This window comes from Marivita sp. S2033 (assembly GCF_046592965.1).
GTDB lineage: Bacteria > Pseudomonadota > Alphaproteobacteria > Rhodobacterales > Rhodobacteraceae > Marivita.
In genome coordinates, this window is record NZ_JBISBV010000002.1 from 335,251 (window position 1) to 446,059 (window position 110,809).

Consider the following 110,809-nt stretch of genomic DNA (forward strand, 5'->3'; position numbering starts at 1 on the left):
GGCCGAGCGTGGTGTTGTCGATGGCATCAACATGGGCGTTGCCACCTATAGCTCGTGGAAGCTGTGGTCGGTCATGCCCTACATGGTTAACGCCAATCTGTTTTACGGCAATATCATCTACATGATGAACAAGGACAAGTTCGACAGCCTGACACCCGAGGAGCAGGCAGCGGTCACCGAGGCGGCCGCCGAAACCGAAGCATGGCTTCAGCCGCATTATGAGCAGTGGGTGGACGAACAGGTTGCAGCGGCTGTCGAAGAAGGCGGCACCGAAGTGACGCTCAGCCCGGAAAAGACCGCCGAATTGATCGGCAGCGTGTCCGAACAGTGGAAAACCGAGGTCGACAACGCCTGCGGTCCCGAACGGGCCGATGCCTTCCGTGCGCTGATGGCCGAACACGCCAATTGAGCGTCTGGGTGCCCGTCGTCAGTGGCGGGCATTCCACTTTCCTTCATCAAAAATCACGAGGTGCGTCATGACTGATGGACTGGATCGCCTGATCCATGTGGTCGAGCGGCTTGTTTTGTGGATGGCCGGTGCCGGAGCGATCATCGTGCTGATCCAGATGCTCTGGATCTCGTACGGGGTGTTTGTGCGCTACGCGCTGGGCGCGCCTGACCGCATGGTGACCGAAGCCACCGCGCTCTTGCTGTTTCCTGTCGCGTTTGCCGGGCTTGCCTATGCCATGCGCGAAGACGCCTATCCCAAGGTGTCGATGGCCACCGATCTTTTGTCGGCCGGTGCCCGCAAGGTCGTGGCGATCATCAACTACCTCCTGATGCTGGGCGTCGGTGGCTTCTTTTCCTACGCCGGTGTCAGCGCGACGATCCGGTCGTTCAACTCGGGTGCCGCCTCCGAGATCCTGCACTGGCCGCGCTATCTGTTCTGGGCGCCGGGTGCCTTGGCGCTTCTTCTCTTCACCTTTTACGCCTTCCTGCGGCTGATCAGATTGATCCGCACGCCAGCCGAATAAGGAGCCCTCTCATGGAATGGTACACTGTCGGGCTGGGATTGCTTGGCCTGCTGATGGTCTTTATCGTCATCGGCCTGCCGATCCCCTTTGCCCTCGCCGCTGCGTCGCTGCCCTTTTTGTGGAATATCCAGGGGTTCTCCACCTCGGTCGTGTCTTCGGAATTGAAACTCTGGGGGGTCTGGATCGACTACATCCTGCTTGCGGTGCCGCTCTTCGTCTTCTTGGGAGAGTTGATAGGCAAATCGCAAATCGGGCCGAACCTTTACCAGTTCCTGCACCAAGGCGTGCGCATTCGCGGCTCTGCGGCCTATGGCTCGATCGGGGCAAGCGCCGGGTTCGGCGCGGTGTGCGGTTCGTCCATGGTGGGCGCGCTGACCATCGGCGGCGTTGCATTGCCGGAAATGCTGCGCCTTGGCTATGGCAAGCGTCTGTCGAGCGGCGTTCTGGCCGCCGGTGGCACCCTCTCGGTGTTGATCCCGCCCAGCCTGATCCTGCTGTTTTACGGCATTGTCGCCGATCAGAGCATCGGAGACCTGTTCATCGCGGGTGTCATTCCCGGCATCATCCTGGTCTCGTGCTTTGTGCTGATCGTGCTGGTCTGGGGCATTCTCAAGCCCGAGGATATTCCGGGTCAGGAAGACGCGCAAAAGATGCCGATGCTGATGATCCTCAGCACGGTGGGGCCGGTTCTGTTGATCGGACTTGTCATCACGGTCGCCATCTATGCCGGTATCGCCACCCCGACCGAGGCCGCCGCCGTCGCCGCGCTGCTGACGGTCGTTCTGGCCTTCGGGGTTGGCGGGCTGACCTGGGACGGGTTTGTGGCGTCGATCTTTGCCACCATGCGCACGATGGGCTATCTGGGATTGCTGTTGTCGGCGGGCGTGTTGTTCGGCTTTGTGCTGACCTATTACCGCGTGCCGCAACAATTCACCGAACCGTTCCTGTCGTTCGATCTGTCGCCCTACACAGTGTTGCTGATCGTGCTGGTGTTCTATGTCATCCTCGGCATGTTCCTTGAGCCGGTGTCGATGACGTTCATCACGCTGCCGACGATCTATCCGCTGATGGATGCCGCCGGGTTCGATCTGATCTGGTTCGGGGTCGTCTACACCATCACGATGGAGATCGCGGTGCTGACACCGCCTGTCGGGCTGAACCTCTATGTCATACAGGCGATCAGTCGAGAACAGGTGACCATCGGCGATGTCATCATGGGCTGTCTGCCCTTCATCGGCGCGATGATCCTGCTGATCGCGATCCTGATCTTCGCTCCACAGACCGCTCTGTGGCTGCCCGAGCAGATGCGCTGATGTCCGCGCCCTTGCCCCATCTTCGCGCCGGGCGCGGCCCTGTGCTGGTGCTGGTTCACGGCTACCTTGGCGGAGCCGCGCAATGGGAGGCCGAGATCGCCCGGTTCAGCGCCACTCACGACGTCATCGCGCCGAACCTGCCCGGTTTCGGCGCGGCGGCAGACTTGCCCGGATGCGACCGGATCGAGGGATTTGCGCAGGCGGTCATCGAATTGTTGGACCAGCTTGGCATCGACAGGTTCATCCTGCTGGGCCATTCGATGGGCGGCATGATCGCGCAGGAGATCGCCGCGAACCACGCCGACAGGGTCGAGCGTCTGGTGCTTTACGGAACCGGCCCGCTTGGCGCGATGCCCGACCGGTTCGAGCCGCTCGACACATCGCGCGCGCGGTTGGTCGATGACGGGGTCGCGGCCACGGCAAGCCGGATCGGCGCGACGTGGTTCCTGAAAGGCGAGGACGCGGCGGGGTTCGCCGCGGTCCGCGACATCGGAGCGCAAGCCAGCGTGCAGGCGGCGCGTGCAGCGCTTGACGCGATGGCGCATTGGGACGGTCGCCCCGCGCTAGACCGGCTCACGATGCCGACGCTGGTTCTCTGGGGGGACAATGATCGCTCCTATCGCTGGCAGCAGGTGGAGTCCCTCTGGCGCAACCTGCCGCTTGGTCAACTGGCGGTGATCCCAGCCGCGGCCCACGCCGCACATCTTGAGAAACCGCGTCTGTTTCACGAGATGGTCGAGGGGTTTCTCGAAGACGCATGACACGCGCCTGTTGCGAGCGGTTTCACAACGGCCATGCGCCGGACCTAGCCGCTCGCATCGCGATATCCGCCAAGCACGGATGTCAGGTTCGCGCCAAGCGCGTCGCAGATATAGCCGCCCTCCTGAACAAACAGGCAGGGCAGGCCAAGCCCCGCGATCGCGGCCCCGATTCTTGCGAAACCCGGAGTGGTGATCGCCAGTCCCTTGAACGGGTCGTCGATGAACGCATCTAGCCCCAGCGCCACCACAACCACATCCGCGCCGAAGGCCTTGATCCGGTTCAGCGCAACGTGCAGCGTTTCGAGATAGTCGTCATCTGCGGTTCCGCGTTGCAGGGGAAGGTTGAGGTTGTAGCCCAGTCCGTCACCCGCGCCGCGCTCGTGGTGGTGGCCCCAGAAGAACGGATAGAACCCCGCCGGATCGGCATGTATCGAGACGGTGAGAATGTCGGCGCGATTATAGAAAATGCCTTGTGTTCCGTTGCCGTGATGTACGTCCACGTCAAGGATCGCGGCGCGCAACCCGTTGGCGCGCAGGCGTTCGGCGGCGATGGCAGAGTTGTTCAGAAAGCAAAACCCCCCCGCCAGATCGCCGAACGCATGATGGCCCGGCGGGCGCGACAGGACATAGGCCGAGCGTTCGCCCGCAAGGATCGCATCGGCTCCGGAGATGGCGCTTTGCGCGGACCAGTAGGCGGCCTCCCATGTGCCGCTGGCGATCGGGCAGGCGGTGTCGGCCTGATGGTACCCGGCCTGACCGACGGCGGATTTGGGATAGCTGTCGCTTCGGTTGGCGGGATGGATATTGGGGATCACCTCGTCGCCAGATCCTTCGATCTGCGTCCAACGGGCATGGATGGTTTGCAGAAACCGCAGGTATTCCGGCGAGTGGATCGCCGCAATCGGCCCAATTCCGGCGTCGATGGGCGCTTCGAAGTCGCAGCCGGCCTCGAGTGCGCCGGCGTGCAGACGGTCGATGCGCCCGGCCTGTTCCGGGTTTGGCCGGATCGCGCCGTTGGCCATGAAATGACGCGGCTGGTGGTTCCGCTGGCGGTTGTCGAAGAAGGCTTTCATGTCGTCTCTTTCAGGTTCCCGAGGGCCGGGCCGATCAGGACCATATTGGTTTCACGCGGCTGATGGGTAAAGCCCAGCCGGTCATAAACGACACGCGCTTCCGGGTTGTCGTCATAGACCGCGAGCTTGAGGAAACGATCTGCATTGCGCGCCGTGCCTTCACTCAGGGCGTTGGCGAGAAGCCTGCGCGCCAGCCCATGTCCGCGCGCCGTTTCGGCCACCCAAAGGTCGCTGACGTAAAGCCCCGCGCCGCCCCGCATCGTTGAGAACATAAGCGAAGCCAGCAGCGCGCCGACAGGTGTTTCACCGCGCATCGCCAATATGGCAAGGCAATGGGCGTTCGGAGCCCCAAGAGCCGCCGCGAGCGTCTGTTGATCGCTCCGGTACGCATCGCCCAGATGCCCGGCCAACGCGCGCAGCGCGCTGTCGAGATGCGGTATGTCGGCGCGGGTCACGAGCTTGATGGTTGTCTCATGCATGATCTCAATCCCTGTCCGACGTGTCGTGCGCGTCACCGGCGCTTGCACCCGTGCCACCGAAGCCCGCGTCGATGCAGCGGATCTTGGCGTTCGCCAGTGTCTTGCGCGATTTGGCTTGAGCTCTCTTCCAATCCGACGCGCTCATTCAACGCTCTGTTTGCCGTCGTTCAGAACGACCGGATCGCGGAACCCGTCTTCGAAGTAGAGGGCGGTCCGGTTCGCTCCGCCCAAGCGGCCCAGATCGTTCCGGTCACGCAGCAGCGATGCCGGGGTCGCGGTCGCGCGGGTGATCGCTTGGGTGAGGCTGTCTCCGACCTGTTGGGTCATGATACTCAGCGCGCGCGGCATCTCGAGATCGGCTCCCGCCAGGGTGCCGTCGGCCAGTGTCAGCTTGTGGTCGCGTCGAAACACCGTGCGTCCGTTGATGGTAAAGCTGTCGATATCGGAACCGGCGGTCGCCATTGCGTCGGTGACAAGAAACACCGTTTCGGAGTTCGGCTTGGCGGAAAGCGCCGTGCGCATGGCGGCGGGATGAACGTGGATCGCATCGGCGATCAGACCGGCGTGAATGTCGTCGCGTTGCAGCGTCGCGCCAACCAGCCCCGGTTCGCGATTGCCCAACTGGCTCATCGCGTTGAACAGATGGGTCACGCAGCGCGCGCCGGCATCGAAGGCGGCCATGCAAGTGTCGAAATCGGCGTCTGTATGGCCCAATGACACGATGATCCCGGCATCGGCCATTGCACGGATCTGGGCATTGGTGACATTCTCCGGCGCGACCGTGACCATGAGATTGGCAATGCGCTCTGCTGCGTTCAGCATCAGGGCAAGGTCATCGTCCTCCATCTGCCGGATCAACGCCGGATCATGCGCGCCCTTGCGCGCGATGGACAGGTGCGGCCCTTCGAGGTGCAGCCCGGCGATGCCGTCTATGCGCTGGGCAATAGCCTGTTCCACCGCGTCAATCGCAGCGCGGGTTTGTGCGGGCGTGTCGGTGATGAGCGTGGGCAGCAACGCTTGTGTGCCGGTGCTTGCGTGAGCGTGCGCAATGATGTCGAGGGCCTCAACCGATTGGTCGTCGTTGAACATGACCCCACCGCCGCCGTTAACTTGCAGATCGACAAAGCCCGGTGTGATGAGTCCGCCATTCAGGGTTTGCTGCGCACAATCGGCAGGCAGGCTGCCCTGATCCTGAATGTCGGTCGTGCCATCGCGAAACACGATAAGTGCCTTGCCATCGTGCAGGTCGGTTCCGTCGTGGATCTGTGCACCGACATAGGCATGGGCGATTTGGGTCATGAGAGGCGCTCCTTTGAGGGCAGGCGGCTAGGCAATACGCAATTCAGCGACAAAATTATAGGCGTCACCGCGATACACCGATTGGGTAAACTCGACGGCGCGGCCATCGGCAAGATAAGAGGTGCGCTCGATGCGAAGACCGGCCTTGCCGACATCCACCGCAAGCAGCGCGGCGTCTGCATTTTCGAGATTGATCGCCGAGATTTTTTGCAGCGCGCGCACGGGTCTGAGGCCGGACTGCTCCAAGACTTCGTAGAGCGATGTCTCCACCAGGAGCGGGTTCGGCAACATCTCGGTCGACAGGGCGGCGCGTTCGATGGCCATCGGTTTGTCGCCGGCGATCCTGAGCCGGGCAATCCGCGACACCGACGCGTCGGACGGCAATGCGAGTGCCATGAGTTCGTCCGGCGAGGGCATGAAGATGCCGCGCTCCAGCCAGACGCTTGAGGACACCATTCCGCGCCGCGCCATGTCTTCGGTGAACGAGGTCAGCCGCGACAGCGATTGTTCGATTTGCGGCGGCTCTGACGAGACAAACGATCCCGAGCCCTGCCGCTGCACGATGATGCCGTCTTCGGCCAGCGCCTGAATGGCCTTGCGGACGGTGACACGTGACAATTCGGTGATTGCGGCGATCTCGCGCTCCGGGGGAAGGGAGTTGCCTGCCTTGAACAGGCCCAGATCGACGCCTTCGCTCAGGCGTTGGCGCAGTTGAACATAGCGGGGGCCGCCATCGGGGCGCAGCCACGCGTCGGGGGCCAGAAACTCTGCAATCGTCATCTGCGCTGGCCTCTTTGGTTCGCGGCCCGGGATCTCGCCAGCGTAAACGCGCCGTCAAGCGCGCTGCCTTTCGAGGCGGTTTGCCCGCTCAAGTAATCGTCGGGCAGGAACGGCGCATAATGCGGGCCGACGCCTCCGGTCAGACACAGGCGGTCGCCCGGTCTGAAGCCGAGACGCGCAAGCCCCTGCTTGAGGTACTCGGCCCCTTTCAGCATCATCGACCGTGCGATACCGTCGCCCGCCTGCGCGGCGCGCACGATATCTGGCGCTAGTGCCGCGTAATCGCGCGGGCGCGCCGACATGCTGAAGGTCACGATGCTGTTGGGATCATTGTCGAACCTTTGCAGTAGTGCGCGCGTCAGACCGGTGTGATCGGCTAGCCCGTCATGGCACAGCAAGACCTGCTCCAGCGCCGCGCGCCCCAGCCACGCACCCGACGCCTGATCGGAAAGGTGAAAGCCCCAGCCGCCGACAGAGCTAAACGTCCCGCCCTTGTTCGCGGCGACGATGGTGCCGGTTCCGACCGATAACAGATACCCATCCTGCCCACCCAATGCGCCGACAACGGCGGTGGGCATGTCCTCGGTCACGACGATATTGTTGAACGGCAGGCCTGCGGCAATGCGGTTGCCGTCGCTGTCTGACATGATGCCGGCAAGGCCAAGGTGCACGACCGCGTCGCGCATGTCTTGCGCAGTGACATCGGCCCGTTTTGCGGCGTCGGTGATCGTGGACAGGATATTCTGGATCGCGAGATCGGGGTCGGAACTGGCGTTTGCGCGCCCCCCTTCGGCACGGGCCAGAACGCCTTGCGCAAAGGTGCCGATGGCCGCCCGACACCCGGTGCCGCCGCCATCCACGCCGATGATGTATGGGGGCGCTTCGTTTGACATGTAATACCTTTATAATACCTGTTATGAAAAAGAAAGGCTCGAGTTTAGGTCTTTGACGAGGCATTCCCGTTAAAATAAGGCGCTTGCGATATGGTCTAAAATTTTCTGGACAAAAGGTATTCGAAAGGTATTGATTTAGGAATGGAGAATCGAACGCTGCTGCCGACCACTGAACAACTGACGCACACGCAGGCTCTTGATGCACTGGACGCATCGGCAGCCGCGACGGCGCTCTTGCAGGGCCAACTGGCGGCGGTTGCGGCGGTCGCGGGTGCAACCGCCGGGATTGTCCGCGCAGCCGAGGCGATGGCTGCCGCGATCCGGGCCGGCGGGCGTCTGGTCTATGCGGCGGCGGGCAGTTCCGGCCTGATGGCGCTTGCCGATTCCAGCGAACTGGCCGGGACGTTCGGAATCCCGCCGGATGCGGTGCAGATCCACATGGCCGGGGGTGTTCCCGTGGACGGGCGGATGCCGGGCGATACAGAGGATGACGTTCAGGATGTTGACGCCATCGCGAAAGGCGTCACGCAACAGGACGTTGTGATCGTGCTCAGCGCCAGTGGGACAACGCCTTACGCGGTGGCGATTGCCGAGCGGTGCAAGGCGCAGGGTGCCACGCTTGTCGCAATGGCCAACAATGCCGGTTCGCGCCTTCTGGAACTCGCGGACATCGCGATTTGCATCGAGACGCCACCAGAGGTGATTGCGGGCTCCACCCGCATGGGTGCCGGCAGCGCGCAGAAAGTGGCGCTGAACATGATGTCGTCGCTGATGGGGGTCAAGCTTGGCCATGTCTATGGCGGCATGATGGTCAATGTGGTGGCCGATAATGCAAAGCTGGTGAACCGGTCGATCGGCATGGTGCGCCAGATTTCAGGCGTGCCCGAGGACACCGCGCGTGCGGCGCTCGAATTGACGGACGGGCGCACCAAGCTGGCAACGCTGGTGGCGGCAGGTTGTTCACTCGCGCAGGCGAAGGCGCTGCTTGCGCAGCACGACGGGCATCTTGGACCGTGCCTTGACACACTCAGATCACAGCAAAACGCGCGCAGCTGACGCGCGTTCAAACAGGGAGAAGACAATGACACCATCGAAACTGATTGGCGCTCTGCTTGCCACGACCGTCATCGCGGGGGCTGCGGCCGCCCAGGACGTGACCTTGACCATCGAGAGCTGGCGCAATGACGACCTCGCGATCTGGCAGGACAAGATCATTCCGGCGTTCGAGGCCGAACACCCGGATATCAAGCTGAATTTCACCCCGTCCGCGCCTGCGGAATACAACGCGGTTCTCAACTCCAAGCTGGACGCGGGATCGGCGGGCGACATCATCACCTGCCGTCCTTTCGATGCGTCGCTGGCGCTTTACGAGAACGGGCATCTTGCCGATCTGAGCGACATGGAGGGGATGTCGAATTTCTCGGACGTGGCTAAATCGGGCTGGAGCACGGATGACGGATCGGTGCAATTCTGTGTTCCGATGGCGTCGGTGATCCATGGCTTCATCTACAACAAGGAAGCGTTCGAGGAGGTGGGCGTGGAGGAGCCCAAGACCGTGGAGGAGTTCTTTGCGGTGCTGGAGGCGTTCAAGGAAGACGGCAGCTATATCCCGATGGCGATGGGTACCAACGACCAGTGGGAAGCCGCCACGATGGCCTACCAGAATATCGGTCCGAACTACTGGAAGGGCGAGGAGGGCCGTCAGGCGCTGATGTCGGGCGAGCAAAAACTGACCGACGAGCCGTGGGTTGCGCCCTATCGCCAGATGGCCAGATGGGCGCCGTATCTTGGCGACGGGTTCGAGGCGCAGACCTATCCTGACAGCCAGAACATCTTCACCCTGGGCCGCGCGGCAATCTATCCCGCCGGATCATGGGAGGTCTCGGGCTTCAACAACCTTGTTGATTTCGAGATGGGCGCGTTTTATCCGCCGGTCGAGAACGAGGGCGACACCTGCTATATCTCGGATCACACCGATATCGGCATCGGCATGAACAGCGCGACCGAACATCCCGAAGCGGCGAAGACCTTCCTCAACTGGGTCGGGTCGAGCGAATTCTCGACGATCTTTGCCAATGCGCTGCCGGGCTTCTTCCCGCTGTCCTCGGCCCCTGTCGAGGTCGAAGATCCGCTGGCGCAAGAGTTCATTTCCTGGCGGGACGAGTGCGAAAGCACGATCCGCTCGACCTATCAGGTGCTGTCACGCGGCACACCGAACCTTGAGAACGAGACATGGAACGCCTCCGTGGCCGTGATCAAGGGCGACGAGGCGCCCGAAGATGCAGGCAAGCGTCTGCAAGAGGGTCTGGCGAGCTGGTACGAGCCGCAACAGTAAACGGGTTGCATCATAGGTGCGTCGGGGATTGATCCCGGCGCGCCTGCCGCATTATCCACGCCCGAGGTCCAGCCCATGCCACAGCAGCAGACGAAACCGAAATTCAGATGGCATATCGTCGTGTTTCTAGCGCCTGCCGTGCTGGTCTATACGGCCGTGATGATCTATCCGCTGTTCAACACGCTGCGACTGTCGCTCTATACCGAAGTGGGGCAGGAGCGGGTGTTTGTCGGTCTGCAAAACTTCCGCACCCTGTTCGGGGACAGCGTCTGGTCGACGCAGTTCTGGAACGCTCTGGCCAACAATTTCTGGTTCTTCATCATCCACATGCTGGTGCAGAACCCGATCGGCGTCGCGCTGGCCGCGATCCTGAGCCATCCGCGACTGCGCTTTGCGAGTTTTTATCGCTCGGCGATCTTTATCCCGACCATCCTGTCCTTCGTGATCGTGGGTTTCGCCTGGAAGCTGATCCTGTCGCCGATCTGGGGTATTGCGCCCGGTATGCTGGATGCTGTTGGCCTTAAATCGCTGTACGCGCCTTGGCTGGGCAAAGAGGAATACGCACTGACCACGCTGTCGCTGGTGTCGGTCTGGCAGTTTGTCGGCATCCCGATGATGCTGATCTATGCTGCGCTCTTGTCGATCCCGGATGAAATCCTTGAGGCCGCCGAGGTTGAGGGCATCACCGGTTTTGCCGCGTTCTGGAAGATCAAGCTGCCGTTGATCCTTCCCTCCATTGGCATCATCTCGATCCTGACATTCGTGGCCAATTTCAACGCGTTCGATTTGATCTATGCCGCCCAGGGGGCGTTGGCCGGGCCGGATTTCTCGACCGACATTCTGGGCACGTTCATGTATCGCACGTTCTTTGGTTTCCAGTTGCAGCTCGGCGATCCGCACATGGGATCGGCGATTGCATCGGCGATGTTCGCGATCATCCTCGTGGGTGTGTGCATCTATCTGTTCGGCATCCAGTCGCGGATGCGCCGCTACCAGTTCTGAGGATCGCCATGAACACCGCCCGCCAAAGCCGTTTGAACCTGTTCGCCATGCATGGCGCGCTGATCCTTTACACGCTGATTGCGCTGTTTCCCGTGTTCGTGATCATCATCAACAGCTTCAAGACGCGCCGGGCGATCTTTCGCGAACCATTGTCCTTGCCCAACAGCGAGAGCTTTTCCTTGATCGGCTATGAGACTGTCATGAAACAGGGGGATTTTTTCCTCTATTTCCAGAATTCCATGATCGTCACCGTCGGCTCTCTGTTCCTGATCCTGCTGTTCGGTGCGATGGCGGCGTTTGCCCTGGCGGAATACCGGTTCAAGGGCAATCTGGTGATGGGGCTTTATCTCGCTCTGGGTATCATGATCCCGATCCGGGTCGGCACGGTCGCCATCCTCGAGATGATGGTGCAGACCGGGCTGGTCAACACGCTTTGGGCGCTGATCCTGGTCTATACCGCGCAAGGGCTGCCGCTGGCGGTGTTCATCCTGTCTGAATTCATGCGGCAGGTGAGCGACGATTTGAAAAACGCAGGCCGCATCGACGGGCTGTCGGAATACCGCATCTTCTTCCGGTTGGTGTTGCCTCTGGTGCGGCCGGCAATGGCGACGGTGGCGGTGTTCAACATGATCCCGATCTGGAACGATCTGTGGTTTCCGCTGATCCTTGCCCCGGCGGAAGAGGTGAAAACCCTGACGCTGGGAAGCCAGGTGTTCATCGGACAGTTCGTCACCGACTGGAACGCGGTGCTGTCGGCGCTGTCGCTGGCGATCCTGCCGGTGATGGCGCTTTACGTCGTCTTTTCGCGCCAGTTGATCCGGGGCATTACATCGGGAGCAGTGAAATGAAGGTTGTGGTTGCAGGTCTGGGCAATATGGGGCGCAGTCACGCGCTGGCCTATCACAAGCATCCCGAGGCCGAGATCATCGGGCTGGTCAACCGTTCGGAGGTGGATTTGCCCAAAGAGTTGCAGGGCTATCCCCGGTTTCAGACCTTCGAGGAAGGGCTGGCACTTGGTCCCGATCTGGTGTGCATCGCCACCTATTCCGACAGCCATGCGGACTATGCCATCGCCGCGATGGAGGCAGGGGCGGATGTGTTTATCGAAAAGCCGTTGGCCACCACGGTTGCCGATGCTGAACGCGTTGTCGACACGGCGCGGCGGTTGGGGCGCAAGCTGGTGGTTGGCTACATCCTGCGCCATCACCCAAGCTGGCAACGCCTGATCGCCGAGGCGCGCGAACTGGGCGGGCCATATGTGTTTCGCATGAACCTCAACCAGCAATCGACCGGCGCGGAATGGGAAACGCACAAGGCGCTGATGCAGACCACCAGTCCGATCGTGGATTGCGGTGTGCATTATGTCGATGTGATGTGCCAGATCACCGATGCGCGCCCGGTGCGCGTCAGCGGCATGGGATTGCGCCTGTCGGACGAGATCGCGCCGGACATGTATAATTACGGCCAGCTTCAGGTCTGGTTCGAGGACGGCTCCATCGGTTGGTACGAAGCCGGGTGGGGGCCGATGATTTCGGAGACCGCGTTTTTCGTCAAGGACGTGGTGTCGCCCAATGGCGCGGTGTCGATCACCGACGGCAACAAGGGCGCGTCGGCAGACGTGGACGGGCACACCAAGGTGGGCGGCTTGCTGGTGCATCGCAACGACGGCGACACGCTGATCGACCTGCCCGGAGAGCCGGGGCATCAAGAGCTTTGCGACGCCGAACAGGCCTTTATGATCAAGGCGGTACGAAACAACATTGATTTGGAGCGACATATGACCGACGCGGTGCAATCCCTTGCCATTTGTCTGGCGGCGGATGAAAGCATCCGCAGCGGCCGACCGGTCGAGTTGGGAGAGCGCGCATGACGGCACTGGTTCTGGACAATGTGTGCAAGTCCTTCGGCACCATCGAGGTTCTCAAAGACATCAGCCTCACGGTCGAGGAGGGCGAGTTCGTGGTGTTTGTCGGCCCGTCGGGCTGTGGCAAATCCACTTTGCTCAGGGTGATCGCGGGCCTTGAAGATGCGACCAGCGGCACGGTGGCCATCGGCGGTGAGGTCGTCAACTCCATGCCACCGGCCAAGCGTGGCATTGCGATGGTGTTCCAGTCCTACGCGCTTTATCCGCACCTTAATGTGCGCGATAACATGGCTTTGGGGCTGAAACAGGAAAAACAGCCGAAAGCGGAAATCGAACGCCGGATCGACAAGGCGGTGCGCATGCTCGACCTTGCGGCCTATGTCGATCGCCGCCCCTCTGATCTCTCGGGCGGTCAGCGCCAGCGCGTCGCCATCGGCCGCGCCATCGTGCGTGAACCCAAGCTGTTCCTGTTCGACGAACCCTTGTCGAACCTCGACGCCGCGCTGCGCATGAACACACGGATCGAGATTGCCGAACTGCACCGCACCCTCAGCGCGTCGATGATCTACGTGACCCACGACCAGACCGAAGCGATGACGCTGGCCGACAAGATCGTGGTTCTGCGCGATGGACGGGTCGAGCAGGTCGGCTCTCCGATGGAGCTTTACAACAATCCTGCCAATCAGTTTGTCGCGGGCTTTCTCGGCTCACCTGCAATGAATTTCCTGCGCAAGGCGCCGCTGTCGATCCCGCCGAATGGCGCTTTGGGCATCCGGCCCGAATATCTGCGCCCCGAGGCCGGTGGGCGGATCAAGGGCACGGTGACGCATGTTGAAAGGCTCGGTGGAGATACGAACCTCTTGGTGTCGACCGACGAAAAAGAGCCCCTGACCGTGCGGATTTTCGGTCAGGACGAGACGCGCGTCGGAGAGCGCATCGAGTTGGATTTCGACGACGCCAAGGCGTTTGCCTTTGACAGCGAGCGTCAACGCGTCGCTTTATGACTGCGCAACGGCGCGTCGGACAGGCTCACGTCGCCTCCAGAACCCGTTTGGCCGCGCGGAAACACTCAAGCGCCTGTGGCACGCCGCAGTAGATACCGATCACATGGATGATCGCGCGGATTTCGTCTTGTGTGACACCGTTGTTGAGCGCGCCCCGGCAATGCAGTTCCCATTCGGTCATCTTGCCCAAGGCCCCGATCATTGAGAGATTCATCATGGATCGGGTCTTGGCGTCGATCACGTCGTCTCCCCAGCCAAAGCCCCAGCACCACGCGGTCATGGCCTCCTGAAAGGGGCGGGTGAAGTCGTCGGCAGCAGCAAGGGTCTTGTCGACGTACTCGGCGCCCAGCGTCGCCTTGCGCTGCTCCAGACCTTTGAGAAACAGGTCTTCGTCAAAATTGCCCATGTGAGTTCCTTTCATGTGATGTGCCCGGCGTCGGGTCAGGCATGAGGACGATAGTTTCGCTACAATTTTAGATGGCAAGAGGTTGTTAAGAGATTGCGCCCAATATTCGCATGAATCGTGGATGGGTATGTCATGGATAACGTTTTTGCAGCATGGATGGATTTGATCGCCGCACTTGGCCTGATCGTGGCACTGGCGTTTGCCTATGCACGTCTTCGCCGCCTTTCGCGATTTCCCCGGATCGGGCAATTGGCGCTAGGTGCAAGTTTCGGGCTTGTGGCCGTTCTTGAAATGTATCATCCAATTCAACCGTTTGACGGCATGATCGTCGATCTGAGAAATGTGCCCGTTGCCCTCGCGGGCGCGTTTCTTGGCGCCCCGGCCGCCTGCGTGACATTGGCGATCGGGATCGCCGCGCGGGCCGGTATTGGCGGTGTCGGCATGTGGGCCGGGATGGCGGGCATGGCAATCGCGATGGCGGCGGGCCTGTGTTGGGCGCGCTGGTATCGCGATGTGGCGTTGCGCGGTATTGCGGCGTATCTGGTCTTGGCCGTGCTCATGTCGGCACATCTCGTGGCGGCATTCCTTCTCCCGGGAGAGCTTGCGCACTGGTTCTTCGCCAAGGCGGCGGTGCCAATCCTTGCAATCAACCTGCTCGTGGTTCCGCTGTTGGGCAGCATGCTGGACGCAGAACGGCGCAGCTATGACACGGAACAAGCCTTGCGCGCCTCGGTGTCGGTTGACCCGGATACCGGATTGATGCCGCTGCGCGCGCTGGAGCGGGAATGCAGCGTGCGCGCGACCGCATTGGCGGACGGCTCCTTTACACAGGCGCTGGTGATCGAGCTTCGCCAGAACAACTTGATTTCGGTCTGGAATACGCATCTGATGCAGAAACGTCTGGTGGCGGCAATGCGGCTGCGGCTCACCGCGATGCTACCTCACTGCGAACTTGCATGTCTTTATGGATTTTCGGCGCTCGTTCTGCCTCTGACGCATGACGAACTCCTGGATATTGATGCAACGAAAACAATTGTCAGACGATCGGCGACCGAAGACCCTTATGCACTGAGCGGGTCAGATGGCCATCGCATCTCTGTGGATATCCATCTTGTCGATCTTGCCACACGAGGCGACCTCTCGGACGCGCTGACGCGACTGCTGAACGCCACAGGTAAGTCTCGCAAGACACGGCACACGCGTCGTTTTGCAAAGTGGGTACGAAAAGAAAGCCAGGTTTCGAGTGTGGCGCAGGTGCCGGATCCGAAGGTTGCGAGCCTGTTCACCAAGGCAGATGTTCTCATGCAACAAAGATGGGGCAGCCCCGCAGGCTAGAACGACAAAGAGCGGTGCATGCGCAAAGGATTGAACCGAGCGCGCCTCGTCTGTCAGGGTTTGGCGCCTTGAAACAGTAGACGCACGCAGAATGCGCTCTCTGCCAGGATTGTCAGGGCATATGCCGGCGCGAAAAGACCAACAAACTCCGGCGCAAAAAACCGAAGGCCGCTGCCGATAAGATAAACCGCTCCGGCAATCGCAAGTGCGGCTCCAAAAATTCTCGCAAACAAACCTGATTGCCAGACAAGCACGCCCATCAGCAGGCTGTTTACGCCAAAGAATACGAGCCCGAGATCATAGCCTTGTCCATGCAGTTCAAGGAAAATCAAAGCAAGGGATGGCGAGTTTGCAATCTCGTCGGTGTTTGAGAGCAGCATCCATGCGATTTGCAAAGCCAGAAGATTGGACGCGATCAGAACCGCCTGAACCAATCGGAAGACCATCGCGCCAGCGTCGGCGAAACGGCGCGGAAGATGAGGTAGAGAAGAATAGCCAGGCCGACATCGCACAGCGCCATGACAAGGTCCGCTCCTATCGCAAGCCGAAACTGGCGTGGCGCGTTCAGGATGGCAGTTGCGGTGGCGCGCGCATTGTCAAGGTCGATCAGCGGGCCGCGCAGTCCAAGCTCGGCACCAAGCCCGGTGACGATGACCATGGCATAGAGCACTCCGGCAAGGCGCGACCAGCGCGCGACCTCTTGAGACGGAGCAAGTTTGGCCATATGGGCCTCCCTTTCTCAAATGCGATCCAGCCGAGCTGCACGAGACAATGGTGATGAGCCAGATGTCGTTTGTGGCCCCAAAAGTGCTGCGAGCGGTCCGCTCAAGAACCGTTCAAGGCGCTTTCAACCTTGGCGACCAATTCCGCCGTCTGGAACGGTTTCGCAAGCCGCCCGGCAATGGAAAGCCCGTCGGGTATTTGGACCGTGGATTCAGTGTAGCCGCTCAGGATGATAAACGGGACGCTGCGTTCGCTCAACCGCTTCGCAACCGGAACGCTGTTTGTCCCGTGACCGAGGTTATAGTCGAGCAAGGCAAGTTTCGGGGCGCTTTTTTCAATCTGGGCTATGGCCTCTTCGACCGTGCTGCACACCGCGATCTTGCCATGACCCGCTTCTTCAAGGGTCATTTCGATATCCATCGCAATGATGGCCTCGTCTTCCAGAATGAGAATGTCGCAATTAGTCATTTGATTCATCCAAACTGAAATCCACCTGAAAACATAGTCCGTCTTCATCATAGTCAATATTGATGTCACCAGACAGGTCGCTCTTGAGAACCCGCTCGAGAACAAGGCTGCCGAATCCGGTATGCTCCGGCGGCGTCTCGATCTTGGGCCCATTGTATTCCCGCCATACGATGCGAACCCGGTTTTCTCCGTCCAGCGCATCATGCGCGGTGCCAATCACGACATGGCCCTCGTCTACCGAGAGCGCTCCGTATTTGGCCGCATTGGTCATCAGCTCGTGGATGGCCATGCCAAGCGCCAGAGCCTGCTTTGCGCTGAGATTCAATTCCGGTCCGGTCTGCCGGACGCGCGCCTGTTCGGCGCGATGGTAAGGGGCGGCTTCGTTCTTGACGATCTCGGAGAACGTAGTGGTGGTCCAGTTCGAGTCAGTCAGCAAATCATGCGTTCTGGATATCGACCCAAGCCGATCTTCCAGCCGCGATTGATAGACCGCGGGATCATCGACGCCCTTCAACAACATTTTCGAAATCGAGCTGATGGTTGCCAGCGTGTTTTTCACCCGGTGCTGCAATTCGCCAAGCAGCAATTTCTGTTGGTCGTTCTGCGCCTGGATGCGCTGCACCATCTTCGCATGATCGGTTACTTCGCGCACGCAGGCACCTACCGCGAAAACCTCGTCATCCTGCCAGACCGGATAGAAATCTCCGATCCAGTACCGTTTCACACCAGGGGATGCAGGGGTCTCGCCTTCGATCTCGTACCCCAGCACCGGTTCGCCGGTTGCGAAAATCTGATGGTACACCTCTTCGGTCTTGTTTTCGATGTCCGGCAGCAATTCCTCAAAGGATTTCCCGATATGGTCGTCAATCGAGAACCCGTTGATCTCGGCCAGTTTTTCGTTGATCCTCAGCCAGCGCAAATCTTTGTCCATGAGCGACAGGCCGACAGGCGTGGTGTCATAGAGATTTTCGAGCTCGGCATATTGCCGGGCCATTTCCTTTTCGTTCTTCTGGAGCGTTTCCTCATAGGTCTTGCGCTGGGTGATGTCGACGAACGACAACACATAGCCATCCAGCCGGTTGTCGGTTGTCCGGTACGGCTTGATGCGCAACAGGAAGGTCTGGCCCGACGCTTTCACCCTTACTTCACGTTCGAACGATTGAAGCGTCTCGTCGACCTTGTGCGAGTCTTCTTCCAATTCAGGATAGTCGATCCGCGAGGACAGGTCGGAAATCGGCCGTCCGATGTCGCGGGGCCGTATGCCAAACAAGGTTGCCGTCGATGGTGTAAAGTTCCGGACACAGAATTCCCGGTCAAGAAACAGCACCGCCAGGTCAGTTGATTCAAAGAGGTTCTTCAGATCGGAATTGGCGCGGGTCAGAAGGCGGTTGTTCTCCTGAAGCTCGGCATTGACGGTTTCGAGCTCTTCGTTGATGGATTGCAGTTCTTCGCGCGACGTTTCCAGTTCTTCGTTCGAGGATTGCAATTCCTCGTTCATGCTCATCAATTCTTCGTTGGTGCTTTTCAGCTCCTGACCAGAGGTCTCGTATTCTTGCAAGGTTCTGGCAAGCTGTTTGCGCAGTTGGACGTTTTCGGTTTCCAGAATATCGCGATCCGCAGTCTCGCGCTCCTCGACGGCAGCACCGAGGCGGGTGGCGTCAACGGCGCGGGCTTCGGTGAGAACCAGAATGAAGTCCGAGCCGCTCGGGCCAACCTCGATGTCAAAGATGCGCGGCCGGGGTTCGCCGGCGACCACAACATTGTCGACCCGCTGCGCCTCGCCGGTTTTCTCGGCCTCGGAAAGTGCGGTACGCACCGGCAGACGCAACTCGGCCGTGAGATACGCATCCAACATCGTTGACGATGCGCCTTGCGACGGGCGCACGAAACCCGTCATCTTTTCCGAAAGGTAAAGAACCTCGCCAGAGCGTGACAACAGCGCAAACGGCGCGGCATAGCTGCGCAGGAAATCGCGCTGGACCGACGCTTCTCTGGTCATGTCGAGCGACACATCCGACGGAATTGCATCCACCTGCTTTTCGGGCGGCAAGGCGCGGGGACGGCGCGGCGTTTCGAGCAAGGCCGAATAGCTGGTGCGCGCCTCAACATTCTTGCGAAAGATCCGATGGGTCTTGTCGATCACATCAAACAACTGCTCTTCCCCCGAAAGCCCTTCGGAGGGGCCGAGGAAAAGATGGCCCTTACCACGCAAGGAGAAATGGAACCGAGGAATGACCTGCTTTTGCAGATTGGATGACAGGTAAATCAACAGGTTCCGGCAGGATATCAGGTCGAGCCGGGAAAATGGCGGGTCTTGCAACAGGTTGTGCGGCGCGAAAACGCACATTTCCCGAAGCTTTGGAATGGCGCGATATTGACCGTTTTCGAGCTGGAAAAATTTGTCCCGGCGCTCTTCGCTCAGTTTTTCCACGGCGCTTGCGGAATAAAGCCCGTACCGCGCAGCGACAAGCGATGGCGTATCGATGTCGGTGCCGAACACCTGAACCACACGTTGATCCTTGCGCGCGTCCATCTCCTCGATCATGAGCATGGCCAGCGAATAGGCTTCTTCCCCTGTAGAGCAGCCCGGCACCCAGATACGGATGGTTCCTTCGGTCGTGGACAGAAGGGAATCGACCACCAGTTCTCGCAACGCCTTGAAGGCGTCCGGATCTCGGAAGAATTGCGTGACGCCGATCAGGAACTCCTGCGCCAGGAGCTGTGCTTGCTTTTCGTCGTCAAGCGATTTCAGAAAAGTCTCTACATCGGTCAGCCGCAAGACGGTCATGCGCCGCTCGATCCGACGCACCAGCGTGCCGGGCTTGTAGTCGCTGAAGTCGTTTCCGGCAACGTCGGCAAGTCGCGACGCAAATCGCGGCAGGGCGGCTTCGATCTCTTTCTTCAGTGCGTCGGATTCGTCGCCCGCGGTAAGCTGCCAGCGATGCTGGATGATCTCGTCCAGACGCGCCGCAATCTCACCGACCGGCAGAATGAAATCGACCAGCCCGGTTGCAACGGCGCTGTCAGGCATACCGGGAAACCGTGCGCCCTTGCTTTCCTGTACCAAAGCGAAACCGCCAGCGGCCTTGACCTCTTTCAGACCGGCCGAGCCATCGCTGCCGGTGCCCGACAACACCACGCAATAGGCGTCGCGGCCACGCGCAGCGGCAAGCGACGTGAAAAAGGTGTCGATCGGGCGATGCTGCGCATCATGGGTGTCCCTGATCGTCAGCTTCAGATGCTCGTCTTCGATGCTGGCCACGTTCCCCGGCGGCACGACGTAGAAATGATTGGCTTCGATCCGGTCGCCGGCATTGATCTGCGCCACCGGAATGTCGGTTTGCGCCTGCAACAATTCGTGCAGGATCGACTTGTGATCGGGTGACAGATGTTGAACGATGACATAGGCCGCGCCAGTTAGGGGTGAGGTGCGGCTGATCAGGGTCTTGAGAGCCTCGAGCCCGCCTGCGGACGCGCCGATCCCGACGATCGGAATGACAGGTTTTCCGGTCATGGGCATCCTTCAGAAATGGCTTTGGATTCGGTCTAATACAGGCTTGATATATTCCAGATAAACACGAAAAATTCCAGCCTTTATACGGCTATTGTGCATAGGGAAGCTGGAGCCGTGGTCAGCGGCGGATTGCATGTCTTGTCAAACATCAGCGCCAAGACAAAAAATTGAAGCGGGACAGGGGCGCCAACGTCGTGTCTTTTTGCGACTGTGCATCTTCGGCCCGAGCAGATGTCTCGACGGCTTGGCCAGGCTTTCAAGGATATTGGTGGCGGTGCAGGGACTTGAACCCCGGACACGCGGATTATGATTCCGCTGCTCTAACCAACTGAGCTACACCGCCAGAACGACGTGGTGATTACGGGTGACGCCGCGCCTCGTCAAGTGGAAATCGGCCGAAAATCGCACCGATCCGGCACGGGCCGATGTGGAGCCAATCCGGCGCGACGTGTGCGCACTATTTTACGATATGTTCATCCTTCACGAACATGTTTGCCCAGGCACGGTCAATCAGGTCCGGGGTCATTTTGTAGGGCCACCCTTCGAAATCGCAAACTGCGATCATCTGGTCGATCAGGAAAATCGGCTGATAATTCGCATAGACGTTCTGGATCGTGGGGTACTTGGTCTTGAGCAGATGAATCAGCGCCTTTTCGCAAAGCTGCATCTTCTTCTTTTTCGCCACCATCGAGAAAATCTTGAGGAAATTCGCCTGATCCGGGCCATCGATCTTGATCTTGAAGAAGATACGCCGCAGGGCGGCGGTGTCGAAAATCTCGTTCGGGTGGAAGTTGGTGGAGAAGATCACCAACGTGTCGAACGGAACTTCGAATTTTTCACCCGATTGCAAAGACAGAATATCGCGCGCTTCTTCAAGCGGGACGATCCAGCGGTTGACCAGTTTCTGCGGGGGTTCGGCCTGACGGCCGAGGTCGTCAACGATAAAGATGCCGCCGGTGGATTTGAGCTGTAGCGGTGCCTGATAGGTGCGCGCCGTCGGGTTGTAGACCAGATCAAGCATGTCGAGCGACAGCTCACCGCCGGTGATCACGGTGGGGCGGTCACACAGCACATAGCGCGTGTCAAAGCGGTTGGTCAGACGCAGACCAGACGTGCTGGATGCGCCTTCGGCGGCGCTGTGCACGATCGGGTCATAGACCGTGATAACCTGTCCGGCGTACTCGATCGCGTGGGGCACATAAATCTTGTCGCCCATCGCATCGCGGATGCCGTTCGAGATCGAGGATTTACCGTTGCCCGGAGGGCCGTACATCAGGATCGAGCGCCCGGCGCCAACGGCGGGGCCAAGGTTGCTCAGCAAATTCTCGGGCAGCACCAGATGGCCCATCGCTTCGGTCAATTGGGTGCGCGAAATGTGGATATTGCGGATCGACTGCCGTTTTACCTGTTCGGAGTATACGCCCAACGGAACCGGCATCGGGCCGTAATATTCGGATTGCGCCAGCGCATCGAGCGCGCGTGCCTTGCCCGCATCGGTGAGCTGATAACCCATTTCCGAGCCGTTATTGGCGTTGAGCGTACCGGTCGCCTCCAGCAGCAACTGCCCACGCGCGTAATCAATGAGTTCTTGCGTGATCGGGACAGGCAAACAGATCGCGTGCGCGATGTCCATCGCGGTGGAGACGTTCTTGCGAAAGATCGTCTTGAGCATGATGTCGCGCAACATCACGGGTTGCAGTTGCATGTCGTCAATGCGCTTGGGCGGAGGAGGCGCCATGACGGCGGTGGGTTGCATGTTCATCTTGTGCCCCGGAACGGTTAAGCCAGATTGCGTTGGCCTGAATGTCGCAAGGCAATGTGGCAACACAAGGGCCGGGGCAGGACGGTTCTGGACAGATTACTTGCCGTACCAGACACCCAGAGCAAGGTAGAGGGCAAGCGTCCCTCCAAGCGCCAGCCCCATTGGAAACTTGGCATTTGTCCAGCTTTCCCAATGTGGTGCGATCTTTTTCAACATCGTGTGCTTGCCGATCCGATGGGCGACAAAGGCTGCCAGCATATTGGCCGCAAACAACGCCATGAGAAAGCGCACGTCACCGAGATGGATGAACGGCGCCGCGGCGGCGGCGAATTTTGCGTCACCCGCGCCCAACACGCCACCGGCGTTCAGGGCAATGCCGGCAACCAGCACGACGATCATATGCACATAGCGCCACGCGTAAACGTCCAGGGGCAGGGCGATCGCCCCGACCACGACGTAGACGGCGAACAACAGCAGGACCATCTGGTTCGGGATGCGCATGTCGCGCATATCCGAGAACGCCACATAGACGCAGATGGGCAGAGCAAACGGCAGAAAAAGCAGCGCCGAGAAGGCCGAGATATCCATCGGACCGCTCAGTTCACGACGTTGGATTCAAGCGCCTTGAGACTGCGGGCTGCGGTTTCGAAATGCTGCGGATGGGTGTCGATGGCTTCGCGCATAAGACCCTGACCCGTCACCACATCGCCGCGTTTGACCGCAGCAAGCCCCATGGAATGCAACAATTCGGCGCGCTCTTCCTGGGTCATCGGGATCACGGGCAGGACGTAATTGCCTTGCGCGCCGCGCGCGAGGACAAGGTTGTTCTTGGCGGTAAAGAGCGAGTCATCGTTCTGGATGGCCTGACCGAACAATCGCTCGGCACCGCTGTAATCGCCGCGGGTCAGTTTGGAGAACCCCCAGTTGTTCATCACGGATGCCGGCTTTGTCGTCAGCCCAACGGCGATTTCGTAAAAGCTGTCGGCTTTCTTCCACTCCTGATTGCCGTCGGCAATCATGGCCTCCAGCCGGTAGCGTTTGTAGGTCTCATGGGTCGGGGGAATGGCATCAAGCACGGTTTCGGCGCGCTTCCATTCATTGTTGCGGATCAGCGCATCGGCCATTTCGACCCGATCATCGTCGGTCGCCGCGTCGTCGGACACCACGCGCGCCCATGCCGCCACCCCTTCGGTGTAGCGCTTGGCGCGGACCAGCGACACTGCCAACCCGCGTTGCAGATCGAGCCGCTCTGGCGCGGCGGCGCTGGCGCGCTGGAAATAGGAGACGGCTTCGTTGGGGTCGGACACCGTCAGCATTACGTCGTTCAGCTTGGTGCCGTCGATCGCGTTGACGTCCTGAAACTGGCGATCTACCGCTTCGGTATCGATACCTCGCTCGCATCCGGCAAGGACGAATGCCCCTGTTACACACAGGGTCACGATAAAGGGATGGCGCATTTTTGCGTCCTTTTACTGCTCTGCCTCGTTACTGTGTCGGGCGGATTAAGAAATCACTGCTGCCGCGCCGCACAAGTTTGTATTCTTGTTCTGCTTCAGGATCATACTGCGAATTTTCCATTTTTGCGAGAGCCAAGCGAAGATTGTCGCGAATTGCATCACTTTCGCCATTGTCGAGCGCAAAGGCCCGCTGGAACACCTGTGCCGCCTCAGCGGTTTGGCCCCGTTCGATCAGGACGACGCCAAGATTGTTCCACGCTCCCGGGTTGTCCGGGTCTTCCTTGACCGCGCGCCGCAGCAGCGTTTCGGCCTGATTGAGCCGCCCAAGGGCAAGATTGACAGAGCCAAGCGAGGCGACAACTTCGGGTGTCAGCCCCTGATCGGCCGCCGCAAGGCGGAAGGCGCTCAGCGCGAGTTCATATTCGCCCGCGTTCATCAAGCGGTGGCCGACGGTCAACTGGTCTTCCATCGTGCCGCGCGGATCGACGCTGGGTGCAAAAACGGCCTCCTTGGACGCGGAAAAGCCGCCCGGTGAACAGGCGGCCAATCCAAGACTGAGGGCTGCGGCGGTGATGCCACCTGATCTCATACGTTCTAGGGCCCTGCCATTGATCCAAGTTGCTGGATGCCGACGACCGATGGACCCACAAGGATGATCAACAGCGGCGGCACCGTGAGCATCATTGTGGTCAAAGTCATTTTCGTTGGCAACTTGTTTGCCTTTTCTTCGGCCCGCATAACCCGTTTATCCCGCATTTCCGCAGCATAAACCCGCAACGCATCCGAAATCGGCGTACCAAAGCTCTGCGATTGATTGAGAACCGTGACGAAAGACATGACGTCCTGCACGCCGCAGCGTTCGCCCATGTCGTCAAGCACCATCGACTTGTCCTTGCCAGCTTTCATCTCGAAGCTCACAAGCTCGAATTCGTCCGCAAGGCTGGGGTATGAGGCCCGCAACTCGCCGGCAACCCTTACAATGGACTGGTCCATGGACTGTCCGGCCTCAACGCAGACCAGCATCATGTCAAGACTGTCGGGAAAGCCGCTTTCGATCTCTTCCTGTCTCTTTTGAACCCGCTTCGTGACCCAGTATTTCGGCGCCATATAACCTATGGCACCGGGGCCGAGGGTATAAAGGACCGTCTGTTGCGTCGTGGCTTGCGAGGAATCCATGATGAGCGTGAAATACGCGACGCCAAGGATGAGGCCGCCAATGCCAAGCGCAAACTGCGCAAAGTAGTAGTATTGCACCGCGTCCTTGCCGCGATAGCCGGCCTGAAGCAGCTTCATCCGGATGGCTGAGAGCTCTTTTTCGTCCTGCGGTTCAAGGAAATGCGCGTATTTGTTGAGCTTCTCGTTCTTGCGATGGTCGCGCAGAACGGCGCGGGTCTCCGCGTCGATCTTCTTGCGGCCGGCCGTGGAATCAAGCCTGTCCATCGGGTTGGGCTTGGATGCGAAAAATATCGGGATCGCGAGCAGCAAGAGGAGCACCCCAAGCCCGGCGATAGCGATCATCGGGCCTGCCGGTCCGAACATATCGACGATCATTGCATTCAATGCTTGCATGTCAGTGCCTCAGACTTTGATGTTCACAAGGACGCGCATGACGAGCAGGTTGGCGACCAGAAAGATGCCCACCAGAAAACACGCGGGAATGAACCAGGGATGGTCGAGAACTTCGTCATAGTAATGCGGATCGGTCACCTGGATGACGATCAGCGCGCCGACGGGAAAGCCTGACAGAAACTTGCCCGACCATTGCGCCTCCGCCGTGATCGCCTTGACCCGGCGGAACAGCCGGAAGCGGGCGCGGATGACCTTGGCCAGACCGTCGAGGATTTCGGCGAGGTTACCGCCTGATTGCTGCTGGATCGCCACGGCGACCGCTAAAAAGCGCAAATCCTGCATGTCGAGACGTTCGGCCATCGCCTTCAACGCCTCGCCGATGTCACGACCATAGCTGGATTCATCCGCGATGATGCCGAACTCGGTTGCCAGCGGATCCTTGATTTCCTTGGAGACGATCGAAATGGCGGATGAAAACGGATGTCCGACGCGCAAGGATCGCACCATGAGTTCCACCGCATCCGGCAATTGTTCTTCTATCAGTGACAGGCGCTTCTTGGCTTTGGTGTTGATCCAGAAAAACACACCGCCCACGCCGATCCCGATGCCCATCACGATACGGACCGGCAACTGCGCTTCGGTGCCGACAGTAAGACCCACGAAGGAGATCACACTGACAGCAGCCATGACCAGCACAAGCTGTTTCGGCGTAAAGGCGATGGCCGCTTTCTGCGCCCGGTCCGCGAGAATGGAATAAAGAGGAAACCCGCGAGAGGCCATGTGCTGGTCCATCTCCTTGCGGAGCTTGGCGAGCACTTCCTCACGCTTGGTGCCCTTGTCGAGCATCTCAAGGCGGCGGTTGACGCGCTTGTTCAGGCTGATGGATTTGCCGAAGGCGACCAGATAGACGCCTTCGACAAGCACCAGCACGGCGATAAAAATCAAGCCGTAGACAATGGGTTCTGCGCTCAGGGTCATGTCAGTAATTCCCGCTGAAGGGTTCAAAGATCGACGGCGGAAGGTCATAACCCCACATCTTGAACCGCTCCGAAAAGTTGGAGCGCACGCCGGTGGCGGTGAAGTGACCGATGATCTTGTTTTCTGGCGTCAGGCCGACACGCTGGAAACGGAAGATTTCCTGCATCGAGATCACTTCACCCTCCATGCCGGTGATTTCGGTGATTGAGGTCATGCGGCGCGAGCCGTCTTGCAAGCGCGATGCCTGCACAAGCAGGTTCACAGCCGACGAAATCTGCGACCGCATCGCCTTGAGTGGCATTTCGATGCCGGCCATCGCGATCATGTTTTCCAGTCGGCTGACACCGTCACGGGCAGAGTTGGCGTGGATCGTCGTCATAGAGCCGTCGTGACCGGTGTTCATGGCCTGTAGCATGTCGATCACTTCTTCGCCGCGCGTTTCGCCGACGATGATCCGGTCAGGGCGCATCCGCAGCGCGTTTTTGAGGCAATCGCGCGGGCTGACGGCGCCTTTGCCCTCGACATTGGCGGGGCGGCTTTCCATCCGGCCCACATGCGTTTGTTGCAGCTGGAGTTCGGCCGTATCCTCGATCGTCAGGATACGTTCGGAATCGTCAATGAAGGACGACAGCGCGTTCAAGGTTGTGGTTTTGCCCGAACCTGTACCGCCCGAGACGATGATGTTCAGCCGCGTGGCGACTGCCGCTTGCAGATAGACGGCCATTTCTTCCGTGAAGGCGCCGAAATTCACCAGGTCGTCGATGCTCAGCTTGTCGGTTTTGAATTTACGGATCGATACAAGACTGCCGTCCACCGCAATCGGCGGCACCATCGCGTTGAAGCGCGAGCCGTCCTGCAAACGGGCGTCGACATAAGGGTTTGATTCATCGACACGACGACCAACGGCGGACACAATCTTGTCGATGATCCGCATCAGGTGCTTTTCATCCTTGAACGTCACGTCGCTGAGTTGCAGCTTGCCGTCACGTTCAACAAAGATCTGTTGCGGACCGTTCACCAGAATATCGCTGACGGTTTCGTCTTTCAGCAATGTTTCTAGTGGGCCAAGCCCTTTGACCTCATCGTAAAGCTCCTGGTTCAGCGCGATGCGTTCTTCACGGTTCAGGACCATGCCGCGCTCTTGCAGGCTTTCGGTCGTGATCGCGTTGATTTCGTCTTTCAGCTCTTTCTCGGTCGCCTTGTCCAGCGCGGCAAGGTTGAGGTTGTCGAGAAGGGCGCGGTGCAATTCGAGCTTGATCTCGCTCAGACGCTCCTTGCGCTTTTTCTCGCGATCCATCGGTTGCGCTTCGGCAGGCTTTGCTTGCGGCGGTTTGCGCTTCATCTTGGTCAGCGTCGCGGTGCTGACTGGCGCCGTCGGAGCCGAAGCTTTGGCAGCGACTGCGGGATTTGTGGTTTCGTCTGTCGCTTTCTTGTAACGCGAAAACATCTACTCTCTCCTCAAGCCGCTTCGGCGTCGGACTGACCGACTTCGAACAGCGATTGCGCCAGCTTGGCAATTTCCTTGCGGAGCGGGTTCTTGGGCTGTTGCAGGCCAAGCGGCTGCCCATGATCCCCGGCTTCGGCGACCGGCTTGCCGCCATCGGGCATTTGCAGATCAACCGAAATATCAAGACTTTCCTGCATCCGCTTGAGCCGGCTCTTGCCTTGCAGATCCGTGAAACGCGGCGCGCGGTTCAGCACGAAACGGATCTTCTCGAACGGCAAGTCCTCGGCCTGAAGCGCGCGCTTGAGACGGAACGTGTTTTGCGCAGAGCGCATATCGAGTTCGATCATGCCAAAATAGACCTGTGCCGCGTAGAGCACGGTTTCGGACCATTGAACGAGGCTGGGCGGCATGTCGACCACGACGAAATCGAAATGCCGGGCCGCGATGTCCAGCAGATGCTGGATCTCGGCCTGTCCCACAACGTCGAGCGGGGGCAGATCGACCGGAGAGGTGAACACCTGAAGCTTGTCCTCAAAGGTCTCCAGCGCCTGGGCAAAGCTGTCATCGTCAAGCGCGTCCATGTCGGTCAGCAGTTCGAGAACGGATTCGCGCCGTTGCACGTCCAGATAGGTGGAGACCGCGCCGAATTGCAGACCGAGGTCGATGATGCACACCTTGGGCGGAGCATCCTTGGAAACCGTCGCCAGTTCCCAAGCGAGGTTTGTCGCAAACGTGCTCGCGCCGCATCCCCCGGCCATGCCCTGCACGGCGATGATCACGCCGTCGCCGTCGTTGGACAGCTTGACCGGCGCGCCGTCAGGAATGGTCCGGGCGGCCGTCGGGGCAGAAGTCGCGCGCATTCGTTCGATCGCGGCCGCCAGTTCGCCTTCGGGCAAAGGATAGGGGACAAATTCATCCGCACCCTGGCGCAAAAGATGGTGCAAGGCAGCCGGCGTCACATCATGCGCGATCAGCACGACCTTGATGTTGCGCGATTTGGCAGCGGCGATGATCGTGGAGAGATGATCGACATCTCCCTCGTCTTCCGCATCGACTGCCAGCGCCACAAATTCGAGTTTTTCGCCATCCGGTTGCGAGAAGAAATGCATCGCCTCGTCAAAGCCAAGGTCGCCCCAGCCTTCGCCGAGCACCGATTCCATGTCCTCGATCAGAAGGTCGAATTCCTGAACATCCCGGCTGATGGTGCACGCCACGAGCGGTGCCGGGTCCGGGGTGCCTGGTAGGATATTCGTCATTTGCCTCGTTTCCTCTTGCTTCTCATCGCCGGAAATCTGCGTTCTGCACACATCTTCAGCGATGGTCCCGAGTCGCACGGGAAGGACTGCTACAGTCCGAAGTTCGTTGGAAAACTTGGCAACATTGGGGCCGAATTACCGAAATTGTACGGTATTTCAGGCCGGTTGGGTGGCCCCCGAAGGGGCCATGCCAGTATCAGACAGGCTATTCGCCCGTTTCGATGTCTGCCAAAATTGCTCTTGGCAGCGCGCTGTTGATGTATTCGCGGTAGATCACTTCCGCGTATTTCCCCTCAAGCACTGTGGGGTGCGATGCGACGAACCCTGACACCTCTGTCACGGTCCGGCGGTTGCGGCGCTCGCGGCCTTCGGTGACGATCAGTGGCTGTGTTTCACCGTATGACACCACCGCTTCCAAACGGGACAGGCTGATGCCCTGCGACGCCAGATAGGCGACAACCGCATTCGCACGGCTCAGTCCGAGACGCTTGTTGTAGGCCTCGCTACCGACCGCATCGGTGTGACCGTAGACACGGAAATGGATTTCCGGGAACTGGCGTATCCAGCTTGCCTGCTCGCGCAGCGTATCGCGCGCACCACTGTCAAGCACCGCACTGTTGAACGCAAAGTTCACCGTGGTCAGCACTTCACTCGCGAATCTTTGCGACAAGTCGTAAACATAACGTTTCTCGCCGTTCATGATCTGCGTGTTGTTCATCGTGGCATTGCCGAAGTTGCCAGTGTCCACCAGGGCCCCGGCTTCGCGATTGAAGGCGCTGTACACCGGGTCGTTGCCAGCACAGGCAGCCACCAGGGCCAGTCCGATCAAGGCGGTGGGGATACGGAGATTTTTTTGTATTGCCATCGCCTCAATCCATTACATAGCCATAAGAGCCGTTGAAGTCCTGTCGGGCAACCTCACCGGCGGCGCCGCGCAGATTGCGGGTGTCACCGGCAACGCGGCCGAAAAGAAACAGGTCTTTTTCGCTCGGGGGACGGACACGGTCGGTTGGAAGCGCCAGCGCCTCGCCGCGTGTCGGCGTCACCAGATGCGGCGTGATGATGATCACGAGTTCCGACTGTTCACGCTGATAATCCGCGCTCCGAAACAGCGCTCCAAGTACCGGGATGTCGCCCAACCACGGAACCTGATCGTTCACATCGCGAAAGTCGTCCTGCAAAAGCCCTGCAATTGCAAAGCTCTCGCCATCGCGAAGCTCCACCGTCGTGCTGGTTTCACGACGACGGAAGCCATCGATGCGGATCGCACCGACGTCGATGCCGGCGCTGGGATCGATCGAGGAGACGGCGGCGTTGAGTTCCAGATTGATAAGACCCTTGTCCAGAACCCGCGGAATGAAGTTCAATTCGACACCGAACGGCTTGAATTCAACGGTAATCTGGCCCTCTTCCTGCGCAATAGGCACGGGATATTCGCCGCCCGCCAGAAACTTGGCTTCCTGCCCTGACAGCGAGGTCAGGTTCGGCTCTGCCAGTGTGCGCACCATCCCTTTAGACTCAAGCGCTTCGAGGAGGATGCCGACTTCAAGTCCACCGGCGTCAAAGCCGAACAGGACAGCCCCTTGTGAATCGCTGGAGGATGCCAGCTTGTCGACAACCCTGTCCGCTGCCGCGTTGGCTGCCGAGTTGCCGGTTCCAATTTCAAGACCGAGATCGCCGTCAAGCACCGAGCCACCCGTCGCGAGCGAGGCGCGCAAGGATTTCGAGACCGATCGCTGCATTTCGGCAAAGCGGACTTTCAGCATCACCTGCTGGACACCGCCAACGGTCATCAGGTTAGACACCCGTTCAGGTGCGTAGCGTTGCGCCAGCTCCAGCGCGCGTTGCATCCGCACCGTGCTGGAAACGGTTCCCGACAGAACCACACCGTCATTGGCGGTGCGCACATCGATCTTTTCGTCTGGAAGAATCTGCCTGAGGCGCTCTTTGAACTCGCTCAGATCGGGCGCCACCCTGACGTCGACATTGGTGATCAACTGACCGTTGGCATCCAGAATGGTCAACGACGTCGTCCCCGGAGTTTTGCCCAAAACGTAGATTGTCCGTTCCGATAAAGAGGAAATGTCTGCAATCGATGGGTTGGCGATGCTCAACTCCGCAAACGGAACTTCGCTTTCAACGACAACGGCGCGATTCATCGGGACGTTCAAAGTGGACTCGGTGTTGGTTCTTATCACACGCAAGGTTTCAGCCATCGCTGAGTGCGCCACCGGAGTGAGGGCAAGCACCGCGCCCAGAAGAGCGGCCTTGATTGGGTTGCTCGTATACATGTGACCTGCCTTTCGGATCACGCCTCGGAAATGGGTCTTTTCGCCCGATATTGCCAGCAACGTGCGCCAAGTCGCGATTTATTTCAAGAATCAATGATTTCAGTGCTGCCCTTCATGTGGATAAGGCGCAACATAATGTTGCGCCTTCCAAGGCCGCATTGCTGCCTAAATTACCAGATGAAGTGTGCGATGTGCCTAGTTCGTACAAGGGATGGGTATTTCCGTCACTTCGCCGCCTTTGCGGGTCCGAATTGTGCAAACTTCTGCCCGCGCCGGAGTTTCGATGCGTTCACGCGCCTCGATCCCCAACAGCGACATTTGATTGACCTCGATCACCTCGGACACCGTGTCGTCGTCACGGCCCAGAAGCGACAGGGACAGCCGACCGGTGGATTGCGCCTGTGCCAGCGCCGCAACCTGCTGGGGGCTGGCGGCTACGGTGACGGTGCGCGCGATGGTCGTGTCGGACACCTCGGACTGCGATGTCTGGTCGATCGCGATCAGGTTCACGCCGGTTTCGATCAGCCGTGTCACGTCGCCCGAGGGCATATCCTTGTCGGCGAAATTGCTTCGTCCGGTCCAGTAGACATCAACGCGGTCACCAGGACGAAGGAAGCCCGACACACCAGACGCCACATCCACCTTGATCGCAAACGCGCGCTGACCACGTTCCAATCGCGAGGTCAGTCCGGCGGTTTCCCCCGGATCACTGACTTTCACGTTCATGAAGGCTTCGTTCTTCTCGATCTGGCGCAATGCAACACGCGTTTTCTGGCCTTCCGATAGGATCGGTTTTTCCGCATCGAAGAAGGTTTCCGGCAATGCCTGTTTCGGCCAGGGCATGAGGATCACATCCTCGGCGGTGATCTCCTGACCATACTGAATGGCGCGCGTTGCCACGTAGATGTCTTGCACCGGCACGCTTTCATTCGACTTGGTGCGCTCCTCCTGAAGGGCGGTTTCGTAAGCACCGATATAATTCTGCGCCATGTAGACTGCAAAACCGGCCAGCGCCAAACCCGCGAGAAGTACCAATCCAAAAACAGTGCGCATATTGCCTCCTTTAATGCCCGGTGACGGACCGACGCGGTCCGGAACATTTTTCTCATCGTAGGGTATGGGGTGAATATGTCTGCCTTGGGGGGTCAATGAGGCAAAACTTGGAAAACGCCCCTCATAGTAGAAAAAAGCGCGCTTTCGCACGCTCTCCTATCGGTCTCTGATTGATCGCTCTTTGATGCGTTATCCGCTCTACCCGGCTCGATGGGTATTCGAGAGGCGTCCAGTGCCGTTACAAATCATAATCAAGATTTGCGTTATAAACTCCGATTGCCGTGTCGGTGGCAGTCGACAGGCCTGTCACATTCTCGTTGAAAAGAGGCCAGACCAGAAATGCAAGGGAAACGATTGCTGCTGTGAGGATCACCCAGTCCACGGTGACGGCGCCGTATTCGTCTTTGGCAAACTTTGTCAGAAAACCGCGCATGAGGCACTCCCGGCGTTTAGAGATAGGAAAGGCGCAGTACGCGCCTTTCCCTGAGCGTTGTAAGACCAACTTTAATTACGGGGTGATTGTCAGGCCATCTGTCAGTTCAGTTTGACCCACAGCGGTACCGACATTGCTCAGCAGTGCGATCGTGTTGTCATTGATCATGCTGAAAGCAGCGATTGCCAGGCCCACGACAGCAGCGGTCAGAACGACCCAGTCAACTGTTACGGCGCCGTCTTCGTCATTGCGGAAGTTCTTGATGAATTTGATCATGTTAGTCTCCATAGTCCTAGGTTTTGCTCACGTTGGCCAAGTGTGGAACTTTGTGTTGAGCGCTCTCTCTTTCGCTCCATCCCGTCTTGGATGAACACTTATAGTCGCCGGATTGGGGCATCAGTTTGGCGCGATTGGTCCGTTTTTGCAGCCTGCTGAAAAAGCTTCGCAAAATTAGTCAAGACACTGATTATAAACAAAACTATTCTGAATATTTGTTAAACTTGTCCGCAAAATGCGCGATTCTGAGGCGGGAAGGTTACGCATTGACGCTCAACTGGAAACGAAATGGCACGAAGCGTCGGATTATGCGATACTGCTGAAAACAGGGCATCGAGCAGGATCCCGCTAATGAACAGATTTTTGATAATGGGCCTGTGCGCCCTGTCGCTTTGTGCGGGCGCTGTCGGGGCGGAGCCTCCGCCGTTTCCGGAATTTTCCGCCAAACGGGTCAAACCGCCCAAAGCCGGGTCGCGCAAGCGCATCACCGTTCAAATTGCGCCGCGCGCCGCTGAACCGGCGGTGCCGGCTGCCGCTGCCATTGCGCAGCCGCGCGCCGGAGGAGCTGAAACGCTGGCGTGGTTCTGGAACGACATCTCTCCCTCGCTGGCGGCAAAGGGGCCGGGGCGGCTTGACCCTGCACTGGTCCGGCTGTCCAATCCTCCCTCGGGGCAGGGCGTCAGCGCGCCGCGCCTACAGGATCTCCAGAACATCGCCTCGCGCCATGGGCGTGACATCTTGCTGAACACGGTGGGCACGCGGGTGTCACCTGCCTTGGCGCTGGCGGTGATCGCCGTGGAATCGGCAGGGAAGGTCGATGCGCAGAGTTCGGTCGGGGCGCAGGGGCTGATGCAGTTGATGCCCGCCACGGCCGAGCGGTTCGGCGTCACGGACAGCCTGTCGCCTGCGCAGAACATCAAGGGCGGCGTCGCCTTCCTCGATTTTCTGATGCAGAAGTTCGACAATGACGTGATCTTGGTGCTGGCGGGGTATAACGCCGGAGAGAATGCCGTGGTCAAGAATAACGGCGTTCCCGATTATGCCGAAACCCGCGCCTATGTGCCAAAGGTGTTGCAGGCGTTCCAGACCGCCAAGGGGCTGTGCCTGACGCCGCCGCAGCTGGTCACGGACGGATGCGTGTTCCGAATGGCGTCACGGTAGCACCGCGCCGGGGTTCATGATGCCCTTGGGATCAAGTGCAGTCTTGATCGCCCGCATCGCGGCGAGTTTCGTCGGATCACCATAGCGTTCGAGATCGGCCTTTTTGAGCCGCCCGATCCCGTGTTCGGCGCTGATCGAGCCGTCAAGATCGTGGGCGATATCGTGAACCGCGCGTTTGATCGCTTTGGTTTCGTCAAGATAGGCATCGCGCGACTCGCCTTGGGGCGGAAAGACATTGAAGTGCAGATTGCCGTCTCCGACATGCCCGAAACAATTGATCCGGAAATCCCCGATCCGCTCGATTGCCAGTCTGACCCGGGCGATAAAGCTCGGCAACTCACCGAGAGGCAGAGACACGTCATGGCTCGAGACCGATCCGACCAGCCGGTTGGCCTCGGGAATGAATTCGCGGACCGACCAGAATTCGGTGCGCTGTGCCTCGGACTGAGCGATCAGCGCGTCCTTCACGATGCCGTCGGCGTCGGCGGCGATGAACAGCTCTTCCAATGCGGTTTGCGGCTCAAGCCCGCGCGGCAGGCCGATATCCATCAACACCATCCATTCCGGGTGGTCGTTGCCGAACGGCAGTCGCATCTCGGGCAACTTGTCGGCCAGAAAATCGAGTCCGGTGCCGTTGATCAGTTCAAACGCTGTGATGCTTTCGCCCAGTTGCGATTTGGCCAGCGACAAGAGATCAAGCGCGGCTTCGGGGCTCTGGATGACGAAGATCGCGGTTCCGTGAGACGCGGGTTGCGGGAACAGCTTGAGCGAGGCCGCCGTGATGACCCCCAGCGTTCCTTCGGCGCCGATCAGCAGGTTGCGCAGATCATAGCCGGTGTTGTCCTTGCGCAAGCGTTTCAGCCCGTTCCAGATCGAGCCGTCGGGCATCACCGCCTCCAACCCCAGACAGAGGTCACGCGCATTGCCGTAGCGCAGGACATTGACGCCCCCGGCATTGGTGGCCAGAAGCCCGCCGATCCGCGCCGACCCCTCAGAGGCCAGCGACAACGGAAACAGCCGGTCCACATCGGATGCGGCCGCTTGGACATTCGACAGGATGACCCCCGCTTCGGCCACCAGGACATTTTCCAGCGGGTAAACGGCACGAATTTTCGTCATCCGTTCAAGCGACAGGATCAGCGGGCTTTCCCCGTCGCCTTCCGGCGCGATTTGTCCGCCGACGAGTCCGGTTCCGCCGCCGTAGGGAATGACACCGACACCAGCGTCCGAGCACGCCTTGACCAATGCGGCAACCTCCTGCGTCGTGCGGGGCCGTGCGACATAGCCCTGAGCGCCGTGCCAGCGCCCGCGCGGCTCTTTGAGGTAATGCTGCTCGGCTTGGGCGAACGTGTCGGGGGGAAACTGGTTGGACAGGCGGTCGATGAAACTGCTGTCAGCCGAATCGCGTGGCATGGTCTGGCTCCGGTTGCGTCACTCTGTGCTATCCCGCAGCCATTCAGGACGCAGGACCACAACCGTAGGACGCGGCGGCAGATCACGCAATGACAACTCCAGGAAAGAGGTGTCCCGGCGGTCGATCACGAAGCTGTCCTGCACCTCGCCGAGAAACGCTGCCAGCGCGCCACCGGAAAACCAATGCATCGGAATGACCACGCTGGAGCGCAGCCGGTCGACGATCCGCACAACCGTTTCGCGCGGTAGGGTATAGCCGCCATCCACCGGCACCATCACCACGTCCAGTCGTCCGATGGCGGCATATTGCGCGTCGCTCGGCTCGTGGTGCAAATGGCCAAGGTGGCCGATGCAAAGTCCTTCGACCTCGAAGATGAAAATCGAGTTGCCCTTTTCCTCGACGCCGCCCTGCCACGAACGAATGTCAGTCGAGACGTTGCGGATCAGCACTTCGCCCAGATCAAGATGATGGTCGATACCCTCTCCGAACGGCCCCCAGCCGGGCAGCGCATGAGGAATGGCCGGGTCGGGGAATGCGGTCCAATGGGTGTCATGGGCGTGGTTCATGGTGACCACGTCGGGGATCATCCGGGTGTTGCCCAGAAAACCGGTGAAATCCGTAGCGATGTTCAACCCACCGGGGGTTTGCAGCAAGAAAGATGCGTGCGCGACGTAGTTGATGCGAACGGAATACTCCGGGACAGGATCCGTCCAGGACGCCTTCTGAATGAAGTGAGCGTGCGGCGTGGCGTCTGCAATGGCGATGCAATGGCTGGGGCGCCGGGTGTCCTGTGCGGAAACGCCACCTGCCGGGATCAGCAGGGCGATCAACAACGTTACAAGCAGACGGTCCATTGCAGCACCTCCTGCCTTGAACTTAGCGTGTGAGACCGATCCGTCTAGCCCACGCTTGTGCGTCCGCGACGGTCCATGCGCAGGGATGCGTACAGAACATGCGTGCGCCAGCGTCCGTCGATTTGCAAATAGCTTTGCGCGACGCCTTCGTATTTGAAGCCGGTCTTTTCCAGCAAACGCCGGGACGCTTGGTTTTCCGGCAGACAGGCCGCTTCGATACGGCTGAGGTCCAGACGATCGAAAGCGTAATGCACAACCGCGTCGATCGCCTCGCGCATATAGCCTTGGCGTGCAAACGGTTCTCCGACCCAATACCCGAGCGTTCCGGCCTGCGCCGGGCCGCGCCGGATGTTGTCGAGCGTGATCGCGCCCATCAGCATGTCATCTTGCCGTCGCACCAGAAACAACGGGATCGCGGATTGATTTCCGATCGCCCGATTGGCCCAGTACACACGATTGGTGAAGGACCGACGCGTCAGATGGTCTTCGGCCCAGCTGGGCTCCCATTTGGCAAGAAACGCTTCGCTGTCGCGCCGCAGCGCGCTCCATGGGTTGAAATCGCTGTGCACGGGAGGCCGCAAAACCAGACGCTCCGTATCGAGCCTGAGTTTGCGCCTCAATGACAGCATCAGGCCACGCGGCGCTGCTGCAAGGCGGCCAGTTCAGGCGCCTCATCGACCGGGCCATAGAGCGCCAGCGCAACCGGTGCTTTCTGCACCAAGTCTTCGGCGAACGCACGCACGTCACCGGTGGTGACGCTGTCGATCCGGCTGATCGTATCCTCGAGGGAAGGCACCTCGCCCCAGATCTGGATCATCCGCGCCAGACGTTCGGTGCGCGATGACGGGCTTTCCAGTCCCATCAGCAGCCCCGCCTTCATCTGCGCCCGTGCACGGGCCACCTCGGCTGGCGACATGTCCTCGGCGGCGCGTTTCATTTCGTCGATGGTGAGATGGGTCAGATCCCGGATCTCCGCTGCGCTGGTGCCGGCATAGATGGTGGTCATGCCGGTGTCGGAATAGGCACCGGTCTGGGCAAAGATGGTATAGCACAGCCCGCGCTTTTCGCGGATCTCCTGAAACAGACGGCTCGACATGCCGCCGCCAAGTGCTGTGGAATAGACCTGCGCGGCATAAAACGCCGGATCGCGGTAGCCGGGCGATTCAAAGGCCAGCGCCAGATGCGCCTGTTCCAATTCCTTGACCCTGCGGCTTTCGCCGCCCTGAAACTGCGCGCCGTCGGCAATCAACGACGGGCGGGATGCAAGATCACCGAACAGCTTTTCCGCCTGAGCGACGATAGCGTCGTGATCCACCGCTCCGGCGGCTGACAGGATCAACTGGTCGGGCCCGTAATGCTCGGACACAAAGGTCGTCAGATCATTCTCGGAAAAGGCGGAAACGCGCTCTGTTTCTCCAAGGATCGTTCGGCCAAGGGCCTGACCCGGATAAGCGCTTTCCTGCAACCAGTCGAAGATGACGTCGTCGGGCGTATCTGCCGCCTGTCCGATCTCTTGCAGAATGACATGGCGTTCAACCTCGATTTCCTTGGGGTCGAACACCGGATTGCGCAGAATGTCGGCAATTACATCAAGGGCAAGCCCAACATCATTGCGCAGCACGCGCGCGTAATAGGCCGTCACTTCGCGCGAGGTATAGGCGTTGATATAGCCGCCCACATCCTCGATGGCCTCGGCAATCTGAAGCGCGGTGCGGGTTTCGGTGCCTTTGAAGGCCATATGCTCGAGGAAATGCGCGATGCCGTTTTGCTCGGCACGTTCGTGGCGTCCGCCAGCGGTGACCCAGATGCCGATGGCCGCGCTTTCCAGACCGGGCATCTGTTCGGTGACGATACGAAACCCATTTGCGAGTGTGGTGGTTTGAACGGTCAAGAGGCGATCCTGTCCTGAATGAGTGTTTCGAGTTGAGTAAGATCGTTGGCAACGCGGGTGACGCGCTCGTCGCGATCAAAGAGGTCGGCCATGCGCTCGGGCAGGGGCGGGCGGATGCCGCTGGCCTGTTCGACCGCGTCGGGGAATTTCGCCGGGTGCGCTGTCGCCAGCGTGATCATCGGCAAGTCCGGGTCGCGCTGGGCTTCGGCCACGGCGACGCCGACGGCAGAATGCGGGCACAGCAATTCGCCCATATGTGCATGGGCGTGGGCAATCATGGCGAGCGTCTCTTCTTCGGAGACGCGGCCGGAATCATAGTGATCGCGCAACGTCTGCAACGCCCCCTGACTGACGTGGAAGCCGCCGGATTTGAGCTCTTCCATCAATTGAGACACGGCATTGCCATCGCGCCCATAGGCATCGAACAAGGCACGTTCGAAATTCGAGGACACCTGAATGTCCATCGACGGGCTGATCGAGGGGGTCACGCTATCGGTCTTGTAATCGCCGCTCGACAGGCAGCGGTGCAGGATGTCGTTCTGGTTCGTCGCGACGACCAGCCGGTCGATGGGCAGGCCCATGCGCTTGGCGATGTAGCCCGCGAACACGTCGCCGAAATTGCCGGTGGGCACGGTGAAGCTCACCTTGCGATCCGGCGCGCCCAGACTCACCGCCGAGGAGAAATAATAGACCACCTGCGCCAGCACGCGGCCCCAGTTGATCGAATTGACACCCGCCAGCTTGACGGAATCGCGGAACTCGAAATGGTTGAACATGTCCTTGAGCCGCGCCTGGCAGTCGTCGAAATGGCCGTCCATCGCCAGCGCGTGCACATTCGATTCCGTCGGCGTTGTCATCTGGCGGCGCTGCACCTCGGACACGCGGCCATGCGGGTAAAGGATGAACACATCCACCGCATCCAGCCCGCGAAACGCCTCGATCGCCGCCGATCCGGTATCGCCCGACGTCGCGCCGACGATGGTCACACGGTCGCCCCGCCGCGTTAGCGTCTCCTGAAACATCTGGCCGATCAACTGCATGGCAAAGTCCTTGAACGCCAGCGTCGGGCCGTGGAACAGCTCCAGCAGAAAATGGTTCGCGCCCAGTTGCACCAGCGGCGCGCGCGCGTCATGGCCGAACCCGGCATAGGCCTTGGCGATCAGGTCGGCGAAGACCTCATCGGTGAACGCATCGCCCACAAACGGGCGCATCACGCGAAAGGCGATCTCTTCATACGGCAGCCCCTGCATCGCGCGAATGTCCTCATGCGACAGCGTCGGGATGGTCTCGGGCACATAGAGCCCACCGTCGCGGGCCAGACCCGACAGCATCGTGTCTTCAAATCCAAGCGCCGGGGCTTTGCCGCGGGTCGAAATATACTGCATCAGGCCATGCCTTCCTTGGCTTTGCGACTCCGCCAGATATAGGCGGCGGTCATCCCGAGCCAGATCGCGGCGAGGGAATACCATGTGAGTGCGTATTGCAGGTGATCGTTGGGAATGCCGCTGGTGTCCACCGGCAGGGGGGTCACACCGGGATCGGCGGGGGATATGTTGCGGGCAATCACCAGCAGGGATTCGGTATCAAGCGCGTCGGCCATCTGGTCAATGTCGCGCGCAAACCATGTGTTTCCGGCGATGTCGTTCTCCGGTGTGGCACTGGTGCGATCGTCGGGCCAGTGCAGATTGCCTTGGACCTCTACGTCGCCGGTTCGGGTGCGATCCGTATCGCGTTGATCGACGGCGACAAAGCCGCGATCCAGCAAAATCCGCCTGCCACTCTCCAGAACCAACGGGGAAATCACCCGATACCCCGCACCAACGCGCTTTTGCGACACCAGAACCAGAAGCTCTTCCTCCCCGATCTGTCCCGACAAAGCGACGGGTTGATAACGGTCCTGTTCAGGGTTTGCGTTCCCCAAGGCGGGCAGGGCTGCCGGCTCGCCTGCGATCCGCTCTTCGATCTGGGACAGCACGCCGCGTTTCCAGTCAAGGCGCTGCATCTGCCACGTGCCAAGCACCAGCAGGATCGCGGCACCGATCAAACCGAACAGCAAAGGCACGACAATTCGAGGCACGGCAGCAGGCTTCCGTCAGACATTAACAAGGGCGCGCCGAGGATCGGCGCGCCCTGCTTTAGACCTGTCCCAGCCTCCGGTTCAAGCCGGAAAGCGGAACTGCGACCTAGCTGCCCCAAACGTAGATGGACGCAAAGAGAAAGAGCCAGACCACGTCAACGAAGTGCCAGTACCAAGCCGCCGCTTCAAAGCCGACATGCTTTTCCGGGGTGAAATGGCCCTGCTGCAAGCGGATCAGACAGACGAACAGAAAGATCGTTCCGATGATCACATGCGCGCCGTGAAAGCCCGTCGCCATGAAGAAGTTGGCACCATAGATGTTGCCCGCAAAGCCGAAGGCGGCGTGGCTGTACTCATAGGCCTGCAAGGCGGTGAAGATCGCACCCAAAGCGATGGCGATGATCAGCCCCCACTTCATGTCTTCGCGGTTGTTCTCGTGTACCAGCGCGTGGTGCGCCCATGTTGCGGCAGCGCCCGAGCACAGCAGGATCAAGGTGTTGATCAGCGGCAGGTGCCACGCATCGAACGTCTCGATCCCCACGGGCGGCCAGACGCCGTCAACGGCCGGGCTGTCCGGGCCCATCGGGTAGAGCGCATGCTTGAAAAAGCTCCAGAACCAGGCGGCAAAGAACATCACTTCGGACGTGATGAACAGGATGAACCCGTATTTCAGGCCGATCCGCACAACAGGTGTATGATCGCCAACCTGGCTTTCGGTGACAACGTCGGCCCACCAGCCGAACATCGTGTAAAGCACACCGACAACGCCGATGAGGAACAGCCAGGGGCCGTAATCGTGCATCCAGAGCACTGCTCCGAACAGCATTACGAAACCCGCAACCGCGCCGATCAACGGCCAGATTGAGGGGTTCAGAATATGATAGTCATGATCTTTTGCGTGCGCCATGTGTTGTCCCTCGTGGATAGGCGTTAGTTCATTGTACCGCTGTCTGTCGCGTCAGTCTCGAGCGTCGCCTGCATTTCGTCTGTCAGCTCGATTTCGTGAAACGTGTAGGACAGGGTGATGTGCTTTGCGAATTTGGCATCCGCATCGTTGATGATCTCTGGATCGACAAAGAAGCTCACCGGCATGTCAACCCGCTCGCCCGGCATCAGAAGCTGCTCTTCGAAACAGAAGCAGTCGATCTTGGAAAAGTACAGTCCGGCCCCGAACGGCGCGACGTTGTAGCTGGCGGTGCCCGCGATGGGGCGGTCGGTCGGGTTGTAGGCCTCGTAAAAGGCCAGCCCTTCCTCACCCAGTCGCAGCGTCATCTCAAGCTGCTGGGGTTTGAATTCCCACGGCATTCCGCGTTCGAGCGAGGCGTCGAAACGAACCTTGATTGTCTGGTCCAAAACGTCGGTGCTGCCCGCCAGCGCCACGTTGGTTTCGCCGCCATAGCCGGTGACCCGGCAGAACCAGTCGTAAAGCGGCACCGAGGCCCAGGCCATTGCGCCCATGAACACGACGACGGCAACGGCCTGCAGCGCGGTTTTGTTCTTGGGATCGAGCGGTTTCATTCTGGCACCGCCTGTGTTGCGGGCGTTGTGAATTCCGGCCGCGTGACCTTGACCACAGTTAAACCGAACACGATCACAATCAGCGCCGCGAGGACCAGACCAACGCCGACATTGCGGCCAAAGCGACGTTCGTGCAGTTCATGTTGCTTGGACAGACTCATAGCCACACCACCAGTTTGTCGATGCCCGCTTCGATCAGGATCGCGCCGAAATGGGCAAAGAGATACAGCAGCGACAGCTTGAAGAACTTGCGCTCGACGGCGAAATTGTCCGCCTCGGCCATATCTTCGTCGCGCCGCCAGATCTTGATCGCACCGCGCACGAACAGCGCGTTCAGCACGATGGCAATCGTCAGGTAAACCGGCCCGCCCACTTGGGTAAACCCGGTGGCAATCGCCAGAGCCGCCAGCAAGAGCGTGTAGACAAGGATATGAACCCGCGTTGCGCGGCGACCATGCGTGACGGTCAGCATCGGAACTCCCGCGTTGTCGTAATCCTTGCGCATGAACAGCGCCAGCGCCCAGAAATGCGGTGGTGTCCACATGAATGTGAGGCAGAACATCAGGATGGATTCGATGCTGACGCCACCCGTGGCCGCAGCCCAGCCGATCATCGGAGGGAACGCGCCTGCCGCGCCGCCGATGACGATGTTCTGCGGTGTCCATCGCTTGAGCCACATCGTGTAGACCACGGCGTAAAAGAAGATGGTAAAGGCCAGCAGCCCGGCAGCAACCCAGTTGGTCGCAAGACCCAGAAAGACCACGGCAAAGACCGACAGCGCGACGCCGATCGCCAGCGCCTCGTCTCCAGTCACCTTGCCCGCCGGGATCGGACGGCGCTGCGTGCGCTTCATCACGGCATCGATGTCGGCGTCATACCACATGTTGAGCGCGCCCGACGCGCCGCCGCCGATGGCGATGAACAGGATCGCGCAAAATCCGACGAACGGATGGACCGGCACCGGAGCAGCCAGCAGCCCGACAAAGGCCGTGAACACCACAAGCGTCATCACACGCGGCTTGAGCAACGCGAAATAATCGCCGAACTGGGCGTCGTTCTCAAAGCTTCGGGCCTGGGGAGTGATGCTTGTATCGGTCACGTTCGTCTCGACTCAGGTTTGTGTTGGTCCGCCGGTCAGGAAAGGTGCGCGCAACGGGTTGCACGCACCACGTTCGGATCAGTTCGTCAGAAGCGCGTTGACTTCGACATACTCGCCAGCCTCTTTCGACGCGGCCAACCAGGCATCATAGGTGTCCTGGCTGACAACCTTGACGGTGATCGGCATGTAGGCGTGGGCAATGCCGCACAGCTCGGAACACTGGCCAAAGTAGATGCCTTCCTGCTCGGCATTGAACCACAGTTCCGCGAGGCGGCCCGGCACCGCGTCCTGCTTCACGCCGAACGCCGGGATCGTCCATGAGTGGATCACATCGCCACCCGTCACCTGCATCACCACGGTCTTGCCCACAGGCACCACCACGGCGGTGTTGGTGGCGAGCAGGAAATCGTCCTGCGTGTAGCCCGCTTCGATCAGTTGTTCCTCGACTTCGGGCGTCATCCGATTGTCGCCGCCGGTGAACGGAGAGCCGATCATGTAGCCGTCAAACGCCAGATCCTCACCGATATACTCATATCCCCAGTACCACTGGTAACCCGTCACCTTGATTGTCAGATCGCCCTCGGGAATCTCCTGTTGCTTGAACAGAACCGGCAGCGAGAAGGCACCGATAAAGACCAGAATGAGGATCGGACCCAACGTCCACGCGATTTCGATCGGGGTGTTGTGGGTGAAGCTTGACGGGGTCGGGTTGGTCTTGCGGTTGAAGCGCACGATGCAAAACAGGATGAGCGCCGTCACCAGAAGGCAGATGGCCGTGATGATGATGAGTATCACCCCGTCGAGCCACTGAAGGTCGCGCGCCAGTTCGGTTGCTGCGGGCTGAAAGCCCATGCCCTGATCCACCGGGCGGCCAATGGTTTCCAGTGTCTGCTGAGCAAATGCTGGTGCGGCGCCGACGACGGTGGAAAGGCCCAAGAGCAAAGATTTAAGTTGCATGTCTTACCCTGATCGGTTGCGTGTATATTCATGTTGCTTGGGGCGGCCCGACGACGATCTTTGCCTGTCCGGACAACACCCGTTGTCTTGGATGCGGTTAAAACCATATTCTAGACATCAATTAAAGCCGATTGCTTGCGGCAAAAACGCGCTTTTATTGATCTAGATCAAATTCACCCTCGGGAGGGCACATGTCCGACACGACTTTTCAACCGTTTGAAACACATCTCGATCAGGACAGATCGCTTGCCCTTCTGCGCGAGGCCGTTGCCGGTGCCGATGACGGCGAACTGTTCCTCGAACGACGGCGCTCCGAAGTGCTTGTCTTTGATGACGGGCGCATCCGCACCGCGAGCTATGACGCCTCCGAAGGGTTCGGCCTGCGCGCCGTGCGGGGCGAGGTGGCAGGTTACGCCCATTCCACCGACATCTCCGAATCGGCGATCAAGCGCGCGGTCGAAACCGCGCGTCTGGCTGTAGGCGAGGGCGGGGGAACGCTGGCGGACAAGCCGTCCGGCACGAACACGCGGCTCTATACCGATGCCGACCCGATCGCCGGACACAGCTTTCCGGTCAAGGTCGAGACACTGCGCGAGATCGACGCCTTCGCGCGCGGGCTCGACTCGCGGGTGGTGCAGGTCAGCGCAACCATCGCGGCGTCGCTGCAAGAGGTGGCGATCCTGCGCCCCGAAGGCACGCTGGTCTCCGATATTCGGCCGATGACGCGGGTCAACGTCAGCGTCATCGTCGAAGAGAGCGGCCGCCGCGAAACCGGAACCGCTGGTGGCGGCGGTCGCGTGATGCTGGACGGCTTGCTTGATCCTGCCGATTGGCAGGACAAGGCCCGAGAGGCATTGCGCATCGCGCTGGTCAACCTTGGCGCGGTGGCCGCACCGGCCGGGGTGATGGACATCATGCTTGGCCCCGGTTGGCCGGGCATCCTCCTCCACGAGGCGGTTGGCCACGGGCTTGAAGGCGATTTCAACCGCAAGGGCAGTTCGGCCTTTGCCGGTCTGATGGGGCAGCAGGTGGCCGCCAAAGGTGTCACTGTGCTGGATGATGGCACAATTCCCGACAGACGCGGGTCGATCACTGTGGACGATGAAGGCACTCCGTCGGGCAAGAACGTTCTGATCGAGGATGGCAAACTGGTGGGCTTCATGCAGGACCGCCAGAACGCACGGCTGATGGGGGTCGATCCCACCGGCAACGGGCGGCGCGAAAGCTACGCGCACATCCCGATGCCGCGCATGACCAACACCTATATGCTGGGCGGCGACGCCGATCCAGGCGATATCGTGGCCGATCTCAAGGACGGAATCTGGGCTGTGGGCTTTGGCGGCGGGCAGGTCGATATCACCAATGGCAAGTTCGTCTTTTCCTGCACCGAAGCCTACCGCGTGAAAGACGGCAAGGTCGGTGAGGCCGTCAAGGGCGCGACCCTGATCGGCGACGGCGCAACGGCGCTGCAACAGATCAGGGCGCTTGGCAACGACATGACGCTTGATCCGGGCATGGGCAATTGCGGCAAACAGGGCCAGTGGGTGCCGGTGGGTGTGGGGCAACCGACGGTCATGATCGGCGGATTGACCGTGGGCGGCTCGCAAGGATAGAGAAAGTTTCGTTCCGAATCATCGGGTTGTCGGGTTTCAAAGCGTTTTCGACGCTATTTCAAAAGCGATTCACGCCTGATTAACCACTCGCTGTCTATGGTCGTCTCAGCAAGCAGACGGAGACAGGATGACAATGGAACACAACTCTTCCACTCACCCCCTACTCCCACCCACCACGGAAGACCAAAGGTTTGACTGGCTCCGTCTCTTGCGCTCTCGCCGGGTTGGAATCGCGACCTTCTATCGTCTGATGGGCGAATACGGCTCCGCACGCGCGGCATTGGACCATTTGCCCGGCGTCGCGCGGGACGCCGGTGTCGAAAACTACCAGATTTGCCCCGAAGGCGTTGTGCAGGCCGAATTTCGGGCGGCAAAAGCGGTGGGCGCGCGAATGCTGTGCCGCGGCGATACAGACTATCCCGCCGCGCTTCTGGATCTCGACGACGCGCCGCCGATCCTGTGGGCGACCGGACATCCGGGCATTGTGCTCCGGCCCCGGATCGCTCTGGTGGGCGCGCGCAATGCCTCCTCGCTTGGCGGGCGCATGGCACGGGCCCTTGCCGGCGGACTGGGAGAGGCCGGATTTGTCATCGTGTCCGGCATGGCGCGCGGCGTCGATACCGCGGCACATATGGCGGCGCTGGATACCGGAACCATCGCCGTTCTGGGCGGCGGCGTCGACGTGCTCTATCCGGCAGAAAACAGCAAACTGGCCGAGGATATCGTGGCCAACGGTGGTCTGCGGCTCAGTGAGCAGCCGGTCGGCTTGCAGCCACAGGCGCGGCATTTCCCCGCGCGCAACCGGATCATCTCGGGCATGTCGCAAGCCGTCATCGTGGTTGAGGCTGCGGCCAAATCGGGATCGCTCATCACGGCGCGCACGGCGCTCGATCAGGGCAGGGACGTCATGGCAGTGCCGGGGCATCCGTTTGATGCGCGTGCCAGCGGCTGCAATCTGCTCTTGCGTGACGGCGCCCGCCTCGTGCGCAACTGCGACGACGTGATCGAGGCGCTCGGGCCGTTGGTTGCTCCGGCGGCCGAACCGCCACCTGCCCAGCTCCCTCTGGAACCACCCACGCCGCAACGCTCTCTGGCCGAAGTGGCCCGGCTGCACCAGAAAATCCTCGACCGGCTCGGCCCGTCGCCTCTGGGCGAAGACCAGTTGATCCGCGATCTGGGCGCAACCTCGCGCACCGTGTCTCCGGCATTGACCGATCTGGAACTGGATGGGCGCATCCGCCGTGAACCCGGCGGACTGATTGCGCTCAGGGCGTGACCGTCATTTTCCGCGGAACTGCCAGCACGCTTTTCGCGTTGTAATCCCGCGCAGGCAGGTAATTTTTCTCCTGCAGGACTGTAAAACGAAAAGGATCATTACTCCATGACACACAAGTTTTTCCTGATCATCGCCAGCGTTGCAACCTTTGGCCTGGCCGCCTGTGACACCGTGAGCGGCACGTCGAGCCAGGCCATGCCAGCCGACGAAACCGGCATCATCTCCAATGACGACAACGGTGCCATCGCCAACAATCCCTAGGCTGCCAGACGCCATTTCAACCCCGTCACAAACGGCCCGCATCCACCGCGCGCGGGCCGTTTTTTCGTGCCCTCAAAGTGCGATCGAGCCGAAGCGGGAACCAATGAAAGCGCCTCTCTCGGGCACGCAAGGACGAAAGCTACCAACCCCGGGGCGATTGACAATTGGTCCTTGCACACCACATCCTGCCCCGCCATATGCAGCCGAACCGACCCGGTTAACCGCATGTAGAAAGGTATTTGTTTATGCCAGTCGTCGTCGTCGAATCCCCGGCCAAAGCCAAAACCATCAACAAATACCTGGGGTCCGACTATACCGTTCTGGCATCTTACGGCCATGTGCGCGACCTGCCAGCCAAGAACGGCTCGGTCGATCCCGACAACGCGTTCGAGATGACGTGGGAGGTCGGTGCGGACTCGCGCAAACATGTGGCGGCGATTGCCGAAGCGCTCAAGACCGACGACGCGCTGATCCTCGCAACCGACCCTGACCGAGAGGGCGAGGCGATCTCGTGGCACCTGAAGGAAGCGCTGACAAAACGCCGCTCGATCAAGAAGTCGACCGACGTCAAGCGCGTGACCTTCAACGCCATCACCAAGGCCGCCGTCACCGAGGCGATGGCCAATCCGCGCGATATCGACGTGCCGCTGGTGGATGCCTATCTGGCCCGACGCGCGCTGGATTATCTGGTTGGGTTCAACCTCTCGCCGGTGCTCTGGCGCAAACTTCCCGGCGCGCGATCAGCAGGCCGGGTACAATCGGTCTGCCTGCGCCTGATCGTCGACCGCGAGATGGAGATCGAGGCGTTCAAGGCGCGCGAATACTGGTCGGTCAAGGCGGTGCTCGCCACGCCGCGCGGCCAGGAATACGAGGCGCGACTGACGGTTCTGGCGGGCAAGAAACTCGATCGCTACGATCTGGAAAACGAAACACAGGCCGAATTGGCGGTGCAGGCGGTCACGTCGCGCGATCTTACCGTCAAATCGGTCGAGGCCAAGCCCGCCGCGCGCAATCCGTCCGCGCCCTTCATGACATCGACCCTGCAACAGGAAGCGAGCCGCAAGTTCGGCATGGGCGCGCGCCAGGCGATGAACGCGGCGCAACGGCTTTATGAGGCCGGGCACATCACCTACATGCGGACCGACGGCATCGACATGGCCCCCGAGGCGGTGAGTGAAGTGCGCGACGCGATCAAGGATCGCTATGGCGCAGATTACGTGCCGTCCAACCCGCGCATCTACAAGAACAAGGCCAAGAACGCGCAGGAAGCGCACGAATGTATCCGTCCGACCGACATGTCGAAAGACGCCGCGTCGCTGAAGCTGTCGGAGCCTGACCAGCGCAAGCTGTACGATCTGATCTGGAAGCGCACATTGGCGTGCCAGATGGAATCCGCGCGTATGGAACGCACCACCGTCGATGTGGGCAGCGATGACGGCCAGGTCGTGATGCGGGCGACAGGGCAGGTGGTGTTGTTCGACGGATTTCTGCGCGTCTATGAAGAGGGGCGCGACGACACCGTGGTCGATGACGACGACAAGCGCCTGCCGCAGATCTCCGAAGGCGAAAAAGCCGACAAGCGCTCCATCACCCCCGACCAGCACTTCACCCAACCGCCGCCGCGCTACACCGAGGCGACGCTGGTCAAGCGGATGGAAGAGCTGGGCATCGGCCGCCCCTCGACCTATGCCAGCATCATCACCACCATTCAGGACCGCGAATATGTCCGCAAGGAACAAAACCGCCTGATCCCCGAGGACAAAGGCCGGATCGTCACCATCTTCCTGCTCAATTTCTTCAAGCGTTACGTGGAATACGATTTTACCGCCGCGCTTGAGGCGGAACTGGATGACGTCAGCGCCGGTGAAAAGGACTACAAGGAACTGCTGGCGCGGTTCTGGCGCGACTTTTCGGCGGCGATTTCGGAAACCTCGGAATTGCGCATCGCCGAGGTGCTTGACGTGCTGGACGACGCGCTGGCGCCGCAGCTCTATCCGCCGCGCGAAGATGGCAGCGATCCACGCACCTGCCCGCTTTGCGGCGAGGGGCAGTTGCACCTCAAGACGTCGCGCACCGGCGGCTTTGTCGGCTGCGGTCGCTATCCCGAATGCCGCTACACGCGCCCCATCGGCGGCGATGCCGCCGAAACCGGCGATCGGATACTGGGCGAGGATGATGGCGACGAGATTTCCCTGCGCTCTGGCCGCTTTGGCCCCTATGTCCAGCGGGGCGAGGCGACCGAGGAAAACAAGAAACCCAAACGTGCCAGCCTGCCGAAGGGCTGGCAGGCCGACGAGATGACGCTGGAAAAGGCGCTGACCCTGCTCAGCCTGCCGCGTATCATCGGCACCCATCCCGAGGGTGGTGAGATCAAGTCGAATTTCGGCCGTTTCGGCCCCTATATCATGCACCAGCTGCCCGACGAGGCAAAGCCCGTCTACGCGAATGTCAAAGACCCGGCCGACGTCTTCGAGGTCGGCATGAACCGCGCGGTCGAGATCCTGGCGGAAAAACGCGCCAACCCCGGGCGGGGGCGCGGTGCCGCGGCCAAACCGCTGAAAGAGCTTGGGGAACATCCCGAAAGCGGCGGCATGATTGCGGTCATGGAGGGGCGGTACGGGCCTTACGTCAAATGGGAAAAGGTGAACGCGACCTTGCCCAAAGACACCGAGCCGGACGCCGTCACGATGGATATGGCCGTGGCGCTGATCGCGGAAAAAGCGGCCAAATCGGGCGGCAAGAAGAAAGCGGCAGCCAAGAAGCCGGCAGCCAAGAAAGCCACGACCAAGAAGGCACCGGCGAAAAAGACATCGGCGAAAAAGGCACCGGCGAAAAAAGCCCCGGCCAAGAAAGCCGCAACAAAGGACGCCTGACAGTCACGCGCAAAGGCAAGACACATAAACTCAATGGAATGTGATTGGCCTTCGCGACGAGGCCTATGCGAAGACTTGCCAAAATCAACATCAAGGCAGGAGCAGTCATGTCACACACGCCATTCACCCGACGTACCCTTCTCAGCGGCGCCGCCGCTGCTCTGATCGTTCCGGCAACCGTGCGCGCCGACCCGTTCAACCGCCGCAATATCTCGTCCTTCGAGCAGCAGAACTGGAACGACCATTTCAGCGAACTGGGCGCCGGCGCAATCGTCTGCGACACGATCTCGAAGGCGCTGCATTACTGGAGCGCCGATGGTTCCGATTATCGCGTATACCCGACATCCGTGCCCAAAACCGACGAGCTGACCAAGCGCGGCTACACCAAGATCGTGCGCAAGAAGGTTGGTCCCTCATGGACGCCGACCGCCAGCCAGATGGAGCGGTTCCCCGATTGGAAACCCGTCGAAGGCGGCGCGCCCGACAACCCGTTGGGCACGCACGCGCTTTATTTCGACTGGCCCGCCTACCTCATTCACGGCACCCATGACACCCGCAAGATCGGGCGCAAATCGTCGGATGGCTGCATCGGGCTGTTCAACGAGAAGGTCGAGGAACTCTATGCGCTGGCTCCTGTCGGAACGCAGGTTCGCCTGATTTAAACCCACTATTTCCATCTTTACGGAAGGCCGCGGAAACCCCTGCGTTTCCGCGGCCTTTGCGTGTTCGCCCGCGCGGCCTTGCCGCCGTTGACTTACCCTTGGTGACAGGCCAAAACGCTCTCAAGTTGCACATGAGGGGAAGTCACGATGAAGAAGGTCTATGGATCGGCGGCAGAGGCGCTGGACGGCGTATTGTCGGACGGGATGCTGATCGCTGCCGGCGGGTTCGGTTTGTGCGGAATCCCGGAACTTTTGCTGGAAGCGATCCGCGAGAGCGGTGTGAAGGATCTGACCTTCGCGTCCAACAACGCAGGCGTCGACGATTTCGGCATCGGCATCCTGCTGCAAACCAAGCAGGTCAAGAAGATGATGTCGTCCTATGTGGGCGAAAACGCCGAATTCATGCGGCAATATCTGTCCGGCGAACTGGAGCTGGAATTCAATCCTCAAGGCACGCTGGCCGAGCGGATGCGCGCCGGTGGCTGCGGCATTCCCGGCTTTTACACCAAGACGGGCGTCGGAACGGTCATTGCCGAAGGCAAGGAAAGCAAGATGTTCAACGGCGAGGAATATATCCTCGAAGAGGGCATCTTTGCCGATCTCTCCATCGTGAAGGCGTGGAAGGCCGATGACACCGGCAACCTGATCTTCCGCAAGACAGCGCGCAACTTCAACCCGCCTGCGGCCATGTGCGGCAAGATTTGTGTTGCCGAAGTGGAAGAGATCGTGCCGCGCGGATCGCTTGATCCCGACAGCATCCACCTGCCGGGCATCTATGTGCATCGCATCGTGCAGGGCGAACACGAAAAGCGTATCGAACAGCGCACGACGCGCAAACGGGAGGAAGCATAATGCCTTGGGATCGCAACCAGATGGCCGAGCGGGCCGCACAGGAACTTGAAGACGGCTGGTATGTGAACCTTGGCATCGGCATCCCGACGCTGGTGGCCAACTATGTCGGCGACAAGGACATCACCCTGCAATCGGAAAACGGCATGCTGGGCATGGGCCCGTTCCCCTATGAGGGCGAGGAAGACCCTGACCTGATCAATGCCGGCAAGCAGACGATCACCGAACTGAGCCGCACGTCCTATTTCGACAGCGCCACCAGCTTTGGCATGATCCGCGGCGGCAAGATCGCGGCGGCCATCCTTGGCGCGATGGAGGTGGCGGAAAACGGCGATCTGGCGAACTGGATGATCCCCGGCAAGCTCGTCAAGGGCATGGGCGGCGCGATGGATCTCGTGGCTGGCGTCAAGAAGGTGGTGGTGGTGATGGACCACACCAACAAGCATGGCGAGAGCAAGCTGCTCAAGGAATGCACCCTGCCGCTGACGGGCACCGGCGTGGTCGACCGGATCATCACCAATCTGGGCGTGCTCGACGTGGTCGAAGGCGGTTTGAAGATCGTCGAAACTGCGGATGGCGTGACCGAGGATGACATCCGCGCCGCGACCGAAGCGACAATCGTCTGATGAGCGGGCGGCCGGGTTTTCGAAAATCCGGCCGCCCTTTGCCAAACTGCTGCTAGTCGCCATCAAAGGCGCATAGCGCGTGCACCTCCATCCCCATCGCCTCCAGCCGCGCTCGGCCGCCCAGATCGGGCAGGTCGATGATGAACGCGCAACCGATGGTTTCCCCGCCCAACCGCTCGATCAGTTTCAGCCCTGCCTCTGCCGTGCCGCCAGTGGCCAGAAGATCGTCCACCAGCAGGATCTTCTCACCGGCCTGAATGGCATCGTCATGCATCTCGACGACCGCCTCGCCATATTCCAGTTGATATTCTTCGGAAATCACCGCGCCGGGCAATTTGCCCTTCTTGCGGATCGGCACGAACCCTGCCGAAAGCTGGTGCGCGATCGCCCCGCCAAGAATGAACCCGCGCGCCTCAAGCCCGACAACCTTGTCAAACCGCACGCCCGCATAGGGGTGCAGCAACTGGTCGATCGCCATGCGAAACCCGCGCGCATCCGCGAAAAGGGTCGTCACGTCGCGAAACATGATCCCGTCATGCGGGAAATCGACGATCGTGCGGATATAGTCGCGAACGGTTTTGGTTGGCCTGGTCATAAGTCTCTCAGGTTGCGCGCCGGGCCATCGCGGTCAGCGCGCCCATTGCAATAAGGGTGGCTCCGCCCGCACGGGTCAGCCAGCGCAACACGCTCGCCCGCCCGATCCAGTGGCGCAGCCGGTCAGCGGCAAGCGCATAGGCGACCGCGTTCAATGCGGCAAGGCCGACGAACGTGGCGATGAGAATCGCGAATTGCGGCAGCAGCGGCGCGGCGGGGCTCAGAAATTGCGGTACAAAGGCGATGAAGAACGCCAGCGATTTAGGATTGAGCGCCGTCACCAGCGCCGCATGGCCGAACACGCCGCGTGCCTTTGGCGCTGCCGGGATGGCGGGCAGACCCGAGGACGGTGCCGACCGGATCAGCTTGAGCCCCAGCCAGACCAGATACACCGCGCCGACCCATTTCAGCACCGTGAACAGCGCGGCGGACGCCATCACCAGCGCCCCCAACCCCGCCAAAGACAGGCTCATCGCGATGAAATCCCCCAGCGCCACCCCACTCGCCGAAGCCAGCGCCACCCGGCGCCCCTGGCTCATCGCATAGGACAGGACCAGCAGCACCGTCGGGCCCGGGATGAGCAGAAGGGCGGTCGAAGCAGCCACAAAGGTGAGCCAGAGATCGAATGTCATGACGTTTGCCTGTGTTGAATGCTCGCTCCAGAAAACACACGCGCCGCCACGGCGTCCAGCCTTTTGCGCGCGCGCGCGGCGCATGAGTTGTGGTTTGCACGCAACTCATGTTAATCAGCCGGCCTGCGCAATGGTCTTTTGGCGCGGAACCGATTAAACGAGCCGCTTCACATCCGTCCTGCCGAGAGAGTCTATGCCCAAAGGTTTGCTGGCATCCTTTGCCAATCGTCTTGCCATTCCCGACCTGTCCCTGATGCCGAAGGAGAAACTCACTCCGTCGCGCATCCGCATCGAATTGCTGTCTGGCCTGACGGTTGCGCTGGCGCTGGTCCCCGAAGCGGTGGCGTTTGCCTTTGTCGCCGGTGTGCATCCGTTGGTCGGTCTTTACGCCGCGTTTATCGTCGGGTTGATCACGGCACTGATCGGCGGGCGCCCCGGCATGATCTCGGGCGCGACGGGCGCGTTGGCGGTGGTCATGGTGTCGCTGGTGGCCGAACATGGCGTGGAATACCTGTTTGCCACCGTGGTTCTGATGGGCATCTTGCAATTGATCGCGGGCGCGATGAGATGGGGCAAGTTCATTCGCCTCGTGCCGCATCCGGTGATGCTTGGCTTTGTCAACGGCCTCGCCATCGTGATCTTTCTTGCGCAATTGGGCCAGTTCAAGGTGCCCGGTTCCGCCGAGGCTTCCGGGCACGGCATGGGCGGTGGAGAATGGCTGACGGGGATGCCGCTTTATCTGATGCTGGGTCTGACGGTGCTGACCATGGCGATCATCTGGGTCATGCCGCGCATCAGTCGCGTCGTGCCGGCCCCGCTGGTGGGCATCGGCGTCGTGGCGGCTCTGGTGATCGGCTTTAACCTCGACGTGCCACGCGTCGGTGACCTGGCCTCGATCCAGGGTGGCTTGCCGACATTCCACATACCGATGGTGCCGCTCAATTGGGAAACCTTCGAGATCATCCTGCCCTATGCGGTGATCCTTGCGGCCATCGGCCTGATCGAATCGCTGCTGACGCTGAACCTCGTCGGTGAAATCACCGGCGAGCGTGGCGGTGCGTCACAGGAATGTATCGCGCAGGGCATCGCCAACACCGTGACCGGCTTTTTCGCCGGCATGGGCGGCTGTGCGATGATCGGCCAATCGATGATCAACGTCAAATCCGGTGGCCGCACGCGGGTCGCGGGCATCGCGGCTGCGCTGTTCCTGCTGATCTTCATCCTGTTCGCCGCGCCGATGATCGAGCTGATCCCGCTCGCGGCCCTTGTCGGTGTGATGTTCATGGTGGTGATCGGAACCTTCGCCTGGAACTCGCTGACCATCCTGCGCAAGGTGCCACTGACGGATGCGTTCGTCATCCTACTGGTGACGGTGGTGACGGTGCTCGAAGACCTCGCCGTCGCGGTCGTCGTCGGCGTGATTGTCTCGGCGCTCGCCTATGCGTGGAACAACGCCCGCCGCATCCACGCCATCACCCGCGACAGCCGCACCGCCGAAGGCGCCAAGGTCTACGAGATTCAAGGCCCGCTGTTCTTTGGCTCCTCGGACGGGTTCATCGAGTTGTTCGACGTCGAAACCGACCCCGATCTGGTGATCGCCGATTTCGCCCAAAGCCGGGTGGTCGACCAATCCGCCCTGCAGGCGATCGAAGCCGTTGCAGGCAAATACGATGCCGCTGGAAAACAGCTGCAACTGCGCCACCTCAGCCGCGATTGCCACAGGTTGCTCTCCAAGGCCGGCCATCTGGTGGTCGATAGCGACGACGACCCCGATTACGCGCTGGCGGTGGATTATGGGGTGAGAACGGGGATTTTGGGGGATCATTAAAGGCCGGGAGCGTTTTCGGAAACGCTGACGATACGGGGCCGGTTACTCTACTTTTATTCGGCGCGGTGACTCTCGATCCGATCTAAATCCACCAGAAGGGTTTGAGCGTATGGGTCGAGCGCACCGCCGCTTGAAACCATGACTGTGCGTAGACGTTCCAGTGATTTCAGGGTATCTGTTGAAAGGTAGGAGCGTATAGCCAGGTACGATGGTTTGGTGATTATGAAGTTACGGAAATTGTTTTCCTTGTCATCTTGATAATATTCAGCGACCGCTTGGCGGCAGTCATCAACAAGGGCAAAAAGTCGATCCTCTGGTTCGGGCTTGTGGAATAGTCTTCGGTACGCGCCGACAGCAAGCCAATGTAGCCAGACGCCACATGCCACGCCCACAATGTAAGCAGCCAGAGCAAACGCCCAAGGTCGTGTCAGCGCTTCAATTACCGATGGATACCCGACCGCAAGTATCCGGTCCCAACCCGGACCAGCAGCCAGCACCTCTATGTTTAGAGAGACCACCAAAAGAATTGGTGCTGCGATGATGGTGATAATTGCACGCAACTTAAATGGCATTTTCTGACCATGCCGTTCGCGCTTTGCGATGTGAAGTCATTTTAATCTGTAACTTACAATGGGCCGATGGCTGCACCTAGTACGTTTGCCCTTTAAGGCCGCTGGCAGAGCTTACGAAAGCCCACGGCTTACCCCTGCTTCGGCAAAAACGCCTCAACCGCCGCCGTCGCGACAACCAGCACCGATCTGCTGTCCGGGTTCACCACGTTCAACCCACCCTCGACCGCACGCACCTCGGCGCGTCCGCGGGGCAGGCCCTTGACCAGTGCGGCGCAATCCACCTTGTCCGGCTCCGCCACACCCACCGTCACCTGCACCCGCATCGCGTCATGCGACAGCCCGGTGGCCTCGAACAGCGGAATGGAGGAGTGTCGTATCGCATCCTCGATGGCGCGGGCGGCGGCCTTGGTGTAATCCATGCCGTACTGGTCGTTGCCCATCCCCATCTCGATGATGAAGCGCTGCTCGCTCATGTTGCGTCCTCCAGATCGAGCGCCACCGAGATGGCGACATTGGCGATGACCGTCGGTTTGCCGCCATCGCCGCGCGGCACGTCGAGCCCACCCTTGCGCGCGATCACCTGCACTTGACCATAGGGAAAGAGCTTGGCGATCTCAGCCGGATCGAGCGCCTCGGGAGTCTGCACGCCGACCTCAACGGTGATCTGCATGTCGGATTTGTCCTTGCCGTACAGTTCGGCCAGGTTGATCGAATTGTGCCAAAGCGCATCGCGCACCGCGCGCGAGGCGGCTTCGGTGTAATCCTGTCGGCGCAGCGAGCTGCCCATGCCGAATTCGGTCAAAAGACGTTTCAAAGCCATGCCGCAGATCCTTCGTTAACGTTTCAGAAAGGTCCGACCCGGACCTATTGTTTCGCATGCGAAACATTGGGGCGCGTGTGCTGACCTATTCTTCACCGGGCCGCTTCAGGCTGAACGTCTCGCGCACCGCTGTATAGTCGCGATATCCCAATCGGGCCAGCGGGCTGAAGCTCAACACATCGAAGATGCCGTCCTTCAGGCAGTCATCGCGGATATGTATGCCGGTGACTTCACCGAAGACCGCGAAATTCGCAGCGCCGGGCAGGGTAAGAATCTGCGTCAGCTTGCATTCCAGCGTTGCGGGCGCGTTGGCCACACGCGCGCAGGCAATGGTGTCACAGGCCGCCTTGTCGATTCCGGCGCGGCTGAATTCGTCAACCTCCTTGTCCCACGGGCCGGACGACAGGTTCATGACGTCGCGCATGGCGACTTCGACGATGTTCACGGCGAACACACCTGTCTCGCGAATATGCGCCACGCTGTCCTTGGTGTCGCCGCGATCCTCCTTGGCGGAGGTGGACGAAAACATCACCTGCGGCGGCACGTAGGCCACGGCGTTGAAAAACGAATACGGCGCGAGGTTGTCGTGCCCGTCCGCACCGCGCGTCGAGATCCAGCCGATGGGTCGCGGCGCGACAATGGCGCTGAACGGATTATGCGGCAATCCGTGGCCGTCTTCGGGGCGGTAGAACATTGCTTTCGCTTCCGTGTTTGCCGATCATTCGGCAGCGTGATAGGCGGTTTCGCAGCGGAATGCACGGGGGTGTGCACGCGCGATAACGAAGAGCTCTGCCATGTTCACCCTGAGCCCGGAAACCCAAGACGACTGGTGGGAGGTCGAAGCGCTATACGACCTGTGCTTTGCGCCCGGTCGCGAGGCGCTGTCATCCTACCGGTTGCGTGACGGCGTGCCGCCGGTGGCTGCCCTGTCGCGGATCGCGCGCGACGATCAAGGCATTCTGGGCGGCGCAATCCGGTACTGGCCCGTGCGTGTCGGTGCGCTGCGCAGCTTGTTGTTGGGACCGGTGGCGGTACACCCGACGGCGCAGGGCGAGGGTCTGGGCGGTGCGCTGATCCGCGACAGCATCGAACAGGCGCGCAGCGACGGCTGGGAACGGGTGCTGCTGGTGGGTGACGAGCCGTACTACCAGCGTTTTGGATTTCGACGGTTGGAGGGCGTTCTCATGCCGCCCCCGACGAACCCGGCACGGGTGTTGGGGCTGGGGTTGCACCCAGGCGCATGGGATGCGGTGCGAGGGGCTGTTGCACGAGAGACTTGACCCGTACGGCTCAAGACCCAATCTGTACGGTATGACTGGAACCGACATCGTCCCGACGGACACCCAAATCGCAATCGCCGAACTTGCCCGCCGCCACAAGGCCGCGGGCGGTGTCGGCCTGCAAGTTCTCAACATGCTGGGCGGCCACGCGGAGAACCTTCTCGAACGCTTGCCCAACCCGGTCAAGATCAGGCTGGAAGCGACCACGGAACGCGCGTTGCGGGTGGCCTTGCTGGCGGCACGACAATCGCGCCGCGCGGTGAAGGACCAGAAGGGGTGGCTCAACACCGCCGTGCTCACCGCCATGGGCGCGGCGGGCGGTGCCGGTGGTTTGCCGACAGCTTTGGCCGAGCTTCCGGTCACGACGACCGTCTTGCTGCGCGCCATTCAGGGGATCGCGGCGGAATACGGCTTTGATCCGAACGATCCAGACGTTCTTGCCGATTGCCTGACCGTGTTCGCCAGTGCCGGTCCGCTTGAGCATGACGACGGTGCGAACATGGCGTTCCTGAGCGCCCGCGTGTCGCTGACCGGCACGACCGTGCAGGGCATCCTCAAATCGGTGGCTCCGAAGCTTGCGACGGTGTTGGGGCAGAAACTGGCGGCGCAAACCGTGCCCATTCTCGGGGCTGCGGCGGGGGCGGCGACGAATTACGCTTATACCAGCTATTATCAGGAAATGGCGCATGTGCATTTCGGGCTGCGTCGGTTGGCGATCGAGTCCGGATCGCCGGAAACGCTGCTGGTTCAGGAATTGAAACGGGCGCTTGGCAGGCTTTAGGAGTGGCGAGGTGCCCCCTGCTTTTCTTTCCCGGCTCTAACCATTTATTAACGTTAATGGATCAGATTGCAGGAGGTCTCGGCAAAAACCGATGCCAGAGCGGACGGGGCGGGGTGGACCATTTATGATCCGGCACGGACCATGACGTTACTGTCCGCCCACCAAACACCAATTGTGCGCCGACACGTGATGAACTCGCGATGAAATAGGGCCAGAACGGCCCGGTCGCGCCACTTGATGACAGCGCTTTTCTGCCGGATCAATTCAGAAGGATTGGTCCGGCAGGGGGCGTGTTTGCCAAGGCGCTCACGAGAGATTGCGCAAATAGTCCATCACCACCGGGCGCACATTGGCCTCGCCACGGTCACGGGCGTCGTGGATCGCGGCGCGCACATCGACAAGATTGCAGCGCCGCAGGAGGTGCTTGACAGGGCCAACCGAGGCCGGGCGCATCGAGAGCGAGCGCAAACCGATCGCCGCGAGACACAACGCCTCGACCGGACGGCCCGCGTCTTCGCCGCAAAACGACAGCGGCGTATTGGTCAGCGCACAACGATCAATGATGTTTTCCAGAAACGTCAGGTAGCTGACGTTCAGAGTGTCGTAGCGGCGGCGCACCAGTTCGTTTTCGCGATCAGCGGCAAAGAAGAACTGCTTGAGATCATTGCCGCCAATCGACAGGAACTCGACTTCCTCGAAAAACCGCTTGCTGGCAAAGGCCAGGGACGGCGTTTCCAGCATCGCACCGATTTCCAGGGTGGCGGGCAGGTTGTGGCCCAGAATACGTTCGCGGGCCAGCGCCTTGCCCATCTCGGCGCGCGCCTTATCGTACTCTTCGTATTGCGCGATGAAGGGGAACATGACCGTCAGCGGACGGCCGTTCGCGGCGCGCAAAAGCGCCTGCAACTGCATCCGGAGCACGCCCGGCTTATCAAGACCGACGCGGATCGCGCGCCAGCCAAGCGCCGGGTTGGGCTCGTCCTGCGGGGTCATGTAGGGCAGCACCTTATCCGACCCGATGTCGAGCGTTCGAAACACCACGCGACGGCCGTGGGCGGCGTCCATCACGCGGGCATAGATGGCCGCGAGTTCGGTGCGTTTGGGCATCTGGTTGCGCACCAGAAACTGCAATTCGGTGCGAAACAGCCCCACACCCGAGGCACCGGAACTTTCGAGCGAGGGCAGATCGGCCATGAGTCCGGCGTTCATATCAAGGCGTATTTCGGTGCCGCACAGCGTGATTGCCGGCTTGTCGCGGATCGACGCGTAGCGCTCCTGCGCCTTTGCCTGCATCGCCATCTTGTCGCGGAAGGCTGTCACCACCGTGTCGTCGGGGCGCAGATGTACGACGCCCTGATCGCCGTCGACCATGATGTGATCGCCGTTCAAGGCTTCGTTCTGGATGCGCTTGGTGCCGATGACGAGCGGAATCGCCAGCGCGCGCGCGACGATGGCGGCATGGCTTCCCACCGCGCCTTCCTCGAGCACCACACCGCGCAGCTTGCGGCCGTATTCCAACAGGTCTGCCGGGCCGATATTGCGCGCCACAAGGATCGGGTCGTCCGGCAGGTCGGCACCGGTGCGCGTCCCTTGGCCGGTCAGGATGCGCAACAAGCGGTTGGACAGATCATCAAGGTCCTGAAGACGCTCGCGCAGGTAAACATCGGTGGCCTGGCTCATGCGGGCGCGCACGTCGGATTGTTCTTTTTCGACAGCGGCCTCGGCACTCAGTCCGCGGTCGATGTTTTCCTGCATCCGGCGCAGCCAGCCTTTGGAATTGGCGAACATCCGGTAAGCTTCGAGCACCTGCACCTGCTCGGTATCCATCACGGCACCGGCCAAGAGCTGATCGACGCTGATGCGCAGGTTTTCCACCGCCTCTATCAGGCGCGCGCGTTCGGTTTCGGGATCGTCGCCGACAAGGTTGGTCACAACGACGCGCGGTTCGTGGAGCCAGACATGACCCTCCGCGGCGCCTTCCTGTCCGGTCACGCCGCGCAGCAGAACCGGTTCCGTGTGGCGCGCGCGCAAGGCGGCACCCTCGCCGACAAACGCGCCAAGCTCTGTCATTTCGGCCAGCACCATCGCCACAACCTCAAGCGCATAAACCTCGTCGGCGCTGAATTCGCGCGCTTCCTTGGATTGCACCACGAGAACGCCAAGCTTTTCGCCCAGACGCTGGATCGGCACGCCGAGGAAGCTGGAGAACAGCTCTTCTCCGGTTTCCGGCATATAGCGAAATCCGCGCGTTGACGGGGCATCCGCCTCGTTGATGATCTTGCCCGTCCGAGCGACCCGTCCGACAAGACCTTCGCCCATCTTCATGCGCGTCTGGTGCACCGCTTCGGGCTTGAGCCCTTCGGTCGCGCACAGTTCAAGCGTGTCGTCGTCGCGGAACAGGTAGATCGAGCACACCTCCGTACCGATCGAATCGGCGGTCAGATGGGTGATCTTGTCGAGCCGCTCCTGACCCGCGGCCTTTTCGGCCATCGTGTCGCGCAGCCGCCCGAGGAGTTTTCGGCTTTCGCTTTCTGCGCGTTCGACCATATGTCGCCTTTCAGAGACCGTCCGGCGTGACGGTGTCCGTCACATCTCAGGCGGCTTTTTCCAGTTCAAACGCATCATGCAGCGCCTGCACCGCGAGTTCCATGTATTTCCGGTCGATCAGAACGGAAATCTTTATCTCGGAAGTTGTAATGACCTTGATGTTGATGCCCTCGTTAGAGAGCACCTGAAACATCTTTGCGGCAACGCCGGTATGGCTGCGCATGCCGATCCCGACGACAGACACCTTCGCAACGCCGGTGTCCGCGACCAGATCGTGAAAATTGACATCGCCCCGCGCCTTGGCGTCGGCCATCGCCTTTTCGGCGCGCTTGACCTGATCGACCGGGCACGAAAACGTCATGTCGGTGCGCCCGTCTTCCGAGATGTTCTGAACGATCATGTCGACGTTCACGCCCGCCTCGGACAGCGGCATGAAGATCGCCGCCGCAATGCCGGGGCGGTCGGCCACGGACATCAGCGTCATCTTGGTCTCATCGCGCGAATAGGCGACCCCTGCGACCACATTGCTTTCCATGATATCCTCCTCATCGCAGACAAGCGTGCCCGCATCGTCCGATTGTTCCTCGAAACTGCTGACAACCCGCAGTTTGACCTTGTAGCGCATTGCCAGTTCAACCGACCGGGTCTGCAACACTTTCGCGCCGAGAGACGCCAGTTCCAGCATTTCCTCGAAGGCGATTTTGTCAAGCTTGCGCGCCTTGTCGCAGATGCGCGGGTCGGTGGTATAGACACCGTCCACGTCGGTATAGATGTCGCAGCGCTCGGCCCCGAAGGCGGCGGCAAAGGCGACGGCGGTCGTGTCCGATCCACCACGCCCGAGCGTCGTGATGCGCCCCTCGGCGCTGATGCCCTGAAATCCGGCGACGATGGCGACCTTCATGCCCTCTTCGAATTTCTTGCGGATGTTGTCCGGCGGAATATCCTCGATCCGGGCGGCGGAATGGGCCGACGTGGTTTTCACCGGCACCTGCCATCCCTGCCAGCTGCGCGCAGGCACATCCATGTTCTGCAAGGTCAACGCCATCAACCCGGCGGTGACGTTTTCGCCGGATGACACGACGGCATCGTATTCGCGCGCATCGAACAGGGGAGCGGTCTCATTGACATACCCCACCAGCTTGTTCGTTTCGCCCGACATGGCCGACACGATGACGATCACGTCATAGCCTTTTGACACCTCGACGCCGACGCGCTTGGCGGCACGCTTGATCCGGTCAGGCGTGGCGACGGACGTGCCGCCGAATTTCATCACGAGAACGGGCATCATGGCCTCCCCGGTTCAGACTCGGCTGTCCTTTACGTCGGCGGTGGAAGCTGTGCAAGAGCGCTGCGGTCCGGGCGTTGGCAAGTGTGTCCGCGTGGTCTTTCAGTTGGTTTTGCGCGTCGGCGTGAAGGGCAGGGGCGCGACCGGCACGCCGTCCTCGACCAGCTTTCTGGCGTCTTCGGTCCTGGCTTCGCCCCAGATCGGCCGGTCGGGGGCATCGCCGGAATGAATGGCGCGCGCTTCTGACGCGAAGTTGGTGCCGACGTAATCGGAGTTCTTCTCGACATATTTGCGCAACTCCGACAGCGCGTGCTGCGCGGGGCTTTCGGGCTGTCGCAGTGTCGGCTTGGCAGGTTTCGCAAACGGCACGTCGGGCGTGCTGACGCGCGGAGCCATCATGGCCTTGCTGACATCGGTCGATCCACACACCGCACAGCCAACCATGCCCGCATCGCGCAGCTTGTCAAAGGCCGGACCGGACTGGAACCAGCTGTCAAACCGGTGGTCATTGGCGCATTTCAGGGTAAACTGGATCATGGGTTCGCTTTTTGTGGCCAATCTTGCCGTTGTTTCATCATATATAACGTAAGGGTGCGTGGGCAGACATCAAGGTTCAAGCGCTTGCATGACATCCAGCATCAGGGCCTCAAAGTCGGTGTCCTGACGCAACGCGACGCGGGCTTGATCGGCCAGCACTTGCTGCGTTTTGGCACTCGCAAGCGCGGTCAGAGCGTGCGCCAGGGCATTGGCCTCCCCAACGCATATCGCAGCATTCGCGTTTTCAAGGCGTTGATAGGCTGCGCGAAAATTGCCGATGTCCGGGCCGTGCAGGATCGCCGAGGCGAATGCGGCCGGTTCGTAAGGGGTATGCCCACCGCGATCGGTGAGCGACCCGGCGACGAAGGTGACACCCGACAGAGCGTACCACAGATGCATCTCGCCCAGGGTGTCGGCAAGATAGACCCGCGCCTGCGCCGGATCGTCTCGCGCGCTTCGGCGTGCACAGGTCAAGCCTCGGGCGCGGATCATGGCTGCGATCTCCGGTGCGCGCTTGGGATGGCGCGGCGCAAGGATCAGCTTGAGCGCGGGGCGCTGCTGGAGCGCCTTGAGATGTGCATCAAGTACAATTTCATCCTCCCCCGGATGCGTTGACGCGGCACACCATGTGTCGGGACGGTCGAAGTTACGCAAAAGGCGCGCGTCGGGCCTGTCGCCTGGGGGAGTATAGAGCGCCTTGAGATCGAACACCGGACCTTGTGCCGCCGGTTTGAGGCCAAGAGACGCGAAGCGGTCCAGGGATTGGTGGTCCTGAGCCGAAAGGTACGTGACTTTTTCGAGAACCGATTGTGCAAGCGCCCCGAACCGTTGCCATCCCCTTGCCGAACGTGCCGTCAGTCGCGCGCCCAGAACGATCACCGGACCGGGGGTTTCGCGCACGCGCATCGGCCAGAGGTCGGATTCGAACGTGATGTGCGCGGTGATGGTCCACCCCTGCACAACCCGCCGCGTCGGACCGCCCAGATCAACAGGGGCCAGCAGCGCCGATAGCCCGGCAATATCCCAGCGTTGAGCCAGTTCCAGCGCGCTGTCGGTATTGACGGTGACCAGCACACGCCGCCCGGTCCGAACCAGATGCTCGATCACCGGTCGTGCCGAGGTCAGTTCGCCGTTCGAAGCCGCGTGCAGCCAGATGTGGTCATGCGTCCCACGCGAGCGCACCCGCCCGAGCCGCGCACGGATCGCCGCCCAATCGCCGCGAAGGCCGCGCGACGTCAGTTCCTTCGCGGCAAACACCATCATCAAAAATCGGTACAACGGCACGGAGGGTCCAGTCAGGCGTTTGAGACGGCGCTATGCGGGGGCGCGCGTCTTGGAGATGAAATAATTGCCCGGCGGGATGGTCAGCGTGCCCTGAATATGACGTTCGAGGATTTTGAGAAGCACATGATTGTCGAACCGCTCTTCGGCCACCTTGCGCGCCTGCATCGACATCGCCAGCGGGTCGGGGACCGCGATGGCTTGCGAGATCGCGCGGGTGAACCCGGCTTCGTCATGTTCGTCGACCAGAAACCCGGTCTCACCTTCGTCGATCGCCTCGGGGATGCCCGCGTGACGGGTCGAGACAGTGATGCAGCCGCAGGCCATCGCTTCCTGTATGGCGGTCGGCAAGCCTTCGGTGTTGCCATCGCGGGCAGTGACGGAATGTTGCAGGAAGTACTGCGTGCTCATCAGCCGGTCGCGCACGGTATGGTGCGGCTGCGCGCCGTGAAAGCGCAGCTTTTTTGCCACGCCCAAGGTTTCGGCCAAGGCCCGGGCCGGTTCCAGCAACGGTCCGTCACCGATGAAGTCCAGCCGCGCGTCGGGCAGGTCTTGCGTGGCCTTGGCAAAGGCCCGGAGTGTCGTGAGCGGCGCTTTCTTCTCGACAAAGCGCCCGACGGCCAGAAAACTGAGCGGGACTTTCGCCTGCGGCGCAAAGCGGCGGATATCGACGCCGGAGGGAATAACGGTGCTGTTGGGGTGCGAAATGCCGTGCCGGTCGAGATTTTCGAGCAGAAACCGCGAGACCGAGAAAACACCGGCGAGACGCGGCATCATCTTGCGATAGGCACTGCGCATCCGTTCGGTGCGGATGGCCTTTGACGCATCGGTGCCGCGAAAATAGGTGAAGATCGGAATCTCAAGCCGGTTGGCAAGTGGCGCCAGTGCCAGCGCCTGCGTGCCGAATTCGGCCAGAACCACGTCGACCCGTTCATCTTTCAGAAACTTGACCAGCGCATCCTTCGCCTCGCCGAACGGCAGGCGCGACGTTCCGTGGCGCATCCGGTTGCGCAAAAGCCACCACGGAGCGACCATCATATCGCGGCTCGATAGCCCGTCGCGGCGCACGAAATACGGCTTGCCGTAAGGATTGTCGCCGCGAAACCTGCCGCACACCACAACCGTATTGCCACCGAACAGATGCTCGATGTGTCGATTGATGAACGTCTCGCCGCCCAAATGGTATTCGCCGGTCGCGATGGCTACGCGCATGAGGGATTGCCCGAAGGAATAACGGCTTTCTGCCTAGCAGTGCATTGTGTCACCAGCAAGTCATCACCGGATCGGATTACGCTGTGTTACGAAAAGACAGGAGGGGGATGGTGCTGTGAGAGAGGATTGAACTCTCGACCTCTCCCTTACCAAGGGAGTGCTCTACCACTGAGCTACCACAGCGCCGGGGCGTCGGTTGTGACGTGGCGGGTGATTAGACGCAAACGGGAATCGGTGCAAGCGCAATCTGGACCCTTTTTCGCGGCTGGGATAGGAAGGCGCCATGACGCAGAAACCGACATCGGGGAAAACCAGGGCCGCGGCGCGCGAGGACAGGCTCAAGGCGGCGCTCAAGGCCAATCTCGGGCGGCGGAAAGCGCAGGCGCGGGCCAGAACGTCGGAGTCCAAGGATGCGGACGAGACAACCGGCGACACCCATAACGAGACATCGAGCGAGGGCAGTTAACACGTATGGATCAGATCATAGTGACCGGGAATGGCCCGCTCAAAGGGGAGATTCCCATCGCGGGGGCAAAAAACGCCTGCCTGACATTGATGCCCGCGACGCTGTTGAGCGAGGAGCCACTGACGCTGACCAACGCGCCGCGGCTGAGTGACATCCGCACCATGAGCACATTGTTGCAGTCGTTGGGGGCCGAGGTTCAGGCGTTGCAGGACGGTCAGGTGCTGGCCATGTCGAGCCACGATCTCACGTCGACGCGGGCGGACTATGACATCGTGCGCAAGATGCGCGCGTCGATTCTGGTTCTCGGCCCGCTTCTGGCGCGGTTCGGACATGCCGAGGTGTCCCTTCCCGGTGGCTGCGCCATTGGCGCGCGTCCCGTGGACTTGCACCTCAAGGCGTTCGAGGCGATGGGTGCAGAGCTTGAATTGCGCGACGGCTATGTTCACGCCAAGGCACCGTCGGGCGGGCTGAAAGGCGGCGTTGTCGATTTTCCGTTTGCTTCGGTCGGAGCCACGGAAAACGCGCTGATGGCGGCGACGCTGGCCAAGGGCACCACCGTCATCAAGAACGCCGCGCGCGAGCCCGAGATCGTTGATCTGGCCCGCTGTCTGCGAAAGATGGGCGCGCAGATCGACGGTGAAGGCACGTCCGAGATCACCGTGCAGGGGGTTGACCGCCTTGGCGGGGCCACGCACCGGGTTGTCACCGACCGGATCGAGCTGGGCACCTATATGCTGGCGCCGGCGATTTGTGGCGGCGAGGTGGAGTGTCTGGGTGGCACCATCGACCTCTTGGCGGCGTTTTGCGAAAAGCTGGATGCGGCGGGGATTTCGGTCGAGGAAACCGACAGGGGCCTGAAGGTTGCGCGCAAGAACGGGCGTGTGTCGGCGGTGGACGTGACAACAGAGCCGTTTCCCGGCTTTCCCACCGACCTTCAGGCGCAGATGATGGCGCTTTTGTGCACCGCCGAAGGCACCAGCGTGCTGGAGGAGAAGATCTTCGAGAACCGCTTCATGCACGCGCCGGAACTGATCCGCATGGGGGCAAAGATCGACGTCCACGGCGGGCACGCGACGGTAACCGGAGTGGAGCGTCTGAAAGGCGCGCCGGTGATGGCGACTGATTTGCGCGCCTCGGTGTCGTTGATCCTTGCCGGATTGGCGGCGGAGGGTGAAACTGTGGTCAGCCGTGTCTATCATCTGGATCGCGGGTATGAACATGTGGTGCGCAAACTTGAAAGTGTGGGCGCCAAGATCGAGCGGGTGAAAGAACAGTGAGCACAGACGCAACATTTCAAGACGGTGCCGAGCGTCCCTTGCGACTGGTCGCGATGGACGGTGATGACGTGCAGATCCTGTCAGCTTTGTGTCAGGATGCGGTGTTTCCGGCAACCGAGATGCAGTGGCAGCGCAAATCGCGGCGGTTCGGTATTCTTCTCAATCGGTTCCGGTGGGAAGACATCCCCGTCGCCGAGCGCACCGGTCGCGCGCCGGAGCGCGTGCAATGCGTTCTGGCGGTCGAGAATGTCGGCCATGTCTCGAGCCAGGGGGTGGATCGCGCCGATACCGACACGGTCATGTCGCTGCTTTCGGTGACGTTCGAACCGCAGGATGGCGACGGTGGCGCGGTCATACTGACGTTTGCCGGGGACGGGGCGATCAAACTCGAGGTCTCTGATCTTGAGATCGCGCTGAGGGATGTGACCCGACCGTATGCATCTGTGTCGGGCAAAGCCCCAAGCCATCTCGATTGACGTGCGCGCCGCTTGAGGCTGGAGGCGCAGCGCTCTAGATGTCGCGCAAAGCCCCAGCCCGGAGACCGTGATGCCCCAGTTCCTGTCCACCCAAGACACCGATTTCGAGGCGCGGTTTACGGCCCTTTTAGGAGCGAAGCGCGAAGACAGCGCGGATGTCGATGATGTGGTGGCCGATATCATTGCCGATGTCCGCACGCGTGGCGATGTAGCGGTTCTGGAACTGACGGCGAAATTTGACCGGCTTGAATTGACCGCCGACCAGATGCGTGTGTCCGAAGCCGAGATCGACGCCCAAATCGCCAAGGTGTCGGACGACGAACGAGCCGCACTTGAACTCGCCGCGCAGCGTATTCGCGGCTACCACGCGCGCCAGATGCCGAGTGACGAGATGTGGACCGACCCGGATGGCGCAACGCTTGGATGGCGCTGGACGCCGGTGTCGGCGGCGGGGCTTTATGTGCCGGGCGGGTTGGCCAGCTATCCGTCGTCGGTGCTGATGAACGCGGTTCCGGCCAAGGTGGCGGGTGTTCAAAGGCTTGCGGTGACGGTGCCGACGCCGGACGGGATCATCAACCCGCTGGTCCTCATGGCCTGCCGCATCGCGGGGGTGGACGAGGTCTACCGCATCGGCGGCGCGCAGGCGATTGCAGCATTGGCGTATGGCACGGACACCATCGCGCCGGTGGACAAGATCACCGGGCCGGGCAACGCCTTTGTCGCAGCGGCCAAGCGACGGGTGTTCGGCAAGGTCGGCATCGACATGATCGCTGGGCCGTCGGAAATTCTGGTGATTGCGGATGGCGAGAATGATCCCGACTGGATCGCGCTTGATCTGATGAGCCAGGCCGAACACGATGAAAGCGCGCAATCGCTGCTCATCACGACAGATGCCGAATTCGGTCGGGCGGTTGCCGATGCGGTCGAAAAGCGGCTTGAAACGCTGGAGCGGCGCGAGATTGCCGCCAAAAGCTGGCGTGACTTTGGCGCGATCATCACGGTGCGCGATCTCGATGAGGCGGCGGCGCTGTGCGACCGGATCGCGCCCGAACATCTGGAACTTTGCGTGCCGGACCCCGAAACGCTGTCTGACAAGATCAGCCATGCGGGGGCGATTTTCCTTGGCCAATGGACACCCGAAGCGATCGGCGATTATGTCGGTGGGCCGAACCATGTGCTGCCCACGGCGCGCTCGGCGCGGTTTTCATCGGGGCTGTCGGTGCTCGATTTCCTCAAACGCACGACGCTGGCGAAAATGTCTCCCGATGCGCTGCGGGCCATCGGTCCGGCGGCGGAAACGCTGGCACGCTCGGAATCGCTCGAGGCGCACGGGCTGTCCGTCACCGCGCGTTTGCGCAAACTGAACGGGTAAGGAGCGCGCGCATGATTCCGGTTCAAGGCTATGACGGGCGGCAGGTGGCTGTCCTTGGCTTGGGGCGCTCCGGCCTGTCGGCGGCGCGGGCGTTGCGGGCCGGCGGAGCAACCGCGATCTGCTGGGACGACAACCCAAAGGCCCGCGACGCAGCTGACGCCGAAGGGTTCGACATCCGCGACCTGACCCGCGACGGAGCATTTGACCATGTGGCGAGCCTGATCGTCAGCCCGGGTATCCCGCATCTTTACCCAGCGCCGAACCCGGTTGTTGCCAAGGCCTGGGACGCCGGTGTGCCGGTGGATAACGACATCGGCCTGTTCTTCCGTTCGCTTGCGACACAGGACTGGGACGGCTTTGACACCGTACCGCGCGTCATTGCAGTGACGGGATCAAACGGCAAATCCACAACAGCGGCGTTGATTCACCACATTTTGCAAGAAACCGGCAAGGCCAGCCAGCTTGCGGGCAATATCGGGCGCGGCGTGCTGGATATCGACCCGCCCGGCGACGGCGGTGTGGTGGTGCTGGAATTGTCGAGCTACCAGACCGATCTGGCGCGTGCGTTGACGCCGGATGTTGCCGTGTTTACCAACCTTTCGCCGGATCACCTGGACCGTCACGCCGGGCTCGGCGGGTACTTCGCCGCCAAGCGCCGGCTGTTTGCCGAAGGCGGGCCGGATCGCGCGATCATCGGGGTGGACGAGCCCGAGGGCCGCTATCTTGCGAACCAGCTGGCCGAAGGGGCTGAGGACGATCGCGTGATGCGCGTGTCCTCGGGGCAGAAGCTTGGCGGTCCGGGCTGGTCGGTTTTTGCGCGCAAGGGGTTCCTGTCGGAATGGCGCAAGGAGCGGCAGGTCGCGTCCATAGACTTGCGCGCGATCAAGGGGTTGCCGGGCGCGCACAACCACCAGAACGCCTGTGCGGCCTATGCCGCCGTGCGCGCGCTGGGCGTTGGGCCGCGCCAGATCGAGACGGCGTTGGCGACGTTTGGCGGGTTGCCGCATCGCAGTCAGATCGTGGCCGAGGCGAACGGTGTGACTTTTGTGAACGACAGCAAGGCGACGAATGTCGACAGTGCGGTAAAGGCGCTGTTGGCGTTCCGCAACATCCGCTGGATCTGCGGCGGGTTGCAGAAAGAGGGTGGGCTTGACGGGCTGATCCCCGGCTTTGCCAATGTGCGCAAAGCGTACGTTATCGGGCGCGAAGCGGACGGTTTCGCCGTACAGTTGGGCGGAGTCGAGACCGAGGCCTGCACCACGATGGAGATTGCCGTGACCCGTGCCGTTTCCGAGTCCGAAACGGGCGATGTGATCCTGCTTGCGCCGGCCGCGGCGAGTTTCGATCAATACGACAATTTCGAACAACGCGGCGAAGATTTTGTTGCACGGGTGCAAGAGGCGCTGGGCGGGTAGGCGGTCATTCAGGAGGGCGGCGCAGTTCTTGCAGGACGCCTGACTTGAACGCATCCGAGTGGATCACGCCCAGTTGCGCGGGAACACGCGGCAGGTCGAGCACATAGGCAATCGCAAACCGGTGCATCCCGCCGCCATCGCGCAGCGGCGTGCCGTCGCGGGCGATGTGGACAAGGATGCCGCCATGCTCGCGCCGTGTCTCGTTCACGCTGCCATGCGGGCGCAGGGTCCGAGTGCGTTGGGCTTCCTCATAGATCCGGTCTAGCCTGTCATACCGTGCGATCAGGTCTTCGCGTGACAGGCAGGAATCCACCCGCCCTTTTTCGGCCAGCTGATCCAGCATGAACGCGAATAACGGCGTGTCCTGCCACGGCACACCGCCCTCGAAATGGGCGCGGATGCTGTCGAGCTTGATGTGCCCGCCAAAGGGGGTGCGCGAGCGATCCCAGTCACCCGAAGCCACAAGCCCGGAATGCCGCCGCCGGAACTTGGGCGCGCCGTTGGCCGGGTCGGGCTTGTACCAATCGGTCACGTCGCGCGGGCGTATCCAGATCAATTCGTCGCTTTTCGGAGCCTCTGCGCCATAGCGCACGCGGTTGTAGACGTCGCGGGCGATCTTGACCGGCACACCGGCGCTTAATGCTTGTTGCAGATCGCTCATGCCGTCCGGTCCCGATACTGAGCCAAGGCGCCGTTTTCAAACGCTTCGGGATGAATCACACCCAACTGCGCCGGAATCCGCGTCAGCCGCAAGGCTCGCGCGATGCCGATGCGGTGGTTGCCGATGGCGCCGAAAACGGGGGCGCCATTGCGGTCGATATGGATGAACACGCCTTCCGGCAGACGCGGCGTGCCGAAGCGCCACACGGTCTTGTCGCGAAAACCGTTCTGCCGGATATCGGCATACATAACGTCGATCGCCGCGTAGCGCGCGGTGATGTCATCGGTCGTGCGGCAGCCGTCGAACTGCCCGCGCAATCCGATCATCGCCTGCATCTTCGGATACACCTTGGTCTTGGCCCACGGCACACCGTTGCGGAAATGCGCCAGACAGGCGGCGATTTTCCAGGACTGGTCAATCGGTTCGGTCTGCATGTCCCAATCGCCGCCGATCACCATGCCGGAATGCCGCCGCTTGAAGTCGGGCGTTTCGGCAGGGTTGCGCGTGTAGATGCGGCTGAGGCGGGACGGGTCGATCCAGATCCGTTCTTGTGCCTTGGGTGCGTCGCGCCCCAGAGCGGCGCGATTTGCCAGATCCCGCAAGGGGCCGCGTAACAACGCGACCGGGGCTTGCGGAACAGTGAAGGCATCATGCGGCATAAGCGGCAGATGTGGCCCAGTTCGCCCGTCCTTTCAAGGCCGCTCGCGTGCGGCTTGGCCGGCCGCAACGCCGGAACTCCACGCCCATTGGAAATTATACCCGCCGAGCCAGCCGGTCACATCCACCGCTTCGCCGATCATGAACAGGCCCGGCATGTCGCGCGACATCATGGTGCGGCTGTCGATCCGGTCGGTCGCAATGCCGCCCAGCGTGACTTCGGCGGTGCGGTAGCCTTCGCTTCCGGTTGGTTTCAACACCCAGTTGCGCAACGCATCCGTGATCTCGTCGATCCGCGCGTCCGATAGGTCGCCGACATTTCCCTGAAGTGGCAATTCGGGGGCAAGGTAGGCGATCAGCCGTTCCGGCAGAGCCTCGGCCAACGCGGTTGTGACCTTGCGTTTGCCCTGTGCCGTGCGTGCGCTGCGTAGCGTGGTGGCAAGATCCTGGTCGGGCAGAAGATTTACCGCGATCGGATCGCCTTCGCTCCAGTAGCTTGAAATCTGAAGGATCGCCGGACCGCTCAATCCGCGATGGGTGAACAGCAGCGCCTCGTCAAACTGCGTGCCGTTCGCCGACACCGCGACCGGCGTCGCCACACCCGAGAGCGGTGCAAAGCGCTGATCGCTGAAGGTGAGCGGTACGAGGCCGGGGCGGGTATCGGTGAGAGCGTGACCAAAGCGGCGCGCGATCTCATAGGAGAGGCCGGTCGCGCCCATCTTGGGAATGGATTTGCCGCCCGTGGCCAGCACCAGGTTGCGCGCCATTACGGTGTGACGCATCCCGTCGCGCTCGAGCGTTGCGGTGAATCTGTTGCCATCGTGTTGCAGATCGACAAGCGTGGTCCCAAGCCATAGCTCCGCGCCAGCACGGGCAATCTCGGCGCGCAACATCTTAACGATCTGTGTCGCCTTGTCGTCGCAAAACAATTGACCCAACGTCTTTTCATGCCAGGCGATCTTGTAGCGATCCACCAGATCAAGAAAATCCCACTGGGTGTAGCGGCTGAGGGCGGATTTGTGAAAATGTGGATTTGTTCCTAAAAACCGCGTCGGATCGGTGTGCATATTGGTGAAATTGCAGCGTCCACCGCCGGAGATGCGGATTTTTTCGCCCGGTGCCTTGGCGTGGTCGATGACCAGCGTGGATGGCCCGGCATGGGCCGCGCACATCATGCCCGCCGCGCCTGCGCCCAAAATCAATGTCTGAATTTCCATGCCCGCTCCCATCACGGATCGCGGTTTTGCACAAGCATTCGCCAAAAGCGAATCATACCTCTGGCTTGGATGCGAAAAATCCGTTACATTCGCCACAAGACCCGGAAAACACGGGCGATTGAGGCAGTCAAAGCGGTGATACCATGACAGAAATGGTCTATGGCGCGGTTCCGTCGCGTGCGGGCGAACCTGTGTTGCCAAAGTGGTGGCGCACGGTGGACAAGTGGTCGTTGTCCTGCATTCTGATCCTGTTCGGAGTGGGGATTTTGCTGGGCCTGGCGGCGTCGCCTCCCTTGGCCGAGCGCAACGGGTTCGCGCCGTTTCACTATGTTCAACGGCAAGCGGTGTTTGGCGGCCTTGCGCTGGTGGTGATGATCTTCGTCTCGACGCTCGGGCCGGTGGTCGTGCGTCGTTTGGCCGTCTTGGGCTTTATCGCGGCCTTCGTCGCGCTGTGCTTCCTGCCGTTCTTCGGCACCGATTTCGGCAAGGGCGCGGTGCGCTGGTATTCGCTGGGCTTTGCGTCGGTGCAGCCGTCGGAATTTCTCAAGCCGGCCTTCGTGATCGTGGCGGCGTGGCTCCTGGCGTCAAGTCAGGAACTGGGTGGGCCGCCGGGAAAATCACTGTCTTTCGCTCTGACGGTCAGCATCGTGCTAATGCTCGCCTTGCAGCCGGATTTCGGGCAGGCGTGCCTTGTGCTGTTCGGCTGGGGCGTGATGTATTTCGTCGCCGGTGCGCCGATGCTGCTTTTGCTGGGCATGGCCGGGGCGGTCGTGTTCTTCGGAACGGTGGCCTATCAGAACTCCGAACACTTTGCCCGCCGGATCGACGGCTTCCTCAGCCCCGACGTCGATCCGACGACGCAGCTTGGCTACGCCACAAACGCCATCCGCGAGGGCGGCTTTCTGGGGGTCGGCGTCGGCGAGGGGCAGGTGAAATGGTCGCTTCCGGATGCGCATACCGATTTCATCATCGCCGTGGCGGCAGAGGAATACGGTCTTGCGCTCGTGCTGATGATCATCGTGCTTTACACGATCATCGTCGTGCGCTCTCTGTTGCGGCTGATGCGCGAACGCGATCCGTTCATTCGCCTTGCAGGCACGGGCCTGGCCTGCATGTTCGGCGTTCAGGCGATGATCAACATGGGTGTGGCGGTGCGGCTGTTGCCAGCCAAGGGCATGACGCTGCCGTTTGTGAGCTATGGCGGATCGTCGCTGATCGCGGGGGGCATTGCCGTCGGCATGTTGCTGGCCTTTACCCGCACCCGGCCTCAGGGCGAAATCGGCGATATTCTGCGTGGACGGTTGCGGTAACGCTCGTTTCGGCCCCGTTTCGGGGGTGAAACCGCGCAGATTTGTTGACAAGGGTGTCGTTCAGGTCGCAAGAGCGGCGCTCAGGGGGATCGGGCAGCCATGACAAAACCCTATTTGATAATTGCAGCCGGGGGCACCGGCGGACATATGTTTCCCGCGCAGGCACTGGCCGAGGTCATGTTGCGGCGCGGCTGGCGGGTGAAGCTGTCGACCGACGCGCGTGGTGCGCGCTACACCGGCGGCTTTCCGCACTCCACCGAGATCGAGCAGGTCAGCAGCGCCACCTTTGCGCGCGGTGGCGTGCTGGCCAAGGGACTGGCCCCGTTCCGTATTTTGGGCGGTGTGTCGTCGATGACGGCGCGCATGGCGCGCGACAAGCCGGATGTGGTGGTGGGCTTTGGAGGATATCCCTCGATCCCGGCGCTGGGGGCGGCCACGCTGCTGCGCATTCCGCGCATGATCCATGAACAGAACGGCGTTCTGGGTCGGGTCAACGCGCGCTTTGCCAAACATGTCGACCGCGTCGCCTGCGGCACATGGCCGACCGACCTGCCGGACGGTGTAGAGGCGGTGCATGTGGGCAATCCGGTGCGGCGTGCCATACGCGACCGCGCGGGCGCGGGCTATATCTCACCGGGGGATTACCCTATGTCGATCCTCGTGATCGGTGGCAGCCAGGGCGCGCGGATCCTGTCGGACGTGGTGCCCCCCGCCATTGCCTCGCTGCCGCTGGACACATTGCAGCATTTGCGCATCAGCCATCAGGCGCGGGATGAGGACGCCGAACGTGTCGCGACCTACTACGCCGAAAACGGCGTAACAGCCGAAGTGCAGCCGTTTTTCAACGATATTCCCGCCCGCATGTCAGAGGCGCAGCTTGTGATTTCGCGCGCTGGCGCGTCGAGTGTGGCCGATATTTCGGTGATCGGGCGACCGGCGATCCTGATCCCCTATGCCGCAGCAACCAGCGATCACCAGAGCGCCAATGCACGCGGGCTGGTCGAGGCAGGGGCAGCGATCCGTATTCCGGAAAGCAAGCTGACGGTTGACAGCCTTGCCGAACAGATCGCGTCGGTCTTGCAAAACCCCGACGCGGCTTTGCAAATGTGCCTCGCCTCGGTGCGCGCCTCCAAACCCGACGCGGCGCAGGATCTGGCCGCGCTTGTCGAGACACTGGCCGGACAGGCCCCCCCACGTTGAAAAAGACGAAGGACAATACTGATGAACGCCGCCACCAAACTGCCCGTCGATATCGGCGCAATCCATTTTGTCGGCATCGGCGGCATCGGCATGTCAGGCATTGCCGAAGTGTTGGTCAATCTGGGCTATACCGTGCAAGGCTCGGATCTGAAGGCGAGCAAGATCACCGATCGTCTGGCCGATCTGGGTGCGCGCATCTTCGTCGGCCAGAGCGCTGACAACCTGGACGGGGCCGAGGTGGTCGTCACCTCGACCGCGATCAAACCCGGCAACCCAGAACTTGACGAGGCCCGCCTGCGCGGCCTGCCGGTGGTGCGCCGCGCCGATATGCTGGCCGAGCTGATGCGGCTCAAGTCCAACATCGCGGTGGCGGGCACACATGGCAAGACGACGACAACCACGATGATGGCAGAACTGATGGTGGCTGGCGGCTTTGATCCGACGGTGATCAACGGCGGCATCATTCATGCCTATGGCTCGAATGCGCGGATGGGGCAGGGCGAATGGATGGTGGTGGAGGCCGACGAGAGCGACGGCTCCTTCAATCGTCTGCCCGCGACCATCGGGATCGTCACCAATATCGACCCCGAGCATATGGAACACTGGGGCGATTTCGAGCGCCTGCGCGAGGGGTTTCAGGATTTCGTCTCGAATATCCCGTTCTACGGACTGGCGGTTTGTTGCACCGACCACGAGGAAGTGCAGCGTCTGGTGGGGCGCGTCACCGATCGCCGCGTCGTCACCTACGGGTTCAACGCGCAGGCGGATGTTCGCGCGGTGAACCTGCGCTATGAAAAGGGTGTGGCGCATTTCGATATCGCGTTGCAGGCCGAGGAGGATGTGATCGAGGAGTGTTCGCTTCCGATGCCGGGCGATCACAACGTGTCAAATGCTCTGGCGGCGGTTGCCGTGGCGCGGCATCTGGGGATGAAGAAGTCCGAAATCCGGGCAGCATTGGCCGCATTCGGCGGTGTGAATCGACGCTTTACCAAAGTTGGCGAGTGGAACGGGGTCACGATCATTGATGATTATGGTCACCATCCGGTGGAGATCGCCGCCGTACTCAAGGCCGCCCGTCAGGCCTCCGAAGGCCGGGTCATCGCGGTGCATCAGCCGCACCGCTATTCCCGTCTGTCCAGCCTGTTCGACGATTTCTGCGGCTGTTTCAACGAGGCGGACGTAGTGGCAATTGCGGATGTCTTCGCCGCCGGAGAGGCGCCGATCGCGGGCGCTTCGCGGGACGATCTGGTGGCCGGTCTGATCCGGCACGGACACCGTCATGCGCGGGCCATTCTGTCCGAGGACGACCTCGAAAGACTGGTGCGCGAGCAGGCGCGACCGGGCGACATGGTTGTCTGTCTTGGCGCAGGCACGATTTCGGCCTGGGCCAACGGGTTGCCAGAGCGGTTGAACGGATGACCGGGTTCCGTCTTTAAAGCGTTGGATTTTTGGGGGCTCTGCCCCCGGCCTTCGGCCTCCCCCGAGGTATTTGTCAACCAGAGACATGGGGTGGCGGAAAACCTGCGTTTCCACGGGATTACCGCCGTGCTGTCGTGTTTTGGCCTGAAAGTTCGGGTTTACAGGGCGCGGTTTTCACTCTGGGAGGCGGAGTATGACGCTGCTTTTGATGTGTCTTGGCTGGGTGTTCGCGTCTGCGCTCGTCGCGATGTTGCCGATGCGATGGCAATATGTGCCGGGGGTGTCGCTGTTGCTGGCGGCGCCATTCCTGATTTTCGAGATCGCGCAGGTGGCCGGGTTGCTGGCGTCGGCGCTGGGCGTGATGGCGTTTGTGTCGATGTATCGCAATCCGCTGCGCTATTTCTGGAAACGCGCAAGCGGGCAGCGGGTCGAGGTGCCGCAATGAGCTACTCGCTCAGTGCCGCCTGTTGCTGGATCATCCTTGCCGCGATCCTCGCAGCCTTGCCGTCGCGCGACAATCACTGGCGCCGGGCCTATGTGCTTATGGTGCTGGGCGCGCCCATTCTGGTTTGGGTGTATCTAGCGGACGGCATCTGGGTCGGATTGCTGATAACGCTGGCGGTCGTGTCGGTGTTTCGCTGGCCGGTGCGGTATCTGCTGGTCTGGATCAAGCGGCAGATCGCGGGCTAGGCGGAATGTGGCTTTACGCGTCGCCTTTGCCGGGGCAAAACGCAGGCCATGAGTGAGGTATCCCGATCACAGCTTCCCGACGTTCGGGGCCGGTTGACGCCGGACAAACCGCTGTCCGAACTGACATGGTTGCGCGTGGGCGGGCCCGCTGACTGGCTGTTTCAACCCGCCGATCTGGAGGATCTGCGCGTTTTCTTGCGGGACGTGCCACGCGACGTGGCGATGTTTCCGATCGGGGTCGGATCAAACCTGATCGTGCGCGATGGCGGCTTGCGCGCGGTGGTGATCCGGCTGGGGCGCGGCTTCAACGGGATCGAGACCGGAGACGGTCGCGTGACCGCCGGAGCCGCCGCGCTCGATGCGCATGTGGCGCGGAAGGCGGCGGATGCCGGGCTAGACCTGACGTTTCTGCGCACCATACCGGGCGCCATCGGTGGCGCGGTGCGGATGAACGCGGGCTGTTACGGGTCGTATGTCTCCGATCATCTGATCGAGGTTCGGGTGGTGACGCGGGACGGCGATCTGCTGACCGTTTCGGCATCCGATCTGAACCTCGGCTATCGTTCCAGCGCTGTGCCGGAGGGCGCGGTGATCATTGAGGCGGTCTTCAGGGCCGACGCGGGTGATCCGGATGCGTTGCACGCGCGGATGGCGGAGCAACTGGCCAAGCGTGATGCGACACAACCCACCAAGGACCGCACGGCCGGCAGCACGTTTCGCAACCCGGCCGGATATTCCTCGACCGGGGCGGCGGACGATGTGCATGACCTCAAGGCGTGGAAGGTGATCGAGGATGCCGGGTTGCGCGGCGCGCGGCGGGGCGGGGCGCAGATGTCGCCCAAGCATCCGAACTTCTTGGTCAATACCGGAGCGGCGAGCGCAGCGGATCTCGAGGGATTGGGCGAAGAGGTGCGAAAAAGGGTTTTCCAACACTCTGGAATAGAGTTAGAGTGGGAAATTAAGCGGATCGGTGAACCGGGCGCTGGTGACGAAGGGTAAACCTTCGCGCATTCGAGGCAGTGCAACGAGCAGGTTGCAGACAATATAATAAGGGGCGCAGCCCCGGGCGGAAACGGGGGCAAACCCCGTGATTTGAGGCGTTTTGGGTATGTCGAGCAAGGCAAGCCCGAAAGTGGCAGTGTTGATGGGCGGCCCCTCGGCAGAGCGCGAGGTGTCTCTGTCGTCGGGGCGCGAATGCGCGGCCGCTTTACGGGGCGAAGGCTATGAGGTTCACGCGGTCGATGCAGGCCGTGATCTTGCCCAGGTGCTATGCGATCTTTCTCCTGACATCGTGTTCAACGCCTTGCATGGCCGGTGGGGTGAGGATGGCTGCGTGCAGGGCCTGCTGGAATGGCTGGGCCTGCCCTATACCCATTCGGGCGTTCTGGCTTCGGCGCTGGCGATGGACAAGGAGCGCACCAAGGCGGTCTACCGGCGGCACGGATTGCCGGTTGTGGACAGCGTTCTGGCCGCGCGCGACGACGTGCGGGCGCGCCATGTGATGACGCCGCCCTATGTGGTCAAGCCGTTCAACGAGGGCTCTTCGGTTGGGGTCTACCTGGTGCAGGAAGCGGCGAACGGGCCGCGTGCGCTGGATGACGACATGCCTGAGACGGTGATGGTCGAGGCGTTTGCGCCGGGGCGGGAATTGACCACGACGGTGTTGGGCGACCGGGCGCTGTGTGTGACCGATATCCTGACCGACGGATGGTATGACTACGACGCCAAGTACAAGGCCGGTGGATCGCGCCATGTGGTGCCTGCCGACATACCCGACGAGATCACCGCGGCCTGCCTGGACTATGCGCGGCGCGCACATGACGCGTTGGGGTGCCGGGGCGTCAGCCGCACCGATTTCCGCTGGGACGAGGCGCGGGGGCTCGACGGGTTGATCCTGCTTGAGACGAATACCCAGCCCGGCATGACGCCCACGTCATTGACCCCCGAGCAGGCGGCGCATGTCGGCATGAGCTTTGGCGATCTGTGCCGCTGGATGGTGGAGGACGCGTCATGTCACAGATGATCACGCGCCCCGATCCTGCGCCGTCGCGGTTGAAATACCGCATGGAGCGGTTGATGCTGACGCCGCTGTTCCGGCTGCTGTTGCGGTTCGGGTTGCCGTGTCTGGCGACGTTCGGTGCGGCAAGCTGGTGGCTGTCGGTGGATGCCAACCGGCAGATGGTAATCGACACCTATACCGATCTTCGCATGCAGGTCGAAAGCCGACCGGAATTCATGGTCAACATGATGGCGGTGGACGGGGCGAGCGATCTGGTGGCCGAAGGCATACGAGAGATGCTGCCGCTGGAGTTTCCCATTAGTTCTTTCGATCTTGATCTGGAGCAGATGCGCGAAACGGTCGTGTCGCTCGATCCGGTGAAATCGGCGCGGCTTTATGTGCGTCAGGGAAACGTGTTGCAGGTCGATGTGGTCGAGCGCGTGCCGGTGGTGCTGTGGCGCAATGATCGGGGCTTGCAGCTTTTGGACGAGGACGGGGTTCTGGTCGGGCCCGCGTTCCTGCGCGCTGACTGGCCGGATTTGCCGCTGATCGTGGGCGATGGTGCGCAAGCGCGTGTGAGCGAGGCGCTCGATCTGGCTGCGGCGGCCGGGCCGCTGTCGTCGCGTTTGCGTGGATTCGTGCGAATGGGCGAACGTCGCTGGGATGTCGTCCTTGATCGCGGCCAACGTGTCTTGCTGCCCGAAGTTGACGGCGCGCAGGCGCTGGAACGGGTGATCGCGATGGACGATGCGGTTGATCTGCTGGAGCGCGATCTGGTCGCGGTCGATCTGCGGCTGGCGCATCGGCCGACATTGAGAATGACAGACGGAGCGGTGCAGGAATTGCTGCGCATCCGGTCGATTGAGGCAGGAGAATCATCGGAATGATCGAGCTATACGAGTCTCAGCGGGCAATGCGCAACATGCGCCGCGCAGCGATGCAGCGAGGCGTGATCGCGATCCTCGACATCGGGAGTTCCAAGATCGGCTGCCTTGTGCTGCGCTTTGACGGCACCGACCGCGGTCTTGAAAGCGACAGCATCGGATCGCTTGCCGGGCAATCGGGGTTCCGGGTGATCGGTGCGGCAACGACGCGGTCGCGCGGGGTGCGCTTTGGCGAGATCGAAGCGATGACGGAAACCGAGCGTGCCATTCGCACGGCGGTGCAGGCGGCTCAGAAAATGGCGCAGATCCGGGTCGATCACGTGATCGCCTGTTTCGGCGGCGCCGATCCCCGCAGCTATGGTCTGGCCGGCAAGGTCGATGTGGCCGGCACAACGGTCGACGAACAGGATGTGGCGCGGGTGCTGTCGGCCTGCGAAGTGCCCGATTTCGGGCATGGCCGTGAGGTTCTGCATGCGCAGCCGGTGAATTTCGCGCTCGATCACCGGAGCGGTCTGATCGATCCGCGTGGGCAGATCGGGCAGGAGCTTGCCACCGACATGCACATGCTGACGGTGGACGCGATGGCAGTGCGCAATCTGGCCCATTGCATGAAGCGCTGCGATCTGGAACTGGCGGGCATTGCGAGCTCGGCCTATGTGTCCGGCGTCTCGGCGCTGGTCGAGGACGAGCAGGAACTGGGTGCAGCCTGTATCGACATGGGCGGCGGCGCGACCGGCATTTCGATCTTCATGAAGAAACACATGATCTATGCCGACGCCGTGCGCATGGGGGGCGATCACGTCACCAGCGACATTTCGATGGGGCTTCAGGTGCCGATGGCGGTGGCCGAGCGGATCAAGACGTTCCACGGCGGTGTGGTGGCGACCGGCATGGACGACCGCGACATGATCGAGATCGGCGGCGATACCGGCGATTGGCACCATGATCGCCGCTCGGTCAGCCGGGCGGAACTGATCGGCATCATGCGACCACGGGTCGAGGAGATCCTTGAAGAGGTGCGCGCGCGGCTTGACGTGGCGGGGTTCGAGCATCTGCCAAGCCAGCAGATCGTGCTGACCGGTGGCGCGAGCCAAATCCCCGGACTGGACGGTCTGGCGACGAAAATCCTGGGTCAGCAGGTGCGGCTGGGCCGGCCGATGCGGGTGCATGGATTGCCGCAAGCGGCGACGGGGCCGGGCTTTGCCAGTGCCGTAGGGCTTTGCCTGTTCGCGGCGCATCCGCAGGACGAATGGTGGGATTTCGAAATTCCCGTAGACCGGTATCCGGCGCGCTCTCTCAAGCGGGCGGTGAAGTGGTTCCGCGACAATTGGTAAACCGCGCTCTGCGGCTCAGAGCAATACACAGAAAAATTCCCCGCCAGATTGGCGGGGACATTCGTTTCAAGGTGGTCCGCGTAGATCAGTCGAGATCGACCGGACGGCCAAGGAAGGCACCGCCTGCGGCAGCGGCAAGCCCGATCAGGGAGGCCAGCGCGGCGAGCAGGGCAGCCGATGCGGCGGCGTCGGCGGCATCGTCAGCGGCTTCGGAAGCAGCGGCTTGGGCGTCATCAAGAGCGTCTTGAGCCTGTTGGATCGACGTCTGCACTTCGCCGCTCAGGCGTTGCAGTTCCGCTTCGACCTGATTGACATAGGCTTCTGCTTCTTGCGGCGTCAGGTCCAGACGGCGCTCCATCACACGGATGGCTTGCTCGCGGTCTTCCTCGGAAATCACCGCATTCTCACCGCCGACGAGCGTATCGGCGAGCTGCTGCAACCGGTCTCGAGCGTTGTCGGGGTTGCGCCAGATGTCCATCGCAGCCCCTTCGATAAGGCTGCGCGCGCGGGCCTGCTCGGCACGGCTGATCACGTTGCGAAAGGCTTCCTGCGCCTCGTCCTGAAAGTTATCGGGCGTGATGCCGTTCTCGCGCAGGCGCGACGCGACGGGTTCGGGAAGGTCTTCCAACCCGATTTGGCTGACTGCGAGATCCGGCAGGCTCACGTCGTCAGGAACTGCCGCGTCAAAGGCGTCTGCGGTGGCGGACGCAGTGCTTGACACAGCCGATCCGGCGAGGCTGATGGCGGAGCCGGCCATGTTGAACAGTCCCATGCTCGCACTGACGGCAAGCCAGGCGGCGAGCAGGGTGGAAAGACCCCAGACCGTCGCGCCGTGCAGGATCGCGCCCATGCCGTGCAGCACTCCGGCGAGCCGACCGGCGACAAAACCACCTGCGCCAAGCGCAACCAACTGGCTGAGGAACATCCAGATTGGCGTTGCACTCGGAACCGCTCCAAGTGGGTCGTTCGCATCGACTTCGATGGCGGAAAAACCGATACCGGCGCCCAGAAGGCTGAGCAAAGCGAAGATTGCGAGACCGACGACGGTGCCGGCGAATATTGCGCCCCACGAGGCGCGGCCCCCAAGATCGAGCCGGGCTTCGGCGGTGTATGCGGTGGTTCGATTGACGGCTGGCATGGTCGGCACCTTTTTTTCTGGACAGAGAGTTCGATTTAAGGACCAACGCCACACGCGAAACTTCGTTCCACGCTCAACCTCAACGGATAATGCCGGCGTGGATATTATCGGAATTCGAGTGCGAAATACGGACGCCACGCGCTGGCGGTGGCGGGGAATACGTGCTAGGCTCGTCGCATAGATCGGTCCCAACACCGGCAGGCAGAGCAGAGCCAGAATTTCAATCGCATAAAGACTGTCGCTTAAGGCGACTGATTCCCTGTGCCTAGTGGCGAGGCGGGGCGAAACCGCTAGATATCGTCGGGTTGGCGAAATTCCGCGAGAAACTTGCAAAATAGGGCCATATTTGGTGGTATTTCCGCGTTTTTTTCGTGACGTTCGTGCGTCAAATCGTTATTACTGGCTAAAATAGGCGCAGGAAATGCCCTGAATGGGGCGAAAACAGCAGGCGGACAGACACATGACTTTGAACCTTTCGGTGCCCGGACAGGAAGAATTGAAACCCCGCATCACCGTGTTCGGTGTCGGCGGTGCTGGCGGCAACGCGGTGAACAACATGATCGAAAAGGCGCTCGATGGCGTCGATTTCGTGGTTGCCAACACCGATGCTCAGGCGCTTCAGCAAAGCCAGTCGCAAAGTCGCATCCAGCTTGGAGTGAAAGTCACCGAAGGTCTGGGCGCGGGCGCGCGGGCCTCTGTCGGTGCCGCGGCTGCCGAGGAGAGCATAGAGCAGATCGTCGATCATCTGGCTGGCGCGCATATGTGTTTCATCACAGCCGGCATGGGCGGAGGCACTGGGACCGGGGCGGCGCCGATCATTGCGCAAGCCGCGCGGGAGCTGGGCGTTCTGACGGTCGGCGTGGTGACCAAGCCGTTCCAATTCGAGGGCGGCAAGCGGATGCAGCAGGCCGAGGATGGCGTCGACGCGCTGCAAAAGGTGGTCGATACGCTGATCATCATTCCCAACCAGAACCTGTTCCGGCTGGCGAATGAAAAGACCACCTTTACCGAAGCGTTCTCGATGGCGGACGATGTTCTTTATCAGGGTGTGAAGGGTGTGACCGACCTGATGGTGCGTCCGGGCCTGATCAACCTCGATTTCGCCGACGTGCGCGCGGTGATGGACGAGATGGGCAAGGCGATGATGGGCACAGGCGAGGCCGAGGGCGAGGATCGCGCGATCCAAGCCGCCGAAAAGGCCATTGCCAACCCGCTGCTGGATGAAATCAGCCTGCGCGGCGCCAAGGGTGTTCTCATCAACATCACCGGCGGCCATGATCTGACGCTGTTCGAGCTGGACGAAGCGGCAAACCGTATTCGCGAAGAGGTGGATTCGGACGCCAATATCATCGTCGGCTCGACGCTCGATGACGGCATGGAGGGCAAGATGCGGGTGAGTGTTGTCGCGACCGGCATTGATGCAGTTGACGTACACACCGAAATCCCCGTGCCGCGCCGGTCGCTCGCAACGCCGCTGACGCAAACGACCAAGGTCGAGGATGCCCGTTCCGAAAAGCCCGAGCCGATGCCACAGCCCGTCGCTGCGCGTGTCGCCGAAGCGGCAGAAGAACCATCGCTGTTCGGATCAGCCGAGACCGAGCGCGAAGCGGCGGAAGAGCAGATGGAAACCATTTTCGAGCAGCAAGCACCGCAACAGGAGTCGGTTGACGAAGACGGTTTGCCGATGCCCGCATATCGCCCGCAAGTTGCCGAATTCAGCCCGCGCGAAGACAGCATCGAAGCCGATCCCGAGCAGTTCGTCGCACCGCGTGCACCTGCTCCGGGCACACCGAGCGCCGAGGCGCTTGCGCGTCTTCAGGCTGCCGCATCGCGGGCGCGTCCTGCCCCCGGCACAGCGCGTCCCCATCACCAAGCCGAAGCCGAGCCGGCCGATAGCGAAAGACCCCGGTTCGGGATCAATTCGCTGATCAACCGGATGACCGGACACACCCAGGGTGGCGAAGCCCCGGTGCGCCGGTCGAGCCAGCCGCCGGTTCAGTCGAGCGCAGCGGCCCCGGCACCCGAGCCCGAGGTGGATGCCGATCAGGAGCGGATTGAAATCCCGGCCTTCCTGCGACGTCAAGCCAACTGATACCGCGGAGAACCGCCTGTGAAACGCCCCCGTTTTCGTGGGCGTTTTCGTTTTGTATCAACAGTTTACTTGATTGCGCGGAAATCCGCCGATGCATAAGAGGTGCATGTTTCACACCGTTATATTCTTTGATTTGAGGCGGCGGCTGGCAGTTTGTATTACCTCACTCGAAACGAGGCGCTCTAAATGTGTCCGTAACCACTGAGGTTCTTTTGCAGACAACCGTCCAATCTCCGATCCGGTTCGAAGGAATTGGTTTGCACACCGGTCTTCCGGTTGCGATGTCCGTCTGCCCTGCACCGGCCAATCACGGAATCGTATTCCAGCGGACGGATATTCGTCTGGGCAACGCGCGGATTCCCGCGCTTTGGGATCATGCCGAGCAATCGCCCCTGTGCACGCTGATTGTCAACGATGCCGGTGTTTCGGTGTCCACGATCGAACACGTCATGGCGGCCTTCGCGGGCTGTGGTGTTCACAACGCTCTGGTCAAGATTGACGGGCCCGAAGTTCCCGTGCTCGACGGCAGCGCGGCACCGTTCGTGCGCAAGATCATGGCGGCTGGCGTCGCGCGCCTGTCGGCGCCGATCCGGGTGATCGAGGTGTTGAGCACGGTCGAGGTCCACACCGCTCAGGGTTGGGCGCGGCTGGCGCCCGGGGCCGGGCTGACGATGGATTTTCACATCGATTTCAAAGACCAGGCAATCGGCAAGCAAAGCAAATCGCTTGACCTGTGCAATGGCACATTTGTGCGGGAATTGTGCGACAGCCGGACGTTCTGTCGTGCGTCTGACGTTGAGGCGATGCGCGCTGCCGGCAAGGCATTGGGCGGAACGATGGACAATGCGGTGGTGGTCGATGGCAATTGCGTCCTGACCCCCGGCGGCTTGCGCCATGAGGACGAAGCGGTGCGGCACAAGATGCTGGACGCGTTGGGCGATCTGTCGCTGGCCGGTGCGCCGATCCTGGGCCATTACGAGGGCCACAAGGCGGGCCACACGCTGACCAACATGCTGCTGCGCGAACTGTTCGCGACGCCCGATGGCTACCGGATTCGCGAGTGTGACTTTGCGCTTGCGGCGCGGCTGCCCGGTGCGGGGGTCAACGCGACCGAGATTCCCGCTGTCGCGTGACACGCCGGGCGGGTTGCAATACAGCCTCACGAATGATTGCCGTGCAAAGGCGTTTTGCCTCGGGATTTTCTGTGCTAGGACCGAAGCGGACAAGTGGCACCTATAGCCACGGCGACTTTAGATAGGTGACGGGCATGGCAGCGGGCAGACACGCAAGAGCTGTGATCGGAGCGGGGCTCTTGGCATTGACGCTGGGAGCGTGCGGCAACGGTGAACGGCCGGGCTTCGGCCCCGGTGGCGTACCAATTGAAAATTTCACCGCCGAGCAGATTTACGAGCGCGGCGAATTCGAGCTGGATCGCAAGGATCCGGAAGATGCAGCCTTCTATTTCTCGGAAGTTGAGCGGCTTTATCCCTATTCGGAATGGGCCAAGCGTGGCGTCATCATGCAGGCCTATGCCTATCACCAGAACAAGGATTACGAGAGCAGCCGGGGTGCCGCGCAGCGGTATATCGACTTCTATCCAACCGACGAAGATGCCGCTTATGCGCAATACTTGCTGGCGCTGAGCTATTACGACCAGATCGAGGAAGTGGGCCGCGACCAGGGTCTGACCTTTCAGGCGTTGCAGGCGCTGCGGACGGTGATCGAGCGGTATCCGGACAGCGAATATGCGCGGTCGTCCGTGTTGAAGTTCGATCTGGCCTTCGATCATCTCGCGGCCAAGGAAATGGAGATCGGGCGCTATTACCTCAAGCGCGATCATTACCCGGCCGCGATCAACCGGTTCCGCGTTGTGGTCGAGGATTTCCAGACCACCACGCACACCGCCGAGGCGCTGCACCGGCTGGTGGAAGCCTACCTGTCCCTTGGCCTGACCGACGAGGCGCAAACCGCCGGGGCGATCCTGGGGTACAATTACCAGTCGACCGAGTGGTACGAGGACAGCTACGCCCTGCTGACGGGTCGCGGTCTTGAGATGAAGTCGATCGGCGACAACTGGCTGAGCAAGGTTTACCGTCAGATGGTCAAGGGCCAGTGGCTTTAGGGACGGTGGGTCTGACCGCCCGCCCAACGCATCAAAATGCTGCGCACGCTTGACATACGCGACATGCTTATCATCGACCGGCTGGAACTGGAGTTTCAGTCGGGTCTGAACGTGCTGACAGGTGAGACCGGGGCCGGCAAATCGATTCTGCTGGATTCTCTGGGGTTTGTTCTCGGCTGGCGCGGGCGCGCCGAACTGGTCCGCAGCGGTGCCGAACAGGGCGAGGTCACGGCGGTGTTCGATCTGCCTGCGCGCCATCCGGCACGTGCGGTTCTGGCGGACGCCGGTTTTGACGAGACGGACGAGTTGATCCTGCGGCGGGTGAACACGGTCGAGGGGCGCAAGACCGGGTGGGTCAATGACCGGCGCGCCAGTGGTGAGATGTTGCGCGCGCTGTCCGAGACATTGGTGGAACTGCACGGCCAGCACGATGATCGCGGCTTGCTGAACCCGAAGGGGCATCGCGCGCTTCTGGATACGTTTGCCGCGCATGACGCGCTGTTGGCAGAGGTCAGAACCGCGTGGAGCGCGATGTCAAAGGCGCGCAAGGCGGTGGCCGAGGCGGAAGCGGCCTATGCTGCTGCACAGGCCGAGGAAGATTTCCTGCGCCACGCGGTCGCCGAGTTGGACAAGCTGGCACCCGAGGTGGGAGAGGACGCCGAGTTGGATGCCAGGCGCCGGATGATGCAGAGTGCCGAACGGATCCGCGATGATATCGCGCGGGCTGCTCAGGTCATGGGGCTGGAAGGCGCGGAAGGCGCGATGGCGGATGCGCTGCGCTGGCTTGACGGGGTCAGCGATGCGGCGGATGGGCAGTTGGACGAACCGCTTGGCGCGTTGACCCGCGCGATGGCGGAACTGGACGAAGCGTCGCGCGGTGTCGCGCGCTGCCTCGATGCGCTGGAGTTCGATCCCACAGAGCTTGACGCGACCGAAGAGCGTCTGTTCGCGCTGCGCGGGCTGGCCCGCAAGCACAGCGTCGCGCCCGACGATCTTGCCGGTCTGGCCGACAACTTGCGCGACCGGCTGATGGCGCTGGATCAAGGTGCCGACCGAATGGCGCAATTGCAGGCCGAACTGCGAGCGTTGCAGGTAACGTATGACAGCGCAGCGGACGCCCTGCGCCAGAGCCGCGCCGAGGCGGCTGGGCGACTGGACAAGGCGGTCTGCGCGGAACTGGCCCCGCTCAAGATGGAGAGGGCCGTTTTCGTGACCGAACTGACGGACGCGCCGGCGGGCCCTGATGGGCGCGACACGGTGGCATTTGCCGTCGCGCCGAACCCCGGCGCGCCTGCCGGACCGATTGGCAAGATCGCCTCGGGCGGGGAGTTGAGCCGGTTTCTTCTGGCGTTGAAGGTCTGCCTCTCCGAGCGGCGCGATGCGGGGATCACCATGATCTTTGATGAAATCGACCGCGGAGTCGGCGGTGCCACGGCGGACGCGGTCGGGCGACGTCTGGCCGCGCTGGCCCGAGACGGTCAGGTGCTGGTGGTCACACACTCACCACAGGTCGCCGCCCTTGGCGCGCATCATTGGCGGGTGGAAAAACAGGTGAGCGATGGGCAGACGATTTCGACCGTGGTGCCGCTGGATTCCACCGCGCGCGAAGGCGAGATTGCGCGCATGTTATCGGGCGACACGGTGACCGACCAGGCCCGCGCCGCCGCGCGGGCATTGCTGGCGGGCTGAGGCCGGGCGATGTCTCTGAAGGCTTGGAGACGACGACAGCTTGGGTTAAGCGTTGAATTTCAGACAGTTTCGGCGTGTGTTTGGCGCCCCTGAAAGGATCACCCGGCATGAGGTCGACCTTGCGTGAACAGTGGCTGCACCTGAAAAAACAGGGCAAGCGTGGCTGGGACGTCTTGCGCCGCAAGGGACCGTCGCAATTCCAGTTCTGGTTGATCGCGCTGATGATCGGCATCGCGGCCGGTCTTGCGGCCACGGGTTTCCGCCTGGCGATCACGCTGTTGCAAACGTCGGTCTACGGCACACCCAGCGTGACGACGATCCACAGTTACGCAGAGAACCTGCCGTGGTGGATGCTTCTGGCGATCCCGACGATGGGCGGGCTCGTTGTCGGGGTGATCGTGCATTACTTCACGCCCGATGGTCGTGTCCGTGCGGTCGCCGACGTTGTCGAGGGCGCGGCGCTGAATGACGGACGGGTCGAGACCAAGGCCGGTATCGCCTCGGCGGTCTGTTCCTGGATCACGCTGTCCACGGGGGGCAGCTCGGGGCGCGAGGGGCCGGTGGTTCATATCGCGGCGCTGATTTCATCCTGGGTCTCAAACACCATCCGTGCTGATGGCGTCACCGGACGCGATCTTTTGGGCTGTGCCGTCGCCGCCGCTGTCTCGGCCAGTTTCAACGCCCCCATCGCGGGCGCGCTGTTCGCACTCGAAGTCATCCTGCGCCACTTTTCCGTCCACGCCTTTGCGCCCATCGTGGTGGCCAGTGCGGCGGGCACGGTGATCAACCGCCTGATGTTCGGAGATGTCACCGAGTTTTCCCTGTCCGGCACGACAACGGTCGAGTTCTATCTGGAATTGCCCGCGTTCTTTATCCTTGGTCTGGTCTGTGGGCTGGTCGCGGTGGCGATGATGCGCGCGGTGTTTCTGGCCGAGGATGTGGGCGAGCAGGTTCAGCGCAGGCTGGGTGTGCCGCATCTGCTTCTTCCGGCGGTCGCGGGGGTGCTTCTTGGTGCGCTGGCGATCTGGTTCCCCCACATCATCGGCGTCGGCTACGAAACCACGTCGCGCGCATTGACGGGTACATTGCTCTGGCACGAGGCGATTGTGTTTGCGATGCTCAAGGTGATCGCTGTTGCAATCACACTGGGCGGGCGCATGGGCGGCGGTATCTTCTCGCCGTCGCTGATGCTGGGCGCGCTGACCGGGCTGGCCTTTGGTCTGATCGCGACAGGCATTTTCCCAGACAATTCCGGTGCACCCACACTTTACGCTCTTGCAGGAATGGGGGCGGTTGCGGCGGCTGTTCTGGGCGCGCCGATCTCGACCACGTTGATCGTGTTCGAGCTCACCGGCGACTGGCAAACTGGCCTTGCAGTGATGGTGTCGGTGTCGATGTCCACTTCGCTGTCGTCGCGATTGGTGGACCGGTCGTTCTTCCTCACCCAACTGGAACGGCGCAACGTGCGCCTATCGGCAGGACCGCAGGCCTATCTGCTGGCGATGTTCCGGGTGCAGGGTGTGATGCGCAAACCAGATGCGGAAAACGCGGCGGATCAGGACACCTGCCTGTCGATGGTCGAGCAGGGGCTCTACGTGCAGGCGCAGGCGACGCTGGAAACCGCACTGCCGCTGTTTGACAAATCCGGCGTTGCCTTTCTGCCGGTGGTCAAGCTCGAAGGCGAGGACAGCGCGCCGGTGTTACAGGGCGCGCTGTTCCATGTCGATGCGCTCAAGGCGTATAACCGCGCCCTTGCGGCGACTGCCGAGGAAGAGCACCGCTGAGATCGGCGCTGGACTAAATCCGCTCGACCGTGACGTCATCCTGCGCATTGAAGGCCAGATGACCCTTGATCGCGGACGCGCCCGCTTTCGGATCTTCATAGCTCCAGACCGCGTTTTTCAGGGTCACGCTTTTCGACACGATGTCGAAATGGTGCGCCGTCCCTTTGGTCGGGCAGTCGCTACGATGTTCGGAGGCGTCCAGAAACGCCATCGCGACATCATCGCGCGGGAAGTAGATGACGAAGGGGCGGTCGCCTTCCGTTACCATGATAGCATCGGTGCTTTCTGCGATCACCGCACCACCGGTTCGCACGACCCATGTGCCGTCGGCTTTCTTGATCGTAATGTCGTCTTGCATGATCCATCCCTTTTGACCGCGATGTAGCGGGGTTGGCGGTATGTTGTAAATGTCAAAGCTCAGATCGGAGCGCAGACCCGGGTCAGCCACGACGCGACGTCACGATCAACCAACGGCCCGATCCTCGACTGCACATCGGCGTGATAGGCATTGAGCCAGTCGCGCTCCACGCGTGTCAGAAGCTCCGTGTCAACGAGAGATGTGTCGATCGGCGCGAATGTCAACGTCTCGAAACACAGCATGTCGGGCACTGTCTGGTCCGGAAGGGCCGGGGCCTCTTGCACGACGAGCAGGTTTTCGATCCGAATGCCGAAGGCGCCCGGCTTGTAGAAGCCCGGCTCGTTCGACAGGATCATGCCGGGTGCAAGCGGCACGGTCCCAGTGCGTGCAAGGCGCTGCGGTCCTTCGTGCACGCTAAGGTAGGATCCGACGCCGTGCCCCGTCCCGTGGCCGTAATCCATTCCGTGCTCCCACAGCGCGACCCGTGCCAAAGCGTCAAGATCGCGCCCGGCCAGTCCCTTGGGCCAGCGCACCCGCGACATCGCGATCATGCCCTTCAGCACCAGCGTGAACGCACGCCGCTCCTCGTCGCGTGGCTGTCCGATGGCAACCGTGCGGGTGATGTCGGTTGTGCCATCGACATACTGACCGCCGCTATCGACCAGCAAGAGCCCATGCTCGACCTTGCGATTGCTCGACTCGGTGACGCGGTAATGCACGATTGCGCCATGCTCACCGGCCCCGGCGATGGTATCAAAGCTGATGTCGCGCAACTGACCGGTCTCCGCGCGCTCCTGTTCGAGCCGTGTGACCACGTCGATCTCGGTCAGGCTGCCTGCCGGCTGGCTGTCGAGCCAGCCGAGGAACCGCGCCATTGCCGCGCCGTCGCGCAGATGCGCCGCGCGCGCGCCATCGAGTTCCACATCCGTCTTGCTGGCCTTGGGCAATGCACAGGGGTCGCGCGCTTCGATCAGCTCGATCCTTGCGGTTTCAAGCGTATCGGCAACGATCACCGGACAACTGGCCGGGTCGATCAACACGGGGCCGTTCAACGATGCGATGACGGAAAGGAACGTATCAACGGGTGCAACCCGCACATTGGAGCCAAGATGATCGCCGAGGTTCGCCACTTTCTGCTCGTCCACAAAGAGTGTCACCTCGCCGCTGTCGTGCAGCACCGCGAACGCATGCAGGAACGGCGTGCGCGGCACATCGTTGCCGCGAATGTTGAGCAGCCAGCAAATGCTGTCGGGCAGGGTCAGAACGGCAGCAGTCGCCGGTTCAAGCGTTTGCGCGAGGCGGGTGATCTTCTCGCCATGCGCCTTGCCGGTCAGGGACACAGGTTGCACGAAAGCCGGTGCCGCGGGCGGTTTGGGCTGATCGTCCCAGATCCGGTCGACGAGGTTGCTCACGCGGCGCAACTCGATATCTCCCACTTGTTTTTTGAGATCGCGCAGTTGGTCCAAAGTCATCAGCCACGGATCGAACCCGATCACGCTGCCCGCTGGCACCTGCTTTGCGATCCATGCGCCCAGCGTCGTTTCGGGCCAATCGACCGGCGTGAACACATCCGCCACCTGAGAGCGCACCTGCACGCGGTAGCGCCCATCAACGAAGATGCCCGCCGACTCCGCCAAGGCCACGCAGAATCCCGCGGAGCCGGTGAACCCTGTCAGCCATGACAGGCGGTCGTCACGCGGGGCGACGTATTCGCCTTGATGCGCATCGGCGCGCGGAATGATGAACCCGTCAAGCCCTTCGTCCGCCATGACCTGCCGCAGCGCGGCCAGTCTGGGTGGTCCCTGTTCGGGGTGCGAGGGTTCGCTGAAGCTCTGAAACATGACGTCGTCTCCGGTAAGATCGCGCAGCACGGAACAGGCTGCGATCCTGTTTTCTTTTCTTCAAAAATACTCAAATCTAGCGACTTGGAAGGCCGCACATGTCGGACCGGCTATGCCGGTTCAACACGATTTGCGTCATCGCGAGCGATTGATGCCGAGGAACCGCGCCCGCGCGCGCGGATCCCTGTCAAACAAGGACGCGAGTTGTTCGGTCATCGCACCGGCCAGTTGTTCGACATCCGTGATCGTGACGGCGCGGTCATAGTAGCGCGTCACGTCATGGCCGATGCCGATGGCCAGAAGTTCGACCTGCTTTCGCCGTTCGACCATCGCGATGACATCGCGCAGGTGTTTTTCAAGATAATTGGCCGGGTTCACCGACAGGGTGCTGTCATCCACCGGCGCACCATCCGAGATCACCATCAGGATCTTGCGCGATTCCGGCCGATGCACCATGCGCCGATGGGCCCATTCGAGCGCCTCGCCGTCGATGTTTTCCTTCAGCAAGCCTTCCTTCATCATCAGGCCCAGATTATCGCGCGTCCGCCGCCACGGCGCGTCCGCTCTTTTGTAGATGATGTGGCGCAGATCGTTGAGACGTCCGGGCTGTTGCTCACGCCCCTCGTTCAGCCACTTCTCGCGGGCCTGACCGCCCTTCCAGGCGCGGGTGGTAAAGCCGAGGATCTCGACCTTGACCGAGCAGCGCTCGAGCGTGCGGGCGAGCACGTCGGCGCAGATCGCGGCGATGGAAATGGGGCGTCCGCGCATGGAGCCGGAATTGTCCAGCAGCAGCGTCACCACCGTGTCGCGGAACTCGGTATCCTTCTCGATCTTGAAGCTGAGCGGCGTCGTCGGGTTCGCCACGACGCGCGCAAGGCGACCCGCATCCAGAATGCCCTCTTCGAGATCGAATTCCCACGAGCGGTTCTGTTGCGCCTGAAGACGGCGCTGCAACTTGTTGGCCAAGCGGCTTACGGCGCCCTTGAGCGGCTCGAGTTGCTGATCGAGATAGGCGCGCAACCGCTCCAGTTCGACCGGCTCTGCGAGATCCTCGGCTGCGATTTCTTCGTCATGGCTGGTGTCAAAGACGGTATAATTGGGGTCGGCTTCGGAAAACGCGGGCGGGGGCGGCGGCTCCATCGGAGCCTCGCCCTCCGGCATCTCGGTTTCCTCGCCCATCTCCTGATCGGCCATGTCGTCCATCGACACCTGCGCCTGAGAGGGATCCTGCGTCTGCTCCTGGCTGCTTTCGGGGCTGGCCTCGGCGTCCTGATCCTCGTCGTCGTCCTGACCGGTGCTATCGGGCTCTTGCTCCTCCTCGCCGCCCTCTTCGGCCTGATCCTCAGCGTCGTCATCCGCCGCGTCGGGATCATCGCCCAACTGGTCGCCATAGCCCAGATCGGTGATTACCGACCGTGCGAACCGGGCAAACGCTGCCTGATCGGACAGCACGTCCTGAAGGTCGTCCAGCTTGCCGCCTGCCTGATCCTCGATAAAGCCGCGCCAGAGATCCATCACGTTCTGCGCGCCCTCGGGTAGATCGCGGCCGGTGGCCAGATGGCGCACCAGATACCCTGCCGCCATCGCCAATGGCGCATCCGCAGCCTGGGTGATCTGATCATATCCGCGCCGCATCGCCTCGTGGCCGATCTTGGCGTCGATGTTGCCGGCCGTACCCGGCATATCGCGTGCGCCCATCGCCTCGCAGCGCGCGGTCTCCATCGCTTCGTACAGTTCGCGCGCGGTGTCGCCGGGCGGGGCGTAGCGTGTGTGCGTGGCATCGTCATGGTAACGGCGATACATCGCCATCGCATCCGCCGTCCCGCGCGCCAGCAACACTTCGTCGCGTGTCAGGCGCCGGCTGATCTGGGGCAGGCGCATCGCGTCGCCCGAGATGCCCGCCGGATCGACGGAGTAGCTGACCGTCAGATCGGCATCGTTCGCCATGACTTTGGTGGCTTCGGCCAAGGCCTTCTTGAACGGGTCGGCGGGGTTGTCGGTTGGCTTGTTCATTTCAGATCCCGTGTTTCCGGATGACGGTCTGCAAACTCCTGACAGATGGCACTGAGGTCTTCGAAGACCTCGCGGCTTTGCGTGTCATTGCCATAGATATAGCCCTCCATCAGCAATGCCATCAACGGACGTTGTTCAGCGATATAGGCGTCAACGGCGCTTTCCGCGCCGCCCAGGCGAAGCGCGACTTTGCGGAACGCAGCCGCAGCGGTGGCCGCGTCCGCATCGGTGTCGAGATAGGGCGAGACCTGTGCATAATCCTCATAGCCAAGCCAAAACGCAGCGCATTGGGCGGCCGGATACAGCGAGCCTTGTGCCGCCATGACCGCGCCTGTGCCGAACGCCACCCCGATCAGGACCACCCTTCTTGCAAGTTTGGCGGGAGCCCGACGGAAGTGGTCCGCCCGGAAAATCACGGCACGCTCAGCGACGCGGCACTTTCCGGCAATTCCTCGTCAAAGCACCGCTGGTAAAATTCCGCCACGGTCTGACGCTCCAGCTCGTCGCACTTGTTGAGGAACGACACCCGGAACGCATAGCCGACGTTGCGGAAAATCTCGGCGTTTTGCGCCCAGGCGATCACGGTGCGCGGGCTCATCACGGTGCTGAGGTCGCCATTCATGAAAGCGGTGCGCGTCAGGTCGGCAACGGTCACCATCTGGCGCACGGTCTTGCGGCCCTTTTCGGTGTTGTAATGCGGCGCCTTGGACAAAACGATGGACGTCTCGGCGTCGATCGACAGGTAGTTCAACGTCGCGACCAGTGACCAGCGGTCCATCTGGCCCTGGTTGATTTGCTGGGTGCCGTGATAAAGCCCTGTGGTGTCGCCCAGACCAACGGTGTTGGCGGTCGCGAAGATGCGAAAATACTTGTGCGGCGTCAGAACCGCGTTCTGATCGAGCAGCGTCAGCTTGCCGTCGGTTTCCAGCACGCGCTGGATCACGAACATCACGTCGGCGCGGCCTGCGTCATACTCGTCAAATACAATCGCGGTCGGGTTACGCAGCGCCCAGGGCAGGATGCCTTCCTGAAACTGGGTGACCTGCTTGCCATCGACCAGCTTGATCGCGTCCTTGCCGATCAGGTCGATGCGGCTGATATGGCTGTCGAGGTTCACCCGCACGCAGGGCCAGTTGAGCCGGGCGGCGACCTGTTCGATATGGGTTGATTTGCCAGTGCCGTGATAGCCCTGAATCATCACCCGGCGATTGTTGCGGAACCCCGCAAGGATCGCCATCGTGGTATCGGTGTCGAACTTGTAGGTGCTGTCCAGATCCGGCACGCGTTCGGTCCGCTCGGGAAACCCGTGCACGATCATGTCGGAGTCGATGCCAAAAACCTCGCGGGCCGAAATCTCCTCGGTCGGTTTGGCGTTGATGTCAATCATCCCGTCGGCCATGCTACGGACATCCTTCCTTGCTTCGCGTCTTACGCCGTGTGGTGCAACATAATGGCGGGAGGAGCAAGGGAAAGGCAGCGGGAAACCTTTATGACGCCACTCCAGGAGATCGAGGATCTGCTTGCCCGCGTGGCTATGGCCGACCGCACGGCGTTCTCAAGGCTTTATGATCGCGTGTCGGCGAAACTTTTTGGTGTCTGCATCCGTGTTTTGGATGATCGCGCAGAAGCAGAAGAGGTGCTGCAGGAGGTTTTCGTGACGATTTGGAACAAGGCCGACAGCTACCGCGTGAACGGTTTGTCGCCGATGACATGGCTGATCACGATTGCCCGCAACCGTGCCGTCGACCGGCGGCGTGCGCGCAAACTGCCACCCGCTCCGATCGAAACGGTCGATCTGATGCCGGACCGTTCGCCCGGACCCGAAGATCAGGCCGTTGCCCGATCCGAAAGCAAACGCATCGTCGCCTGTCTTGATGAATTGCCCCGCGCCCGCGCGCATCTGGTGCGCCGCGCCTATCTCGATGGCGACAGTTACGCCGATCTGGCACTGGCGACGGGCGTGAACCTGAACACCATCCGGACGTGGTTGCGCCGCAGTCTGATCTCGTTGCGGGAGTGCCTGAGCCGATGACCCAGCCCCCCACCGACCTTCCCCCTGACGAGCCGGTCACCGAAGCGGCTGAATACGCGTTAGGTCTGCTGACCGACGCCGAGCGCGCCGCGTTCGAGGCGCGACTGGCAGCCAGCCGCGACTTGCAGGACGAGGTCGGTGCCTGGCAGACCTATCTGGCAGAGCTTGCCTTGGCCGAGGTCGATGAAGTTGCGCCGCCGCCGCAATTGCGCAAACGGCTGGAGGCGACCCTGTTCCAGAACAAGCGCCGGTCGATCTGGCAACTGGTTTGGCCCTATGCTGCTGGCGGCGCTGCGGCTGCGCTGGTGTTGTGGCTTGCGGTGAGCAACGATCTCCTGCTGCCGGACGACGGCCTACGCCCAACGCTACAGGCCGAGCTTGCCGCAACGCCGGAGGGGGGCGACGTCGTGCTGACGGCACAGGTCGATCCTGCTGCGGGGCAGGTTGAGGTAGCGCGCGGCGGAGCGACGCCACCGGAAGGCCGCGTGTTCGAACTGTGGTTGATCGTCGGAGAGAACGCGCCGGTGTCCTTGGGTGTTCTGGACGACGGTGCGACAACCCGATTGACGCTGCCCCAGACCACGTTGGCCAGCCTGTCCGGCGCGACACTGGCGATCACCGACGAGCCGCCGGGCGGGTCGCCCACGGGTGCGCCGACCGGAACGATCCGGGCTGCGGGCACGCTCACATCATCCTGACATGTATGTGATCGGAATTTCTGAAACGGACGGCGCGTGGCCTTCGTGTCTACTCCCGACCCGCATCGAAACCAGCGGGCAAATTTGGAGGACGACATGACATTCAAGACACTGACAACAGCCCTTGTGACAGCCACGGCCCTGACGGGCGCCGCTTTTGCGGAAAGCCATTCCGAGTCCGGCAACCCGATGGTCGGCGGTGCGGCGATGATGGCTGACATGAACATCATTGAAAACGCGGTCAATTCCGCGGATCACACGACGCTGGTGGCGGCTGTCAAAGCTGCCGATCTGGTGGACACCCTGTCTGGCGAAGGTCCGTTTACGGTGTTCGCACCGACAAATGCCGCTTTCGACATGATCTCGGAGGAGTCGCTCAACGCGCTGCTGCAACCTGAAAACAAGGCGCAATTGCAGAAGATCCTGACCTGCCACGTCGTTGCCGCCAACGCGATGTCGGATGCGATTGCCGGGATGATCGCCGATGATGGCGGCACCCATCCGGTTCCCACGGTGGGCGGCTGTACGTTGCAGGCCAAGATGGACGGCAACACGATCACCCTGACGGACGAAAACGGTCGCGAAGCGACTGTGACCATTGCGGACGTGAAGCAATCCAACGGTGTCATCCACGTTATCGACCGGGTCCTTTTGCCAGCCCAATAACCCTTTTTCCCCCGATCCAGGGGTATCGGGATCGCGCAAAAGTGTGTGCCTCGGCCTTGCGCACAGCAGGGTCAGGGCCACATCTTACGCTCATAAAGAGGAGATTTTCATGTTGAGACGCACATTCCTGCAAAGCACCGCCGCTTTTTTCGGAGCGGGTGCCAGCGCCAGCCTCGTTTCAGCTGCCGAAGGCAATTTCGAGGTCACACGAACCGAGGCGGAATGGAAAGAGATGCTGAGCCCTCTCGAGTACAAAGTGATGCGCGAAGAGGGTACGGAACGCGCCTTCACGTCGCCGCTCAACGATGAGGAGCGCGCCGGCATGTTCCATTGCCGCGGCTGCGACCTGCCGGTCTATTCGTCCGAGCACAAGTTCGACAGCGGCACGGGTTGGCCGAGTTTCTGGCAGGCGCAGGACGGCAATATCGAGACCAAGCCGGATCGTATGCTGTTCGTCGTGCGGACCGAATGCCATTGCCGCCGGTGTGGCAGCCATATGGGTCACATCTTTGACGACGGCCCGGAACCGACCGGCAAACGTCATTGCATCAACGGTGCAAGCCTTACGTTTCAGGCGGCTTGAGACACCTGTCTGGCAGGGCCGGTTGACTGGCCTTGCCGACTATTTTCCGCGCGCGCCAAGACCCAGTTGCATCAGGGTCTTGCGCAGCGGAGCCAGCGTATAAAGAGCATCCAATCCGCGCGCACGCATGTCGCGAAGCGGTTGCGCGCTGAGCATGGATGTCCGGTTCAAGAGGGTGATCCCGGCAACCCGCGCCCGAATATCGACGATGCGCTTGCGGTGATAGGCATCGAGCACTGCGCGGCTGCCAATATCGCCTTTGGCGGTCCGCACCAAATCCCTGAGAACGCGGATATCGGTCAGGCTCATGTTCAACCCTTGCGCACCGATGGGGGGCACGACATGCGCAGCCTCAGCCACCAAAGCCAGGCGTTCACCGCTCAATCGGTCGGCGTGTTGGCTTATGATGGGCCAGATCGTGCGGCGCGAGGCCAGTTTCAATGGCCCGAGCAGACCGCAGGATCGGGTGGTCATCGCGTCTTCAAACGCGGCTTCGTCGAGCGCGAACAGCGCCTCTGCCTTGGGTCCGGTTTCCATCCAGACCACTGCCGAGGACGGCTTTCCTTCGTGATCGGGCAACGGCACGAAGGTAAACGGGCCGCCGGTGCGATGGATTTCTGTCGACACGTTTCCGTGCGGCGTCGGGTGCGTGACCGCGAAGGCGAGCGCCTTCTGGCCGAACCGGGTCGTTGTCACCTCGATCCCTGCGGCCTGACGCATTGGCGAATTGCGCCCGTCGGCGGCGATCACCAGCTTGCACCGCACCTTCGTGCCATCGCTTAGCCCGACGCGCGCCTCGCGCTCTCGGGTGAACAGCGACGTGGTGCCTGTGCCGTGACGGAAGGTGACGTTATCCAGGGTTTCCAGATGCGCGACGAGTTCACGGCGCAACAGCCAGTTGGGCAGGTTCCAGCCAAACGGCGCGTCCGAAATATCAGACGCGTTGAACGCTTTTGTCACGCGAGGTTCGGCCACCTCTCCGCCAGCGTCCACGATGCGCATCACCTGCAAGGGCATTGCGTGATCGGCCAACCGGTCCCAGAGCCCGATCTCGGCCAGAAATGCCTGCGCCGGTTGCAGGAAGGCGGTGCTGCGCAGGTCTGATCCTTCGGCGTTCCGCTCGGTCACCGGTGGGGCGGGGTCGAGGCACAGGACAAAAAAGTTATCCTTCCCGAACGCCGCCGCCGCCGCAAGTCCGGCAATGCCGCCGCCCGATACAACGATGTCATAATCCATCATGTTCTCCTTTGCCGCGAACGCAGGACGGTCGGGCGACAGCCTTTGCGGATCAGGTCAGACGCGCCAGAAACGCGGCCAGATCGGGTGTGTGGTACTGAATGTGCGGCGCGTCGATCGCATCATCGGCCACGTGCACGGTGCGCATTCCCATCGCGTGTGGCGCGGCAAGGTTGCGCGGATCGTCTTCGAACATCGCCGCGGTTCGCGTGTCAGTGCCATCGCGCCCGAACACCCGTTCAAACGCGCCGCGCTCTGGTTTGGGCTGGAAATCGGCGTGTTCCACGCCGTAGACTGCATCGAAAATCCCGCTCAGACCGCGCGCCTTGAGCACGTTCTCGGCATAGGGTGCCGAGCCATTGGTGTAGACGATCTTGCGGCCCGGCAATTGCGAAATCAGCGAGGCGAGATACGGATCTTCGGAAAGTACCGTGAAATCAATATCATGCACGCTGTGAAGATACGGGTCAGGGTCCACGCCATGCTCGCGCATGAGACCGGCAAGCGTTGTGCCATATGTTTTCCAGTAATCCAGCCGCAGGTCATTGGCCTCGGATTCGTCAACGCCGACAGTGTCCATGACAAATTTGACCATGCGCACTTCGATCTGATCGAAAAGCCGCACGGCGGGCGAGTACAGGGTGTTGTCGAGGTCGAACACCCAATGACGGACATGATCGAAAGCTGATTTAACCATACCCGTTAGGTAAGGCGCGCAGGGGCCCGCGGCAATGGCTTGGCTTGCGTCTTTTGGTCCGGCAGCGCTATCGTGCCGCCAGCGCAATCAAAGGCCTGATGTATGACAGATGTAAAGCCTCCTCAAAAGGACGCCTATTCCTCGATACTGGAAGCGATCGACGTCGGGATCTATCGGCCCGGTGATCGGTTGGTGGAAAGCGATCTGGCTGACCGGTTTGGCATGTCGCGCACGCCCATCCGCGAGGCCTTGCAAAGGCTTGAGACTCAATCGCTGCTGGCGCGGGACGGTCGGTCCTTGATCGTGGCATCGCTTGATCACAATCAGATGGCCGAATTGTACGTTGTACGTACCGAACTGGAAGGGCTTGCCGCGCGGCTTGCGGCGCGCCATGCGACCGAGGAAGAGGTCCAGGTGCTGCGCGACATGGTCGAGGAGGATCAGGCGTTCCTGAACGACCCGTCCGTATTGGCGCGGGCCAACCGGCGGTTTCACAAGCAAATTCATCTGGCCTCGCATAACCGGTTTCTGGTGCAGCAGCTTGATCTGGTGCACCGCTCCATGGCGCTCATGGCGACCACATCGCTGGCAGCGGAAGGGCGCGGCGAGATTGCGCTGGCCGAACATCAGGCAATCGTCAACGCGATTGCCGATCGCGATGAAGATGCCGCCTACAAGGCGCTGCGCGATCACATTTCGGTCGCGTTCGTGACACGGCTCAAGCTCGATTCGATGGCGCAGGAGACCGACTAGCGCCGCGTGATGTGAATATCGCCGCCGGCGATGTCCGGGGCTGAAAGCCCGTGCTGGGTTTTCTCCCAGTAGAATGGTTTGAATATCAGTTGCGACCACGCCTTGTAGACGGCAAAGACCCCGAGCGGAAAATAGAACATCATCATCGGCACCCATTGCAGCAGTTTTTCATGCTGCGTCCGGCCCACGGCGACAAAGCCGATCAGCAACGACACCAGCTCTGTCAAAAGAAAGAGGGCCAGAAGGCCCCCCAGCCATTGTTCCGGCAGTGCATCGGTAAAGGGCGTCGATAGCCCGAACAGCACCAACCAGAAACACCAGAGCACGGGCGCGAGGGTGAATTGCAAGATGGTGGTAAGAAAGAAGAACTGGAAGCCGAGAAATTTCCAGACGCCCATTTCGCGGATCAACCGGAAGGGACGGCGCATATGCACGAGGTAGGTGATTATATATCCCTTGAGCCACCGCGAGCGTTGCTTGATCCACGGATAAAGCCGGTTGTTCGCCTCCTCCCGCGTGACGGTGGGCACGAGGATCGTTCTGTAGCCAAAGCGGGAAAGGCGGACGCCAAGATCGGCGTCTTCGGTCACGTTGTGGGCATCCCAGCCTCCGACATGTTCCAACGCGGCGCGGCGCAGATAGACTGTCGTGCCGCCAAGCGGGATCGAGAAGCCAAGCCGCGCCGCACCGGCAAGAATGATGCGGAACCACGTTGCGTATTCGATGGTGAAACAGCGCGCGATCCAGTTCGACCGCGTGTTGTAGAAATCGAGAATCCCCTGCACGCAGGCCACGTCGGCGGGTGAGATGTGAAACGCCTCGACGATGCGCTCGATCTGGTCGGTGGCGGGCGCGTCTTCGGCATCCAGCACACCGATGATGTCACCGCGCGTGTAGCGCAATGCGTAGTTCAGTGCGCGAGGTTTGGTTTTCAACTGGCCGTCGGGAACATCGACAACCCGCATCCAGGCCGGAAGGGACATTGCGGCGATCATCTCTCTGGTATTTTTGTCGGAGTGTTCGAGAACCAGCACCACGTCGAGCAAGGATTTGGGATAGGTCAGCCGTGACAGCCGCCGCACCAGTTCATTGGCGATGCCGGCTTCCTTGAACATCGGAACCATCAGGCTCACCACCGGTTTTTCGGCCAATGGTACATTGACCGGCTTGCCGGGGGGCTTTTTGTAGCCGGCCAGAAAGACCGAAATCTTGAAGAACTGACAGGCCAGAAGATTGGTCACCGCGACCAGGGTAATGCCTATGAAAAATACGTCGGGAAGCAGGTAAATGAGTGCGAGGCTGACCCCGAAAAACAGCATGGCGGCGACTGCGCGTGGCCATGTCAGCTTGTTGATGTCGCGGCAGCTGAGGTCATCGGGCACCTGATGTTCGGCCAGGGCGGCGAGGTGGTCGCCATGCCGATCCGACACCAGGCGATGGATATCTTCTTCGGTCGCGTCGCAAAACAGCACCGGGCCGATCAGATGTTCCAGCATGTCACGCAATTGCGCGCGATCGCCTTCGTGCGCCGTGCCCACCAAGGTGGTTTCCCCGAGGGTTCCCCAAGGCAGAACGCGATGCTCAATGCAGAATTCCGGCGGCAGGATGCCGTCAAGTGCAGGATCGGGCGGATTGTTGATCGGATCGAGCCGCCGCCGAGTGGCCGCGAGATCGCGGGCGCGTTGCACCACCAGCTCGGCACCGATCGCCGCCGGTCTTGCATCGGCGCGTTGGGAAGATGTTCGCACAAACGGCATGTCCGTCGCGATCGGTGTCTGACCGGCCATATGTCCCCCGGAATTGATCCGGGAGCCACTAGACGTGCAAAGAGTTAAGCGTCAGTTAACGGAATTTACGCATCGACGCGTTTGGCCGTGTCCATGGATGCCACGAACCGTTCAAAGAGGTAGTAGCTGTCTTGCGGTCCGGGGCTGGCTTCGGGGTGCTGCTGAACCGAAAATACCGGACGATCCTTCATGCGAATGCCGCAATTCGAGCCATCGAAAAGCGACACGTGGGTTTCAACAACGCCTTCGGGCAAAGTCTGTCCATCCACCGCAAAACCGTGGTTCATCGAGGTGATCTCGACCTTGCCGGTCTCGGTGTCCTTGACCGGGTGGTTCGCGCCGTGATGCCCGTGACTCATCTTGACGGTCTTGGCTCCAAGCGCAAGCGCAAGCATCTGGTGGCCAAGGCAAATTCCGAAAACCGGAAGGTCGGTTTTATCCAGGATTTCGCGGATCATCGGAACCGCGTATTCACCCGTCGCCGCCGGGTCACCGGGCCCGTTTGACAGGAACACCCCGTCGGGATCATGTGCCAGAATGTCCTCCGCAGTGGCCGTCGCGGGAAGAACGGTCACGTCGCATCCAGCACTTGCCAGACAACGCAGAATATTGCGTTTTGCGCCATAGTCGATGGCGACAACCTTGTGCGTCGGATTGGTCTGCCGGGAATACCCCTCGGGCCATGCCCACCGCATCTCGTCCCAGCGGTAGGTTTGGGCGCAGGTCACGTCGCGGGCAAGATCGAGCCCTTCGAGCCCAGGAAAATCGCGCGCCTTCTGCACCAGTGCCTCGATGTCGAAAACGCCGTCGGGATTGTGCTCGAGCGCGACATGCGGCGCACCTGTCTGACGGATCGCGCGTGCCAGCCTGCGGGTGTCGATCCCGCCAATCGCGATGCGTCCGCGCGCCGCCAGCCAGTCGCCAAGTTCTTGCACGGCCCGCCAGTTGGAGCTTTGGGTCGGCATCCATTTGACCACCATGCCCGCCGCGACGGGATCGCTGGCTTCGTCATCGTCGGGGTTCACGCCGACATTGCCGATATGGGGGAACGTGAAGGTCACGATCTGGCCCGCATAGGACGGGTCCGTCATGATTTCCTGATAGCCGGTCATGGCGGTGTTGAAACACAATTCGGCCACCGTAGTGCCGGTTGCGCCGAACCCCTGACCGTAAAACACGGTGCCGTCCGCCAGCGCGAGGCAGGCCGTCGGTGTGTCGTTGAAAAGCTGGGACATGGCGCGACTCCGCTGGGGTGAAACCGGTCGGAACCTACGGCTGCGCAGCGTTGCGGTCAAGGGCAGAGCTGAAATGCGTTTAGATGTAACTTCAATGGGTTAGAAGATCTCTCCCCGGCTTGCGTCCGAGCGTCTCCTCGCTTAGTGTGCACGTTTGTTCAACCATGTGGATGGGAATTCATGGATCTTCGCACACGGATCACTTCGTCGATCAAACAGGCCATGCGCGACAAGGACAGCGCGCGGCTGTCGACGCTTCGCCTGATCAACGCCGCCATCAAGGACCGCGATATCGCCGCCCGGGGCGAAGGTATCGAGGATGGCGTTGGCGATGATGAAGTGCTTGGCATCCTTGGCAAAATGGTCAAGCAGCGCAAGGATACCGCCAAGACTTACGAAGAAGCGGGACGGCTTGATCTGACTGAGCGCGAATTGTCCGAGATCAAGGTGATCGAGGAATTCCTGCCGCGCAAACTGTCCAAGAAGGAAGTTGCAAAGGCGGTCGACTCGGCAGTGGAAGAAACCGGGGCAACCTCGATCCGCGACATGGGGCGCGTGATGGGCGCGTTGAAGGCGAAATATACGGGCCAGATGGATTTCGGCGCCGTGGGGCCGATGGTGAAGGATCGCCTGACGCAAGCCTGAGCGACCGTGCACCCACCGTCAGTTCTGTGACGGCAGGCCAAAATCCCGGCGGATCGTGTTCAGATCGTCCGGGTCGTCGATCCGGTACTTCTTGACGAACCGTGTCTTGTATCCGACCCGCCCCCGGCGCGCGCCGAAGTTTTCGCCGTGGTTTAGCATATAAAGCACGGACGGTCGCGACAGCGGCGTCAGGGCGAGGCCTGCCAGCCGTGCCAGATAGGGAAACATGCGATGTTCGTGCTGCGTCATCTCGGTCAGAAACCGCGTTGACTGGGGCGTGTTCGGGTCATGGTAGAGCGCACAGCAGCTGCCACACAGTTTCCAGAACGGTTTGCGCATCGGCGCATCGGGCGCCCGTCGATCCGCCAATGCGATATCGCCGGTGGCGGCGTCCATGACATAGCCGGACTGCGCAAGATACCCGCCTGCCGCCTGTCGTGTCAGCATTTCCTGCACCGCACCCTGTCGCAAGAGATCATCGGCATCGAAGGACATCACGTATCCCGGGTGTGGGGCGAGATCCGGCAACGCTTCGTTCAGCACGCGCAGCTTGCGCCACTTGTCGTTGCCCGGCGCGCGATCAGTGAAGGGGATCACCGAGATCCGGGGATCGTCGGGAATGTCGGGCGTCTCCTGACAGCAGATCGTCGCCGTCCAGTTCGGATCATCCTGCTCGATGAACCGCTCCAGCGTTGCGGTCAGCCGGGCGGCTACAGCTGCCCAGTCGGACACGTGTGCAGGGCCAACCAGCGGCAACAGGAAGGTGACCTGCCCGGCAGCCCGCATCGACATTTGCGTCGCGCGCAAGGCGAGGGCGGCGCGCTCGGATTCCGCCATCTCGGGCGTAGGGTCCGTCTTGCCGAGAAGGCTTGCGCGCAGAAGATGGCGCGCACGGGTCAGTTTGGGGACGGCGGGAACCTGTGCCATGGCACCTCGACTTTCAGGGGGTGACGATGCGTCGGATCTTGGCATCCAACTCGACATAGAGCGCCATGCGTTCGTCTTCGCTGAGAAACGCACCGATCTCGACCTCCCGGCCTGAACCGGACAGCGTGACATAGTGGGGCACGGGGCCTCCCTTCGTGTGCATGTTCACCTGCGTCCAATACCGGTTGCAATGCCACTCCTGCGGATCAGTGCCGCTTGCTTCCCGCGTGAGGTGGACGTCGTCGGCGCTCAGCGTCAAGGTCTCGACGATCTGGCGGTCGCGCTCATTGCGCCGCAACGCATACCACGTCGCTGCCAAGGCAGCCAGAACGAAGGGCAGGATCCCCCAGAGCAGGACGGTTCCGATTAATCCGTAAAGCGGGATCGTGGAGAGTGTGAAGATGCCAAGGATCGTTGCGGCGAAACCGGGGGCCGGCAGGGATTGATAGGGCCAGAGCCGGAGCGTTGACATCCTCTCGGATGTATCTGTCCAAACGTAGGGCATGGTCTGCTCAATACCCCATCGTCAGCAGATTGCAGTCGCGCATGATGTCGTCCCGCTGGTTTGCGGCAGAGCCCAGTTTGGTGACCAGTTTCGGAAATGCCAAGGTTGCAAGCTGAAGCGGGTTTGACCGAAACGTCAAATCACCCATCGCAATTCGGGGGGCGAGGATTTGCAGCGGACGGTCTGACCAGTTGTCCGCACCCAACCGTGCAACCACGCGCGTATTTGCATCGTTGAACAGATCGGCCTGCACCTCCAGGACGTAACTGCCGTTCTCGGTGCGAAAAACATCAGACTGCTGCGCCATCGGCTAACTCTGCCGATACTTGGCGAGAGGAAGACCCTCGTCTTCGACAAGCTTGTTGTAGGCGTCGAACGCTGCCTTGTTCTCTTCTTTCCAGTGCTCGGCCTCGGCGTGTCGCACCTGCGCTTCTATACCAGCCTCGGCCGCGCGCGAGATGTTGACGCCGACCGCTTTGGCACACGCAAACAGGTCTGCGTCAAGGCTGAGGCTGGTGGATTTCCGCATTATGGTGTGGCTCCGCGTTGTAACGGTTTTTACCGCGAAACCTACCGGCGATCAACGGTAGGCGTCACAATCGAAAAAGCCCCGATGATAACATCGGGGCTTCTCCTGTTTCGATTTAGGGACGCGTCAATGCGCGTGGGTTTTTTCCCAATCTTCCCGCTTGGGAAGTTGCTCGAACGTATGTTCGGGCGGCGGCGAGGGCAGGGTCCATTCCAGGGTGTCCGCGTACTCGTTCCACGGGTTCTTGGCGGTTTCGGCTTTGCCCTTGGCAAGGCTCCACACCATCACACCGATGAAGAATACGAACGACGCGAATGAGAGGAACGCGCCCCAGCTCGATACATAGTTCCAGAAGGCGAATGCCTCGGGATAGTCGATGTAGCGGCGCGGCATGCCCTGACGGCCCAGGAAGTGCTGCGGGAAGAACGTGATGTTCGCACCGATGAAGAACGCCCAGAAGTGCAACTGGCCTGCCCATTCAGGATACATCTTGCCGGTCATCTTGGGGAACCAGAAGTAGATGCCGGCGAAGATCGCGAAAACGGCGCCAAGGCTCATCACATAGTGGAAGTGCGCGACGACGTAGTAGGTGTCGTGGTAGGCGCGGTCCACCGACGCCTGCGCTAGCACAACGCCGGTCACGCCGCCGACGGTGAACAGGAACAGGAACCCGAATGCCCAGAGCATCGGTGTCTTGAACTCGATCGAGCCGCCCCACATGGTCGCGATCCACGAGAAGATCTTGACCCCTGTGGGCACCGCGATGACCATCGTTGCCAGCATGAAATAGCTCTGCTGGGTCAGCGACATGCCCACCGTGTACATGTGGTGCGCCCAGACGACAAAGCCCAGTGCACCGATGGCGATGATCGCCCAGACCATCGGCAGATAGCCGAAGATCGGTTTGCGGCTGAACGTAGCGATGACGTGGCTGATGATGCCAAAGCCGGGCAGGATCACGATGTAAACTTCGGGATGACCAAAGAACCACAGGATGTGCTGATACAGCACCGGATCGCCGCCACCGGCCGGATCAAAGAACGTCGTGCCGAAATTGCGGTCGGTCAGGAGCATGGTGATCGCGCCCGCCAGAACCGGCAGCGCCAGAAGGATCATCCATGCGGTGATGAAGATCGACCAGGCAAACAGCGGCACCTTGAACAAGGTCATGCCCGGTGCGCGCATGTTGAGGAACGTGGTGATCACGTTGATCGAGCCGAGGATCGAGGACGCGCCCGAGACGTGGACCGCGAAGATCGCCAGATCCATCGACAGCCCGCCTTCATTGGTGGACAGCGGCGGATAAAGCACCCAGCCGACGCCAGAGCCAAGCTGCCCGTTGCCCCCCGGTGCAAAGACCGAGCAGATCGCCAGCGTCGTACCGGCGACGAACAGCCAGAAGCTGAGGTTGTTGAGACGCGGGAACGCCATGTCGGGCGCGCCGATCTGGAGCGGCATGAAATAGTTGCCGAACCCGCCGAACAGCGCCGGAATCACCACGAAGAACATCATCAGGATGCCGTGGCCGGTGATCAGCACGTTCCAGAGATGGCCGTTGGGGGTACAGTCACCGACCGCAGCGGCCGTCAGGCGTGCGCCTTCCATGCACATGTACTGAACCCCGGGGTTCATCAGTTCCATACGCATGTAAACGGTGAATGCCACCGAGATGAAGCCCGCGAGACCCGAAATGATCAGGTAGAGTATCCCGATATCCTTGTGGTTCGTGGACATGAACCAGCGTGTGAAAAAGCTCCGCTGGTCTTCGTGTTCATGGCCGTGAATGGCGGCGTCTGCCATGTCTGCCTCCTGCATGTGTCTGTCGATGAGGCACAGCTTACGCGGCTGGACCCTTCATTCCTGTGACGTTTTAGAACGTGCAAGTGTGAGCGGCAACGGATGTATTTGACGCAGATCAAACTTTATTGTCGCAGTTCAGTGGCGGACGAAATGCCGCGAATTTTCAAATTTCACTATTGTCTTTGGTGGGTTAGCAAAATTTGACACGGATTATGCATGTTTTGAACGCTCAGACAGCATCCCGTCACGCAGATCTGCCTGCCGCAACCGCCGGATTTTGCATGACCGCATCAAAGCTTTTTCGCAACGCGATGTCGAGGTCGTCCATCGTGACCGGCAACCCGAGATCGACAAGCGATGTGACACCGTAATCGGTGATACCGCAGGGCACGATTCCGGCAAAATGGCTGAGGTCAGGCTCTACATTGATCGAGATGCCATGAAAGCTCACCCATTTGCGCAGCCGAATTCCGATCGCGGCAATCTTGTCCTCGGCAACACGGCCATCAGGAAGGGCTGGCCGGTCCGGCCGTTCGATCCAGACGCCGACCCGGCCGTCGCGGATATGACCCGTCAGGCCGAATTCGCCCAACGTGGCAATCACCCAGCCCTCAAGTTCTTGGACAAAACGCCGGACATCCCGACCGCGTGCTCCGACGTCAAGCATGACGTAAACCACACGCTGGCCCGGCCCGTGATAGGTGTATTGACCGCCGCGCTTGGTATCGAACACGGGAAACCGGTCCGGGTCCTTGAGGTCCTCGCGACGTGCACTGGTGCCGGCGGTATACAGGGGCGGGTGCTCGAGCAGCCAGACCAGTTCATCGGCGTCTCCCGCCGCAATCGAGGCTGCGCGCGCCTCCATCGTGGCGACGGCGGTGGCGTAGTCTGTCAAGCCGTCAGAGATGATCCAGTCTACCATCGCCAAGTCCACTGTTTTCTTGACTTAGCGTCAATTCTTTTCAGAATAGTCGTCATATTAACGATTTTCATGTCTCTGTGAACATGTTTGGAAGGGTTTAGCAATGATACCTCGCATTTCAATCAGCGCGCTCGTCGCAGCCAGCCTGACGCTGTCACCTTTGCCCGCAATGGCCAATGACGCCTTGATCGGCGGGATAATCGGCGGTGTGATCGGTGGCGCCATCGGAAACAGTGCCAAACGTTCTGCCCCCAGACGAACCTATTCGGCACCCAAAAAGCAACGCCGCTCTACCGGGATAAGCTCGGCGCAGCGCGAATCGAATCGCCAGACCCAGACCGCCTTGAATTACTTCGGCTTCAATTCCGGGACGCCGGATGGGGTGCTGGGGCGAAATTCGCGCACGGCGATCTCTCAATACCAGTCTCATCTTGGGTATTCGCCGACCGGACAGCTTACGTCCTTTGAGCGGGATTTCCTCATCTCCTCGTTCCACCGCGCGCAGGCGGGTGGGCCGGCGACCGCGCAACTTATCGCATCGAACCCCCAAGGCGTGCGCGGTATCCTGATTGCCTATCGCGATGAACAGACCAACGGGTTCGGAGGCAGCGCGACGTCGGCCATTGGCGGACATTACGGGTTGCCGTCGGTCGTCGCAGCGGCAGTCAACGAAATCGCCAAGAGTTCGGACCCCTCGGCAGAGCAACTGGTGCAGCGTCATGGCTTCATCCAGTTGGCCGATATCAATGGCGATGGCAGCACCGATTACATCATTGACACCTCGGTCACGGGATCGGCCTTCTGGTGTAACGCTCAGGCGTGTATGGTGCGGGTTTTCGCCTCCACTCCAGACGGATACGAGCGCAACGACTTCCAGGCGTTCAACGTGACCCCTGCCATGTTCGAGTGTACACGCGGAACGTGCGCCAAAACCGATGACTCCCCGCGTCTGGCCACTGCGGACCTCGTGCCTCAAGCGCCCCAGCCTGCCGCTCCTGGAACGCAACTCGCCGGCATGCCGACGGCACGCGCACCCGCGCTGCCGGTCCCATCGGCGCAACCCGTCGTCAGCGGAGTCGCATCCAGCGCGGCACCAGAGTCCGGAGTGGCGATGCCATCCTTTATGGGCGGGCAA

Annotated in this window: 111 protein-coding genes, 2 tRNA genes and 1 pseudogene (2 of these 114 running past the window's edge); 48 read left to right on the forward strand and 66 right to left on the reverse strand. The window is 61.3% G+C overall.

What is annotated here, in order from left to right; genetic code table 11:
• The 4 genes from dctP to ACGKZZ_RS05815 all read left to right on the forward strand — a co-directional run.
• Window positions 1-409, forward strand: the 3' portion of a protein-coding gene (gene dctP, locus ACGKZZ_RS05800) for a TRAP transporter substrate-binding protein DctP (protein WP_411222535.1). The gene continues 251 nt to the left of window position 1, outside the view; 409 of the gene's 660 nt are visible here — the last part of the coding sequence; the start codon falls outside the window, past its left edge; it ends in the stop codon at window positions 407-409.
• 67 nt (window positions 410-476) lie between these two features.
• Complete coding sequence (locus ACGKZZ_RS05805) at window positions 477-974, forward strand: TRAP transporter small permease (protein WP_411222536.1); 498 nt, start codon at window positions 477-479, stop codon at window positions 972-974.
• Between the two features lie 11 nt (window positions 975-985).
• Window positions 986-2,287 (forward strand): TRAP transporter large permease, encoded by a 1,302-nt coding sequence (locus ACGKZZ_RS05810; RefSeq protein ID WP_411222537.1) that lies wholly within the window; start codon window positions 986-988, stop codon window positions 2,285-2,287.
• Window positions 2,287-3,048, forward strand: a complete 762-nt coding sequence (locus tag ACGKZZ_RS05815) for an alpha/beta fold hydrolase (RefSeq protein WP_411222538.1) — start codon at window positions 2,287-2,289, stop codon at window positions 3,046-3,048. Before ACGKZZ_RS05810 ends, ACGKZZ_RS05815 begins: the two co-directional genes overlap by 1 nt.
• 44 nt (window positions 3,049-3,092) lie before the next feature.
• On the opposite strand, the gene ACGKZZ_RS05820 is transcribed toward ACGKZZ_RS05815, so the two are convergent.
• Genes ACGKZZ_RS05820 through ACGKZZ_RS05845 form a run of 6 tightly spaced genes read right to left on the reverse strand, consistent with a single transcriptional unit; the run spans window position 3,093 to window position 7,572 of the window.
• Entirely contained in the window at window positions 3,093-4,121 is a 1,029-nt protein-coding gene (locus ACGKZZ_RS05820; protein ID WP_411222539.1) for a histone deacetylase family protein, read from the reverse strand.
• The gene (locus tag ACGKZZ_RS05825; protein ID WP_411222540.1) at window positions 4,118-4,600 is read right to left on the reverse strand and encodes a GNAT family N-acetyltransferase; all 483 of its coding nucleotides are present in this window, start codon (window positions 4,598-4,600) and stop codon (window positions 4,118-4,120) included. Before ACGKZZ_RS05825 ends, ACGKZZ_RS05820 begins: the two co-directional genes overlap by 4 nt.
• A 4-nt stretch (window positions 4,601-4,604) precedes the next feature.
• Window positions 4,605-4,745 carry a hypothetical protein gene (locus ACGKZZ_RS05830; protein ID WP_411222541.1) on the reverse strand — a complete coding sequence of 47 codons (141 nt, stop codon included), beginning with the start codon at window positions 4,743-4,745 and terminating at the stop codon, window positions 4,605-4,607.
• Window positions 4,742-5,899 (reverse strand): N-acetylglucosamine-6-phosphate deacetylase, encoded by a 1,158-nt coding sequence (nagA, locus tag ACGKZZ_RS05835; protein WP_411222542.1) that lies wholly within the window; start codon window positions 5,897-5,899, stop codon window positions 4,742-4,744. Before nagA ends, ACGKZZ_RS05830 begins: the two co-directional genes overlap by 4 nt.
• Window positions 5,900-5,926: 27 nt before the next feature.
• Window positions 5,927-6,679: a GntR family transcriptional regulator gene (locus ACGKZZ_RS05840; RefSeq protein WP_411222543.1), complete on the reverse strand. Its 753-nt coding sequence runs from the start codon at window positions 6,677-6,679 to the stop codon at window positions 5,927-5,929.
• Window positions 6,676-7,572 carry a BadF/BadG/BcrA/BcrD ATPase family protein gene (locus ACGKZZ_RS05845; RefSeq protein WP_411222544.1) on the reverse strand — a complete coding sequence of 299 codons (897 nt, stop codon included), beginning with the start codon at window positions 7,570-7,572 and terminating at the stop codon, window positions 6,676-6,678. The genes ACGKZZ_RS05840 and ACGKZZ_RS05845 overlap by 4 nt, the downstream gene beginning before the upstream one ends.
• A 141-nt stretch (window positions 7,573-7,713) precedes the next feature.
• On the opposite strand from ACGKZZ_RS05845, the gene ACGKZZ_RS05850 reads away from it, so the two are divergent.
• The 6 genes from ACGKZZ_RS05850 (at window position 7,714) to ACGKZZ_RS05875 (ending at window position 13,777) form a co-directional block, all read left to right on the forward strand.
• Window positions 7,714-8,628, forward strand: coding sequence for an N-acetylmuramic acid 6-phosphate etherase (locus ACGKZZ_RS05850; protein WP_411222545.1), 915 nt, complete (start codon window positions 7,714-7,716; stop codon window positions 8,626-8,628).
• Window positions 8,629-8,653: 25 nt separating this feature from the next.
• Entirely contained in the window at window positions 8,654-9,907 is a 1,254-nt protein-coding gene (locus tag ACGKZZ_RS05855) for an ABC transporter substrate-binding protein (RefSeq protein ID WP_411222546.1), read from the forward strand.
• A 75-nt stretch (window positions 9,908-9,982) separates the two neighbouring features.
• Entirely contained in the window at window positions 9,983-10,909 is a 927-nt protein-coding gene (locus ACGKZZ_RS05860) for a carbohydrate ABC transporter permease (RefSeq protein WP_411222547.1), read from the forward strand.
• A gap of 8 nt (window positions 10,910-10,917) precedes the next feature.
• Window positions 10,918-11,757: a carbohydrate ABC transporter permease gene (locus ACGKZZ_RS05865; RefSeq protein WP_411222548.1), complete on the forward strand. Its 840-nt coding sequence runs from the start codon at window positions 10,918-10,920 to the stop codon at window positions 11,755-11,757.
• The gene (locus ACGKZZ_RS05870) at window positions 11,754-12,779 is read left to right on the forward strand and encodes a Gfo/Idh/MocA family protein (protein WP_411222549.1); all 1,026 of its coding nucleotides are present in this window, start codon (window positions 11,754-11,756) and stop codon (window positions 12,777-12,779) included. Before ACGKZZ_RS05865 ends, ACGKZZ_RS05870 begins: the two co-directional genes overlap by 4 nt.
• Window positions 12,776-13,777 (forward strand): ABC transporter ATP-binding protein, encoded by a 1,002-nt coding sequence (locus ACGKZZ_RS05875; RefSeq protein WP_411222550.1) that lies wholly within the window; start codon window positions 12,776-12,778, stop codon window positions 13,775-13,777. The genes ACGKZZ_RS05870 and ACGKZZ_RS05875 overlap by 4 nt, the downstream gene beginning before the upstream one ends.
• A 25-nt stretch (window positions 13,778-13,802) precedes the next feature.
• Here ACGKZZ_RS05875 and ACGKZZ_RS05880 read toward each other — a convergent pair whose 3' ends face one another.
• Window positions 13,803-14,183 (reverse strand): carboxymuconolactone decarboxylase family protein, encoded by a 381-nt coding sequence (locus ACGKZZ_RS05880; protein ID WP_411222551.1) that lies wholly within the window; start codon window positions 14,181-14,183, stop codon window positions 13,803-13,805.
• 132 nt (window positions 14,184-14,315) lie between these two features.
• Between ACGKZZ_RS05880 and ACGKZZ_RS05885 the strand changes: the two genes are divergently transcribed.
• Entirely contained in the window at window positions 14,316-15,518 is a 1,203-nt protein-coding gene (locus ACGKZZ_RS05885; RefSeq protein ID WP_411222552.1) for a LytS/YhcK type 5TM receptor domain-containing protein, read from the forward strand.
• A gap of 53 nt (window positions 15,519-15,571) precedes the next feature.
• On the opposite strand, the pseudogene ACGKZZ_RS05890 reads toward ACGKZZ_RS05885, so the two are convergent.
• The 17 genes and pseudogenes from ACGKZZ_RS05890 to ACGKZZ_RS05970 all read right to left on the reverse strand — a co-directional run bounded on the left by ACGKZZ_RS05890 (window position 15,572) and on the right by ACGKZZ_RS05970 (window position 32,745).
• Window positions 15,572-16,242, reverse strand: a pseudogene (locus tag ACGKZZ_RS05890) (DUF4386 domain-containing protein).
• Between the two features lie 101 nt (window positions 16,243-16,343).
• Window positions 16,344-16,718, reverse strand: coding sequence for a response regulator (locus tag ACGKZZ_RS05895; protein WP_411222553.1), 375 nt, complete (start codon window positions 16,716-16,718; stop codon window positions 16,344-16,346).
• The gene (locus ACGKZZ_RS05900) at window positions 16,702-20,223 is read right to left on the reverse strand and encodes a chemotaxis protein CheB (RefSeq protein WP_411222554.1); all 3,522 of its coding nucleotides are present in this window, start codon (window positions 20,221-20,223) and stop codon (window positions 16,702-16,704) included. The genes ACGKZZ_RS05895 and ACGKZZ_RS05900 overlap by 17 nt, the downstream gene beginning before the upstream one ends.
• Before the next feature lie 266 nt (window positions 20,224-20,489).
• A tRNA-Met gene (locus tag ACGKZZ_RS05905) sits at window positions 20,490-20,566 on the reverse strand.
• 114 nt (window positions 20,567-20,680) lie between these two features.
• Complete coding sequence (locus ACGKZZ_RS05910) at window positions 20,681-21,985, reverse strand: ATPase (RefSeq protein ID WP_411222555.1); 1,305 nt, start codon at window positions 21,983-21,985, stop codon at window positions 20,681-20,683.
• Window positions 21,986-22,081: 96 nt separating this feature from the next.
• Window positions 22,082-22,573: a prepilin peptidase gene (locus ACGKZZ_RS05915; protein ID WP_411222556.1), complete on the reverse strand. Its 492-nt coding sequence runs from the start codon at window positions 22,571-22,573 to the stop codon at window positions 22,082-22,084.
• 8 nt (window positions 22,574-22,581) lie between these two features.
• Window positions 22,582-23,442: a tetratricopeptide repeat protein gene (locus ACGKZZ_RS05920; RefSeq protein ID WP_411222557.1), complete on the reverse strand. Its 861-nt coding sequence runs from the start codon at window positions 23,440-23,442 to the stop codon at window positions 22,582-22,584.
• Window positions 23,443-23,470: 28 nt separating this feature from the next.
• The gene (locus ACGKZZ_RS05925; protein ID WP_411222559.1) at window positions 23,471-24,031 is read right to left on the reverse strand and encodes a tetratricopeptide repeat protein; all 561 of its coding nucleotides are present in this window, start codon (window positions 24,029-24,031) and stop codon (window positions 23,471-23,473) included.
• A 5-nt stretch (window positions 24,032-24,036) separates the two neighbouring features.
• Window positions 24,037-25,011 carry a type II secretion system F family protein gene (locus tag ACGKZZ_RS05930; RefSeq protein ID WP_411222560.1) on the reverse strand — a complete coding sequence of 325 codons (975 nt, stop codon included), beginning with the start codon at window positions 25,009-25,011 and terminating at the stop codon, window positions 24,037-24,039.
• Between the two features lie 9 nt (window positions 25,012-25,020).
• Window positions 25,021-25,989, reverse strand: coding sequence for a type II secretion system F family protein (locus ACGKZZ_RS05935; protein WP_411222561.1), 969 nt, complete (start codon window positions 25,987-25,989; stop codon window positions 25,021-25,023).
• Window position 25,990: 1 nt separating this feature from the next.
• Entirely contained in the window at window positions 25,991-27,436 is a 1,446-nt protein-coding gene (locus ACGKZZ_RS05940; protein WP_411222562.1) for a CpaF family protein, read from the reverse strand.
• 11 nt (window positions 27,437-27,447) lie between these two features.
• Window positions 27,448-28,692: a CpaE family protein gene (locus ACGKZZ_RS05945; RefSeq protein ID WP_411222563.1), complete on the reverse strand. Its 1,245-nt coding sequence runs from the start codon at window positions 28,690-28,692 to the stop codon at window positions 27,448-27,450.
• A gap of 205 nt (window positions 28,693-28,897) precedes the next feature.
• Window positions 28,898-29,557, reverse strand: a complete 660-nt coding sequence (locus tag ACGKZZ_RS05950; protein WP_411222564.1) for an OmpA family protein — start codon at window positions 29,555-29,557, stop codon at window positions 28,898-28,900.
• A gap of 4 nt (window positions 29,558-29,561) precedes the next feature.
• Window positions 29,562-30,983 carry a type II and III secretion system protein family protein gene (locus tag ACGKZZ_RS05955; RefSeq protein WP_411222565.1) on the reverse strand — a complete coding sequence of 474 codons (1,422 nt, stop codon included), beginning with the start codon at window positions 30,981-30,983 and terminating at the stop codon, window positions 29,562-29,564.
• Window positions 30,984-31,178: 195 nt separating this feature from the next.
• Entirely contained in the window at window positions 31,179-32,036 is an 858-nt protein-coding gene (gene cpaB, locus ACGKZZ_RS05960) for a Flp pilus assembly protein CpaB (protein WP_411222566.1), read from the reverse strand.
• A 238-nt stretch (window positions 32,037-32,274) separates the two neighbouring features.
• A complete protein-coding gene (locus tag ACGKZZ_RS05965; protein WP_411222567.1) occupies window positions 32,275-32,469 on the reverse strand; it encodes a hypothetical protein in 195 nt (64 codons plus the stop codon).
• A gap of 75 nt (window positions 32,470-32,544) precedes the next feature.
• Window positions 32,545-32,745 (reverse strand): Flp family type IVb pilin, encoded by a 201-nt coding sequence (locus ACGKZZ_RS05970; RefSeq protein ID WP_411222569.1) that lies wholly within the window; start codon window positions 32,743-32,745, stop codon window positions 32,545-32,547.
• A 351-nt stretch (window positions 32,746-33,096) separates the two neighbouring features.
• Between ACGKZZ_RS05970 and ACGKZZ_RS05975 the strand changes: the two genes are divergently transcribed.
• The gene (locus tag ACGKZZ_RS05975; RefSeq protein ID WP_411222570.1) at window positions 33,097-33,906 is read left to right on the forward strand and encodes a lytic transglycosylase domain-containing protein; all 810 of its coding nucleotides are present in this window, start codon (window positions 33,097-33,099) and stop codon (window positions 33,904-33,906) included.
• On the opposite strand, the gene ACGKZZ_RS05980 is transcribed toward ACGKZZ_RS05975, so the two are convergent.
• From ACGKZZ_RS05980 to coxB, 11 genes are all read right to left on the reverse strand, one after another.
• A complete protein-coding gene (locus ACGKZZ_RS05980; RefSeq protein ID WP_411222571.1) occupies window positions 33,898-35,319 on the reverse strand; it encodes an FAD-binding oxidoreductase in 1,422 nt (473 codons plus the stop codon). The two genes, ACGKZZ_RS05975 and ACGKZZ_RS05980, sit on opposite strands and share 9 nt — an antisense overlap.
• A gap of 18 nt (window positions 35,320-35,337) precedes the next feature.
• Window positions 35,338-36,174: an MBL fold metallo-hydrolase gene (locus ACGKZZ_RS05985; protein ID WP_411222572.1), complete on the reverse strand. Its 837-nt coding sequence runs from the start codon at window positions 36,172-36,174 to the stop codon at window positions 35,338-35,340.
• A 44-nt stretch (window positions 36,175-36,218) separates the two neighbouring features.
• Window positions 36,219-36,803 carry a GNAT family N-acetyltransferase gene (locus tag ACGKZZ_RS05990; RefSeq protein WP_411222573.1) on the reverse strand — a complete coding sequence of 195 codons (585 nt, stop codon included), beginning with the start codon at window positions 36,801-36,803 and terminating at the stop codon, window positions 36,219-36,221.
• The gene (locus tag ACGKZZ_RS05995) at window positions 36,803-38,065 is read right to left on the reverse strand and encodes a M16 family metallopeptidase (RefSeq protein ID WP_411222574.1); all 1,263 of its coding nucleotides are present in this window, start codon (window positions 38,063-38,065) and stop codon (window positions 36,803-36,805) included. The genes ACGKZZ_RS05990 and ACGKZZ_RS05995 overlap by 1 nt, the downstream gene beginning before the upstream one ends.
• Window positions 38,062-39,450 carry a threonine synthase gene (gene thrC, locus ACGKZZ_RS06000; RefSeq protein WP_411222575.1) on the reverse strand — a complete coding sequence of 463 codons (1,389 nt, stop codon included), beginning with the start codon at window positions 39,448-39,450 and terminating at the stop codon, window positions 38,062-38,064. Before thrC ends, ACGKZZ_RS05995 begins: the two co-directional genes overlap by 4 nt.
• The gene (locus tag ACGKZZ_RS06005; RefSeq protein WP_411222576.1) at window positions 39,450-40,142 is read right to left on the reverse strand and encodes an SURF1 family protein; all 693 of its coding nucleotides are present in this window, start codon (window positions 40,140-40,142) and stop codon (window positions 39,450-39,452) included. Before ACGKZZ_RS06005 ends, thrC begins: the two co-directional genes overlap by 1 nt.
• Window positions 40,143-40,248: 106 nt before the next feature.
• Window positions 40,249-41,049, reverse strand: a complete 801-nt coding sequence (locus ACGKZZ_RS06010) for a cytochrome c oxidase subunit 3 (protein ID WP_411222577.1) — start codon at window positions 41,047-41,049, stop codon at window positions 40,249-40,251.
• Between the two features lie 23 nt (window positions 41,050-41,072).
• Window positions 41,073-41,660: a cytochrome c oxidase assembly protein gene (locus ACGKZZ_RS06015; RefSeq protein WP_411222578.1), complete on the reverse strand. Its 588-nt coding sequence runs from the start codon at window positions 41,658-41,660 to the stop codon at window positions 41,073-41,075.
• Complete coding sequence (locus ACGKZZ_RS06020) at window positions 41,657-41,821, reverse strand: hypothetical protein (RefSeq protein ID WP_411222579.1); 165 nt, start codon at window positions 41,819-41,821, stop codon at window positions 41,657-41,659. The genes ACGKZZ_RS06015 and ACGKZZ_RS06020 overlap by 4 nt, the downstream gene beginning before the upstream one ends.
• Window positions 41,818-42,759: a heme o synthase gene (gene cyoE, locus ACGKZZ_RS06025; RefSeq protein WP_411222580.1), complete on the reverse strand. Its 942-nt coding sequence runs from the start codon at window positions 42,757-42,759 to the stop codon at window positions 41,818-41,820. Before cyoE ends, ACGKZZ_RS06020 begins: the two co-directional genes overlap by 4 nt.
• Window positions 42,760-42,837: 78 nt before the next feature.
• A complete protein-coding gene (coxB, locus tag ACGKZZ_RS06030) occupies window positions 42,838-43,716 on the reverse strand; it encodes a cytochrome c oxidase subunit II (RefSeq protein WP_411222581.1) in 879 nt (292 codons plus the stop codon).
• Between the two features lie 191 nt (window positions 43,717-43,907).
• Here coxB and tldD point away from each other — a divergent pair, with 191 nt between their 5' ends.
• The 7 genes from tldD to ACGKZZ_RS06065 all read left to right on the forward strand — a co-directional run bounded on the left by tldD (window position 43,908) and on the right by ACGKZZ_RS06065 (window position 51,876).
• Window positions 43,908-45,329 carry a metalloprotease TldD gene (tldD, locus tag ACGKZZ_RS06035; protein ID WP_411222582.1) on the forward strand — a complete coding sequence of 474 codons (1,422 nt, stop codon included), beginning with the start codon at window positions 43,908-43,910 and terminating at the stop codon, window positions 45,327-45,329.
• Window positions 45,330-45,456: 127 nt separating this feature from the next.
• Window positions 45,457-46,605: a DNA-processing protein DprA gene (dprA, locus tag ACGKZZ_RS06040; RefSeq protein WP_411222583.1), complete on the forward strand. Its 1,149-nt coding sequence runs from the start codon at window positions 45,457-45,459 to the stop codon at window positions 46,603-46,605.
• A gap of 105 nt (window positions 46,606-46,710) precedes the next feature.
• Window positions 46,711-46,866 carry a hypothetical protein gene (locus ACGKZZ_RS06045; RefSeq protein WP_411222584.1) on the forward strand — a complete coding sequence of 52 codons (156 nt, stop codon included), beginning with the start codon at window positions 46,711-46,713 and terminating at the stop codon, window positions 46,864-46,866.
• Window positions 46,867-47,111: 245 nt separating this feature from the next.
• Window positions 47,112-49,739, forward strand: a complete 2,628-nt coding sequence (topA, locus tag ACGKZZ_RS06050; protein ID WP_411222585.1) for a type I DNA topoisomerase — start codon at window positions 47,112-47,114, stop codon at window positions 49,737-49,739.
• Window positions 49,740-49,846: 107 nt separating this feature from the next.
• On the forward strand, window positions 49,847-50,401 hold the full coding sequence (locus ACGKZZ_RS06055; protein WP_411222586.1) for a L,D-transpeptidase: 555 nt from the start codon (window positions 49,847-49,849) through the stop codon (window positions 50,399-50,401).
• Between the two features lie 147 nt (window positions 50,402-50,548).
• Window positions 50,549-51,253, forward strand: a complete 705-nt coding sequence (locus ACGKZZ_RS06060; RefSeq protein WP_411222587.1) for a CoA transferase subunit A — start codon at window positions 50,549-50,551, stop codon at window positions 51,251-51,253.
• Complete coding sequence (locus ACGKZZ_RS06065; RefSeq protein WP_411222588.1) at window positions 51,253-51,876, forward strand: 3-oxoacid CoA-transferase subunit B; 624 nt, start codon at window positions 51,253-51,255, stop codon at window positions 51,874-51,876. Before ACGKZZ_RS06060 ends, ACGKZZ_RS06065 begins: the two co-directional genes overlap by 1 nt.
• Window positions 51,877-51,928: 52 nt before the next feature.
• Here the strand turns inward: ACGKZZ_RS06065 and ACGKZZ_RS06070 are convergent, their stop codons facing one another.
• A complete protein-coding gene (locus ACGKZZ_RS06070; RefSeq protein ID WP_411222589.1) occupies window positions 51,929-52,471 on the reverse strand; it encodes an adenine phosphoribosyltransferase in 543 nt (180 codons plus the stop codon).
• Window positions 52,472-52,478: 7 nt separating this feature from the next.
• Window positions 52,479-53,102 carry a LysE family translocator gene (locus tag ACGKZZ_RS06075; protein WP_411222590.1) on the reverse strand — a complete coding sequence of 208 codons (624 nt, stop codon included), beginning with the start codon at window positions 53,100-53,102 and terminating at the stop codon, window positions 52,479-52,481.
• 193 nt (window positions 53,103-53,295) lie between these two features.
• On the opposite strand from ACGKZZ_RS06075, the gene ACGKZZ_RS06080 reads away from it, so the two are divergent.
• Window positions 53,296-54,930: a SulP family inorganic anion transporter gene (locus ACGKZZ_RS06080; protein ID WP_411222591.1), complete on the forward strand. Its 1,635-nt coding sequence runs from the start codon at window positions 53,296-53,298 to the stop codon at window positions 54,928-54,930.
• Between the two features lie 53 nt (window positions 54,931-54,983).
• Here the strand turns inward: ACGKZZ_RS06080 and ACGKZZ_RS06085 are convergent, their stop codons facing one another.
• The 4 genes from ACGKZZ_RS06085 to ACGKZZ_RS06100 form a co-directional block, all read right to left on the reverse strand.
• The gene (locus ACGKZZ_RS06085) at window positions 54,984-55,502 is read right to left on the reverse strand and encodes a hypothetical protein (protein WP_411222592.1); all 519 of its coding nucleotides are present in this window, start codon (window positions 55,500-55,502) and stop codon (window positions 54,984-54,986) included.
• Between the two features lie 128 nt (window positions 55,503-55,630).
• Window positions 55,631-55,975, reverse strand: a complete 345-nt coding sequence (locus ACGKZZ_RS06090; RefSeq protein ID WP_411222593.1) for a Lin0512 family protein — start codon at window positions 55,973-55,975, stop codon at window positions 55,631-55,633.
• Window positions 55,972-56,322, reverse strand: coding sequence for a Lin0512 family protein (locus ACGKZZ_RS06095; protein ID WP_411222594.1), 351 nt, complete (start codon window positions 56,320-56,322; stop codon window positions 55,972-55,974). The genes ACGKZZ_RS06090 and ACGKZZ_RS06095 overlap by 4 nt, the downstream gene beginning before the upstream one ends.
• A gap of 85 nt (window positions 56,323-56,407) precedes the next feature.
• A complete protein-coding gene (locus tag ACGKZZ_RS06100; RefSeq protein WP_411222595.1) occupies window positions 56,408-57,016 on the reverse strand; it encodes a flavin reductase family protein in 609 nt (202 codons plus the stop codon).
• A gap of 100 nt (window positions 57,017-57,116) precedes the next feature.
• Between ACGKZZ_RS06100 and ACGKZZ_RS06105 the strand changes: the two genes are divergently transcribed.
• Complete coding sequence (locus tag ACGKZZ_RS06105; RefSeq protein ID WP_411222596.1) at window positions 57,117-57,602, forward strand: GNAT family N-acetyltransferase; 486 nt, start codon at window positions 57,117-57,119, stop codon at window positions 57,600-57,602.
• Between the two features lie 31 nt (window positions 57,603-57,633).
• Window positions 57,634-58,383 (forward strand): EcsC family protein, encoded by a 750-nt coding sequence (locus ACGKZZ_RS06110; RefSeq protein ID WP_411222597.1) that lies wholly within the window; start codon window positions 57,634-57,636, stop codon window positions 58,381-58,383.
• A 306-nt stretch (window positions 58,384-58,689) separates the two neighbouring features.
• Here the strand turns inward: ACGKZZ_RS06110 and ptsP are convergent, their stop codons facing one another.
• From ptsP to ACGKZZ_RS06140, 6 genes are all read right to left on the reverse strand, one after another.
• A complete protein-coding gene (ptsP, locus tag ACGKZZ_RS06115; protein WP_411222598.1) occupies window positions 58,690-60,930 on the reverse strand; it encodes a phosphoenolpyruvate--protein phosphotransferase in 2,241 nt (746 codons plus the stop codon).
• Window positions 60,931-60,976: 46 nt separating this feature from the next.
• Complete coding sequence (locus ACGKZZ_RS06120; protein WP_411222731.1) at window positions 60,977-62,215, reverse strand: aspartate kinase; 1,239 nt, start codon at window positions 62,213-62,215, stop codon at window positions 60,977-60,979.
• Window positions 62,216-62,317: 102 nt separating this feature from the next.
• On the reverse strand, window positions 62,318-62,752 hold the full coding sequence (locus ACGKZZ_RS06125; RefSeq protein ID WP_411222599.1) for a DUF1178 family protein: 435 nt from the start codon (window positions 62,750-62,752) through the stop codon (window positions 62,318-62,320).
• Between the two features lie 69 nt (window positions 62,753-62,821).
• The gene (locus ACGKZZ_RS06130) at window positions 62,822-64,015 is read right to left on the reverse strand and encodes a 3-deoxy-D-manno-octulosonic acid transferase (protein WP_411222600.1); all 1,194 of its coding nucleotides are present in this window, start codon (window positions 64,013-64,015) and stop codon (window positions 62,822-62,824) included.
• Window positions 64,016-64,066: 51 nt separating this feature from the next.
• A complete protein-coding gene (locus tag ACGKZZ_RS06135) occupies window positions 64,067-65,245 on the reverse strand; it encodes a glycosyltransferase (RefSeq protein WP_411222602.1) in 1,179 nt (392 codons plus the stop codon).
• Between the two features lie 108 nt (window positions 65,246-65,353).
• Window positions 65,354-65,428: transfer RNA gene (locus ACGKZZ_RS06140), tRNA-Thr, on the reverse strand.
• A 100-nt stretch (window positions 65,429-65,528) separates the two neighbouring features.
• Between ACGKZZ_RS06140 and ACGKZZ_RS06145 the strand changes: the two genes are divergently transcribed.
• The 5 genes from ACGKZZ_RS06145 (at window position 65,529) to murD (ending at window position 70,251) form a co-directional block, all read left to right on the forward strand.
• Window positions 65,529-65,711, forward strand: a complete 183-nt coding sequence (locus ACGKZZ_RS06145) for a hypothetical protein (protein ID WP_411222603.1) — start codon at window positions 65,529-65,531, stop codon at window positions 65,709-65,711.
• Window positions 65,712-65,716: 5 nt separating this feature from the next.
• Entirely contained in the window at window positions 65,717-66,988 is a 1,272-nt protein-coding gene (gene murA / locus ACGKZZ_RS06150) for a UDP-N-acetylglucosamine 1-carboxyvinyltransferase (RefSeq protein ID WP_411222604.1), read from the forward strand.
• Complete coding sequence (locus ACGKZZ_RS06155) at window positions 66,985-67,464, forward strand: DUF2948 family protein (protein ID WP_411222605.1); 480 nt, start codon at window positions 66,985-66,987, stop codon at window positions 67,462-67,464. The genes murA and ACGKZZ_RS06155 overlap by 4 nt, the downstream gene beginning before the upstream one ends.
• 70 nt (window positions 67,465-67,534) lie before the next feature.
• Complete coding sequence (hisD, locus tag ACGKZZ_RS06160; protein ID WP_411222606.1) at window positions 67,535-68,836, forward strand: histidinol dehydrogenase; 1,302 nt, start codon at window positions 67,535-67,537, stop codon at window positions 68,834-68,836.
• Between the two features lie 11 nt (window positions 68,837-68,847).
• Complete coding sequence (murD, locus tag ACGKZZ_RS06165; protein WP_411222607.1) at window positions 68,848-70,251, forward strand: UDP-N-acetylmuramoyl-L-alanine--D-glutamate ligase; 1,404 nt, start codon at window positions 68,848-68,850, stop codon at window positions 70,249-70,251.
• 4 nt (window positions 70,252-70,255) lie between these two features.
• Here murD and ACGKZZ_RS06170 read toward each other — a convergent pair whose 3' ends face one another.
• From ACGKZZ_RS06170 to ACGKZZ_RS06180, 3 genes are read right to left on the reverse strand one after another with little or no spacing between them, the layout of a single operon-like run.
• The gene (locus tag ACGKZZ_RS06170) at window positions 70,256-70,912 is read right to left on the reverse strand and encodes a hypothetical protein (RefSeq protein WP_411222609.1); all 657 of its coding nucleotides are present in this window, start codon (window positions 70,910-70,912) and stop codon (window positions 70,256-70,258) included.
• A complete protein-coding gene (locus ACGKZZ_RS06175; protein WP_411222610.1) occupies window positions 70,909-71,571 on the reverse strand; it encodes a hypothetical protein in 663 nt (220 codons plus the stop codon). The genes ACGKZZ_RS06170 and ACGKZZ_RS06175 overlap by 4 nt, the downstream gene beginning before the upstream one ends.
• Window positions 71,572-71,604: 33 nt before the next feature.
• On the reverse strand, window positions 71,605-72,786 hold the full coding sequence (locus tag ACGKZZ_RS06180; RefSeq protein WP_411222611.1) for an NAD(P)/FAD-dependent oxidoreductase: 1,182 nt from the start codon (window positions 72,784-72,786) through the stop codon (window positions 71,605-71,607).
• Between the two features lie 143 nt (window positions 72,787-72,929).
• Between ACGKZZ_RS06180 and ftsW the strand changes: the two genes are divergently transcribed.
• From ftsW to ftsA, 9 genes are all read left to right on the forward strand, one after another.
• Window positions 72,930-74,096 carry a putative lipid II flippase FtsW gene (gene ftsW, locus ACGKZZ_RS06185; RefSeq protein WP_411222612.1) on the forward strand — a complete coding sequence of 389 codons (1,167 nt, stop codon included), beginning with the start codon at window positions 72,930-72,932 and terminating at the stop codon, window positions 74,094-74,096.
• Window positions 74,097-74,195: 99 nt separating this feature from the next.
• Window positions 74,196-75,296, forward strand: coding sequence for a UDP-N-acetylglucosamine--N-acetylmuramyl-(pentapeptide) pyrophosphoryl-undecaprenol N-acetylglucosamine transferase (locus ACGKZZ_RS06190; RefSeq protein WP_411222614.1), 1,101 nt, complete (start codon window positions 74,196-74,198; stop codon window positions 75,294-75,296).
• Between the two features lie 21 nt (window positions 75,297-75,317).
• Window positions 75,318-76,715, forward strand: coding sequence for a UDP-N-acetylmuramate--L-alanine ligase (murC, locus tag ACGKZZ_RS06195; protein ID WP_411222615.1), 1,398 nt, complete (start codon window positions 75,318-75,320; stop codon window positions 76,713-76,715).
• 193 nt (window positions 76,716-76,908) lie between these two features.
• Window positions 76,909-77,160: a DUF2484 family protein gene (locus ACGKZZ_RS06200; protein ID WP_411222616.1), complete on the forward strand. Its 252-nt coding sequence runs from the start codon at window positions 76,909-76,911 to the stop codon at window positions 77,158-77,160.
• A complete protein-coding gene (locus tag ACGKZZ_RS06205) occupies window positions 77,157-77,405 on the forward strand; it encodes a DUF2484 family protein (protein ID WP_411222617.1) in 249 nt (82 codons plus the stop codon). Before ACGKZZ_RS06200 ends, ACGKZZ_RS06205 begins: the two co-directional genes overlap by 4 nt.
• A 48-nt stretch (window positions 77,406-77,453) precedes the next feature.
• A complete protein-coding gene (murB, locus tag ACGKZZ_RS06210) occupies window positions 77,454-78,404 on the forward strand; it encodes a UDP-N-acetylmuramate dehydrogenase (protein WP_411222618.1) in 951 nt (316 codons plus the stop codon).
• A 109-nt stretch (window positions 78,405-78,513) separates the two neighbouring features.
• A complete protein-coding gene (locus tag ACGKZZ_RS06215; RefSeq protein WP_411222619.1) occupies window positions 78,514-79,428 on the forward strand; it encodes a D-alanine--D-alanine ligase in 915 nt (304 codons plus the stop codon).
• Window positions 79,416-80,291, forward strand: a complete 876-nt coding sequence (locus tag ACGKZZ_RS06220) for a cell division protein FtsQ/DivIB (protein WP_411222620.1) — start codon at window positions 79,416-79,418, stop codon at window positions 80,289-80,291. The genes ACGKZZ_RS06215 and ACGKZZ_RS06220 overlap by 13 nt, the downstream gene beginning before the upstream one ends.
• Complete coding sequence (gene ftsA, locus ACGKZZ_RS06225; protein ID WP_411222621.1) at window positions 80,288-81,622, forward strand: cell division protein FtsA; 1,335 nt, start codon at window positions 80,288-80,290, stop codon at window positions 81,620-81,622. Before ACGKZZ_RS06220 ends, ftsA begins: the two co-directional genes overlap by 4 nt.
• An 85-nt stretch (window positions 81,623-81,707) precedes the next feature.
• On the opposite strand, the gene ACGKZZ_RS06230 is transcribed toward ftsA, so the two are convergent.
• Window positions 81,708-82,760 (reverse strand): hypothetical protein, encoded by a 1,053-nt coding sequence (locus ACGKZZ_RS06230; RefSeq protein ID WP_411222622.1) that lies wholly within the window; start codon window positions 82,758-82,760, stop codon window positions 81,708-81,710.
• A gap of 460 nt (window positions 82,761-83,220) precedes the next feature.
• On the opposite strand from ACGKZZ_RS06230, the gene ftsZ reads away from it, so the two are divergent.
• From ftsZ to ACGKZZ_RS06255, 5 genes are all read left to right on the forward strand, one after another.
• Window positions 83,221-84,852 carry a cell division protein FtsZ gene (gene ftsZ / locus ACGKZZ_RS06235; RefSeq protein WP_411222623.1) on the forward strand — a complete coding sequence of 544 codons (1,632 nt, stop codon included), beginning with the start codon at window positions 83,221-83,223 and terminating at the stop codon, window positions 84,850-84,852.
• Between the two features lie 212 nt (window positions 84,853-85,064).
• Window positions 85,065-85,985, forward strand: a complete 921-nt coding sequence (gene lpxC, locus ACGKZZ_RS06240; protein ID WP_411222732.1) for a UDP-3-O-acyl-N-acetylglucosamine deacetylase — start codon at window positions 85,065-85,067, stop codon at window positions 85,983-85,985.
• A gap of 134 nt (window positions 85,986-86,119) precedes the next feature.
• Window positions 86,120-86,974 carry an outer membrane protein assembly factor BamD gene (locus ACGKZZ_RS06245; RefSeq protein ID WP_411222624.1) on the forward strand — a complete coding sequence of 285 codons (855 nt, stop codon included), beginning with the start codon at window positions 86,120-86,122 and terminating at the stop codon, window positions 86,972-86,974.
• A gap of 36 nt (window positions 86,975-87,010) precedes the next feature.
• Complete coding sequence (gene recN, locus ACGKZZ_RS06250) at window positions 87,011-88,663, forward strand: DNA repair protein RecN (protein WP_411222625.1); 1,653 nt, start codon at window positions 87,011-87,013, stop codon at window positions 88,661-88,663.
• A gap of 107 nt (window positions 88,664-88,770) precedes the next feature.
• The gene (locus ACGKZZ_RS06255) at window positions 88,771-90,447 is read left to right on the forward strand and encodes a chloride channel protein (protein WP_411222626.1); all 1,677 of its coding nucleotides are present in this window, start codon (window positions 88,771-88,773) and stop codon (window positions 90,445-90,447) included.
• Window positions 90,448-90,460: 13 nt separating this feature from the next.
• Here the strand turns inward: ACGKZZ_RS06255 and ACGKZZ_RS06260 are convergent, their stop codons facing one another.
• From ACGKZZ_RS06260 to cobS, 5 genes are all read right to left on the reverse strand, one after another.
• Window positions 90,461-90,805, reverse strand: coding sequence for a DUF427 domain-containing protein (locus ACGKZZ_RS06260; RefSeq protein WP_411222628.1), 345 nt, complete (start codon window positions 90,803-90,805; stop codon window positions 90,461-90,463).
• A 59-nt stretch (window positions 90,806-90,864) separates the two neighbouring features.
• A complete protein-coding gene (locus ACGKZZ_RS06265; RefSeq protein ID WP_411222733.1) occupies window positions 90,865-92,646 on the reverse strand; it encodes an aminopeptidase P family protein in 1,782 nt (593 codons plus the stop codon).
• 135 nt (window positions 92,647-92,781) lie between these two features.
• Window positions 92,782-94,659 (reverse strand): cobaltochelatase subunit CobT, encoded by a 1,878-nt coding sequence (gene cobT, locus ACGKZZ_RS06270; RefSeq protein ID WP_411222629.1) that lies wholly within the window; start codon window positions 94,657-94,659, stop codon window positions 92,782-92,784.
• The gene (locus ACGKZZ_RS06275; RefSeq protein WP_411222630.1) at window positions 94,656-95,021 is read right to left on the reverse strand and encodes a hypothetical protein; all 366 of its coding nucleotides are present in this window, start codon (window positions 95,019-95,021) and stop codon (window positions 94,656-94,658) included. The genes cobT and ACGKZZ_RS06275 overlap by 4 nt, the downstream gene beginning before the upstream one ends.
• Before the next feature lie 50 nt (window positions 95,022-95,071).
• Window positions 95,072-96,058, reverse strand: coding sequence for a cobaltochelatase subunit CobS (cobS, locus tag ACGKZZ_RS06280; protein WP_411222631.1), 987 nt, complete (start codon window positions 96,056-96,058; stop codon window positions 95,072-95,074).
• Between the two features lie 90 nt (window positions 96,059-96,148).
• Between cobS and ACGKZZ_RS06285 the strand changes: the two genes are divergently transcribed.
• The 4 genes from ACGKZZ_RS06285 to msrB all read left to right on the forward strand — a co-directional run bounded on the left by ACGKZZ_RS06285 (window position 96,149) and on the right by msrB (window position 98,638).
• Window positions 96,149-96,691, forward strand: a complete 543-nt coding sequence (locus tag ACGKZZ_RS06285) for a sigma-70 family RNA polymerase sigma factor (RefSeq protein ID WP_411222632.1) — start codon at window positions 96,149-96,151, stop codon at window positions 96,689-96,691.
• Entirely contained in the window at window positions 96,688-97,389 is a 702-nt protein-coding gene (locus ACGKZZ_RS06290; RefSeq protein WP_411222633.1) for an anti-sigma factor domain-containing protein, read from the forward strand. Before ACGKZZ_RS06285 ends, ACGKZZ_RS06290 begins: the two co-directional genes overlap by 4 nt.
• A 96-nt stretch (window positions 97,390-97,485) precedes the next feature.
• Window positions 97,486-98,055, forward strand: a complete 570-nt coding sequence (locus tag ACGKZZ_RS06295; RefSeq protein ID WP_411222634.1) for a fasciclin domain-containing protein — start codon at window positions 97,486-97,488, stop codon at window positions 98,053-98,055.
• Window positions 98,056-98,164: 109 nt separating this feature from the next.
• Entirely contained in the window at window positions 98,165-98,638 is a 474-nt protein-coding gene (gene msrB / locus ACGKZZ_RS06300; protein WP_411222635.1) for a peptide-methionine (R)-S-oxide reductase MsrB, read from the forward strand.
• Window positions 98,639-98,677: 39 nt separating this feature from the next.
• On the opposite strand, the gene ACGKZZ_RS06305 is transcribed toward msrB, so the two are convergent.
• Window positions 98,678-99,874, reverse strand: a complete 1,197-nt coding sequence (locus ACGKZZ_RS06305) for a UbiH/UbiF family hydroxylase (protein WP_411222734.1) — start codon at window positions 99,872-99,874, stop codon at window positions 98,678-98,680.
• 52 nt (window positions 99,875-99,926) lie between these two features.
• A complete protein-coding gene (locus ACGKZZ_RS06310) occupies window positions 99,927-100,571 on the reverse strand; it encodes a pyrimidine 5'-nucleotidase (RefSeq protein ID WP_411222636.1) in 645 nt (214 codons plus the stop codon).
• 102 nt (window positions 100,572-100,673) lie between these two features.
• Here ACGKZZ_RS06310 and ACGKZZ_RS06315 point away from each other — a divergent pair, with 102 nt between their 5' ends.
• Window positions 100,674-101,324, forward strand: coding sequence for a GntR family transcriptional regulator (locus ACGKZZ_RS06315; RefSeq protein WP_411222637.1), 651 nt, complete (start codon window positions 100,674-100,676; stop codon window positions 101,322-101,324).
• Here the strand turns inward: ACGKZZ_RS06315 and ACGKZZ_RS06320 are convergent.
• On the reverse strand, window positions 101,321-103,111 hold the full coding sequence (locus ACGKZZ_RS06320; RefSeq protein WP_411222638.1) for a glycosyltransferase: 1,791 nt from the start codon (window positions 103,109-103,111) through the stop codon (window positions 101,321-101,323). The genes ACGKZZ_RS06315 and ACGKZZ_RS06320 overlap by 4 nt on opposite strands.
• A 65-nt stretch (window positions 103,112-103,176) precedes the next feature.
• The gene (gene carA, locus ACGKZZ_RS06325; protein ID WP_411222639.1) at window positions 103,177-104,346 is read right to left on the reverse strand and encodes a glutamine-hydrolyzing carbamoyl-phosphate synthase small subunit; all 1,170 of its coding nucleotides are present in this window, start codon (window positions 104,344-104,346) and stop codon (window positions 103,177-103,179) included.
• Window positions 104,347-104,526: 180 nt separating this feature from the next.
• Here carA and ACGKZZ_RS06330 point away from each other — a divergent pair, with 180 nt between their 5' ends.
• Entirely contained in the window at window positions 104,527-104,991 is a 465-nt protein-coding gene (locus ACGKZZ_RS06330; RefSeq protein WP_411222640.1) for a GatB/YqeY domain-containing protein, read from the forward strand.
• 18 nt (window positions 104,992-105,009) lie between these two features.
• Here ACGKZZ_RS06330 and ACGKZZ_RS06335 read toward each other — a convergent pair whose 3' ends face one another.
• The 6 genes from ACGKZZ_RS06335 to lipB all read right to left on the reverse strand — a co-directional run bounded on the left by ACGKZZ_RS06335 (window position 105,010) and on the right by lipB (window position 109,686).
• Window positions 105,010-105,918 (reverse strand): hypothetical protein, encoded by a 909-nt coding sequence (locus ACGKZZ_RS06335; protein ID WP_411222641.1) that lies wholly within the window; start codon window positions 105,916-105,918, stop codon window positions 105,010-105,012.
• Between the two features lie 13 nt (window positions 105,919-105,931).
• Window positions 105,932-106,423: a DUF2244 domain-containing protein gene (locus ACGKZZ_RS06340; RefSeq protein WP_411222642.1), complete on the reverse strand. Its 492-nt coding sequence runs from the start codon at window positions 106,421-106,423 to the stop codon at window positions 105,932-105,934.
• 7 nt (window positions 106,424-106,430) lie between these two features.
• Window positions 106,431-106,730 carry a CcdB family protein gene (locus ACGKZZ_RS06345; RefSeq protein ID WP_411222643.1) on the reverse strand — a complete coding sequence of 100 codons (300 nt, stop codon included), beginning with the start codon at window positions 106,728-106,730 and terminating at the stop codon, window positions 106,431-106,433.
• A gap of 3 nt (window positions 106,731-106,733) precedes the next feature.
• Window positions 106,734-106,952 (reverse strand): type II toxin-antitoxin system CcdA family antitoxin, encoded by a 219-nt coding sequence (locus ACGKZZ_RS06350; RefSeq protein WP_411222644.1) that lies wholly within the window; start codon window positions 106,950-106,952, stop codon window positions 106,734-106,736.
• A 126-nt stretch (window positions 106,953-107,078) separates the two neighbouring features.
• The gene (gene ctaD / locus ACGKZZ_RS06355; protein WP_411222645.1) at window positions 107,079-108,752 is read right to left on the reverse strand and encodes a cytochrome c oxidase subunit I; all 1,674 of its coding nucleotides are present in this window, start codon (window positions 108,750-108,752) and stop codon (window positions 107,079-107,081) included.
• A gap of 244 nt (window positions 108,753-108,996) precedes the next feature.
• On the reverse strand, window positions 108,997-109,686 hold the full coding sequence (gene lipB, locus ACGKZZ_RS06360) for a lipoyl(octanoyl) transferase LipB (protein WP_411222646.1): 690 nt from the start codon (window positions 109,684-109,686) through the stop codon (window positions 108,997-108,999).
• A gap of 91 nt (window positions 109,687-109,777) precedes the next feature.
• On the opposite strand from lipB, the gene ACGKZZ_RS06365 reads away from it, so the two are divergent.
• On the forward strand, window positions 109,778-110,809 hold the 5' portion of the coding sequence (locus ACGKZZ_RS06365) for a peptidoglycan-binding domain-containing protein (protein WP_411222647.1). The gene runs 690 nt beyond the window's last position; only the first 1,032 of its 1,722 coding nucleotides appear in the window; it begins with the start codon at window positions 109,778-109,780; the stop codon falls past the right edge of the window.

Excerpts from the sequence above, each read along its gene's own strand:
- ACGKZZ_RS06060 (WP_411222587.1), top strand. The coding sequence starts at position 50,549 with ATGAAGAAGGTCTATGGATCGGCGGCAGAGGCGCTGGACGGCGTATTG.
- msrB (WP_411222635.1), top strand. The coding sequence starts at position 98,165 with ATGTTGAGACGCACATTCCTGCAAAGCACCGCCGCTTTTTTCGGAGCG.
- ACGKZZ_RS05955 (WP_411222565.1), bottom strand. The coding sequence starts at position 30,983 with ATGTATACGAGCAACCCAATCAAGGCCGCTCTTCTGGGCGCGGTGCTT.
- ftsZ (WP_411222623.1), top strand. The coding sequence starts at position 83,221 with ATGACTTTGAACCTTTCGGTGCCCGGACAGGAAGAATTGAAACCCCGC.
- ACGKZZ_RS05875 (WP_411222550.1), top strand. The coding sequence starts at position 12,776 with ATGACGGCACTGGTTCTGGACAATGTGTGCAAGTCCTTCGGCACCATC.
- ACGKZZ_RS05815 (WP_411222538.1), top strand. The coding sequence starts at position 2,287 with ATGTCCGCGCCCTTGCCCCATCTTCGCGCCGGGCGCGGCCCTGTGCTG.
- ACGKZZ_RS06215 (WP_411222619.1), top strand. The coding sequence starts at position 78,514 with ATGTCGAGCAAGGCAAGCCCGAAAGTGGCAGTGTTGATGGGCGGCCCC.
- ACGKZZ_RS05990 (WP_411222573.1), bottom strand. The coding sequence starts at position 36,803 with ATGCTGTCATTGAGGCGCAAACTCAGGCTCGATACGGAGCGTCTGGTT.
- ACGKZZ_RS05965 (WP_411222567.1), bottom strand. The coding sequence starts at position 32,469 with ATGCGCGGTTTTCTGACAAAGTTTGCCAAAGACGAATACGGCGCCGTC.
- ACGKZZ_RS05825 (WP_411222540.1), bottom strand. The coding sequence starts at position 4,600 with ATGCATGAGACAACCATCAAGCTCGTGACCCGCGCCGACATACCGCAT.
- recN (WP_411222625.1), top strand. The coding sequence starts at position 87,011 with ATGCTGCGCACGCTTGACATACGCGACATGCTTATCATCGACCGGCTG.
- ACGKZZ_RS06120 (WP_411222731.1), bottom strand. The coding sequence starts at position 62,215 with ATGCCCGTTCTCGTGATGAAATTCGGCGGCACGTCCGTCGCCACGCCT.
- ACGKZZ_RS06315 (WP_411222637.1), top strand. The coding sequence starts at position 100,674 with ATGACAGATGTAAAGCCTCCTCAAAAGGACGCCTATTCCTCGATACTG.
- ACGKZZ_RS06305 (WP_411222734.1), bottom strand. The coding sequence starts at position 99,874 with ATGGATTATGACATCGTTGTATCGGGCGGCGGCATTGCCGGACTTGCG.
- cpaB (WP_411222566.1), bottom strand. The coding sequence starts at position 32,036 with ATGCGCACTGTTTTTGGATTGGTACTTCTCGCGGGTTTGGCGCTGGCC.
- dprA (WP_411222583.1), top strand. The coding sequence starts at position 45,457 with ATGACAATGGAACACAACTCTTCCACTCACCCCCTACTCCCACCCACC.
- ACGKZZ_RS06100 (WP_411222595.1), bottom strand. The coding sequence starts at position 57,016 with ATGTTCTACCGCCCCGAAGACGGCCACGGATTGCCGCATAATCCGTTC.
- ACGKZZ_RS06220 (WP_411222620.1), top strand. The coding sequence starts at position 79,416 with ATGTCACAGATGATCACGCGCCCCGATCCTGCGCCGTCGCGGTTGAAA.
- cobS (WP_411222631.1), bottom strand. The coding sequence starts at position 96,058 with ATGGCCGACGGGATGATTGACATCAACGCCAAACCGACCGAGGAGATT.
- ACGKZZ_RS06285 (WP_411222632.1), top strand. The coding sequence starts at position 96,149 with ATGACGCCACTCCAGGAGATCGAGGATCTGCTTGCCCGCGTGGCTATG.
- ACGKZZ_RS06260 (WP_411222628.1), bottom strand. The coding sequence starts at position 90,805 with ATGCAAGACGACATTACGATCAAGAAAGCCGACGGCACATGGGTCGTG.
- ACGKZZ_RS06145 (WP_411222603.1), top strand. The coding sequence starts at position 65,529 with ATGACGCAGAAACCGACATCGGGGAAAACCAGGGCCGCGGCGCGCGAG.
- ACGKZZ_RS06350 (WP_411222644.1), bottom strand. The coding sequence starts at position 106,952 with ATGCGGAAATCCACCAGCCTCAGCCTTGACGCAGACCTGTTTGCGTGT.
- ACGKZZ_RS06095 (WP_411222594.1), bottom strand. The coding sequence starts at position 56,322 with ATGGCTTTGAAACGTCTTTTGACCGAATTCGGCATGGGCAGCTCGCTG.
- ptsP (WP_411222598.1), bottom strand. The coding sequence starts at position 60,930 with ATGGTCGAACGCGCAGAAAGCGAAAGCCGAAAACTCCTCGGGCGGCTG.
- ACGKZZ_RS05975 (WP_411222570.1), top strand. The coding sequence starts at position 33,097 with ATGAACAGATTTTTGATAATGGGCCTGTGCGCCCTGTCGCTTTGTGCG.
- ACGKZZ_RS06055 (WP_411222586.1), top strand. The coding sequence starts at position 49,847 with ATGTCACACACGCCATTCACCCGACGTACCCTTCTCAGCGGCGCCGCC.
- ACGKZZ_RS06190 (WP_411222614.1), top strand. The coding sequence starts at position 74,196 with ATGACAAAACCCTATTTGATAATTGCAGCCGGGGGCACCGGCGGACAT.
- ACGKZZ_RS06340 (WP_411222642.1), bottom strand. The coding sequence starts at position 106,423 with ATGCCCTACGTTTGGACAGATACATCCGAGAGGATGTCAACGCTCCGG.
- ACGKZZ_RS05900 (WP_411222554.1), bottom strand. The coding sequence starts at position 20,223 with ATGACCGGAAAACCTGTCATTCCGATCGTCGGGATCGGCGCGTCCGCA.
- ACGKZZ_RS06265 (WP_411222733.1), bottom strand. The coding sequence starts at position 92,646 with ATGTTTCAGAGCTTCAGCGAACCCTCGCACCCCGAACAGGGACCACCC.
- ACGKZZ_RS06085 (WP_411222592.1), bottom strand. The coding sequence starts at position 55,502 with ATGCCATTTAAGTTGCGTGCAATTATCACCATCATCGCAGCACCAATT.
- ACGKZZ_RS06045 (WP_411222584.1), top strand. The coding sequence starts at position 46,711 with ATGACACACAAGTTTTTCCTGATCATCGCCAGCGTTGCAACCTTTGGC.
- ctaD (WP_411222645.1), bottom strand. The coding sequence starts at position 108,752 with ATGGCAGACGCCGCCATTCACGGCCATGAACACGAAGACCAGCGGAGC.
- ACGKZZ_RS05870 (WP_411222549.1), top strand. The coding sequence starts at position 11,754 with ATGAAGGTTGTGGTTGCAGGTCTGGGCAATATGGGGCGCAGTCACGCG.
- ACGKZZ_RS05885 (WP_411222552.1), top strand. The coding sequence starts at position 14,316 with ATGGATAACGTTTTTGCAGCATGGATGGATTTGATCGCCGCACTTGGC.
- coxB (WP_411222581.1), bottom strand. The coding sequence starts at position 43,716 with ATGCAACTTAAATCTTTGCTCTTGGGCCTTTCCACCGTCGTCGGCGCC.
- ACGKZZ_RS05925 (WP_411222559.1), bottom strand. The coding sequence starts at position 24,031 with ATGAGATCAGGTGGCATCACCGCCGCAGCCCTCAGTCTTGGATTGGCC.
- ACGKZZ_RS05915 (WP_411222556.1), bottom strand. The coding sequence starts at position 22,573 with ATGGATATCTCGGCCTTCTCGGCGCTGCTTTTTCTGCCGTTTGCTCTG.
- carA (WP_411222639.1), bottom strand. The coding sequence starts at position 104,346 with ATGTCCCAGCTTTTCAACGACACACCGACGGCCTGCCTCGCGCTGGCG.
- ACGKZZ_RS06015 (WP_411222578.1), bottom strand. The coding sequence starts at position 41,660 with ATGAAACCGCTCGATCCCAAGAACAAAACCGCGCTGCAGGCCGTTGCC.
- ACGKZZ_RS06245 (WP_411222624.1), top strand. The coding sequence starts at position 86,120 with ATGGCAGCGGGCAGACACGCAAGAGCTGTGATCGGAGCGGGGCTCTTG.
- ACGKZZ_RS05980 (WP_411222571.1), bottom strand. The coding sequence starts at position 35,319 with ATGCCACGCGATTCGGCTGACAGCAGTTTCATCGACCGCCTGTCCAAC.
- ACGKZZ_RS05895 (WP_411222553.1), bottom strand. The coding sequence starts at position 16,718 with ATGAATCAAATGACTAATTGCGACATTCTCATTCTGGAAGACGAGGCC.
- ACGKZZ_RS05810 (WP_411222537.1), top strand. The coding sequence starts at position 986 with ATGGAATGGTACACTGTCGGGCTGGGATTGCTTGGCCTGCTGATGGTC.
- ACGKZZ_RS05880 (WP_411222551.1), bottom strand. The coding sequence starts at position 14,183 with ATGGGCAATTTTGACGAAGACCTGTTTCTCAAAGGTCTGGAGCAGCGC.
- ACGKZZ_RS05970 (WP_411222569.1), bottom strand. The coding sequence starts at position 32,745 with ATGATCAAATTCATCAAGAACTTCCGCAATGACGAAGACGGCGCCGTA.
- ACGKZZ_RS06170 (WP_411222609.1), bottom strand. The coding sequence starts at position 70,912 with ATGAGCGATCTGCAACAAGCATTAAGCGCCGGTGTGCCGGTCAAGATC.
- ACGKZZ_RS06110 (WP_411222597.1), top strand. The coding sequence starts at position 57,634 with ATGACTGGAACCGACATCGTCCCGACGGACACCCAAATCGCAATCGCC.
- ACGKZZ_RS05855 (WP_411222546.1), top strand. The coding sequence starts at position 8,654 with ATGACACCATCGAAACTGATTGGCGCTCTGCTTGCCACGACCGTCATC.
- ftsW (WP_411222612.1), top strand. The coding sequence starts at position 72,930 with ATGACAGAAATGGTCTATGGCGCGGTTCCGTCGCGTGCGGGCGAACCT.
- ACGKZZ_RS05985 (WP_411222572.1), bottom strand. The coding sequence starts at position 36,174 with ATGGACCGTCTGCTTGTAACGTTGTTGATCGCCCTGCTGATCCCGGCA.
- ACGKZZ_RS05935 (WP_411222561.1), bottom strand. The coding sequence starts at position 25,989 with ATGACCCTGAGCGCAGAACCCATTGTCTACGGCTTGATTTTTATCGCC.
- ACGKZZ_RS06335 (WP_411222641.1), bottom strand. The coding sequence starts at position 105,918 with ATGGCACAGGTTCCCGCCGTCCCCAAACTGACCCGTGCGCGCCATCTT.
- ACGKZZ_RS06080 (WP_411222591.1), top strand. The coding sequence starts at position 53,296 with ATGCCCAAAGGTTTGCTGGCATCCTTTGCCAATCGTCTTGCCATTCCC.
- ACGKZZ_RS06295 (WP_411222634.1), top strand. The coding sequence starts at position 97,486 with ATGACATTCAAGACACTGACAACAGCCCTTGTGACAGCCACGGCCCTG.
- ACGKZZ_RS05940 (WP_411222562.1), bottom strand. The coding sequence starts at position 27,436 with ATGTTTTCGCGTTACAAGAAAGCGACAGACGAAACCACAAATCCCGCA.
- thrC (WP_411222575.1), bottom strand. The coding sequence starts at position 39,450 with ATGCAGTATATTTCGACCCGCGGCAAAGCCCCGGCGCTTGGATTTGAA.
- tldD (WP_411222582.1), top strand. The coding sequence starts at position 43,908 with ATGTCCGACACGACTTTTCAACCGTTTGAAACACATCTCGATCAGGAC.
- ACGKZZ_RS06320 (WP_411222638.1), bottom strand. The coding sequence starts at position 103,111 with ATGGCCGGTCAGACACCGATCGCGACGGACATGCCGTTTGTGCGAACA.
- ACGKZZ_RS05840 (WP_411222543.1), bottom strand. The coding sequence starts at position 6,679 with ATGACGATTGCAGAGTTTCTGGCCCCCGACGCGTGGCTGCGCCCCGAT.
- ACGKZZ_RS05910 (WP_411222555.1), bottom strand. The coding sequence starts at position 21,985 with ATGAACATGCAACCCACCGCCGTCATGGCGCCTCCTCCGCCCAAGCGC.
- topA (WP_411222585.1), top strand. The coding sequence starts at position 47,112 with ATGCCAGTCGTCGTCGTCGAATCCCCGGCCAAAGCCAAAACCATCAAC.
- ACGKZZ_RS06180 (WP_411222611.1), bottom strand. The coding sequence starts at position 72,786 with ATGGAAATTCAGACATTGATTTTGGGCGCAGGCGCGGCGGGCATGATG.
- ACGKZZ_RS05805 (WP_411222536.1), top strand. The coding sequence starts at position 477 with ATGACTGATGGACTGGATCGCCTGATCCATGTGGTCGAGCGGCTTGTT.
- murD (WP_411222607.1), top strand. The coding sequence starts at position 68,848 with ATGATTCCGGTTCAAGGCTATGACGGGCGGCAGGTGGCTGTCCTTGGC.
- ACGKZZ_RS06065 (WP_411222588.1), top strand. The coding sequence starts at position 51,253 with ATGCCTTGGGATCGCAACCAGATGGCCGAGCGGGCCGCACAGGAACTT.
- ACGKZZ_RS06075 (WP_411222590.1), bottom strand. The coding sequence starts at position 53,102 with ATGACATTCGATCTCTGGCTCACCTTTGTGGCTGCTTCGACCGCCCTT.
- ACGKZZ_RS06200 (WP_411222616.1), top strand. The coding sequence starts at position 76,909 with ATGACGCTGCTTTTGATGTGTCTTGGCTGGGTGTTCGCGTCTGCGCTC.
- ACGKZZ_RS06090 (WP_411222593.1), bottom strand. The coding sequence starts at position 55,975 with ATGAGCGAGCAGCGCTTCATCATCGAGATGGGGATGGGCAACGACCAG.
- ACGKZZ_RS06020 (WP_411222579.1), bottom strand. The coding sequence starts at position 41,821 with ATGAGTCTGTCCAAGCAACATGAACTGCACGAACGTCGCTTTGGCCGC.
- ACGKZZ_RS06230 (WP_411222622.1), bottom strand. The coding sequence starts at position 82,760 with ATGCCAGCCGTCAATCGAACCACCGCATACACCGCCGAAGCCCGGCTC.
- ACGKZZ_RS06330 (WP_411222640.1), top strand. The coding sequence starts at position 104,527 with ATGGATCTTCGCACACGGATCACTTCGTCGATCAAACAGGCCATGCGC.
- nagA (WP_411222542.1), bottom strand. The coding sequence starts at position 5,899 with ATGACCCAAATCGCCCATGCCTATGTCGGTGCACAGATCCACGACGGA.
- ACGKZZ_RS06105 (WP_411222596.1), top strand. The coding sequence starts at position 57,117 with ATGTTCACCCTGAGCCCGGAAACCCAAGACGACTGGTGGGAGGTCGAA.
- ACGKZZ_RS06205 (WP_411222617.1), top strand. The coding sequence starts at position 77,157 with ATGAGCTACTCGCTCAGTGCCGCCTGTTGCTGGATCATCCTTGCCGCG.
- ACGKZZ_RS06125 (WP_411222599.1), bottom strand. The coding sequence starts at position 62,752 with ATGATCCAGTTTACCCTGAAATGCGCCAATGACCACCGGTTTGACAGC.
- hisD (WP_411222606.1), top strand. The coding sequence starts at position 67,535 with ATGCCCCAGTTCCTGTCCACCCAAGACACCGATTTCGAGGCGCGGTTT.
- murC (WP_411222615.1), top strand. The coding sequence starts at position 75,318 with ATGAACGCCGCCACCAAACTGCCCGTCGATATCGGCGCAATCCATTTT.
- ACGKZZ_RS06255 (WP_411222626.1), top strand. The coding sequence starts at position 88,771 with ATGAGGTCGACCTTGCGTGAACAGTGGCTGCACCTGAAAAAACAGGGC.
- cobT (WP_411222629.1), bottom strand. The coding sequence starts at position 94,659 with ATGAACAAGCCAACCGACAACCCCGCCGACCCGTTCAAGAAGGCCTTG.
- ACGKZZ_RS05845 (WP_411222544.1), bottom strand. The coding sequence starts at position 7,572 with ATGTCAAACGAAGCGCCCCCATACATCATCGGCGTGGATGGCGGCGGC.
- ACGKZZ_RS05920 (WP_411222557.1), bottom strand. The coding sequence starts at position 23,442 with ATGCGCCATCCCTTTATCGTGACCCTGTGTGTAACAGGGGCATTCGTC.
- ACGKZZ_RS05860 (WP_411222547.1), top strand. The coding sequence starts at position 9,983 with ATGCCACAGCAGCAGACGAAACCGAAATTCAGATGGCATATCGTCGTG.
- ACGKZZ_RS05830 (WP_411222541.1), bottom strand. The coding sequence starts at position 4,745 with ATGAGCGCGTCGGATTGGAAGAGAGCTCAAGCCAAATCGCGCAAGACA.
- ACGKZZ_RS05865 (WP_411222548.1), top strand. The coding sequence starts at position 10,918 with ATGAACACCGCCCGCCAAAGCCGTTTGAACCTGTTCGCCATGCATGGC.
- ACGKZZ_RS06070 (WP_411222589.1), bottom strand. The coding sequence starts at position 52,471 with ATGACCAGGCCAACCAAAACCGTTCGCGACTATATCCGCACGATCGTC.
- ACGKZZ_RS06010 (WP_411222577.1), bottom strand. The coding sequence starts at position 41,049 with ATGGCGCACGCAAAAGATCATGACTATCATATTCTGAACCCCTCAATC.
- ACGKZZ_RS05950 (WP_411222564.1), bottom strand. The coding sequence starts at position 29,557 with ATGGCAATACAAAAAAATCTCCGTATCCCCACCGCCTTGATCGGACTG.
- ACGKZZ_RS05820 (WP_411222539.1), bottom strand. The coding sequence starts at position 4,121 with ATGAAAGCCTTCTTCGACAACCGCCAGCGGAACCACCAGCCGCGTCAT.
- ftsA (WP_411222621.1), top strand. The coding sequence starts at position 80,288 with ATGATCGAGCTATACGAGTCTCAGCGGGCAATGCGCAACATGCGCCGC.
- ACGKZZ_RS06130 (WP_411222600.1), bottom strand. The coding sequence starts at position 64,015 with ATGATGGTGTTTGCCGCGAAGGAACTGACGTCGCGCGGCCTTCGCGGC.
- ACGKZZ_RS05945 (WP_411222563.1), bottom strand. The coding sequence starts at position 28,692 with ATGACGAATATCCTACCAGGCACCCCGGACCCGGCACCGCTCGTGGCG.
- ACGKZZ_RS05850 (WP_411222545.1), top strand. The coding sequence starts at position 7,714 with ATGGAGAATCGAACGCTGCTGCCGACCACTGAACAACTGACGCACACG.
- ACGKZZ_RS06135 (WP_411222602.1), bottom strand. The coding sequence starts at position 65,245 with ATGCGCGTAGCCATCGCGACCGGCGAATACCATTTGGGCGGCGAGACG.
- ACGKZZ_RS06310 (WP_411222636.1), bottom strand. The coding sequence starts at position 100,571 with ATGGTTAAATCAGCTTTCGATCATGTCCGTCATTGGGTGTTCGACCTC.
- ACGKZZ_RS05930 (WP_411222560.1), bottom strand. The coding sequence starts at position 25,011 with ATGCAAGCATTGAATGCAATGATCGTCGATATGTTCGGACCGGCAGGC.
- ACGKZZ_RS06345 (WP_411222643.1), bottom strand. The coding sequence starts at position 106,730 with ATGGCGCAGCAGTCTGATGTTTTTCGCACCGAGAACGGCAGTTACGTC.
- ACGKZZ_RS06290 (WP_411222633.1), top strand. The coding sequence starts at position 96,688 with ATGACCCAGCCCCCCACCGACCTTCCCCCTGACGAGCCGGTCACCGAA.
- murB (WP_411222618.1), top strand. The coding sequence starts at position 77,454 with ATGAGTGAGGTATCCCGATCACAGCTTCCCGACGTTCGGGGCCGGTTG.
- murA (WP_411222604.1), top strand. The coding sequence starts at position 65,717 with ATGGATCAGATCATAGTGACCGGGAATGGCCCGCTCAAAGGGGAGATT.
- ACGKZZ_RS06175 (WP_411222610.1), bottom strand. The coding sequence starts at position 71,571 with ATGCCGCATGATGCCTTCACTGTTCCGCAAGCCCCGGTCGCGTTGTTA.